General features: G+C 67.5%; 110 protein-coding genes, 2 tRNA genes, 1 other RNA gene and 4 pseudogenes. 40 read left to right on the forward strand and 77 right to left on the reverse strand.

The window, feature by feature from the left end:
* Nucleotides 1-80: 80 nt before the first annotated feature.
* Complete coding sequence (locus tag GOAMI_RS03780) at nt 81-923, forward strand: alpha/beta fold hydrolase (RefSeq protein WP_040004561.1); 843 nt, start codon at nt 81-83, stop codon at nt 921-923.
* Between the two features lie 98 nt (nt 924-1,021).
* Here GOAMI_RS03780 and GOAMI_RS23170 read toward each other — a convergent pair whose 3' ends face one another.
* The 6 genes from GOAMI_RS23170 to GOAMI_RS03805 all read right to left on the reverse strand — a co-directional run bounded on the left by GOAMI_RS23170 (nt 1,022) and on the right by GOAMI_RS03805 (nt 6,187).
* A complete protein-coding gene (locus tag GOAMI_RS23170) occupies nt 1,022-1,198 on the reverse strand; it encodes a hypothetical protein (RefSeq protein ID WP_006435066.1) in 177 nt (58 codons plus the stop codon).
* 60 nt (nt 1,199-1,258) lie between these two features.
* A complete protein-coding gene (locus tag GOAMI_RS03785; RefSeq protein WP_006435067.1) occupies nt 1,259-2,320 on the reverse strand; it encodes an ABC transporter substrate-binding protein in 1,062 nt (353 codons plus the stop codon).
* Between the two features lie 51 nt (nt 2,321-2,371).
* Nucleotides 2,372-3,205, reverse strand: coding sequence for an ABC transporter permease (locus tag GOAMI_RS03790; RefSeq protein WP_006435068.1), 834 nt, complete (start codon nt 3,203-3,205; stop codon nt 2,372-2,374).
* Complete coding sequence (locus GOAMI_RS03795) at nt 3,202-3,975, reverse strand: ABC transporter permease (protein WP_006435069.1); 774 nt, start codon at nt 3,973-3,975, stop codon at nt 3,202-3,204. Before GOAMI_RS03795 ends, GOAMI_RS03790 begins: the two co-directional genes overlap by 4 nt.
* Nucleotides 3,968-4,813: an ABC transporter ATP-binding protein gene (locus GOAMI_RS03800; RefSeq protein ID WP_006435070.1), complete on the reverse strand. Its 846-nt coding sequence runs from the start codon at nt 4,811-4,813 to the stop codon at nt 3,968-3,970. The genes GOAMI_RS03795 and GOAMI_RS03800 overlap by 8 nt, the downstream gene beginning before the upstream one ends.
* An 87-nt stretch (nt 4,814-4,900) precedes the next feature.
* Nucleotides 4,901-6,187 (reverse strand): DNA polymerase III subunit delta', encoded by a 1,287-nt coding sequence (locus GOAMI_RS03805; RefSeq protein ID WP_006435071.1) that lies wholly within the window; start codon nt 6,185-6,187, stop codon nt 4,901-4,903.
* Nucleotides 6,188-6,302: 115 nt separating this feature from the next.
* On the opposite strand from GOAMI_RS03805, the gene GOAMI_RS03810 reads away from it, so the two are divergent.
* Nucleotides 6,303-7,820, forward strand: a complete 1,518-nt coding sequence (locus GOAMI_RS03810; protein ID WP_006435072.1) for an adenylate/guanylate cyclase domain-containing protein — start codon at nt 6,303-6,305, stop codon at nt 7,818-7,820.
* A gap of 73 nt (nt 7,821-7,893) precedes the next feature.
* Here GOAMI_RS03810 and topA read toward each other — a convergent pair whose 3' ends face one another.
* The 3 genes from topA to GOAMI_RS03825 form a co-directional block, all read right to left on the reverse strand.
* Complete coding sequence (gene topA, locus GOAMI_RS03815) at nt 7,894-10,980, reverse strand: type I DNA topoisomerase (protein WP_006435073.1); 3,087 nt, start codon at nt 10,978-10,980, stop codon at nt 7,894-7,896.
* 184 nt (nt 10,981-11,164) lie between these two features.
* Nucleotides 11,165-11,749, reverse strand: a complete 585-nt coding sequence (locus GOAMI_RS03820) for a hypothetical protein (RefSeq protein WP_006435074.1) — start codon at nt 11,747-11,749, stop codon at nt 11,165-11,167.
* Nucleotides 11,750-11,907: 158 nt separating this feature from the next.
* On the reverse strand, nt 11,908-12,111 hold the full coding sequence (locus tag GOAMI_RS03825) for a cold-shock protein (protein ID WP_004022110.1): 204 nt from the start codon (nt 12,109-12,111) through the stop codon (nt 11,908-11,910).
* 334 nt (nt 12,112-12,445) lie between these two features.
* Here GOAMI_RS03825 and GOAMI_RS03830 point away from each other — a divergent pair, with 334 nt between their 5' ends.
* On the forward strand, nt 12,446-14,773 hold the full coding sequence (locus GOAMI_RS03830) for a DEAD/DEAH box helicase (protein ID WP_006435075.1): 2,328 nt from the start codon (nt 12,446-12,448) through the stop codon (nt 14,771-14,773).
* Nucleotides 14,766-15,317, forward strand: a complete 552-nt coding sequence (locus tag GOAMI_RS03835; RefSeq protein WP_006435076.1) for a hypothetical protein — start codon at nt 14,766-14,768, stop codon at nt 15,315-15,317. The genes GOAMI_RS03830 and GOAMI_RS03835 overlap by 8 nt, the downstream gene beginning before the upstream one ends.
* A 10-nt stretch (nt 15,318-15,327) precedes the next feature.
* Here GOAMI_RS03835 and GOAMI_RS03840 read toward each other — a convergent pair whose 3' ends face one another.
* The 9 genes from GOAMI_RS03840 to GOAMI_RS03880 all read right to left on the reverse strand — a co-directional run bounded on the left by GOAMI_RS03840 (nt 15,328) and on the right by GOAMI_RS03880 (nt 22,549).
* Nucleotides 15,328-15,699, reverse strand: a complete 372-nt coding sequence (locus tag GOAMI_RS03840; RefSeq protein ID WP_006435077.1) for an Rv3654c family TadE-like protein — start codon at nt 15,697-15,699, stop codon at nt 15,328-15,330.
* Nucleotides 15,696-16,097 (reverse strand): TadE family type IV pilus minor pilin, encoded by a 402-nt coding sequence (locus GOAMI_RS03845; protein ID WP_006435078.1) that lies wholly within the window; start codon nt 16,095-16,097, stop codon nt 15,696-15,698. The genes GOAMI_RS03840 and GOAMI_RS03845 overlap by 4 nt, the downstream gene beginning before the upstream one ends.
* A complete protein-coding gene (locus GOAMI_RS03850; protein WP_006435079.1) occupies nt 16,097-16,312 on the reverse strand; it encodes a DUF4244 domain-containing protein in 216 nt (71 codons plus the stop codon). The genes GOAMI_RS03845 and GOAMI_RS03850 overlap by 1 nt, the downstream gene beginning before the upstream one ends.
* Before the next feature lie 197 nt (nt 16,313-16,509).
* Nucleotides 16,510-16,884, reverse strand: a complete 375-nt coding sequence (locus tag GOAMI_RS03855) for a VOC family protein (protein WP_006435080.1) — start codon at nt 16,882-16,884, stop codon at nt 16,510-16,512.
* 126 nt (nt 16,885-17,010) lie between these two features.
* The gene (locus GOAMI_RS03860) at nt 17,011-17,625 is read right to left on the reverse strand and encodes a type II secretion system F family protein (RefSeq protein WP_006435081.1); all 615 of its coding nucleotides are present in this window, start codon (nt 17,623-17,625) and stop codon (nt 17,011-17,013) included.
* On the reverse strand, nt 17,622-18,485 hold the full coding sequence (locus tag GOAMI_RS03865; RefSeq protein ID WP_006435082.1) for a type II secretion system F family protein: 864 nt from the start codon (nt 18,483-18,485) through the stop codon (nt 17,622-17,624). Before GOAMI_RS03865 ends, GOAMI_RS03860 begins: the two co-directional genes overlap by 4 nt.
* Nucleotides 18,482-19,720 (reverse strand): TadA family conjugal transfer-associated ATPase, encoded by a 1,239-nt coding sequence (locus GOAMI_RS03870; protein WP_006435083.1) that lies wholly within the window; start codon nt 19,718-19,720, stop codon nt 18,482-18,484. Before GOAMI_RS03870 ends, GOAMI_RS03865 begins: the two co-directional genes overlap by 4 nt.
* On the reverse strand, nt 19,717-20,775 hold the full coding sequence (gene ssd, locus GOAMI_RS03875; RefSeq protein WP_006435084.1) for a septum site-determining protein Ssd: 1,059 nt from the start codon (nt 20,773-20,775) through the stop codon (nt 19,717-19,719). Before ssd ends, GOAMI_RS03870 begins: the two co-directional genes overlap by 4 nt.
* Nucleotides 20,776-21,793: 1,018 nt before the next feature.
* Complete coding sequence (locus GOAMI_RS03880) at nt 21,794-22,549, reverse strand: Fic family protein (protein WP_006435085.1); 756 nt, start codon at nt 22,547-22,549, stop codon at nt 21,794-21,796.
* A 417-nt stretch (nt 22,550-22,966) separates the two neighbouring features.
* Here GOAMI_RS03880 and acs point away from each other — a divergent pair, with 417 nt between their 5' ends.
* From acs to GOAMI_RS03895, 3 genes are all read left to right on the forward strand, one after another.
* Nucleotides 22,967-24,910, forward strand: coding sequence for an acetate--CoA ligase (gene acs / locus GOAMI_RS03885; RefSeq protein ID WP_006435086.1), 1,944 nt, complete (start codon nt 22,967-22,969; stop codon nt 24,908-24,910).
* 178 nt (nt 24,911-25,088) lie between these two features.
* Nucleotides 25,089-25,625, forward strand: a complete 537-nt coding sequence (locus GOAMI_RS03890) for a phage holin family protein (RefSeq protein WP_006435087.1) — start codon at nt 25,089-25,091, stop codon at nt 25,623-25,625.
* Between the two features lie 3 nt (nt 25,626-25,628).
* On the forward strand, nt 25,629-26,693 hold the full coding sequence (locus GOAMI_RS03895; protein ID WP_006435088.1) for an alpha/beta fold hydrolase: 1,065 nt from the start codon (nt 25,629-25,631) through the stop codon (nt 26,691-26,693).
* Here GOAMI_RS03895 and GOAMI_RS03900 read toward each other — a convergent pair.
* Genes GOAMI_RS03900 through nth form a run of 4 tightly spaced genes read right to left on the reverse strand, consistent with a single transcriptional unit; the run spans nt 26,608 to nt 30,138 of the window.
* Nucleotides 26,608-27,801 (reverse strand): MarP family serine protease, encoded by a 1,194-nt coding sequence (locus GOAMI_RS03900; protein ID WP_006435089.1) that lies wholly within the window; start codon nt 27,799-27,801, stop codon nt 26,608-26,610. The genes GOAMI_RS03895 and GOAMI_RS03900 overlap by 86 nt on opposite strands.
* The gene (locus GOAMI_RS03905) at nt 27,801-28,628 is read right to left on the reverse strand and encodes an NUDIX hydrolase (RefSeq protein WP_006435090.1); all 828 of its coding nucleotides are present in this window, start codon (nt 28,626-28,628) and stop codon (nt 27,801-27,803) included. The genes GOAMI_RS03900 and GOAMI_RS03905 overlap by 1 nt, the downstream gene beginning before the upstream one ends.
* Complete coding sequence (locus tag GOAMI_RS03910; protein ID WP_040004548.1) at nt 28,625-29,365, reverse strand: TlpA family protein disulfide reductase; 741 nt, start codon at nt 29,363-29,365, stop codon at nt 28,625-28,627. The genes GOAMI_RS03905 and GOAMI_RS03910 overlap by 4 nt, the downstream gene beginning before the upstream one ends.
* On the reverse strand, nt 29,362-30,138 hold the full coding sequence (gene nth, locus GOAMI_RS03915; RefSeq protein WP_174324704.1) for an endonuclease III: 777 nt from the start codon (nt 30,136-30,138) through the stop codon (nt 29,362-29,364). The genes GOAMI_RS03910 and nth overlap by 4 nt, the downstream gene beginning before the upstream one ends.
* A gap of 236 nt (nt 30,139-30,374) precedes the next feature.
* On the opposite strand from nth, the gene GOAMI_RS03920 reads away from it, so the two are divergent.
* Nucleotides 30,375-30,638, forward strand: coding sequence for a hypothetical protein (locus tag GOAMI_RS03920; RefSeq protein ID WP_024499553.1), 264 nt, complete (start codon nt 30,375-30,377; stop codon nt 30,636-30,638).
* A gap of 228 nt (nt 30,639-30,866) precedes the next feature.
* Nucleotides 30,867-31,541, forward strand: coding sequence for a Crp/Fnr family transcriptional regulator (locus GOAMI_RS03925; protein WP_005194565.1), 675 nt, complete (start codon nt 30,867-30,869; stop codon nt 31,539-31,541).
* Between the two features lie 54 nt (nt 31,542-31,595).
* Here GOAMI_RS03925 and GOAMI_RS03930 read toward each other — a convergent pair whose 3' ends face one another.
* The 8 genes from GOAMI_RS03930 to sp36 form a co-directional block, all read right to left on the reverse strand.
* Nucleotides 31,596-32,414, reverse strand: a complete 819-nt coding sequence (locus tag GOAMI_RS03930; RefSeq protein WP_006435094.1) for an MBL fold metallo-hydrolase — start codon at nt 32,412-32,414, stop codon at nt 31,596-31,598.
* 76 nt (nt 32,415-32,490) lie between these two features.
* A complete protein-coding gene (locus GOAMI_RS03935) occupies nt 32,491-32,907 on the reverse strand; it encodes a DUF2628 domain-containing protein (protein ID WP_006435095.1) in 417 nt (138 codons plus the stop codon).
* Nucleotides 32,908-32,914: 7 nt separating this feature from the next.
* Nucleotides 32,915-34,054, reverse strand: a complete 1,140-nt coding sequence (locus tag GOAMI_RS03940; RefSeq protein ID WP_006435096.1) for an SPFH domain-containing protein — start codon at nt 34,052-34,054, stop codon at nt 32,915-32,917.
* Nucleotides 34,055-34,202: 148 nt separating this feature from the next.
* Entirely contained in the window at nt 34,203-34,421 is a 219-nt protein-coding gene (locus GOAMI_RS03945) for an NfeD C-terminal domain-containing protein (RefSeq protein WP_006435097.1), read from the reverse strand.
* Nucleotides 34,385-35,725 carry an MFS transporter gene (locus GOAMI_RS03950; RefSeq protein WP_006435098.1) on the reverse strand — a complete coding sequence of 447 codons (1,341 nt, stop codon included), beginning with the start codon at nt 35,723-35,725 and terminating at the stop codon, nt 34,385-34,387. The genes GOAMI_RS03945 and GOAMI_RS03950 overlap by 37 nt, the downstream gene beginning before the upstream one ends.
* A gap of 54 nt (nt 35,726-35,779) precedes the next feature.
* Complete coding sequence (locus tag GOAMI_RS03955; RefSeq protein ID WP_006435099.1) at nt 35,780-36,541, reverse strand: TSUP family transporter; 762 nt, start codon at nt 36,539-36,541, stop codon at nt 35,780-35,782.
* A gap of 7 nt (nt 36,542-36,548) precedes the next feature.
* Complete coding sequence (locus GOAMI_RS03960; RefSeq protein WP_006435100.1) at nt 36,549-37,022, reverse strand: RidA family protein; 474 nt, start codon at nt 37,020-37,022, stop codon at nt 36,549-36,551.
* 2 nt (nt 37,023-37,024) lie between these two features.
* Complete coding sequence (gene sp36, locus GOAMI_RS22920; protein WP_006435101.1) at nt 37,025-37,189, reverse strand: Sp36 family protein; 165 nt, start codon at nt 37,187-37,189, stop codon at nt 37,025-37,027.
* 43 nt (nt 37,190-37,232) lie between these two features.
* Here sp36 and bagA point away from each other — a divergent pair, with 43 nt between their 5' ends.
* Nucleotides 37,233-38,303: an ATPase BagA gene (gene bagA / locus GOAMI_RS03965; protein ID WP_006435102.1), complete on the forward strand. Its 1,071-nt coding sequence runs from the start codon at nt 37,233-37,235 to the stop codon at nt 38,301-38,303.
* On the forward strand, nt 38,303-39,397 hold the full coding sequence (gene bagB, locus GOAMI_RS03970) for an ArsA family ATPase (RefSeq protein ID WP_006435103.1): 1,095 nt from the start codon (nt 38,303-38,305) through the stop codon (nt 39,395-39,397). Before bagA ends, bagB begins: the two co-directional genes overlap by 1 nt.
* An 86-nt stretch (nt 39,398-39,483) precedes the next feature.
* Here bagB and GOAMI_RS03975 read toward each other — a convergent pair whose 3' ends face one another.
* Complete coding sequence (locus tag GOAMI_RS03975; protein ID WP_024499565.1) at nt 39,484-39,795, reverse strand: WhiB family transcriptional regulator; 312 nt, start codon at nt 39,793-39,795, stop codon at nt 39,484-39,486.
* Between the two features lie 316 nt (nt 39,796-40,111).
* Between GOAMI_RS03975 and GOAMI_RS03980 the strand changes: the two genes are divergently transcribed.
* The 4 genes from GOAMI_RS03980 to GOAMI_RS03995 are packed head-to-tail and all read left to right on the forward strand — an operon-like array spanning nt 40,112 to nt 44,568.
* Nucleotides 40,112-42,565: a penicillin-binding protein gene (locus GOAMI_RS03980; protein ID WP_006435105.1), complete on the forward strand. Its 2,454-nt coding sequence runs from the start codon at nt 40,112-40,114 to the stop codon at nt 42,563-42,565.
* A 53-nt stretch (nt 42,566-42,618) separates the two neighbouring features.
* The gene (locus GOAMI_RS03985; protein WP_006435106.1) at nt 42,619-43,626 is read left to right on the forward strand and encodes a metallophosphoesterase; all 1,008 of its coding nucleotides are present in this window, start codon (nt 42,619-42,621) and stop codon (nt 43,624-43,626) included.
* Nucleotides 43,627-43,660: 34 nt separating this feature from the next.
* The gene (locus GOAMI_RS03990) at nt 43,661-44,356 is read left to right on the forward strand and encodes a haloacid dehalogenase type II (protein WP_006435107.1); all 696 of its coding nucleotides are present in this window, start codon (nt 43,661-43,663) and stop codon (nt 44,354-44,356) included.
* A 20-nt stretch (nt 44,357-44,376) separates the two neighbouring features.
* Nucleotides 44,377-44,568, forward strand: coding sequence for a hypothetical protein (locus GOAMI_RS03995; protein ID WP_006435108.1), 192 nt, complete (start codon nt 44,377-44,379; stop codon nt 44,566-44,568).
* 126 nt (nt 44,569-44,694) lie between these two features.
* On the opposite strand, the gene GOAMI_RS04000 is transcribed toward GOAMI_RS03995, so the two are convergent.
* A tRNA-Pro gene (locus tag GOAMI_RS04000) sits at nt 44,695-44,768 on the reverse strand.
* 201 nt (nt 44,769-44,969) lie between these two features.
* On the opposite strand from GOAMI_RS04000, the gene GOAMI_RS04005 reads away from it, so the two are divergent.
* Together GOAMI_RS04005 and GOAMI_RS04010 are read left to right on the forward strand one after the other, a co-directional pair.
* Nucleotides 44,970-45,395, forward strand: coding sequence for a DUF7144 family membrane protein (locus tag GOAMI_RS04005; protein ID WP_006435109.1), 426 nt, complete (start codon nt 44,970-44,972; stop codon nt 45,393-45,395).
* 141 nt (nt 45,396-45,536) lie between these two features.
* Nucleotides 45,537-46,136, forward strand: a pseudogene (locus GOAMI_RS04010) (lipocalin family protein).
* Nucleotides 46,137-46,209: 73 nt separating this feature from the next.
* Here GOAMI_RS04010 and GOAMI_RS04015 read toward each other — a convergent pair.
* The 4 genes from GOAMI_RS04015 to GOAMI_RS04030 form a co-directional block, all read right to left on the reverse strand.
* A complete protein-coding gene (locus tag GOAMI_RS04015) occupies nt 46,210-46,665 on the reverse strand; it encodes a helix-turn-helix domain-containing protein (RefSeq protein ID WP_040004551.1) in 456 nt (151 codons plus the stop codon).
* A 191-nt stretch (nt 46,666-46,856) separates the two neighbouring features.
* Entirely contained in the window at nt 46,857-48,254 is a 1,398-nt protein-coding gene (locus GOAMI_RS04020; protein ID WP_006435112.1) for a dipeptidase, read from the reverse strand.
* A 68-nt stretch (nt 48,255-48,322) separates the two neighbouring features.
* A complete protein-coding gene (locus GOAMI_RS04025; protein WP_006435113.1) occupies nt 48,323-49,720 on the reverse strand; it encodes a DUF2252 domain-containing protein in 1,398 nt (465 codons plus the stop codon).
* Nucleotides 49,721-49,830: 110 nt separating this feature from the next.
* Nucleotides 49,831-51,285: a hypothetical protein gene (locus GOAMI_RS04030; RefSeq protein WP_006435114.1), complete on the reverse strand. Its 1,455-nt coding sequence runs from the start codon at nt 51,283-51,285 to the stop codon at nt 49,831-49,833.
* 208 nt (nt 51,286-51,493) lie between these two features.
* Between GOAMI_RS04030 and GOAMI_RS04035 the strand changes: the two genes are divergently transcribed.
* A complete protein-coding gene (locus GOAMI_RS04035) occupies nt 51,494-52,090 on the forward strand; it encodes a hypothetical protein (RefSeq protein WP_006435115.1) in 597 nt (198 codons plus the stop codon).
* 124 nt (nt 52,091-52,214) lie between these two features.
* On the opposite strand, the gene GOAMI_RS04040 is transcribed toward GOAMI_RS04035, so the two are convergent.
* The 7 genes and pseudogenes from GOAMI_RS04040 to GOAMI_RS04070 all read right to left on the reverse strand — a co-directional run bounded on the left by GOAMI_RS04040 (nt 52,215) and on the right by GOAMI_RS04070 (nt 58,860).
* A complete protein-coding gene (locus GOAMI_RS04040; RefSeq protein WP_006435116.1) occupies nt 52,215-52,691 on the reverse strand; it encodes a Dps family protein in 477 nt (158 codons plus the stop codon).
* Between the two features lie 131 nt (nt 52,692-52,822).
* A pseudogene (locus GOAMI_RS04045) lies at nt 52,823-53,065 on the reverse strand (OsmC family protein); the annotation flags it as partial.
* A 161-nt stretch (nt 53,066-53,226) separates the two neighbouring features.
* Nucleotides 53,227-53,916 (reverse strand): hypothetical protein, encoded by a 690-nt coding sequence (locus GOAMI_RS04050; protein WP_006435118.1) that lies wholly within the window; start codon nt 53,914-53,916, stop codon nt 53,227-53,229.
* 300 nt (nt 53,917-54,216) lie between these two features.
* Entirely contained in the window at nt 54,217-55,503 is a 1,287-nt protein-coding gene (locus GOAMI_RS04055) for a lipase family protein (protein ID WP_040004552.1), read from the reverse strand.
* Between the two features lie 113 nt (nt 55,504-55,616).
* Nucleotides 55,617-56,824: pseudogene (locus GOAMI_RS04060) on the reverse strand (hypothetical protein); the annotation flags it as partial.
* A 135-nt stretch (nt 56,825-56,959) separates the two neighbouring features.
* Entirely contained in the window at nt 56,960-58,354 is a 1,395-nt protein-coding gene (locus GOAMI_RS04065; RefSeq protein ID WP_006435121.1) for a GntP family permease, read from the reverse strand.
* A 2-nt stretch (nt 58,355-58,356) separates the two neighbouring features.
* Nucleotides 58,357-58,860, reverse strand: coding sequence for a gluconokinase (locus tag GOAMI_RS04070; protein ID WP_006435122.1), 504 nt, complete (start codon nt 58,858-58,860; stop codon nt 58,357-58,359).
* A 125-nt stretch (nt 58,861-58,985) separates the two neighbouring features.
* Between GOAMI_RS04070 and GOAMI_RS04075 the strand changes: the two genes are divergently transcribed.
* Nucleotides 58,986-59,702, forward strand: coding sequence for a FadR/GntR family transcriptional regulator (locus GOAMI_RS04075; RefSeq protein WP_006435123.1), 717 nt, complete (start codon nt 58,986-58,988; stop codon nt 59,700-59,702).
* A gap of 23 nt (nt 59,703-59,725) precedes the next feature.
* Here the strand turns inward: GOAMI_RS04075 and GOAMI_RS04080 are convergent, their stop codons facing one another.
* Nucleotides 59,726-60,751 carry an aspartate-semialdehyde dehydrogenase gene (locus tag GOAMI_RS04080; RefSeq protein WP_006435124.1) on the reverse strand — a complete coding sequence of 342 codons (1,026 nt, stop codon included), beginning with the start codon at nt 60,749-60,751 and terminating at the stop codon, nt 59,726-59,728.
* Between the two features lie 2 nt (nt 60,752-60,753).
* Nucleotides 60,754-62,019, reverse strand: a complete 1,266-nt coding sequence (locus GOAMI_RS04085) for an aspartate kinase (protein WP_006435125.1) — start codon at nt 62,017-62,019, stop codon at nt 60,754-60,756.
* A 167-nt stretch (nt 62,020-62,186) separates the two neighbouring features.
* On the opposite strand from GOAMI_RS04085, the gene GOAMI_RS04090 reads away from it, so the two are divergent.
* On the forward strand, nt 62,187-63,530 hold the full coding sequence (locus GOAMI_RS04090; protein ID WP_006435126.1) for a putative hexosyltransferase: 1,344 nt from the start codon (nt 62,187-62,189) through the stop codon (nt 63,528-63,530).
* A 25-nt stretch (nt 63,531-63,555) separates the two neighbouring features.
* Here GOAMI_RS04090 and GOAMI_RS04095 read toward each other — a convergent pair whose 3' ends face one another.
* Entirely contained in the window at nt 63,556-64,227 is a 672-nt protein-coding gene (locus GOAMI_RS04095) for a TetR/AcrR family transcriptional regulator (protein ID WP_040004553.1), read from the reverse strand.
* A 242-nt stretch (nt 64,228-64,469) separates the two neighbouring features.
* On the opposite strand from GOAMI_RS04095, the gene GOAMI_RS04100 reads away from it, so the two are divergent.
* Nucleotides 64,470-66,050 (forward strand): MFS transporter, encoded by a 1,581-nt coding sequence (locus GOAMI_RS04100; RefSeq protein WP_006435128.1) that lies wholly within the window; start codon nt 64,470-64,472, stop codon nt 66,048-66,050.
* Complete coding sequence (locus GOAMI_RS04105; RefSeq protein WP_006435129.1) at nt 66,038-66,616, forward strand: nitroreductase family protein; 579 nt, start codon at nt 66,038-66,040, stop codon at nt 66,614-66,616. Before GOAMI_RS04100 ends, GOAMI_RS04105 begins: the two co-directional genes overlap by 13 nt.
* A 107-nt stretch (nt 66,617-66,723) precedes the next feature.
* On the opposite strand, the gene GOAMI_RS04110 is transcribed toward GOAMI_RS04105, so the two are convergent.
* Nucleotides 66,724-68,169 (reverse strand): MFS transporter, encoded by a 1,446-nt coding sequence (locus tag GOAMI_RS04110; RefSeq protein WP_006435130.1) that lies wholly within the window; start codon nt 68,167-68,169, stop codon nt 66,724-66,726.
* Between the two features lie 358 nt (nt 68,170-68,527).
* Here GOAMI_RS04110 and leuA point away from each other — a divergent pair, with 358 nt between their 5' ends.
* The 6 genes from leuA (at nt 68,528) to GOAMI_RS04135 (ending at nt 74,002) form a co-directional block, all read left to right on the forward strand.
* Complete coding sequence (gene leuA / locus GOAMI_RS04115; RefSeq protein ID WP_006435131.1) at nt 68,528-70,378, forward strand: 2-isopropylmalate synthase; 1,851 nt, start codon at nt 68,528-68,530, stop codon at nt 70,376-70,378.
* Nucleotides 70,379-70,544: 166 nt separating this feature from the next.
* Entirely contained in the window at nt 70,545-71,135 is a 591-nt protein-coding gene (locus GOAMI_RS04120; protein ID WP_006435132.1) for a TetR/AcrR family transcriptional regulator, read from the forward strand.
* Between the two features lie 141 nt (nt 71,136-71,276).
* Nucleotides 71,277-71,858 (forward strand): TetR/AcrR family transcriptional regulator, encoded by a 582-nt coding sequence (locus tag GOAMI_RS04125; protein ID WP_006435133.1) that lies wholly within the window; start codon nt 71,277-71,279, stop codon nt 71,856-71,858.
* Between the two features lie 271 nt (nt 71,859-72,129).
* Nucleotides 72,130-72,660, forward strand: a complete 531-nt coding sequence (locus GOAMI_RS04130; protein WP_006435134.1) for a hypothetical protein — start codon at nt 72,130-72,132, stop codon at nt 72,658-72,660.
* Nucleotides 72,661-72,711: 51 nt separating this feature from the next.
* Nucleotides 72,712-72,858: a hypothetical protein gene (locus GOAMI_RS22985; protein WP_157228264.1), complete on the forward strand. Its 147-nt coding sequence runs from the start codon at nt 72,712-72,714 to the stop codon at nt 72,856-72,858.
* Nucleotides 72,859-72,982: 124 nt separating this feature from the next.
* Nucleotides 72,983-74,002, forward strand: coding sequence for an LLM class flavin-dependent oxidoreductase (locus GOAMI_RS04135; protein ID WP_006435135.1), 1,020 nt, complete (start codon nt 72,983-72,985; stop codon nt 74,000-74,002).
* A gap of 22 nt (nt 74,003-74,024) precedes the next feature.
* Here GOAMI_RS04135 and GOAMI_RS04140 read toward each other — a convergent pair whose 3' ends face one another.
* The 10 genes from GOAMI_RS04140 to GOAMI_RS04185 are packed head-to-tail and all read right to left on the reverse strand — an operon-like array spanning nt 74,025 to nt 82,749.
* Entirely contained in the window at nt 74,025-74,798 is a 774-nt protein-coding gene (locus GOAMI_RS04140; protein ID WP_006435136.1) for a hypothetical protein, read from the reverse strand.
* Between the two features lie 31 nt (nt 74,799-74,829).
* Nucleotides 74,830-75,786, reverse strand: coding sequence for an MlaD family protein (locus GOAMI_RS04145; RefSeq protein ID WP_006435137.1), 957 nt, complete (start codon nt 75,784-75,786; stop codon nt 74,830-74,832).
* On the reverse strand, nt 75,783-76,817 hold the full coding sequence (locus GOAMI_RS04150; RefSeq protein ID WP_006435138.1) for an MlaD family protein: 1,035 nt from the start codon (nt 76,815-76,817) through the stop codon (nt 75,783-75,785). Before GOAMI_RS04150 ends, GOAMI_RS04145 begins: the two co-directional genes overlap by 4 nt.
* Nucleotides 76,814-77,404 carry a hypothetical protein gene (locus GOAMI_RS04155; RefSeq protein ID WP_006435139.1) on the reverse strand — a complete coding sequence of 197 codons (591 nt, stop codon included), beginning with the start codon at nt 77,402-77,404 and terminating at the stop codon, nt 76,814-76,816. Before GOAMI_RS04155 ends, GOAMI_RS04150 begins: the two co-directional genes overlap by 4 nt.
* Entirely contained in the window at nt 77,350-77,937 is a 588-nt protein-coding gene (locus GOAMI_RS04160; RefSeq protein ID WP_006435140.1) for an MlaD family protein, read from the reverse strand. The genes GOAMI_RS04155 and GOAMI_RS04160 overlap by 55 nt, the downstream gene beginning before the upstream one ends.
* Complete coding sequence (locus GOAMI_RS04165; protein WP_006435141.1) at nt 77,937-78,950, reverse strand: MlaD family protein; 1,014 nt, start codon at nt 78,948-78,950, stop codon at nt 77,937-77,939. Before GOAMI_RS04165 ends, GOAMI_RS04160 begins: the two co-directional genes overlap by 1 nt.
* Nucleotides 78,947-79,963, reverse strand: coding sequence for an MlaD family protein (locus tag GOAMI_RS04170; protein ID WP_006435142.1), 1,017 nt, complete (start codon nt 79,961-79,963; stop codon nt 78,947-78,949). Before GOAMI_RS04170 ends, GOAMI_RS04165 begins: the two co-directional genes overlap by 4 nt.
* Nucleotides 79,960-80,994: an MlaD family protein gene (locus tag GOAMI_RS04175; RefSeq protein WP_006435143.1), complete on the reverse strand. Its 1,035-nt coding sequence runs from the start codon at nt 80,992-80,994 to the stop codon at nt 79,960-79,962. The genes GOAMI_RS04170 and GOAMI_RS04175 overlap by 4 nt, the downstream gene beginning before the upstream one ends.
* 5 nt (nt 80,995-80,999) lie before the next feature.
* The gene (locus GOAMI_RS04180) at nt 81,000-81,872 is read right to left on the reverse strand and encodes an ABC transporter permease (protein WP_006435144.1); all 873 of its coding nucleotides are present in this window, start codon (nt 81,870-81,872) and stop codon (nt 81,000-81,002) included.
* A gap of 55 nt (nt 81,873-81,927) precedes the next feature.
* The gene (locus GOAMI_RS04185) at nt 81,928-82,749 is read right to left on the reverse strand and encodes an MlaE family ABC transporter permease (protein WP_006435145.1); all 822 of its coding nucleotides are present in this window, start codon (nt 82,747-82,749) and stop codon (nt 81,928-81,930) included.
* Nucleotides 82,750-83,232: 483 nt separating this feature from the next.
* Here GOAMI_RS04185 and GOAMI_RS04190 point away from each other — a divergent pair, with 483 nt between their 5' ends.
* From GOAMI_RS04190 to GOAMI_RS04205, 4 genes are all read left to right on the forward strand, one after another.
* Nucleotides 83,233-83,553 (forward strand): putative quinol monooxygenase, encoded by a 321-nt coding sequence (locus GOAMI_RS04190; protein WP_006435146.1) that lies wholly within the window; start codon nt 83,233-83,235, stop codon nt 83,551-83,553.
* A 192-nt stretch (nt 83,554-83,745) separates the two neighbouring features.
* Nucleotides 83,746-84,939, forward strand: a complete 1,194-nt coding sequence (locus GOAMI_RS04195) for a thiolase family protein (protein ID WP_006435147.1) — start codon at nt 83,746-83,748, stop codon at nt 84,937-84,939.
* Entirely contained in the window at nt 84,932-85,597 is a 666-nt protein-coding gene (locus GOAMI_RS04200; RefSeq protein WP_006435148.1) for a TetR/AcrR family transcriptional regulator, read from the forward strand. The genes GOAMI_RS04195 and GOAMI_RS04200 overlap by 8 nt, the downstream gene beginning before the upstream one ends.
* A gap of 36 nt (nt 85,598-85,633) precedes the next feature.
* Complete coding sequence (locus GOAMI_RS04205; RefSeq protein WP_006435149.1) at nt 85,634-86,785, forward strand: acyl-CoA dehydrogenase family protein; 1,152 nt, start codon at nt 85,634-85,636, stop codon at nt 86,783-86,785.
* Nucleotides 86,786-86,849: 64 nt separating this feature from the next.
* Here the strand turns inward: GOAMI_RS04205 and GOAMI_RS04210 are convergent, their stop codons facing one another.
* Entirely contained in the window at nt 86,850-87,734 is an 885-nt protein-coding gene (locus GOAMI_RS04210; protein WP_006435150.1) for a LysR family transcriptional regulator, read from the reverse strand.
* A 72-nt stretch (nt 87,735-87,806) separates the two neighbouring features.
* Between GOAMI_RS04210 and trxA the strand changes: the two genes are divergently transcribed.
* Both trxA and GOAMI_RS04220 read left to right on the forward strand, forming a co-directional pair.
* On the forward strand, nt 87,807-88,169 hold the full coding sequence (gene trxA / locus GOAMI_RS04215; RefSeq protein ID WP_006435151.1) for a thioredoxin: 363 nt from the start codon (nt 87,807-87,809) through the stop codon (nt 88,167-88,169).
* A 102-nt stretch (nt 88,170-88,271) separates the two neighbouring features.
* Nucleotides 88,272-89,275 (forward strand): annotated as a pseudogene (locus GOAMI_RS04220) (EamA family transporter).
* On the opposite strand, the gene GOAMI_RS04225 reads toward GOAMI_RS04220, so the two are convergent.
* Nucleotides 89,254-90,348, reverse strand: a complete 1,095-nt coding sequence (locus GOAMI_RS04225; RefSeq protein WP_006435153.1) for an alpha/beta hydrolase — start codon at nt 90,346-90,348, stop codon at nt 89,254-89,256. The pseudogene GOAMI_RS04220 and the gene GOAMI_RS04225 sit on opposite strands and share 22 nt — an antisense overlap.
* A gap of 75 nt (nt 90,349-90,423) precedes the next feature.
* Here GOAMI_RS04225 and GOAMI_RS04230 point away from each other — a divergent pair, with 75 nt between their 5' ends.
* Together GOAMI_RS04230 and GOAMI_RS04235 are read left to right on the forward strand one after the other, a co-directional pair.
* The gene (locus GOAMI_RS04230; RefSeq protein WP_024499596.1) at nt 90,424-91,725 is read left to right on the forward strand and encodes a MurT ligase domain-containing protein; all 1,302 of its coding nucleotides are present in this window, start codon (nt 90,424-90,426) and stop codon (nt 91,723-91,725) included.
* On the forward strand, nt 91,722-92,444 hold the full coding sequence (locus GOAMI_RS04235) for a type 1 glutamine amidotransferase (protein WP_006435155.1): 723 nt from the start codon (nt 91,722-91,724) through the stop codon (nt 92,442-92,444). The genes GOAMI_RS04230 and GOAMI_RS04235 overlap by 4 nt, the downstream gene beginning before the upstream one ends.
* Nucleotides 92,445-92,454: 10 nt before the next feature.
* Here GOAMI_RS04235 and GOAMI_RS04240 read toward each other — a convergent pair whose 3' ends face one another.
* The 8 genes from GOAMI_RS04240 to GOAMI_RS04275 all read right to left on the reverse strand — a co-directional run bounded on the left by GOAMI_RS04240 (nt 92,455) and on the right by GOAMI_RS04275 (nt 98,433).
* Nucleotides 92,455-93,180, reverse strand: coding sequence for a uracil-DNA glycosylase (locus tag GOAMI_RS04240; protein WP_006435156.1), 726 nt, complete (start codon nt 93,178-93,180; stop codon nt 92,455-92,457).
* Nucleotides 93,181-93,213: 33 nt separating this feature from the next.
* Nucleotides 93,214-93,774 (reverse strand): uridine kinase family protein, encoded by a 561-nt coding sequence (locus tag GOAMI_RS04245; RefSeq protein ID WP_006435157.1) that lies wholly within the window; start codon nt 93,772-93,774, stop codon nt 93,214-93,216.
* On the reverse strand, nt 93,771-95,345 hold the full coding sequence (locus tag GOAMI_RS04250) for an alpha/beta fold hydrolase (protein WP_157228266.1): 1,575 nt from the start codon (nt 95,343-95,345) through the stop codon (nt 93,771-93,773). The genes GOAMI_RS04245 and GOAMI_RS04250 overlap by 4 nt, the downstream gene beginning before the upstream one ends.
* 97 nt (nt 95,346-95,442) lie before the next feature.
* The gene (gene recR / locus GOAMI_RS04255) at nt 95,443-96,054 is read right to left on the reverse strand and encodes a recombination mediator RecR (protein WP_006435159.1); all 612 of its coding nucleotides are present in this window, start codon (nt 96,052-96,054) and stop codon (nt 95,443-95,445) included.
* A 51-nt stretch (nt 96,055-96,105) separates the two neighbouring features.
* Nucleotides 96,106-96,522 carry a YbaB/EbfC family nucleoid-associated protein gene (locus GOAMI_RS04260; RefSeq protein ID WP_174324705.1) on the reverse strand — a complete coding sequence of 139 codons (417 nt, stop codon included), beginning with the start codon at nt 96,520-96,522 and terminating at the stop codon, nt 96,106-96,108.
* Nucleotides 96,500-96,829, reverse strand: a complete 330-nt coding sequence (locus GOAMI_RS04265) for a hypothetical protein (protein WP_006435161.1) — start codon at nt 96,827-96,829, stop codon at nt 96,500-96,502. Before GOAMI_RS04265 ends, GOAMI_RS04260 begins: the two co-directional genes overlap by 23 nt.
* 163 nt (nt 96,830-96,992) lie before the next feature.
* On the reverse strand, nt 96,993-97,889 hold the full coding sequence (locus GOAMI_RS04270) for a pseudouridine synthase (RefSeq protein ID WP_193748685.1): 897 nt from the start codon (nt 97,887-97,889) through the stop codon (nt 96,993-96,995).
* A gap of 106 nt (nt 97,890-97,995) precedes the next feature.
* Entirely contained in the window at nt 97,996-98,433 is a 438-nt protein-coding gene (locus GOAMI_RS04275; protein WP_006435163.1) for an SRPBCC family protein, read from the reverse strand.
* An 80-nt stretch (nt 98,434-98,513) separates the two neighbouring features.
* Between GOAMI_RS04275 and GOAMI_RS04280 the strand changes: the two genes are divergently transcribed.
* On the forward strand, nt 98,514-99,896 hold the full coding sequence (locus GOAMI_RS04280) for an FAD-binding oxidoreductase (protein ID WP_006435164.1): 1,383 nt from the start codon (nt 98,514-98,516) through the stop codon (nt 99,894-99,896).
* Entirely contained in the window at nt 99,893-101,215 is a 1,323-nt protein-coding gene (locus GOAMI_RS04285) for a class I SAM-dependent methyltransferase (RefSeq protein ID WP_006435165.1), read from the forward strand. The genes GOAMI_RS04280 and GOAMI_RS04285 overlap by 4 nt, the downstream gene beginning before the upstream one ends.
* A gap of 60 nt (nt 101,216-101,275) precedes the next feature.
* On the opposite strand, the gene GOAMI_RS04290 is transcribed toward GOAMI_RS04285, so the two are convergent.
* The 6 genes from GOAMI_RS04290 to GOAMI_RS04310 all read right to left on the reverse strand — a co-directional run bounded on the left by GOAMI_RS04290 (nt 101,276) and on the right by GOAMI_RS04310 (nt 107,949).
* On the reverse strand, nt 101,276-102,001 hold the full coding sequence (locus GOAMI_RS04290; RefSeq protein ID WP_006435166.1) for a M15 family metallopeptidase: 726 nt from the start codon (nt 101,999-102,001) through the stop codon (nt 101,276-101,278).
* 32 nt (nt 102,002-102,033) lie between these two features.
* Nucleotides 102,034-104,652 carry a DNA polymerase III subunit gamma and tau gene (locus GOAMI_RS04295; protein WP_006435167.1) on the reverse strand — a complete coding sequence of 873 codons (2,619 nt, stop codon included), beginning with the start codon at nt 104,650-104,652 and terminating at the stop codon, nt 102,034-102,036.
* Nucleotides 104,653-104,695: 43 nt separating this feature from the next.
* On the reverse strand, nt 104,696-106,156 hold the full coding sequence (locus GOAMI_RS04300; RefSeq protein WP_006435168.1) for a glycosyltransferase 87 family protein: 1,461 nt from the start codon (nt 106,154-106,156) through the stop codon (nt 104,696-104,698).
* 111 nt (nt 106,157-106,267) lie between these two features.
* Nucleotides 106,268-107,542, reverse strand: coding sequence for an aspartate aminotransferase type Ic (locus GOAMI_RS04305; RefSeq protein WP_006435169.1), 1,275 nt, complete (start codon nt 107,540-107,542; stop codon nt 106,268-106,270).
* 70 nt (nt 107,543-107,612) lie between these two features.
* An RNA gene (ffs, locus tag GOAMI_RS22475) (signal recognition particle sRNA small type) lies at nt 107,613-107,707 on the reverse strand.
* A 153-nt stretch (nt 107,708-107,860) separates the two neighbouring features.
* A tRNA-Ser gene (locus GOAMI_RS04310) sits at nt 107,861-107,949 on the reverse strand.
* 80 nt (nt 107,950-108,029) lie between these two features.
* On the opposite strand from GOAMI_RS04310, the gene GOAMI_RS04315 reads away from it, so the two are divergent.
* The gene (locus GOAMI_RS04315) at nt 108,030-108,878 is read left to right on the forward strand and encodes an NmrA/HSCARG family protein (protein WP_006435170.1); all 849 of its coding nucleotides are present in this window, start codon (nt 108,030-108,032) and stop codon (nt 108,876-108,878) included.
* A 67-nt stretch (nt 108,879-108,945) separates the two neighbouring features.
* Here GOAMI_RS04315 and GOAMI_RS04320 read toward each other — a convergent pair whose 3' ends face one another.
* Together GOAMI_RS04320 and GOAMI_RS04325 are read right to left on the reverse strand one after the other, a co-directional pair.
* Nucleotides 108,946-110,031 carry a DNA polymerase domain-containing protein gene (locus tag GOAMI_RS04320; RefSeq protein WP_024499601.1) on the reverse strand — a complete coding sequence of 362 codons (1,086 nt, stop codon included), beginning with the start codon at nt 110,029-110,031 and terminating at the stop codon, nt 108,946-108,948.
* 2 nt (nt 110,032-110,033) lie between these two features.
* The gene (locus tag GOAMI_RS04325; protein WP_006435172.1) at nt 110,034-111,086 is read right to left on the reverse strand and encodes an ATP-dependent DNA ligase; all 1,053 of its coding nucleotides are present in this window, start codon (nt 111,084-111,086) and stop codon (nt 110,034-110,036) included.
* Nucleotides 111,087-111,250: 164 nt separating this feature from the next.
* On the opposite strand from GOAMI_RS04325, the gene gluQRS reads away from it, so the two are divergent.
* Entirely contained in the window at nt 111,251-112,174 is a 924-nt protein-coding gene (gene gluQRS, locus GOAMI_RS04330) for a tRNA glutamyl-Q(34) synthetase GluQRS (protein ID WP_006435174.1), read from the forward strand.
* Nucleotides 112,175-112,177: 3 nt separating this feature from the next.
* Here the strand turns inward: gluQRS and GOAMI_RS04335 are convergent, their stop codons facing one another.
* Complete coding sequence (locus tag GOAMI_RS04335; RefSeq protein ID WP_006435175.1) at nt 112,178-113,188, reverse strand: hemolysin family protein; 1,011 nt, start codon at nt 113,186-113,188, stop codon at nt 112,178-112,180.
* Nucleotides 113,181-114,608, reverse strand: coding sequence for a hemolysin family protein (locus tag GOAMI_RS04340; protein WP_006435176.1), 1,428 nt, complete (start codon nt 114,606-114,608; stop codon nt 113,181-113,183). Before GOAMI_RS04340 ends, GOAMI_RS04335 begins: the two co-directional genes overlap by 8 nt.
* Nucleotides 114,609-114,670 lie beyond the last annotated feature (62 nt).

Genomic DNA, 114,670 nt, shown 5'->3' on the forward strand with positions numbered 1-114,670 from the left:
CCGAGAGAACGCCCGTTCTCCTCGGCGCACACAGATTCCGATCCCGGTCGGGTCGCCTGAGGAAGAGAGAAGTGATCGCAATGGGTTTCATTACCGTCGGCACCGAGAACACCACCGACATCGAGCTGTACTACGAGGACCACGGAACCGGTCAGCCCGTCGTGCTGATCCACGGCTACCCGCTCGACGGCAACAGCTGGGAATTGCAGGCTCGCGAGCTGCTCGACGCCGGCTACCGGGTCATCACCTACGACCGTCGCGGATTCGGCAAGTCGAGCAAGGTCGGCACCGGCTACCACTACGACACCTTCGCCGCAGACCTGAACACCCTGCTCGAGACCCTCGACCTGCGCGATGTCATCCTGGTCGGATTCTCAATGGGCACAGGTGAACTGGCACGCTACGCCGGAAGATTCGGCACCGGGCGAATCGCCAAGTTCGCGTTCCTCGCGTCGCTCGAGCCGTTCCTGGTGAAGACCGACGACAACCCCGAGGGCGTCGACGCCGCGGTCTTCGACGGCATCGCCGAGGCGGCCAAGAGCAACCGGTACGCCTGGTACACGCAGTTCTACAAGGACTTCTACAACCTCGACGACACCCTCGGCAGCCGCATCACCCAGGAGGTCGTCGACGCCAACTGGAACACCGCCGTCGGCAGCGCGCCGGTCGCGGCCTACGCCGTCGTCCCGACCTGGATCGAGGACTTCCGCAAGGACGTTGCCGCAGTCCGCGATTCGGGGAAGCCGACGCTGATCCTGCACGGCACCGCCGACAACATCCTGCCGATCGATGCCACCGGCCGCCGGTTCCACGAAGCCGTGCCGGAAGCCGAGTACGTCGAGATCGACGACGCTCCCCACGGCCTCCTGTGGACGCATGCCGCCGAGGTCAACGAGGTGCTGCTGCGGTTCGTCGAGAAGTGAGCCCTCTGACGTAGGGCGCGCAACGGCCGCCGGGCGGGACATCCCACCCGGCGGCCGTTGCGTGGTGTCAGTTGCGTGGTGTCTTGGTTGCGTCGTGTCTACTTGGTCGTCTCGCCCTCGGCCTCGTCGACTGCGGCCTGGTCCGGCGATTCGGTGTCCGTGTCATCCGCGAGCGGATCGTATCCGGGGACACCTTCGAGGACGGTCAGCTCCTGGTCGATAGCGGCCGAGACGGCTTTGGCCTCTTCCTTGATCTTGCGGATGAAGTCCGACATCGGCAGCTCCCTTGCTCATGGAATGCACGGCCCGCGACCGTCCACCCATGATAGGGCGGCTCACTTCTTGAGATCGGGGTTCTCTTCGTAGACCTCCTTGATCAGCGACATGTCGAAGATCTGCTCGGGCTTGATGTCGTAGCCGGCCTTGCCCAGGGCATCGATGTTCTGTGCGATCAGTTCGTCGGTCATCGTGAGCAGGCCGTTGGCCTTGGTGTCCTCGGAGACGACGAGGGTGTTCTGCGCGATGGCCTCCTTGGTCTGCTCCGCCTCGTCGAGGCCGAGGTCCTTGCCGTACTTCGTGACCGCGAGTTTCGCCGACCCGGCCGGGTCGGCCACCGCGTCGTACCAGCCCTTGATGTCGGCCTTGAGGAAGGCCTTCACCTTGTCCCGTTCGTTGTCGATGGTGTCCTGCCGGACGACGAGGGTCTCGGCGACGAGCGGCAGGTTGAAGTCGGCGAACAGGAAGTTGACATTCGGGAAGCCGCTTTCCTCGAGGGTGATCGGCTCGTTGGTCACATAGCTGACCCAGCCGTCGACCTCGCCGTTCTTCAGCGGTGTCGGGTCGTACTGGACGGTGATCTTCTGGACGTCGGCCTCGGTCATGTTGTTGGCGGTGAGCAGCGCCTTGAAGACGTTCTCGTTGGAAGCCTGTACGCCGATCTTGCGGCCCTTCATCTCCTCGGGACCGAGGATCGGTTTCCCGGCCGACGAGACGATGCAGAACGGGTTGCGCTGGAACGTCGCGGCCACCGTCATCAGCTTCGCTCCCTGCAGGATGACCGGCGCGGTCAGCTGCGGGGCGCTCATGCCGATCCAGACCTTGTTCGACGTCAGGCCGGTCTCGACTCCGGTGCCTGCACCGCCACCGGTGATCAGGTCGGGCGTACCGAGACCTTCGGCGTCGTAGTAACCGTTCTCGATGGCGAAGTATTCACCGGCGAACTCGATGTTCTTCTGCCAGGACAGCTGCACCTTCGGGTTGGTCGAGGTCGTGCCCCCGCTTGCGCTGCCACCGGAGCTGCATGCCGACACGGCGCCGGTGAGGCCGAGAGCACCCGCTGCGCCGCCCGCCATCATCGAATAGCGCAGGAAAGACCGCCGGTCGAAGGAATTTGCCATGTGAGTTGCCTTTCGCCAGAAGCTGGTGGGGTCGCGCAAATGTGCCCGGCCCTAGGTTTGCTGCATTCCCATCTGCGACAAGACGACAGTCTCGATGACACCCACCACGGCGTAGATGACGATCGAAGCGACGGTGATGACGAGGACCGAGGCCCACAGTTCGTCGTAGGCCGCCGCCGGAAGGGCTTGTTGCAACGTCGCACCGAGTCCTTTGTTGGTACCCAACCATTCGGCGACGGTCGCGCCGATGAGCGCGCCCGGCACCGACACCTTGGCCGCGCTGAACAGCGACGGCACCGCCGACGGAATCGCGGAGCGCCGCAACGCCGTCCAGCGCCCGCCGCCGTACACACTGATCACGTCGGTGATCTGCCGCGGCGCGTTCGACAGCCCGGTCATGATCATCACGAGCGCGGGGAAGAACACCACGATCCCGCCCATCACCGCGACCACCGCGACTCCCCGACCGACGATGACGGTGATCAGCGGCGTCATCGCGACCAGCGGCACCGACCGCAGGAGCATCGCGATCGGCATGAAGGTCTGTGCCGCCGACCGGGACACGACGAAGATCGCCGCCGTGGCGATCGCGGCGAGCATTCCGGCGATGAATCCGATTGCCGCGTCCTGCAACGTGATCCAGAGATTGTCGAGGATCTCGGCGCGGGCGGCCGGTGCGTCGGCGTCGACGAACAGGAAGTCGAACACGTCGACGGGCGTGCGTCCGATGATCGGACCGATGTCGGGGAAGGCCAACAGGAACAGCCACCAGATCACCAGTATCAATGCGAAGGACAACAACAGGGAACCGAGGAACCGCCCGGCCGCCAACAGCCCACCGGTTCCGAGACCACCCGATCCGAGAGTCCTCACCTCAGTGCTCATCGTCGCGCCGCCGTTCCGCTCGACCAGGTCGTCGCATACTTGGCGATCACCGCGACCACGGCGTAACCGAGACCCGCGACCGCTCCGCTGATCAGGGCGATGGCCCACACCTGCGGGATGTTGCCGCTCTGCTGGGCGATGATCATCGCCGGTCCGGCGCCGGTTTCGGGCATCGCGAGGAACTCACCCAGCACCGCCCCCAGCACCGCGGCCGGAGCGGCGATCTTGATGGCTGCCAGGGTGTTCGGCAGCGCAGCGACGGATCGGACCCGCCACAGCTGCGCGAACCGTCCGCCCCCGTAGACCTTGATGAGGTCGAGACTGCCGGCATGCGGCGACCGTAGACCCGACAGGGTCCCGATCATCGTCGTGAAGAACACCGAGATGGCGGCGAGGAAGACGATCATCGTCGTCACCTCGGCGAAGGCGACCTGGATGATCGGCGCGACCGCGATGATCGGAGTGCAGTACGACAGGATCGCCAGTTGGGTCGCCAGACCCTCGACCGGCGGGAACAGGATCACGACGACAGCCAGCACGATCGCGAGGCCGTTACCCCAGAGGAATCCGCGGAGCGCGAGTTCGACTGTCAGCGAGAAGTTGTCGACGTAGTACGCCGCACCGGTCTCGCCGATCTCGGCGAGCACCGACCACGGCGTCGGGATCGTCCCGCCGAACAGTTCCAACGCGCCGGCGATCCACCACACCACGATGAGTCCGACGATCCCACCGAGACCGGCCAGCCATCGGACCGACCCGAATCTAGCCACTCACGCCCTCCGCAACAGGTTCCGGCGCAACGCCTTCGGCCGGTTTCGCGGTCGACTGTTTGCCGAACAGGAGACCGGAGAGATGGTCGTGGATCGCATGGAACTCCGGGGTGCGCATCATCTCCGGGACACGGGGTCGCGGCAGATCGATGGGGACCACCTCGACCACCGTGCCCGGCCGTGGACTCATCACCGCAACCACGTCCGAGAGGAAGACCGCCTCGGCGATGCCGTGTGTGACCATCAGCGTGGTGGCCGGCTTCTCGGTCCAGATGCGCAGGAGTTCGACGTTGAGGCGTTGCCGGGTCATGTCGTCGAGCGCGCCGAACGGTTCGTCGAGCAGCAGCGCCGTCGGTTTCACGACCAGCGCACGGGCGATCGAAACACGTTGGCGCATACCACCGGAGAGCATCGCCGGCTTGGACTTCTCGAAACCCTTTAGGCCCACCAGTTCGATCAGGTCCGTGACGAGAGCGTCGTCGACCGGCATCCCCCCGACCTGCAGCGGCAGCTTGATGTTGGACTCCACCGAGCGCCACGGCAGCAGCGCCGAATCCTGGAAAGCGATGCCCAGCTCGTGGTTTCGCTGGAGATCCTGTGGCGACTGGCCGTTCATCAGCGCGGTCCCCGAGGTGGCGTCCTCGAGACCGGCGAGGATGCGCAGCACCGTCGACTTGCCGCAGCCCGACGGACCGAGCAACGACAGGAAGGAGCCCTCCGGCGTACTCAGCGAGACGTCGGACAACGCGGTCACCGTCGAACTCCCGCGCAGCGAGCGTGAGGTGAACGTCTTGGTCAGTCCAGAGATGTTGATCCCCGTACCCAGGGGGCGTGTCATGACCGGAGACGTTAAATAGGCCGTGTTGCTGGCGGATTACCGTCTCGTAAGAGTCCGGGCGAGCACCGCGTCGACGATGCCGCCGGGCTAGGCGTCGGCCTTGCGCTTGAGAGCCAACCCGATCCGGGCGACCATGTCGTCGACCGCGAACTTGGGTTTGACGTTCATGTCCAGCGCCTCCCGGCAGTCGAGAACGGCCTCGACGCACGACAGCAACTGCTCTGGCCGGGCATAGCCGGCCAGGGGTATCGAGATGTCGTCGGACTTGTCGGGATGCATCGCGGTCACCTTTGCCCCGACCCCGACGACGAGCGCGTCCCGGAACAGCGCGGCGAGGTCGACGAGGGCACGGTCGAGGACATCGCGTCCGACGCGGGTGGCCCGCGACTTCTGACGCTTCTCCAGCTCCTTCAGCGCGCCGGCGCTGCCGCGGGGCATCCGGGCGGTTCCCTTGCCGGTTCCTCCGGCACCGAGCGCAGTCTTCATCTGCTCGGTCTCGGCCTCGTCGAGTTCGGCACTGATCGCCTTGGCAGCGGCCTCCGCCGACCGCACCAACTCCTCTGCCGCGGCGTAGGCGGTGGAATCCCGGGACGCCGCCCGTGCCAGCGCCAGCGCCTTCTCACGCTGGGAACGAGCGTCGGGATCGGTGGCGAGGCGGCGGGCGCGACCGATGTGACCGCCGCAGACCGACGCTGCCCAGTGGGCCTGCTCCGGGTCGAGTCCGTCGCGTTCGACGAGGACGCGTTCGATGTCGGCGGTCGTCGGCGTCACCAGGGCGACGTGCCGGCATCGCGACCGCAGGGTCACCGAGATGTCCTCTGGGTCCACCGACGGCGCACACAACAGGAACACCGTGCGCGGTGGCGGCTCCTCGACGACCTTCAGGAGCGCATTCGCTGCCTGCTCGGTGAGACGGTCGGCGTCCTCGACGATGACGATCTGCCAGCGACCCGTTCCGGGGCGTCGTGCGGCGGCCTGCACGATGTCGCGCATCGCGCCGACCGCCAGACTCAGACCTTCGGGTACGACGTGCCGGACGTCGGCGTGGGTCTTGGCCATGACCGTGACGCAGGCACGGCACTCGCCGCAGCCGACGTTCGCGGAGTCGGGTGACTGGCACTGCAGTGCGGCCGCGAAACAGGTGGCGGCCACCGAACGGCCGCTTCCGGGTGGTCCGGTGAAGAGCCAGGAGTGCGTCATCGACGCGCGTGACCACCCCGCGTCGACACCCGGGATCTCGTCGTCGGGCAGGAACAGACCCTCGGCGCTGCCCCCGTCGAGCCTCTGCGCGAGGACCCGCGCGGCACGCGCTGCGGCACGGAGATCGTCTGCGATCGCCTCTTGGCCGGTCAGCCGATCAAAGACATTGGTCACAACGACACCCTAAACCGCAGTTCGGACACGCCCGCGGGGCGGAACCGTGTTTAACGATTGCAAGCAGCCAGCTACCGTAGTCTCCGTGGTGGAACAGCGGTCGCGGTGGTCCAAGGTGCTGCACCTTGGCCGGTGGCTGATTCATACGCCCTGGCCGATCCTCGCGCTCGACATGCTCCGCGCGAACCTCGTCGGCGCACTGTTCACCTTCGCCTTCCTCCGCTTCGGGATGCCGCTGCAGGACTCGATCAGCCTCGACGAGATCACCGCCCTGAATCAGGCGATCTTCGCGGGCTATCTGTTGATCGCGATGGTCATCGGCGGCTACGCCAGCATCCAGCTGTCGCTGCCCGTCCTCATGTGGCACCGCAGACGCACCCGGCTCGACAACGAGGCGGCCCGCCGCCGCGCCCTCGCCCTGCCCACCCTGCTGACCATGGTCAACGCCGCGCTGTGGGTGGTGGGTGGCACGCTCTTCACTCTGGTCAACCTGACCGTTTCGTCGAAGAACGCCTTCATCGTCGCGATCGCGAGCGCCATCGGTGCGATGGTGACGTGCGCGCTCAGCTACATGCAGGCCGAGAAGGTCATGCGGCCGATCACCGTCGCCGCGATGGCCAACAACCCCGAGACCGCGATCGCCCCGAGCGTCACCACCCGCATCACCGCATTCTGGGTGATCAGCGTCGTCGCGCCGATGGTCGTGATCATCGGGCTGATCGTGCTGCACCGGCTGGGCATCTTCGAAGGCGACTCCACCGGGCTGGAACGTCCGATCCTGTGGATGGCGGTGTCGGCTCTCGCGTTCAGCGTGATCGCGATCGTGCGCGTGGTCGCCGCCATCAACGACCCGATCAAGCAGCTGCGTCGCGCCCAGTCGAAGGTCAGTGACGGCGACTTGGGCGTCGCGGTGAAGATCTACGACGGCAGCGACCTCGGCCTGCTGCAGGCCGGCTTCAACGACATGGTCGCCGACCTGCGCGAGCGGCAGGAACTACGCAACCTGTTCGGCCGCTACGTCGGCGAGGACGTCGCACGACGCGCGATCGAGACCGGCACCGAACTCGGTGGCGAGGAACGCTACGTCGGCGTGCTCTTCGTCGACATCGTGGGCTCGACGCGCCTGGCGGTGAACCGTCCGCCGCGCGAGATCGTCGAGCTGCTCAACGAGTTCTTCCGGGTGGTCGTGGCGGTTGTCGGACGCCACGGCGGCTTCGTCAACAAGTTCCAGGGTGATGCGGCCCTCGCGATCTTCGGCGCTCCCCTCGACCTCGACGACTTCGCCGGCCGCGCGCTGGCCTCCGCACGTGAGTTGCGCGCCGAGCTGTACGAGACCCTCGGCGACACCGACATCGGCATCGGCGTCTCCGCCGGCAAGGCGATCGCCGGTCACATCGGCGCCGAGCAGCGCCTCGAATACACCGTCATCGGCGACCCGGTGAACGAGGCCGCCCGCCTCACCGAACTCGCCAAGGACGAGCCCACCCGCGTCCTCGGGTCGGCCCGCGCGGTGTTCCTCGCCTCGCACGAGGAGGCCGAACACTGGGAGATCGGCGAGGGCGTCGAGCTCCGCGGACGCGGGATCGAGACCCTCCTCGCCCGCCCGCACATGGAGCCGTACCGCAGGGACTGACCCACCTGCTCCCTGAGGAGCCCCGGAGCTTGCGCAGGTGTGTCCCCACGCTCCCTGAGGACCGGCGCCGCCCTCAGTCCTCGGACGAGTCCGTCCTCTTCGCGGCCGTCTTCTTGGCCGCGGTCTTCTTGGCAGCGGCTTTCTTCGTGGTCTTCTTGGCGACCGTCTTCTTCGCAGCCTTCTTGGCCGGGGCCTTCTTGGCAGCCTTCTTCGCCGCCTTCTTGGCCGGACCGCGGGCACGACGATCGGCGAGGAGTTCCATCGCGCGCTCAGGCGTGATCGAGTCGACCTCGTCACCCTTGCGCAGGCTGGCGTTGGTCTCACCGTCGGTCACGTACGGACCGAAACGGCCGTCCTTGATGACCATCGGCTTACCGCTGACCTCATCGTCCTTGCCCAGCTCACGCAGCGGCGGCGCGGCGGCCTGCCGTCCGCGACGCTTGGGCTCGGAGTAGATCTTCAGCGCCTCGTCGAGGGTGATCTCGAAGAGTTGTTCCTCGCTGCCCAGGGACCGGGAATCGGATCCCTTCTTCAGGTACGGGCCGTAGCGGCCGTTCTGCGCGGTGATCTCGTCACCCGACTCCGGGTCGACGCCGACGACGCGCGGCAGCGAGAGCAGCTTCAGCGCCTCATCGAGGGTGACCGTCGAGATGTCCATCGATTTGAACAGCGAGCCGGTGCGCGGCTTGGGGCCGGCCTTCTTCGCCGCCTTCTTGGCGGCTTTCTTGGCCGCCGGCTTGGTCTTGGTGGTGGTGCCGCCACCCGGGGAGTCCAGCGGAACCACATCGGCGTCACCGGCTTCGCTGCCGCCGGCACCCGAGGAACCGCCGTCGCGCGGCGTCGGACCCGCGGGGATGGTGATCGGCGCATCACCGTCGTCGTCATCGTCGTCGGACGGCAGGATCTCGGTCACGTAGGGACCGAAGCGCCCTTCCTTGGCGACGATCTCATGGCCCGACACCGGGTCGACACCCAGCGAACGACCCTCCTGCGGCGTTGCGAACAGCTTCTCCGCGACAGCCAGCGTCAGCTCGTCCGGGGTGATGTCGGCGGGCAGGTTGGCGCGCTGCAGATCGGGTTCGGCGTCGGCGTCGGTCTTCTTGTTCGCGTTGACGTCGCGCTCGAGGTACGGACCGAAGCGGCCGACGCGCACATAGATCGGGCGACCCTCCTCGTCGTCGAAGAGCCGGATCGAGTTGACCTGCCGGGCGTCGATCTCCTCGAGATTCACGCCGACCAGCTTCTTGAGTCCGCCGTACTGCGCGATAGCCGAGTGTGCGGACTTGCCCTCGCCGTTCGTGCCGGGACGTTCCTCGCCGAAGTAGAACTCCGACAGCCAACGGGTCCGGTCCTCGTTGCCGGTGGCGATCTGGTCGAGGTCGTCCTCGAGGGTCGCGGTGAAGTCGTAGTCGACGAGGCTCTCGAAGTAGGCCTCGAGCAGCCCGACCACCGCGAAGGCGATCCACGACGGGACGAGGGCGTTACCCTTCTTCACGACGTAGCCGCGGTCCTGGATGGTGCCGATGATCGAGGCGTAGGTCGACGGACGGCCGATCCCGAGCTCTTCGAGCACCTTGACCAGCGACGCCTCGGTGAATCGGGCGGGTGGGTTGGTCGAGTGGCCGTCGGCGGTGAGGTCGGTCGCGGTGAGCGACTGCCCCTCGGTCAGCTGCGGCAGGCGGTTCTCGGCGTCGTCGGCCTGACCGCCGGTCTGCTCGTCGACGGTCTCGACGTAGGCCGACAGGAAGCCGGGGAACGTGATGGTGCGACCCGACGCGGCGAACGTGGCGCGCTCGCCGCCGGCTAGATTCGTCCCGCTCGCTTCGCTCCCGGCGACCGGGGAGGCGGTGCCCGCGATCCGCAGGCTCAGCGTGGTGCCCTTGGCGTCTGCCATCTGCGAGGCGACGGTGCGCTGCCAGATGAGCTCGTAGAGGCGGAACTCGTCGGCCTCGAGCTGCCCGGCGACCTGGCCGGGAGTGCGGAAGGTCTCCCCCGCGGGACGGATCGCCTCGTGGGCCTCCTGCGCGTTCTTGACCTTGCGGGTGTACTGACGCGGCGTCGGATGGACGAAATTGTCGCCGTACAGCTCACGGGCCTGGGCGCGCGCGGCGTTGATCGCCGACTCGCTCAGGCTCGTCGAGTCGGTACGCATGTAGGTGATGAAGCCGTTCTCGTACAGCCGCTGCGCGATGCGCATGGTGCGGTCGGAGGTGAACCGCAGCTTGCGGCCGGCCTCCTGCTGCAGCGTCGAGGTCATGAACGGCGCATACGGACGACGGGTGTAGGGCTTCTCCTCGACCGACGTCACGGTCATGGCGGCACCGCGCAGGCCCGCGGCCAGGCTCTCGGCGCGGTCGGCGTCGAGCACGACGACGCCGTCGGACTTCTTCAGTTCACCGGTCGACTCGAAGTCGCGTCCGGTGGCAACCCGTGCGTCGTCGACGTTGACCAGGCGGGCCTTGAACGTCGAGGGGCTGGCCTCGGCACCCGCGTCCATGGTCGCGGAGATGTCCCAGTACTCGGCGGACACGAACGCCATGCGCTCGCGTTCACGCTCGACGATGATGCGCGTCGCGACCGACTGCACGCGGCCCGCCGACAGCTTCGGCATGACCTTCTTCCACAGGACCGGCGACACCTCGTAGCCGTAGAGGCGGTCGAGGATGCGGCGGGTCTCCTGGGCGTCGACCAGGTCGATGTCGAGGTCACGGGGATTCTCGGCGGCCGCCCGGATGGCGGGCTCGGTGATCTCGTGGAACACCATCCGCTTGACCGGGATCTTCGGCTTGAGCGTCTCGAGGAGGTGCCAGGCAATGGCCTCCCCCTCACGGTCACCGTCCGTGGCGAGGTAGAGCTCGTCGACGTCCTTCATCAGCGACTTCAGCTCGCTGACGGTGGTCTTCTTGTCCGGCGAGACGACGTACAGCGGTTCGAAGTTGTCGTCGACGTTCACTCCGAGGCGCGCCCAGGGCTGTCCCTTGTACTTGGCGGGCACGTCGGCGGCGCCGCGCGGCAGGTCGCGGATGTGGCCGCGGGACGACTCCACGACGTAGTTGGAGCCGAGGTAACCGGCGATCTTGCGCGCCTTGGTAGGGGACTCGACGATCACGAGTCGTCGGATTCCCCCACTGGAGCGGGATGCAGTGCTGGTCTCGGCCACCGGGGCGTCCTTCGGTTGACTGGGTGGAGAACTTCCTGTGTGTCGATACAGGTGTGTTCGATGGGTTTGTACCTTATGTATAGCGCCGTTTGCACATCTGAATTCCGTGTCGCGTCGTCAGATGTGACCCATACCGCGTTTCCAGCCAGCGTTTTCCCAGTTCAGGGAATTGTCGACGAGATCGCTAATGTATGTCCGCAGGTGGCCAATCCGGCACGGCGGCGGCATTGGGCGGCGGACCCACGTACTCGTGCAGACGGACGAGACGACGGTGCCCGGCGATGCGAAGTGCAGGTGAATGGCCACGGGTACCGACCAGAGTGGGTGCGATTCCGACCCTCATCAGAGCCGTCGCGAGGGCCGCGTGGGTGTCAGGAGCATGCGGGTCCAGGCCGAGCTGGTAGCGACCGGCATCGGAGTGTCCGGAGGCGATCACCCACAATCGCAACGCCCGGTACGACGGGATCCAGCCGGCGGGCATCGCCTTGACCGCCCCGGCCGACCATGCCTCGTGGAGCGCGTCGAGCTCATGACACGACGCGGTACGGGCCAGCGGAGTGCCCTCGTCCGACGCGGTGACCTCGGCCTCGAGACCGGAGGCCCGCATCTCTTCGACGATCTGCTCCGCGCGCCAGCGATCGCGGACGACGATCGAGACCCGCGTACCGGAATCCGAACGGACGGCCTGACCGTGCGCCGCGAGCAGACCCGCGAGATCGGAGTACGCGGGCTCCTCGGTCTCCGCGGAGAAAAACGACAACTGGCCCACAGATCGAGATTAGGTGGTCGGGGTCTCGGAAACCGGCCTTTCCGGCGGCGGTTCGCGTCAGCGCCCTACCCGGCCCCAGACAACAAACCGCTCCCGCCTCGACTGATCGAGACGGGAGCGGTTGTCGGCAATCTGCGTGTGCAGTTGCGCAGGTGGTCTCAGACCGCGCGAACGCCGGTGGCCTGGGGGCCCTTGGTGCCCTGGCCGACCTCGAACTCCACCCGCTGGTTCTCCTCGAGGGTGCGGAAACCGGATCCCTGGATCTCGGAGTAGTGGACGAACACGTCGTCGGAGCCCTCGTCAGGCGCGATGAAGCCGAAGCCCTTTTCCGCGTTGAACCACTTCACAGTTCCCTGTGCCATGTCTTGCAATCCTTTACATATCAACTGTCGCGACGCGATGGGTCATCACGTCGTGGCCGGTTGACCGCCATACCTCAAAGAGCCCCGCGAAGATCTGCTTCGATCCGCCAAACTAACCTCAGTACCACGGCTGCAACACGCTTGTCGCCCGCCTCGACGGGTTGCGAAAGCTGCGGCCGCACCCAGTCAATCATGTCCGGCCCAGTTGCGATAGTCGCATCAACCAAGATGAGCAAAAACCTCGCCAAACTTCAGCAGCACGACATCCGTCGGTAACATCCCGACCTCCCAGACCTCCCGCGGCGACACCAATTCGAAGAGTTTCCTCCATAAAATGCAGTACTCCACATTCGGGACAGACCTCCTCGCGAGGTCCCTCGCGGGCGCCGACCCCGACCATTCCCCACTCACCCATCTGTCGGTAATCCCGTCGCGCCCTGCGGCTTTCGCCGACTGGCCGGAGTGGGTACCGAAAGCTCTGCTCGACGCCTACACGGAGAACGGCATCGAACGTGTCTGGACTCATCAGGCCCGAGCCGCCGACGAAGCATTTCGTGGAAATCACGTTGCCATTTGCACCGGCACCGCATCGGGTAAATCGCTGTCTTACCAAATGCCGATTCTTTCGACTCTGCTGAATGACAGGAATTCGACAGCGCTATATCTGGCTCCGACGAAAGCACTGGGCGCGGACCAGATCCGGGCGGTGTCGTCGGTCATCGCCGGACGGCCCGAGTTCGGGCACCTGCAGCCCTGCGCCTACGACGGGGACACCGACCCCGAGATCCGGCAGTGGGCGCGCGTGCACTCACGCTGGATCTTCACCAACCCCGACATGCTGCACATCGGCATCCTCTCCCATCACGCCCGGTGGCGTCAGTTCTTCCGGAATCTCCGTTTCATCGTCGTCGACGAATGCCATCACTACCGTGGCGTCTTCGGCTCGCACACCGCGCTCGTGATGCGACGGCTCCTCCGGATCGCCCGCGCGGCCGGCGCCGATCCGACGGTGATCGGCGCCAGCGCGACGGTCGCACAACCCGCGGAGGCGTTGGGCCGCTTGATCGGTGAGCCCGCTGTCGCCGTGACCGAGGACAGTTCGCCCCGCGGTGAGCGCACCGTCGCATTGTGGGAACCCGACTTCCTGCCGGTGGTCACCGGCGAGAACGGTGCACCGGTTCGACGCTCCGCGGGTGCCGAATCTGCCCGCCTGCTGGCCGATTTCGTCATCGAGGGAGCGCGGACACTGTGTTTCGCACGCAGCCGGCGCGGCGTCGAACTCACCGCGCTGTCGGCGCGGAACCTGTTGTCGCAGAGTGCACCCGAACTCGAATCGAGGGTCGGGGCCTACCGGGCAGGCTATCTCGCCGACGACCGGCGCAAGCTCGAGAAGGCGATCTCCGACGGTGACCTCCTCGGTGTCGCGACCACCAACGCACTCGAATTGGGTGTCGACATCAGCGGATTGGACGCGGTGATCGTCAGCGGCTACCCGGGCACGGTCGCGTCGTTCTGGCAACAGGCGGGTCGTGCCGGGCGGCAACGCGAGTCCGGGGATTCGCTGGTGGTGCTGGTCGCCCGCGACGATCCACTCGACACCTACCTCGTGCACCATCCCGACTCACTTCTCGGCAAGCCGGTCGAGGCCACCGTCACCGATCCGGCCAACCCGTACATCCTCGGGCCGCACCTGCTATGTGCCGCCGCGGAGAAGCCATTGTCGGAGACCGAGATCGACGCGTGGGACGCTCGGCCGGTGGCCGAGGAGCTGGCGGCCGAAGGACTGCTGCGCAAACGCAAGTCGGGCTGGTACGTCGCCGCCGGCGTCGAACCGCACGCCGAGATCGACATCCGGGGCGGCATCGGCGGGCAGGTCCTGATCGTCGACACCACGACCTCGCAGGTCCTGGGCACCGTCGACACCGGACGAGCGATGTCGACGGTGCATCCCGGGGCGGTGCACATCCATCAGGGCGAGACATACCTCGTCGACGAACTCGACCTCGACGACGGTCTGGCCCTGGCCCATCCGGAGGACCCCGACTGGACCACGTCGGCGCGCGAGACCACCGACATCTCGATCACCTCGACCCTGGAGAGCCGACGGTTCGGTCCGTTGACCGTTGCCTTCGTGGAGGTCGACGTCACGCATCAGGTGGTCGGGTACCTCCGTACGCTGCGGACCGGTGAGGTGCTCGACGCCGTCGAGCTCGACATGCCCGAGCAGACCCTGCACACCCGGGCGGTCATGTACACACTCACGCCGGAGGTGCTGGCCGAGGCCGGGATCGACGAGACACGACTCCCCGGCTCGCTGCATGCGGCCGAGCACGCCGCCATCGGCCTGCTCCCACTCGTGGCGACATGCGACCGCTGGGACATCGGCGGCGTGTCCACCGACCTCCATCCCGACACCGGATTGCCGACCGTCTTCGTCTACGACGGGTACATGGGTGGGGCGGGCTTTGCCGAGCGGGGACACTCCGCCTTCCTCACCTGGATCAACGCCACCCGGGACGCGGTCGCGAGCTGCGGATGCGAGAGCGGATGCCCGTCGTGTGTGCAGAGCCCCAAGTGTGGCAATGGTAATGATCCGCTGGACAAAGATGGCGCAGTAGCCGTCCTCGACCTGTTGTCTCGGCAATACTTGGCTCATGCATGACGAGGCATCCGACCGGGGGATCGGAATGAGGCGGCTGGTTACCCGGCCGTCGCGCGCCTTCTTCCTGCTGGCGCGTCCAATCCAGAACACCGACAACCTGCCGTCCTCGATCGGTGAAAGCGATGTGTTCTTCTCCGAGGAGGCGGCACTCGACGCCCTCGACCTTCACTACGGGTGGTGCGCGGCCCGCTCCGGTGGCTTCACCCCTGTGGTGACCACCGCCCAGTGGTATCTGCAGACCGCGATGATCGGCCCGCGGATCACGCCCTCACTCGGCGAGGTGTATCTCGCCTCCTCCGACGCCCAGTCAGGTGAAACCTGGGCGTCCGCAGGCGGGTTCCTGACCGAGGGTGAACTGATCCACTGGTCGTCATTCGTCCGGGCAGTGCGGCCGTGGATCCCCGTGAACACCGGGACCGATGCCTTCGAGCTCGCCTACCGCGGCGACACCGATGTGCACTTCCACCAATTATGGTTCGCCCCCATGCAATCGGTGCGGGTCTATCCGAAGCGGATTGTCGTAGACGAGGACAGTCGGAGCTAGCCCCAGGCTGCTAGCCGACCGGTCCGGCCCGCGCGGAAGCACCGGCCGATCGCATCCCGAACCTGCCCAGATCGACCGGGACACGGACCGACACCAGTACGTCCTCGCCGTCGATGCGGCACGAGACCACCTCGGCTGGCGGACGTTGCGTTGCAGCCAGTGTGCGGGCAGCGGCGCACGGGTCGGACTCCCCCGCGACGTGATCAGCAGCAGCCGCCAGAGCGGACAGGTCAGCGGCCGCCTGGGCGCGGTGACGGGCGAGCACGGCGGCACCGACGTAGATCACCATGATCAGAACCGCTGCTAGAGCGGCGATCGCGAACGCGCCCAGCACCGTCGCATTGCCCTGGTCGTCGGACGCCACCCCGCCGACGGCTCTCATGGTTCGACGCCCGGTGCGAAGACCACCTGATCCTCCCCCCGCGGTTCCTTCGCGGCGACGGCCTGCGCCGACACCACCAGCCCGGGCAGCAACGCCACGGAGGTGCGCACCCGAGCGACGACCCGCTCACCCTGGACCGAAACTGCCACCACCGCTCCCTCCCCCGCCATGCGCTTCGCGACCTGACCCGCCGAATCGTCGCCTGCCGCAGTCAACCGTGCTGCCTCGCGCGCGGCGTCGGTGCACCGGATCTGAGCCGTCACGCCACCGATCGCACCGACGGCCAGCAGCACCGCGACCACGAGCGCGGCGATCGCGTACGCCGCCTCGACGGTCGCCATCCCGGACTCGTCCCGACCGATTCGAACCAGACGAATCCTCGACTCACGCAGGCGCATCAGCCCACCGAGGTGTTGAGCGCCTTCCCGATGATGCCGGTCAACGCACTGACGATGTTGTCGCCGGTGATCACCGTGTAAAGGATCGCTCCGAACGCCGCTGCAGCGATCGTTCCGATGGCGTATTCCGCCGTGGACATGCCGTCCTCGTCGGTGATGAGGCGCGTGGCGTGCGCACCGGCACGGTCGAAGATCCGAGAAAGATTGTGGTTCATGAGTTCTCCTGTCGAGTCGGGCGGCCATCCGGCCCTGCACCTACTTGGACGCATCAGACGTCCAATCGGATCCACCGATTTCCGACTCCCGCAAACCCACCACGAATGGAGCGACTCACGACCCCTGGGGGGTGGTGGATCTGCCGAAGAATGGTGGGTTTGCTCGACGGCGGAACGCATCTCGCCCGAACGGACGATCAGGCCGACGACCAGACACCCAGCTCGTTGCCGCTCGGGTCGGTGAAGTGGAAACGGCGGCCGCCCGGAAAGTCGTACGGACCGTTGACGATTTCGCCACCCGCCGCACGCACCTTCTCCAACGTGGCGTCGAGGTCCTCGGAATACAGAAGAACCAGCGGGCCGCCTCGGGCGGGCGCCGAATCACCGAGCGCGAGACCACCTACCTCAGGCGAACCGGCCCCGCCCGGTCCGACGATTCCCGCGTAACCGGGGCCGTAATCGTTGAAGTCCCAGCCGAATGCATCGCCGTAGAACCTGCGCGCCGCCGTCATGTCGGTGACCGTCAGCTCGACGTAGTCGATCGCGTGATGTCGATGTCCGTTGTCCGCCATGACCCCAGTGTGCTCGCGGGCACCGACAGATGTGAGCGCTCTTCAGCAAACCCACCACAGATGGAGTTATCCACCCCCGTCGGAGGTAGAGGATCTGCCGAAAAATGGTGGGTTTGCTCGACGACGTCAGAGCGCGCCCAGCACCGTCGACGCCAGACCCACCACCACCGGCACGATCCCGAGACAGATGAACGCCGGCAGGAAGCACAATCCGAGCGGGCCGCTGATCGCGACGCCCGCTCGTTCCGCCGCGGCCAGAGCATCGTCGTGCGCGCGGCGTCGAACGTCGTCGGCCAGTTCCGCGAGTCCGCCCGCCAGCGACGAACCGGCTCGAGCCGATCGCCTGGCCAGGGCGGCGAGGGCTTCGAGATGGTCGTCACCCGAGGCCTTCGCGGCGGGATCGGCGTCGAGCAACGCCGACCATGCCGCGTCCGGATCGGCGCCGAGCTGGAGGAGGTCGGCGACGCGCGTGAGCGGCCGGGCGAGCGACGGCGGGGCACGACCGGCGACGACGGCGGCCGCGACTCCCACCGGCAGACCGGCGCGCAGGCATACGGCGAAGAGGTCGAGGGCGGACGCCACGGCGAAGGGGTCCTCGCGCGGCGGACCGGCACCCAGCCATCGTGGGGAGCGGTCGGGGCCCGGCGGTGGGTCGATGACGCGGTACAGCCTCCAGCGTGGTCCGGGCCAGATCATCAGCCCTGCAGCCAGCGACGCCACTGCTACTGCCACTGCGGTCACCGAGCCAGCACCTTTCCGGTGATCCGTTCGGACCAGGCGACCCCGGCCGCGGCCAAGACCGTCCCGACCACCAGCAGGATGCCGCCGAGACCACCGCCGAGGAGCACCTGGATCGGACCCGCGCCGGTCGCCTGACCCAATGCGATCCCGAGCAGGGGCAGCCCGGCAAGCACCATGGCCGTCGCGCGGGGTCCCGACAAACCCGCACGTGTGCGGTCGGCGAATCCCCGGCGTGACCGGAGGTCGGATCGCAACGCGGCCAGCATGTCGACCATCGGCAGGCCGTACTGTTCCGCGGTCTGCCAGGCGACTCCGATCCGACGCCACGACGCAGCCCCCGAACCGACCGCCGAACCCGGCGTCGTTTCCGGCCCCGGCTCCCCTCCCTCGATCGCCGACCCGCCGAGCGACGCGCGAGACGCCATCGCCTCGAGCCCGTCGGCGATCTCCGAACAGCCACGAGGGTCGCCGACCGTGCGGCGGCGCAGTTCGGCGACGGCGACCTCGCAGGCGTGGACCGGGGGTGCTCCGACGGAGAGCTCCGAGATCATCAGAGACAGCGCCAGCAGCAGATCGTCGAGTTGACGATCGAACTTCTTCTCCGCCAGCCGGCGTCGTCGAATCCACACCACGACGGCCACCACGATCGCAGCCGCGACCGCGGCCGGTAACCCACCGACCACCAGGACCGCGGCCGGTGCACCCACGGTGAGCAGCACCGCCGGGTTCGACGACCGGGCGCCGCGGGATCGCCCGACGACCACCCGCAGGCGCCGACCAGCGGGCGGTGGTGACCACAGCAGGACACCGAACCCGAGGGCGGCCAGCAGCGGGGTCAGCGGTGGAATCGACGTCATCATGCCGACAGCCGCCGCGGCGCGGACTCGTCCCCGAGCTCGTGGTTGTTGTCGTCGTCGAGTCGGCGATGACTCGCGAGCATCGCGTCGAAGAGGTACCGGTGATCGGTGAAACCGCTGTCGCGCAACCAGATCGGAACAATGTCGATCCGTCCGTCAGGGGCTCGCCGTACGATGCCGATCTCGACCAGCCCGCGCGACCCGTCGGACCTGCGCGAGACGCCGAGCACCATCTGCAGGGCTGCCCCCAACTGGCTGTGCAGCGCGTCCCGGCCCATCCCACCCAGTGCGGCAAGCGCTTCCATCCGCGCGGGTACCTCGGAGGTCGAGTTCGCGTGCACCGTACCGGCGCTGCCGTCGTGTCCGGTGTTGAGTGCGGTGAGCAGGTCGATGACCTCGCCGCCGCGCACCTCCCCCACGACGATCCGGTCGGGCCGCATCCGGAGCGCCTGCCGGACGAGTGCCCGCACCGGAACCTCACCCACCCCCTCGACATTCGCCGCGCGCGCCACCAGCCGCACCACTTGAGGGTGCCGAGGCGCGAGTTCGAGGGCGTCCTCGACACACACGACGCGCTCGCGGGGATCCATCGCGCCGATCAAGGCGTTGAGCAGCGTCGTCTTACCGGATCCGGTACCGCCGATGACCAGAAACGAGAAGCGGTGACGCAAGATCTCCCCGATCATCCCGACCACCTCCGCCGGGATCGTGCCGCTGTCGATCAGACTCGGCAGGTCCTTCGATGCCGACCGCAACACCCTCAGCGAGATACATGTCCCGTCGGCGGCGAGCGGCGGGATGATCGCGTGTAGACGGACCGTGTATCCGCGGCGGCCGACATTCGACAACTGCCCGTCGACCCACGGTTGGGCGTCGTCGAGGCGACGGCCGGCGCTCAACGCGAGACGCCCCGCCAGACGGCGGACCGATGCCTCGTCGGGAAAACGGATCGTCGTCGTCTCGAGTCCGCGTCCACGGTCGACCCACACGTCGTCGGGTCCGGCGACGAGGATGTCCGCGATGTCGGGTTCAGCGAGGAGGGCCTCGAGTTTGCCTGCGCCGGTGAGTTCGGTCTGGAGGAAGCGGAGTGCCGCGAGCAGGTCGGTGTCGCCGAGTACGCCGCCGGCCTCCGCGCGTATCGCCTCGGCGATGACCGCGGGACTCGGGTCGGCGGCGTCTGCGGCCAGGCGAGACCGGACGCGTTCGAGCAGGTCGTCGTCGGTGCGTTCCGGTGTCACGCCGCCCTCCCCTGCCCGGCGACCCTCAGGTGGACGGCACGGGCGGCACGACCGAGTGGGCTGCGGGGTCGAACACGCAGCGGTCCGCCCTCGAGTCGGACCGGAAGACGCGGGTCCGGCCGGAATGCAGCGATCAGCGGCACACCGATCGCGTCGGCGACCTGGGCGGGGCGTAACCCGCCCGGCGACGGACCTCGGATCACCAGTTCGACGGAGACCTCGTCACCGATGAGACGGCCGACGACACGCCGCGCCGCGGCGCAACCACCGACCGAGGGCGCCGAGACCAGCACGACGAGATCCGCCGACGCGATCGCCGTGCGGACGACGGGGGTATCGGCGCGAGGAAGATCGAGCACTACCAGATCTCCATGGGTCTGACCTGCGTCGATGACCGCGGCAACCGCGTCCGCTCCCGGTCCGTGGGTCGGGAGACGCTCGGAGGTCAACACCGCGAGACCGCTCTCCGCACGTGGGAGGGCGTGGTGCAATGCCGTTCCACCGACGACCCCGCCGTCTAGGGTGAGGTCCTGCCAGCGCAGTCCCGGACGCTGCTCGATCCCGAGCAGGAGGTCCGCGCCCGGCGCGACCTCGTCGAGATCGAGCAGCAGGGTGGGGGCTCCCCGCCCGACGCTGGTGAGAGCCACCGCGGCGGCCAGCGTCGACGCACCTGCACCGCCGTGCGCGCCGATGACCGCCACGACACCGGCAGGCCGGCGTCGTGGCACGCGCACTTCCGTCAACGCCCTGACCAGGCGACTCTCGTCGGACGGCAACGCGGCCGCGTCAGAGGCGCCGAGGTCCATCGCCAGCCGCCAGGTGTCGGTGTGCGGCTCGTCGGCGCTCACCAGGATCAGTCCGTCGCGACGCGGCGGATGAATGAGGGAGAGGACCGCGATCGCGGCCGGATCGGCAACCACCGCCCGGGTGGTGAGCCACTCCCGGCGACAGTCGTCGGCCCGACCGAACACTGTTCGGTAACCGGCGGCCGCCGCGCAGCGCGCGACGTCGTCGTGCAGGTCCGGGTCGACGAGAACGAGCAGGTCATCGGGCATGCGTCGATGATGACGCGGAGAAGGCACCGTCAGCCGGCGTCGGCTGCACCTGTGGAGATACCGAGCATGCTGTGGATCGAATCCACAGCATCACAGACGGGCGGGGTACAACTGATCTCGGGCTGCCGACCCCTAGATAGAAGACAACCCCGGCCAGGGGGGAGGAGGCCGGGGTTGTCGCGTTTCAGCCCCGGGGGGTCGGGCTGAAAGGCGCCGGTATCAGAACCGGGTACCGACGACTATACACACGGATTCGGATTCTTTGCAAGTACAACAATCCCATTTCGCAAATGTCCGTTCTGCTCGGTCGGGCCCCGCGATGGCAATACAGGCCACGGCTACGATCGCATTTCCCCAAGGAAGATTGCAGTCGGTGAATTGCGGACGCACCACGACGCCGACTGGCGTCGCGAGCGGCCTCCGCAGCCCTGATGGTCATGACGAACCAGCCCCCCGCCGGCAGGTCGAGGACTCCCGCACGACGCGCTGCCCGAACACGCACAGAGCGTCGAGTGCGGCCATCGGAGCTCCGAATGCGCTGCCCCGCAGCGCTTCCTGCCGATCCGGAGAGGTCGATCAACATTTGGACACCGATCACTTGATGTGACCGCGATCACGGTGTACAACAGTGGTACGGAAGTTCGGAAGGCCAAGCCCGATCCGGAAGAGAAGGACCGAGCCCCCACGCCGAGCACTTCCCAGCACGGGCGGCAAGTACCCACGCGGAGCACGCCGCATAGAGGCAAAAGCGTTGTGCGCCTGCGAAATCGCGACCAGGAGAAACGATCGCCACACTTGATGCGCCACAGCCTTCCCCCGACGGTAGACAGCCCGGGGAGAACGGCCCTGAGATGGCAGCACGTGGACGGTTCGGGCGGCCTGACTCGCGTTCCCTCGCCGAGGCGGTGACCACAACCCACCAAGCACGCTTGGTAACTTGAGTCCGTGCTACGCGGGCGGCAACCTCGTCGGTAACGACAGGGAGGCCGCCCGCAGTGCTGTCCGGGATCGGAACGGATTACCCCGCCCGGGCCGCATCTGCAATCGACTTCGCCTCCGCCGCACCGGCTTCGAGCGCCTCGCAGCAGAACACGAGCCAGTCCCGCAGTCCGTCCGGACTGCCTGAGGCGAACGCCGCGGACAGCGACCGATACTCCGCCACCCGCTTGAACCAGGTGACCTCCGGGACGCCCAGACAGTGGGGGTCGAGTCCGGTCGCCGCACCGACCAGCCTCGACGCGGCACGTGCGACCACGCCGTTGGCCGTGGGGAACGGCTCGAGCCCGAGAAGCTCGCCGTGCACCACCGCGGTGAGCACCGGCGCCGGCACAGATGTCGCACCGGTTATCAACTGCCCCAACAGGTCGAGACGTTCTGCAACATCCGTCTCAGCGCGCGGTCGGCCGAGCTGATCGGGATCCTCGACCAGGTCAGCCGCCGCCAGAGTGTGTAGCCGCGCAAGCGCCTGAGCAGGGGCACGTCGGACCACGCCGGTCAGGATCTCGAGGGATTCCCCGTCGAGCGCCTGGGACACACGCATCGCGCCGGCGAGAATCGGATCGTCGAAGTCCCCGTCGCGTCGGAGTTCGACACTTCCCCCGTCGATCGCGGCCGACGAACGACCGGCGCGCCACGACGCCTCGGTGGCCGTCTTGTCCCATCCGCGCAGGTTGGCGGGGTGCCGGTGCACCGCGGACAACGCATCACGCGCCCGGTCGGCCGCATCGGCCACACCAGGAAGGTCCAGTAGCGGAGCCAGAGGATCGTTGGTCACGCCCCGACGATAGTTGCGCGAACACATCGCGTGTTCCCGGGACCCGGTTCCGGAGCCCCGAGGCCATGACGATCGGCCCGCGACGGAAGTGGTTCAACCGACCGACAAAACCGAAACCACATCGAGTGGCCGCGCCGAACCATCAGCGAGCTTATTGTTAGTGACGGTTTCGGACAATTGTCCTAACCCATTCCCGCGGGTGATCCTCACGGGCCACACCGACGCTTCTGCACAATCACGGCGACCGCTCATCGCGGCGGAGCCGCCGCTCATCGCGAATCGATCACGCTCGGCGGAGCACCGGTACCCGGTTGCAACGTGACGTGACTACGCTCACACCAGCGATCCGTCATCCCGCCGGGTCACCTTTTACTGTGGGTTGACCCGCCGTCGAGAAGCGAAAGGCTCATTTCACCGATGTCTTCCACCACCGTCCAGGCGTACCCGCCGTCCGAGGAGTTCGCCGCGCAGGCCAATGCCTCCGCCGAGATCTACGCCCGTGCAGACGCCGACCGACTCGAGTTCTGGGCGGAACAGGCACGCCGTCTCGATTGGGCCACCGACTTCACCGACACCCTCGACTGGTCGAACGCCCCGTTCGCCAAGTGGTTCGTCGGCGGCAAGCTCAACGTCTCGGTCAACTGCGTTGACCGGCACGTCGCCGCAGGCAAGGGCGATCGTGTCGCCATCCACTGGGTCGGCGAACCCGGCGACACCCGCGACCTCACCTACAGCCAGCTGCTGGCCGAGGTCAGCAAGGCCGCGAACTACTTCGCCTCGATCGGCCTGGAGGCCGGCGACCGCGTCGCCATCTACATGCCGATGGTCCCCGAGGCCCTGGTCTCGATGCTCGCGTGCGCGCGTCTCGGACTCACCCACTCGGTGGTGTTCGCCGGCTTCTCGTCGGGCGCGTTGCGCTCCCGCGTCGACGACGCTGAAGCCAAGCTCGTCATCACCACCGACGGCCAGTACCGCCGCGGCGAGCCCGCTCCCCTCAAGACCCATGTCGACGAGGCGCTGGGCACCGGCGTCGACGCCGCGAAGTCGGTCGAGAAGGTCCTCGTCGTCCGTCGCACGGACCACGACCCCGACCTGAACTGGGTCGAGGGCCGCGACGTGTGGTGGGAGGACACCGTCGAGCAGCAGTCCGACGTCCACGAGCCGGAGGCGTTCGACTCCGAGCATCCGCTGTTCCTGCTCTACACCTCGGGCACCACCGGCAAGCCCAAGGGCATCGTCCACTCCTCCGGCGGCTACCTGACCCAGGTCAGCTACACCTTCCACTACGTCTTCGACCACAAGGAAAGCCGGGACGTCTTCTGGTGTGGCGCCGACATCGGCTGGGTGACCGGCCACTCGTACCTCGTCTACGGCCCGCTCTCCAACGGCGCCACCGAGGTCGTCTACGAGGGCACCCCCAACTCCCCCAACGAGCACCGCCACTTCGAGATCATCGAGAAGTACGGCGTCACCATCTACTACATCGCCCCGACCCTGATCCGCACGTTCATGAAGTGGGGCCAGCAGATCCCCGAAGCCCACGATCTGTCGTCGATCCGCCTCCTCGGTAGCGTCGGCGAGCCGATCAATCCCGAGGCGTGGAAGTGGTTCCGCGAGGTCATCGGGGGCGGCAAGGCACCGATCGTCGACACCTGGTGGCAGACCGAGACCGGCGCGATCATGATCTCGCCGCTGCCCGGTGTGACCGAGACCAAGCCCGGCTCGGCGATGAAACCGCTGCCCGGCATCAGCGCGAACATCGTAGACGACGCGGGCAAGCCCGTCAGTGCAGGCGAACAGGGTTACCTCGTCCTCGATCAGCCGTGGCCGTCGATGCTGCGCGGCATCTGGGGCGACGAGGAGCGTTTCCGCGAGACCTACTGGTCCCGATTCGCCGAGCAGGGCTGGTACTTCGCCGGTGACGGTGCCCGCTACGACGAGGACCACGCCCTCTGGGTCCTCGGCCGCGTGGACGACGTGATGAACGTGTCCGGCCACCGCATCTCGACCGCAGAGGTCGAGTCGGCCCTCGTCGGCCACTCCGGCGTGGCGGAGGCCGCGGTCATCGGCGCCGCCGACGAGACCACCGGTCAGGGCATCGTCGCCTTCGTCATCCTCCGGGAGGGCGTCGAGAACACCGGCGACGAGCTGATCGCCGAACTGCGCCAGCAGGTGTCGGTGGAGATCTCCCCGATCGCCAAGCCGCGCGAGATCAACGTCGTGCCGGAGCTGCCCAAGACGCGGTCGGGCAAGATCATGCGGCGCCTGCTCAAGGACGTCGCCGAGGGCCGCGAGCTCGGCGACACCTCGACGCTCGTCGATCCTGCGGTCTTCGAGGCGATCCGGGCGAAGAGGGCCTGATCCTTCGAGACGCTCGCTCCCGGAGGGAACGGACAGCGTCGATGCGCCACCGGTGAACGCCTCACCGGTGGCGCATCGCGCGTTCCGGGCCACTTCATCGACGCCTCGCCGGGTGGGCCGCCACCTCGTGAGCCCACGCATGGCAACATATGGCATCAGCCGAACAACGGAGGATTCTGTGAGCCCCAACGAGCACGGCCTGCCTGAAGCGGGCCGGGACTCCGTCCCGTCGATCCCCCGGGACTCCGTCCCCTCGATCCCACTGTCCGATGCGAACGCCGGCCCGAACGGTGAGCCGAGTATCGGGAGCCTGGTCAAGGACGCCACCGCGAGTGTCTCGACGCTGTTCCGGTCCGAAGTCGCCCTGGCCAAGGCGGAACTCGTCGGTGAGGCCAAGAAGGCGGGCGCGGGAACGGGTCTGCTGATCGTCGCCGGCGTGATGGCGCTGTACTCCAGCTTCTTCTTCTTTTTCTTCCTGGCCGAACTGCTCGACGAGTTCGTGTGGCGCTGGCTGGCGTTCCTCATCGTCTTCCTGATCCTGGTCGTGGTCACCTGCGTCGCAACCCTCGTCGGGTACATCTTCTTCAAGAAGGTCCGTGGCCCGAAGAAGACGATGGAGTCCGTCAACGAGCTTTCCTCCGTGCTGCCCAACCGCGGCTCCGACCATTCGCAGGCCCCGGCGCATCCGAGGATTCCTCCCGCCCGCGAGGGCTGAGCATTGAGCGAGGCACCTGACCCCTCGAGCGTTCGTCTGCCCGGCGACTGGGAGCACCTCGACGTCCGCGCCAACGGTGTCCGGTTCCACGCAGTCGAACCGGCTGGGCTCCCCACCGGCGACCGGCCGCTCATACTGCTGCTGCACGGCTTCGGCGAGTTCTGGTGGAGCTGGCGACATCAGCTGAGAGCACTCGGCGCGGCCGGCTTCCGGGCCGTCGCAGTCGACCTGCGCGGCTATGGCGACACCGACAAGCCACCGCGCGGCTACGACGGCTGGACCCTGGCCGGCGACACCAACGGTCTCGTCCGAGCTCTCGGACACACCAGTGCGACCCTTATCGGGCACTCCGACGGCGGCCTGGTCTGCTGGGCGACAGCGACCCTGCATCCCCGCGTCGTCGACCGGATCGTCGTCCTCGCCTCGCCTCACCCGCGGGCACTGCGCCGGCGCGCGCTACGTGACCGGGCACAGCGATCACAGTTCCTGAAGCCCTTCCTGCGCAACCAGATCCCGCGCCTCGGTGAGCGGCAGGTCACGCGGGACGACGCGGCGTTCATCGCCGACTACTTCGCAAAGCGGTCGTCGCCGGCCTGGCGCGCCGAACCCGACTACGCGCAGACGGTCGAACTGAACCGGTCGGCGATGCTGATCCCGTATGTCGCGCATTGCAGTCTGGAGTACCGGCGCTGGGCGTTCCGCTCCCAGTTCCGGCCCGACGGAATGCGTTTCATGGAGCTCATGGACCAGCGGCTGCATCTGCCGGTACTCGCGCTACGCGGCCGCGACGACCCGTACATACTGAACGACGCCATGACCGACGGCCATCGGTGGGCGGCGCACCAGACCTACCGGCAGCTCGAGGGCAGCGGACACTTCGTGCACCAGGAACAGCCCGCGGCGGTGACCGAGGCGATCCTCGACTTCCTCCGTACGAAACCGGAAGCGACCAACGACGTCGCCGCGAAGAAAGCCCGGCGGATCAGGCCAGCACGCACCTCTTGGTACTCACCCGATCGCTTCGCCGCTCGGATTCGTCGAAGTCGGCACGCACCTGACGGGCGGTGAGCACGAAGCCGGTCTCGTCGGCCGCGTTCTCCGCCGCACCGAACACGACGCCGAGCACCTCACCGTCTGAGTTCAGCAACGGCCCACCGGAATTGCCCTGCCGGATCGAACCGCGGACCGCATAGACCTCACGCGTGACCTGGCCGGTCCGGTAGATGTCGTCACCGGTGTGCATGAACGCCGACCGCACCCGCAGCGGACTGATGTAGAACGGGCCGGCCTCCGGGAAGCCGAGCGCGATGGCGTCGTCGCCGGTCGATGCGGGCCGTGAGGCGAACTTCAGGGCGGGGGCCCGCAGGCCCGGGACATCGAGGACGGCGATGTCGTTGTCGCTGTCGAAGAGGACGGCCTTCGCGGGCAACCGGGCCCCGGTCGAGGTCTCCACCTCCAGACGCTCGGTCCCGGCCACGACGTGGGCATTGGTTATCACACGCTCGGGTGAGACGACGAAGCCGCTGCCCTCGAGGGCCTGACGGCAACTGGGTGCGACACCTTCGATCTTGACGACGCTCGGCCTTGCCTGGCGGACCACAGGTAGGCCGGCCAGTGCCGGGTCAGGAGGGTCGACGTTGGTCGACGGCGAGCTCACGAACGGGAACTTGGGGAGCCCCGAACTGTCGAGGAGTGCCTTGAAATCGCCGGGCAGATCGTTGACCCACTGCGGCGACAGCACCTCGACGCCGGTCAGGACCTTGGAGTCGCGCACCGCGCCCGCGATCGCCGGGTCGGCAGAACCGCGCAAGGGGATCGCGAGCAATCCCGCCGCGAGGAGAACGGCCACCACCTGGAGTATCGAGCCGACGCCGCTGTCGATGGCTCGCAGCCCCGGCGACCGGATGCCACCACGTGCGGCGCGACCCAGCACCATGCCGGCCACCTCACCGATGACCACCAGCACGACGAGGACGAGAATCCCAACCAGTACACGAACCTGCAGGTCGTCGAACCGCTCGATCAGATGTGGCGCCAGCAACAACCCGGCCACCGCACCCAGCGCAACGCCGATGAACGCCAGCGCTGAGGCGACGGCACCGGATCGGTAACCGCTGATCGCCGCGAGGAGCGCGATGCCGATGACGATGACATCGACCCAGGTGGAGCCCGTCATCAGCCCGCACCCGGTTCGCCATGGGTGTCCGGGTCGACCATCCCGCGCGGATGGACGGCGCTGAATCCCGATTCCTGACGGTTGCCGGCGCGTTCGATCATCTCGTCGAGCGGCCGGATGTCGTTCTTGTCCCAGGGCCTGTCCCACCCGGATGCCTCGCTGATGGCCGCGATGAGTCCGCCGGTGAAACCCCAGACCAGCAGACCGTCGACGAAGAAGGCCGGCCCCTGATAGAGGCGACCACCCATCACCGAGCGACGCACCTGGAAGCGGTTCTCGGGTGCGAGGAGCTCACGCAGGTTGATGCGGTCGACGCGGGCGGTCTCCCCCGGGTCGACGACGCGGACCTCGCTCGGCTCGTGCCACCAGCCGATGACCGGCACCACGTCGAAGCCCGACGGCGGGACCGGAAAGGTCGGCAGGCTGGCCAGGATGTGCACGCCCGATGCATCGAGTCCCGTCTCCTCGCGGGCCTCGCGCAGCGCGGTGCCGACCGGGAAGTCGTCACCCGGATCGGCGGCACCACCGGGAAATGCGACCTGCCCGCTGTGCTGACGAAGCGTCGACGCGCGTTCGGTCAGCAGCACCTCGGCGTCGGCCGGAACGCCGCCGGGATGATCGCCGGCGGCCTCCCAGGAACCGGAGAACAGCACGAGGACCGCAGCCGCGCGACGGTCGCGCATGAACAACTGGGCCCATCGCGTGCGGTCCCCACCACGATTGTTGACGCTCTCGGAGACGGCGGCGACGTCGCTGGTCAGCGGATGCAACCACGGCGGGATCTCGTCGTGATGTACGAGCGGGCCGACGTGCGGGTGATCGTTCATACCGTCACGTCCAGGTACTCCTCGACCGCGTCCGCGATCTCCTGCGGACTGTCGAACACCCCGGGATACACCTTGGCGATCGTGCCGTCGGGACGCAGGAAGACGGTCGACGGGAAGACACGCGGCGCGGTGATGGCGGCGGCCACCCGGCCGTCGGGATCGAGCACGGACGGCAAGCGAACTCCGATCTCGGTGAGCAGTGTCAGCGGGAAGAACGGGTTGGTCCCGCCCTCCTTGGCATGGAGTGCCAGCACCGTGACGCGGTCGCCGGCGCGCGCCGCGAACTCCTCGAAGTAGGGCAACTCGGTCTTGCAGGGTCCGCACCATTGCGCCCAGACGTTGATGACGAGGGGCTTGCCCGCGGTGGCTGCGCCGATGTCATACGGCGCGCCGGTCCCCAGACACGGTTCGACGATCCCGGCCAGGACCGAACCCGGGCTCTCCGGCAGTCCGGTGACCGGGCAGTCGGCGAGCGCCGCGTCGGTGCGTGCCTTCGCCACGCGCGCCTCGTCGACCGGCGCGTCCAAGGGCCGGACACCGCTGACCGACGGCGGTGCGCCGGTGGTCGGCGACGGGGCCTCACCGCGGGGCCAGATCGCGACGATGAGCGCGATCATCACGATGACGAAGACGAGGGTCCAGCGCGCAGCGGCCGGAAACCGGGAGGGCGGTGGCATGAGGCTCGGAGAGGAATCGGCGGGCTGCGGAGTCGCCGGTTCGCTGGCGGTGTCGTTCACGGCGCGGCGAGTCCCGCCAGTCGGAGCAGGTGGTCGGTCTCCGGGCCCTTGACCAGTGCGGCGGCCTCGGCCTTGTCCATCGGACCCGTGCCCACCGCGGGGCAGTCCTTGGCGAGGATGCACACGCCACAAGCCGGTTTGCGGGCATGGCACACACGCCGGCCGTGGAAGATCACGCGGTGTGACAGGTCGGTCCACTCCTTGCGCTCGATCAGCTCGCCGACGGCGTGCTCGACCTTCACCGGGTCCTCTTCCTCGGTCCACTGCCAGCGCCGGACGAGTCGGCCGAAGTGCGTGTCGACGGTGATGCCGGGGATCCCGAACGCATTGCCCAGGACGACGTTGGCCGTCTTGCGGCCGAAGCCGGGTAGCGACACCAGGTCCTTAAGGTTGTTCGGGACCTCGCCGTCGTAGCGCTCGACAAGGGCCTGGCCGAGTCCGATGATCGAGTTCGCCTTGTTCCGGTAGAAGCCGGTGGAGCGGATCATCTCCTCGAGTTCGGTGCGGTCGGCCTCGGCGTAGTCGCGGGCGGTGCGGTACTTCGCGAACAGCGCCGGGGTGGTCTGGTTGACCCGCACGTCGGTGCACTGCGCCGACAGGATCGTGGCCACCGACAGCTCGAGTGGGTTGGTGAAGTCGAGTTCGCAGTAGACGTGCGGAAACGCGATCTTGAGGGTGCGGTTCATCCGTCGCGCGCGTCGGACCAACCCGAGGGGGGTCTCCTGCTTGTGTGCCGGGGCCTGACCCACCGACGCAGCCTTCCGTGCGCTCACGTGATTCAGGTTAGCGATGTGCTGGGCGAACTCCGCTCATCACGGCCCACGACGGTCGCGCCGAACCGTGGGTCCGGCAGCATCACCCCAGGTCAGTGGCCTCATCACGGCGCCGGTGTGAGCTACGTGGCTCGACGGGCCGGGATGAGGGACACAACCTACGGTCAGGTAACAAGTCAGTGACGTCGTCCCATCCGATGAGGTTTCTGCGCGGCCGATTGTGTTTACTTGTCCCCATGCATGGTCTCGCAGCACTGCTGTTCCCGGCGGTACTCATGCTCTTCGCCATGGGCATGGACAAGGTGCAGGCCCGGATCGACCGCGTGTCCGTCTCCAACGACGACGTCGACGAATTCATCGACCGCACGGGGTCCCAGAACGCCGGTAAGCCGCCTCGCGATCCCGCACCCGCCGCACTCCACGAACTTCGGCCCCACCGCTTCCCCGGCCACGAACCAGCGACCGCCGATCACGCAGCCTCGCCGCAGCGGGCCAGCTGATCCACCGGCCCCCGTACTCGCCGTCCGGCCCGCCCGGACGCGTCCTTTGCGGTGTTCTCCGGCCGATCGCGGCCGCTGATCGCCAAACCCGGGCATCTCGTCGGTCAGACACACACTCATTGCACCGTCAGTGACCCATTCAACACATATGCTCGTGCGCGGGGTAGCGTAACCAAGGGCGCGATCTCACACGTGGCTGTAGCAAAGATTTCGAGAAAGGTTCCCTAGGTGGAAGAAGTACTGGCGCGGGCAGGCATATTTCAGGGCGTCGAGCCCTCTGCCGTCGCGGCGCTGACCAAGCAGCTTCAGCCCGTGGATTTCCCTCGTGGACACGTGATCTTCCATGAAGGCGAGCCCGGTGACCGGCTCTACATCATCATGTCCGGCAAGGTGAAGGTCGGCCGACGTTCACCCGACGGCCGAGAGAACCTGCTGACGATCATGGGACCGTCGGACATGTTCGGTGAGCTCTCCATCTTCGACCCGGGCCCCCGTACCTCGTCGGCGACGACGGTGACCGAGGTCCGCGCGGTGTCGATGGACCGTGACGCCCTGCGCGCGTGGATCAAGGATCGTCCCGAGATCGCCGAGCAGCTGCTCCGCGTGCTGGCCCGTCGTCTGCGCCGCACCAACAACAACCTCGCCGACCTGATCTTCACCGACGTGCCCGGTCGCGTCGCGAAGCAGCTCCTGCAGCTCGCGCAGCGTTTCGGCACCCAGGAGGGCGGCGCCCTGCGCGTCACCCATGACCTGACCCAGGAAGAGATCGCCCAGCTGGTCGGCGCCTCGCGCGAGACCGTGAACAAGGCACTCGCCGACTTCGCCCAGCGCGGCTGGCTGCGCCTCGAGGGCAAGAGCGTCCTGATCGCCGACTCCGAGCGCCTGGCGCGTCGCGCACGCTGACGAACCACAAGAGCCGCTCGTTCCTCCGGGAGCGAGCGGCTCTTGCTTTCGGCCTCAGGCCTCGCGCAGGTACTCCAGCTGCGCCTTCACCGACATCCGCGCCGCCGGCCACAGCTTCTTGTCGACGTCGGAGTAGACGCGGCGCACGACCTTCATCGGCTTGGCCTCGTGCGGAGAGACGCCCATGGCGTCGAGGGCGGCGACGATCTGATCGATCCGCTCCTCGCGATGAGTCTTGTAGAACCGGGCGACCGGCACGAGATCCGGATGGTCGGGGCCATGTGCCGGAAGCAGCGCCGCGCCTTCACCTTCGACGATGAGCCGGTTCAGCGAGTTGAGATAGTCCCGCAGCCCGCCGTCGCTCGGGTCGAGCACGGTCGTGCCGCTGCCCAGGATGGTGTCGCCGGTGAGCACCGCACGCCGGTCCTCGTGCTCGACGAGGAAACTCACCGAGTCCCCGGTGTGTCCGGGCGTGTGCAGCACCGTGATCCGCAGGCCGGCGACCTCGATGACCTCGCGGTCGCGCAGGGGATCGGCATTCCGGCAGAACTTCTCCAGACGGGCGCGCACGGGTGCACCCGTCCGCTTGTGCAGACGGGCCACACCGCCGGTGTGGTCGAAGTGCCGGTGCGTGATCAGGGTGAGCGCGACGGGGAGCTCCGCAAGACGTCGGGCATGGTGCTTGTACTTCGGTGGACCGGGATCGACGACGACGCACTCGTCACTGCCCGGTGCGCGCAACACGTAGGTGTTGGTCCCGTCGAGCTCCATCATCCCGGAGTTGTCGCACAGCAGGACCGACGCGAAGGGGGTTACCTCTCGGAGCACCCCGTAGGCGGGGTGGACGGCGGCGTCATCGTTCGGGGTGCTCATGGTGTCCGAGCCTATCGACTGACGACGGCCCCGGTCACCCGGCTCGGCCATCCGGCCACCGTGAGCCGATCCCGACTCAGCCCTTGCTGCGAGTCGTGCCCTCGAAGATGTTCCACGAACGGTTGTCATTCCGGACATGCAGGTACCACGCGTAGTTCGCGGTCGTCGCGTACAGCGCACCGACACCACACGCGATGGCCATGTCGAAGCTGCTCGGGACGTTCAGGGCCAGGAGCAGCGCATTGAAGACCAGCGTCAGCCCGAACAGCATCAGGCCTTTGCGCCACATGCCCTTAACCGCGAAGTAGATCGGCCCGAAGAAGAACGCCAGTGGATTGAAGGTGATGCGCACCCGTTGCCCGAAGGGCAAGTGTTTCATCGCCTCTCGGGACGGCGGATCCGCCGGCGGGCCGTAGGCGTCGAAGAAGGCGAATCGGCTGTGCCAGCTCGGCGGTACGGCGTGGTCACGGAGGGGCTGTTCGGAGAAGGTCATCTGTTCCTCAGACCCCACTGACCGGGGTGCCGTTCACGGACTGGTCCGACGCCTCGTCGAGCACGGTCGGCGCGACCTGATCCTGCAGACTGCGCAGGAGCGCGGCGCCCTGGGTGATGACGCCGGTCATGATCTCGTTGACGCCCTCGGCGCCGTTGTACACCGTGAGGTTGGCGGTGCTGAGCCCCTTGGCGACTTCACCCACGAGGGTCGGCAGCGCCTCGATGAGCTGCTGGTCGAGCGCGATCCGGTTGTGCTGCGCGGCGGCGGCCGACTGGATCTCCACGGCCTTCGCCTCGGCCTCGGCGATGATCGCGCGGCGACGCGCCTCGGCCTCGGCCGGCTTCACGACCTCCGAGATCAGTTCCTGCTCACGCAGTTCGGCCTGCGCCTGCGCCAGCACCGACTGCTCGCGGATGACTTCCTGGTTGACCCTCGCCTGGGCGAGCGGGCCGGCCTGGGCGGCCTCGGCGTTGGCCTTGTCGGTCTCGGCCTTGATGGCCGCGCGCTTGATCGCGGTCTCCCGCTCGTAGTCGGCCTGGTTGCGCAGGGACTCCTGCTGCGCCTTCGCCGATTCCTGGTCGGCCCGAGCACGTTCCACAGCGGCCTCGCGCTGCACCTTCGCGATGTTCGGTGCGGCAAGCGCGTTGATGTAGCCGGAGTCCATGTCGTCGATCGACTGGATCTGGAACGAGTCGACCACCAGGCCGATCGATCCCATCTCCCTCTTCGAGGCCTCGAGCACCTGCCGGGCGAGGGTGTCGCGTTCGCGGATGATCTGCTCCACCGTCATGGAACCGACGATCGATCGGAGATGGCCGGAGAAGATCTGTCCGGTCAGCTGATTCATCTCGTTCTCCTGCTCGGAGATGAATCGCTGGCCGGCGTTGACGATCGACACGACGTCGTTGCCGACCTTGTGCGCGATCACTGCGCGGACGTTGAGCTGGATGCCCTGCGTGGTCACGCAGACCTCACGGATCGACGCCTCGTGCAATGCCATCGACAGGAACCGGACCTTGCGGAAGAAGGGCATCACCCATTTGCCGTGGCCGACGATCACGACGAACGGTGCGTCGCCCTCATGGGCCTTCGCACCCGAGATGAGCATCGCCTCGTCGGGTTCCGGGACGTAGTAACCGAGCATGCTCTTCTCCTCGCGTCAGGTGCGTCTTGCATTGTTTCGTGTCGTCACATCAAGGTTGCCGATCGCAAATCATCGCATCGTTGCAGCACATACTGCCTCATCTCGCTGCCGGCGCCGATCATCCATTCACATGCACCGGCGATGCAGGTCAGAGCCCGGGGAGCGTTGTCCAGCGTTCGACGTCGACGACCCGGCCGGGCAGTTCGGCGATCACCAGCACCGGGGTGTCGTCGTCGAGCGGTTCCGTGGCGCGCGCCAGGAACCGCTCTGTCCCTCCGCCGAAAGGCAGTTCGATCTCGCCGAGAGTCTCTCCCCCGGGGATCGCCAGTGTCACGACACCCGTTCGTCCGACGAGTTGCTGTGACACGCTGATCCCTCCCCTGCAAGGCCGATGATCGGACTGTAGGCCATCGCGGCCTGCCGGCGCCCGCGCGCACCGTCGACCACCACGTACACGGCGGTGACCACCGCGATCGTCCCGGCACCGAGTACGAGGGTGGCGTATCCGAACGCACCCACCACGACCCCGGCCAGCGCACCCGCCCCGGCTCCGGCGAGACTCATCGAGGTGTCCGAGACACCCTGTGCCGCAGCATGTCTGATGACCTCTACGGCGTCGGTCAGCAGGGTCGACGCCGCGACCGTGGACGCCGACCACCCGATGCCGAGTAGGACCAGTGCGGCGACGAGTCCGGCCTGGGAGTCGACGAACACGAACCCGACGATGCAACTGACGACGAGAACGGCCTGACCGGTGAGGATGACCGGCACTCTTCCAGCGCGGTCGGCGAGGATGCCCATCAGCGGTGAGAGCGCGAACATCCCGGCGATGTGGGCGCTGATCGAGAGTCCGACAAGCGTCACCGACACGCCGCCGTGGTGCAGGTGAACGGGCGTCAGCGCCATGACCCCGACCATCACTGCATGCGCCGAGACGACCGCCGCCAACGCCGCTCGGGCGGCGGGTGATTGCATGATCGCCGAAAGCCCCTCCGCCAGAGATGGTCTCGATGTCGATTCGGAAACTCCACGATTCGCTTCCACGAGCGGGTCGGGCCGCAGACCGACGAGGAGCACGGCTGCCGCACACAGGCACCCGACGGCGCCCAACAGGAACGGCCCCGCCATGTCCGCCATCCCGACCCAACCCGCGACCGGCGCCCCGAGCGGAACCAGCGCGGGACCGACGACGGCGCCGACCATCGTCATCCAGACCACGAGCGACAGGTCGCGACCCCGTGTCTCCGGCGCGGCCAGGTCCGTCGCCGCGAACCGGGCCTGAAGGCTGACCGCCGTCCCCGATCCGAGCGCGATCATCCCCGCGAGCATCAGCAGGAACCAGCCGCGGTCCACAGCGAAGGCCACGATCAGCGCGCCGGTGGCAGCGACTATCAGCCCGGTGGCGAGCGCGGGTCGCCGACCGGGCGCCGACGCCAGCGCCGCGAGCGGTAGCCCGGCTGCTGCCGCGCCGAGTGTCAACACCGTGGCCGGCAACCCGGCCAGCGATTCGGTCCCGGACAGCTCCTCACCGAGAATCGCGCCCAGCGCCAGGGCACCGCCCATCGAGACGCCGCCCAGCACCTGAACCAGGCACAGCAGGACGACGGTGCGACGCTGGATCGCGACGCGCGTCGAGTCGGCGGCGGATTCGGTGGGGGCGTTCACCCCCACAGCATCTCCCGTTCCGGCCCGGCACCGCCACGCCTTTTCGCCTGCGCACGTGGATCAGTCGGTGATCAGGTCGTACCCCAGCTTCCCCACCATCACCACGACGACGGCCAGGAGCACCCACCGCACGAACGAACTACCGCGCCCGATGGCCATGTGCGAGCCGATCTGGGCGCCGACGATATTGGCGACTGCGAGTCCGAGACCCAAGAGCCACAGCACATTTCCCTGGAGCCCGAACACGGTCAGCGCCCCGAGGTTGGTACCGGTGTTGATGACCTTTGCCATCGCCGAACTCTCCAAGAACGTCGTCCCGACGAGAGCGGTGAGGCTGATGATGAGGAAGGTCCCGGTTCCGGGACCCATCACCCCGTCGTAGAACGCGACGACGACACCGGCGATCACCAGGCCGGCGATCGTCGACAGGCGAGACCGCGGGCCCGACGACGTGTCGCCGCCGAACCCGGGATTCAGCGCGACGAAGAGTCCCACGCCGACGAGCATCACCAGCACGATCGGCGTGAAGATCTCCGTCGGCAACGAGATCGCCACCAGCGCACCGAGAGCCGAGAACACGAGCGCGGCGAGGAACACCGGGACGAGCCGTCGTAGATCGACGCGCACGTGCCGCACATAGCGCCAGGCTGCCGATGCGGTGCCGAAGACCGCGGCGAGTTTGTTGGTGCCGAGTGCCGTCGCCGTCGGCAGGCCGGGCTGCGCGATCAGCATCGCGGGGATCAACACCAATCCACCGCCGCCGACCACGGCGTCGACCCATCCGGCGGCTGCGGCCGCGACGACCAGCAGCGCGACGTCCAAAGAGACGTCAGGCCACTTCGACGATCAGCTCCACCTCGACGGGTGCACCGAGCGGCAGTTCGGCGACACCGACGGCCGAACGAGCGTGAACTCCCGCGTCGCCGAAGATCTCGCCCAGCAGATCCGACGCACCGTTGATGACCTTCGGCTGACCGGTGAAGCCAGGGGCCGACGCGACGAAACCGACCACCTTGACGATGCGCACCACCGAGTCGATACCGACCAGTGCGTGCACCGCGGCGAGCGCGTTCAGCGCGCAGGCGCGCGCCGCATCGGTGGCCTCATCCGGACGCACGACGCCCTCGGCACCGTCGTGCACCTTGCCGTGCACCGAGAGTTCGCCGTTGACGATCGGGAGCTGTCCCGAGGTGTAGACGAGGTTGCCGGTCCGCACGGCCGGGGTGTAGCTGGCCACCGGAGGCACCACGTCGGGTAGCGCGATGCCGAGCTCGGCGAGTCGATCTGTCCAGGTTGCAGCCATGCTCAGCCCTTCGGTCGCTTCATGTAGGCCACGTGCTGCTCACCGGTCGGGCCGGGCAGCACCGACACCAGTTCCCAGCCGTCGGCGCCCCACTGATCGAGGATTTGTTTGGTTGCGTGCGTCAGCAGCGGCACCGTCACGTACTCCCACGCGGTCACTTCAGTCATGGACTCACCCTATCTGCCGACGATCAATGGATAAGGTGTTGCGGTGGCCAATGAACAGGGCTCACGTTCCGGGGCGGGGGAAGGTCTCGATTCCGGCGTGACAGACAACTCTTCCGTTGCGGACGCGAACGAGTGGCCGGACGCGGCATCGCGCGCCCGGTTGCACTTCGTCTCGGGTAAGGGCGGGACCGGTAAGACGACCATCGCGGCGGCGCTCGCGCTCGCACTCGCCGCCGACGGCAAGAAGGTTCTCCTGGTGGAGACCGAGGGCCGGCAGGGCATTGCGCAGCTCTTCGACATACCGCCGCTGCCGCCGACCGACACCAGGATCGCGACTGCCGAAGGCGGGGGCGAGGTGTCGGCGCTCGCCGTCGACATCGAGCACGCACTGCTCGAATACCTCGACATGTTCTACAACCTCGGCTTCGCCGGCCGGGCGATGAAGCGCATCGGCGCCATCGACTTCGTGACCACGGTGGCACCGGGTCTGCGCGACGTGCTGCTCACCGGCAAGATCAAAGAGCGCATCATCCACACCGACAAGCAGGGCGAGCGCGTCTACGACGCGGTGGTCGTCGACGCACCGCCGACCGGCCGGATCGGCAATTTCCTCGACGTCACCCAGGCGATGGCCGACCTCGCCAAGACCGGTCCGATCCGTAACCAGAGCGAGGGTGTCGTCCGCCTGCTGCATTCCGAGGAGACCGTCGTCCACCTGGTGACGTTGCTGGAGGCGATGCCGATCCAGGAGACCATCGAGGCGATCGAGGAGCTGCGCGGCAAGAACCTCAACCTCGGCAGCCTGATCATCAACCGGGTCAGTGCACCGCACCTGCCCGCCGACACGATCGACGAGATCGCCGAGGGACAGATCGATGCCTCGCGCATCGAGGAGAACCTGAGCGCCGCCGGCGTGAAGCTCGCCGACGGTGATCTGTCCGGGCTGCTCACCGAGACCATCGAACATGCGACCCGCCTGCAGGCACAGCAGATCGCGAAGGCCCAGCTCGACGAGGTCGAACTGCCGACCCTCGAACTGCCGTCCCTCGGCGACGGCATCGACCTCGGTTCCATCTACGAGCTGGCCAACCTTCTCCAGAAAGCGGGTGCGTGATGCCACTCGACCTCAAGATGGGGGCGGTGCTGACCGACCCCGCGACCCGCGTCGTCATCTGTTGTGGTGCCGGCGGCGTCGGCAAGACCACCACCGCGGCCGCCATGGCGATGTACGCAGCCGAGCAGGGCCGCACCGTCGCGGTCCTCACCATCGACCCGGCCAAGCGGCTCGCGCAGTCACTCGGAATGTCGCAGCTCACCAACGAGCCGCAGCCGGTTCCGATCGATGGCAAGGGCACGCTCGACGCGATGATGCTCGACATGCGGCGCACCTTCGACGAGATGGTGCTCGAGTACTCCAGTCCCGAACGCGCCGAGGCGATCATGGAGAACGCCTTCTATCAGACGGTCGCGTCGTCGTTCTCCGGCACGCAGGAGTACATGGCGATGGAGAAGCTCGGCAAGCTGCTCGAGCAGGAGCACTGGGACCTCATCGTCGTGGACACGCCACCGTCCCGGAACGCCCTCGACTTCCTCGACGCGCCGCAGCGTCTCGGCTCGTTCCTGTCGGGTCGGCTGATGAAGGTGCTGGTCGGCGGCGGACGCGGTGTCGGCCGAATGGTGACCGGGGCGATGAGCCTGGCGATGCGGGGCGTCTCCACCATCATCGGCGGCGACATGCTGCGCGACGTCGCGACGTTCGTGCAGTCCCTGGACTCGATGTTCGGCGGTTTCCAGGACCGCGCGCTGAAGACCTATGAACTGCTGAAGCAGCCGGGCACCCAGTTCGCGGTGGTCGCCGCGGCCGAGGCCGACGCGCTGCGTGAGGCCGCATTCTTCGTCGACCGGCTGTGGGAGGAGACGATGCCGCTCGCGGGTCTGATCCTCAACCGGACCCACCCGAACCTGACCTCGATCCACGAGGAGGCGGCGCTGGTGGCACTCGAGTCGGTCACCGACGACCTGACTCGCGGGGTGCTACAGATCCACGCCGACCGGGCCGCCACCGCGAAGCGCGAACTCCATCTGCTGCAGAGATTCACGGCGGCCCATCCGCGGGTCCCGATCGTCGGGGTCCCGGCGTTGCCGTTCGAGGTCGCGGACGTGACCGCACTGCGCGCAGTCGCGGAGCAGATCACCGGACGGGGCTGAGCGCTTTCACCACCGACTGATGACAATCGGCTCGGCCGGCTTCCGTCGGTCGAGCCGAATTGCGTTTGCTGATGTGTCTTGGTGGGTCAGACCGCGTCGGCGCGCTGACGCCGGCGCTGGGCTTCGAAGAACGCCGACCACGAGGTGACCTCGGGATGCTGGCGCAGGAGTGCGCGACGCTGACGCTCGGTCAGGCCACCCCACACACCGAACTCGACGCGATTGTCGAGGGCATCGGCACCGCATTCGAGCTGTACCGGGCAGTGCCGGCAGATCGTGGCGGCCTTGCGCTGGGCTGCTCCTCTCACGAACAGATCGTCCGGGTCTCCGCCTCGGCATCGTGCTCTGGCCACCCAGGCCAAGCGATCTTCTCCGGTAGAAACTGCCGCTGTCGCCATCCGCCACCCCTACTCATCGTGTTCCGCATGTCCCCGAAGCCGGGGCTCAACTCGCTGCTCAGACCACATTTACAGCAAACTGTTAAGTGAGTCACATTCTGCACTCAATCTAGGGATCTGTGCATGGGTGCGCAACCCCTGGAGCGCAACAAAGTGGGACCACCGTGCAAACTCATCCGATCGGACGGTTGCACTGACGCGCGGTCGGGCCGTTCTTCGAGCACGCCGGGATCGTGTCCAGGCACAACGGTCCCGTCGGATCTCGGGGGCGAGGCTGGGCGATGTTCGGACCGATCGCACGTATCCTGTCGGGGTGATGTCGAAGAAACTGTGGTCACTGGCCTGGGCGAGCCTGCTGGCCGGGGTTCTCGTCGCGGGCCTGATGTATCCGGTGGCCAGTGGGGTCGGAGTCGTCTCCAACCGGGCGGCCGCGGCAGTCGAGAACGTCTCCTCCGAACTCCTGAACGGCACCTTGCCGGAGGTCACCACAATGACCGACGTCAACGGAAAGCCGATCGCGGTGCTGTTCGACCAGTACCGCTACCAGGTCGGATACAACGACATCTCGCCCGACATGATCCGCGCGATCATCTCCGTCGAGGACCGGCGCTTCCTCGAGCACGACGGCGTCGACTGGAAGGGCACCATCCGCGCCGCGCTGAAGAACTCGTCGTCGGGCGAGGTCCAGCAGGGTGCGTCGACGCTCGATCAGCAGTACATCAAGAACTATCAACTGCTCGTGCTCGCCCGCACCGAGGCCGACCGCCAGGCCGCGGTCGAGACGACCCCGGCGCGCAAGCTGCGCGAGGTGCGCATGGCCCTCACGCTCGAACAGACCCTCATCGACGAGGCCAAGCGCGACAAGGGTCTCGACGACGCCGCCGCCAAGCAGGAGGCGAAGAAGCAGATCGTCACCCGCTATCTGAACGTCGTCCCGTTCGGCAACAACGCCTACGGCATCGAGGCGGCCGCGCAGACCTACTTCGGGATCCCGGCGAAGGACCTGCAGGTAGAGCAGGCGGCCATGCTCGCGGGCATGGTGCAGTCGAGTTCGGCGCTCAACCCCTACAGCAACGCCGAGGACACGCTGACGCGCCGGAACCTCGTACTCGACACGATGATCGACAACTTCCCCGAACGACGCGCCGAGCTGATGGCGGCCAAGGAGAAGCCGCTGGGCGTGCTCCCGCGTCCGCGGACGCCCACTCAGGGCTGCATCGCCGCCGACGACAAGGGCTTCTTCTGCGACTACGCGTTGCAGTTCCTCGCCGAGAACGGGATGTCGCGCAACTCCGTGCTGCGAGGCGGGTACATCATCCAGACCACCCTCGACCCCGACGTGCAGCGCTCAACGGACCGTGCGGCAAAGACCCAGGCGAGTCCCACCGCCGACGGTGTCGCGGATGTCATCAGCACCATCCGTCCCGGGGACAAGTCCCACGACGTGCTGTCCATGGCGTCGAGTCGCCGCTACGGACTGAACCTGAATGCCGGCGAGACGATGCAGCCGCAACCGTTCTCGATGGTCGGCGACGGCGCGGGCTCGGTGTTCAAGATCTTCACCGTGGCTGCGGCCTTGGAGAAGGGTCTCGGCGCCGGGTCGACGATCCCGGTGCCCGGTTTCGTCGCCGTGGAGGGCATGGGTAACAGCGGCGGGGTGAACGGGTGTCCGGCCAACGCCTACTGCGTGAAGAACGCCGGCCGCTACCCCGCGGCGATGTCGGTGACCGATGCGCTCGCCCAATCGCCGAACACCGCTTTCGTCAAGCTGCTGCAGCAGGTCGGCGTGAAGCCGGCCGTCGACATGGCCGTCCGCCTCGGCCTGCGTTCCTACACCGTCCCCGGCTCGTCGGGAAACGGCGAGAAGAGCATTGCCCAGTACGTCAAGGACGGGAACTTCGGTTCGTTCACGCTAGGGCCGCTGCCCATCAACGCGCTCGAGCTCGCCAACGTCGCCGCGACGATCGCCTCCGGCGGCGTCTGGTGCCCGCCCAACCCGATCAAGTCGATCAGCCGGGTGAAGCGCGATCAGTACGGCAACCCGGTGATCGGGCCCGACGGGCAGCGTGCCCTCACCACGGTCCCGTTCAACGCTCCGGGCTGCGAACAGGTCGTCGACAAGGGTCTCGCCGACACCCTCGCCGTCACCATGAGCAAGGACGACGTGGGTGCGGGTACCGCCGCGGGCGCCGCGGGTTCGGTCGGCTGGACGCTTCCGATGTCGGGTAAGACCGGCACGACCGAGGCATACCGGTCGTCGGCGTTCGTCGGATTCACCAACCAGATCGCCGGCGCCGCGTACGTCTACAGCGATGGCCCCAACCCGCAGGGTGTGTGCACCAGTCCGCTTCGGTCCTGCTACGAAGGCAACGTGTTCGGCGGTATGGAACCCGCGCGGACATGGTTCCAGGCGGTGAAACCGGTCGCGACCAAGTTCGGTCCGGTCCGGCTCCCTCCGATCGACCGCGAATACTGGAACGGCAGTGACCGCGGACGAATCCCGCAGGTCAGCGGACTGACCGCCAGTGAGGCGACCTCACGCCTGCAACGGGCCGGGTTCAAGGTCAACGAGCTCGAGGTCGACAGCGGCCGCCCCAAGGGCACGGTCGTGTTCACCGCACCCTCGGATTCCGCGATGCCCGGCAGCACGGTCACCATCTACGTCAGCAACGGTCGTCGCGCCGGTGGCGGTGACGGCGGCAACGGTCCCACCGAGACCACCGTGGTGGTTCCCGGTGTCGGCCCGGTCGTGATCCAGCTACCCGGCTGAGCCCGGGGCCGGGAACGGGTGGGCATGCGCTCGGTGATGCGTATTCTGAACAGATGCAACACTCCGAACTCGACTTCGCACGCCTCGGCCGTTCACGCCTCGGTTCACCCGGTTCCGGGGTCGGTTCGCGCGCACTGATCGGTGCCGCGGGACTCGCCGCGGCCGGCCTCGTCTACTCGACGGTCATCGAGCGCAACGCCTTCGCCCTGCGCCACACGACGCTGTCGGTCCTCGAACCCGGCGCCTCTCCCCTGCGGGTCCTGCACATCAGCGACCTGCACATGATGCCCAACCAGCGGCTCAAGCAGGCGTGGATCTCCGAGCTCGAGGCGCTGGAACCAGATCTGGTGGTCAACACCGGCGACAATCTCGCGCACCCGCAGGCGGTGCCCGCGGTGATCCAGTCCCTCGGCGGCCTCCTGTCGCGTCCGGGTCTGTTCGTCTTCGGTTCCAACGACTACTTCGGCCCCAAGGCGAAGAATCCGTTCAAGTACTTCAAGAAGGATCACCAGCGCACGTATGGTGAACCGCTTCCGTGGCAGGACCTGCGGGCGGCGTTCACCGAACGCGGCTGGCTCGACGCCACACACACCGTGCGTGAGCTCGAGGTCAGCGGGGTGCGGGTGGTCGCGGCCGGAGTCGACGATCCGCACATCGAGCGGGACCGCTACGAGACCATTGCCGGGCGCCCCAACCCGCTGGCGCACCTGCGCCTCGGCCTCACGCATTCGCCCGAGCCGCGGGTCCTCGACCGCTTCGCCGCCGACGGCTACGACCTCGTGATGGCCGGCCACACCCACGGCGGGCAACTGTGCCTGCCGTTCTTCGGGGCGCTCGTCACCAACTGCCACATCGACCGTTCCCGGGTGAAGGGACCGTCGAACTGGGGGTCGTCGATGAAGCTGCACGTGAGCGCCGGCCTCGGCACATCCCCGTACGCGCCCGTCCGCTTCTGCTGCCGCCCGGAGGCCAGCCTCATCACCCTGACGCCGGTCTCGCACGGCGACGCCGATTACGACGCCGACCAGTCGCTGCCGCAGCTGGCACGCGAGTCCCTGTGAGCGTCCCCCGAACACACCGGGGGTCGATCGACTCGTGAACGCGCTCGGCGTGAAGGTCCTGGCGTTCGACACCTTCGGTACGGTCACCGATTGGTTCACCGGGATCTCCGGTGCCGTGGCGCTGATCGTCCCCGAGGTCGACTCCGCCGACTTCGCGCGTGAGTGGCGTCGCCGCTACTCGCCGATCCTCGCGCGTGTCGAGGCCGGAGAGCTCCCCTGGCGTCGTCTCGACGACCTGCAGACCGAGACCCTCCGGGAGGTCGCAGGGGCCTTCGGCGTGACTCTCGACGCCGAACAGAGCCGCGCGCTGGTGCGTGCGTGGCGGACCATCCCCGGCTGGCCCGACGCCGCCGAAGGCATCCGGCGCCTCAAGCGGGACCGCATCGTGTGCGCTCTCAGCAACGGGACCGTGGCGTTGCTGACCGACATGGCACGACACAACGGCTTCGGGTGGGACGTCATCGGGGGTTCCGACCTCTGGCGTCACTACAAACCCGCGCGCGAGACGTACTGCGGCCTCGCCGAACTCCTCGAGGTCCGACCGGACGAGGTGATGATGGTCGCGACGCATCAGTCGGACCTCGACGCCGCCCGCTCCTTCGGCCTGCGTACCGCGTTCGTCGAGCGACCGGCCGAATGGGGTGGCGAACCCAAGGACGACTCCGGTTCGCCGGACAACGATTTCCACGCCACCGATCTGCTCGACCTGGCCCGGCAGCTGGGTTGCTGAGCGAAGGAGCCCGTTGCGTCATGACCCTCGACGATCTGCGGCGCTGGGAGGACTCCGGTGCTTGCTGGCGGGTCGTCCGCCGCGGTCCCGAGGATGTCACCGTGAGTCTGTTGCGCTGTGACGGCGGCGAAGAGGTCGACCGGTTCGTCAGCGCCGACCCCGAGATCCTCGCTCACCTCGGCGATCGTGTCTCTTCCGAGCAGAAGATCTGAGCCCGCGCTCTCCACTGCGAGGTCACCGGCGAAGACGAGGAAACCCCGGCCGCATCTCTGCCGACCGGGGTTTCACTGCTGTGTCTCAACCAACACATCTCTGTGATCGACCGTGGCCGATCTCTGTCGGGGTGGCGGGATTCGAACCCACGACCTCTTCGTCCCGAACGAAGCGCGCTACCAAGCTGCGCCACACCCCGTGTGTAGCCTGCGATAGCTTATACCCGACCCCCGCCGAGTACTAAATCGCCTGCTCAAAGATGTGCCGGAACTGAGCGAAACGCTGTGGGACACGGGTCGGATGTCCCATCCTTGGTTAAGGTCCACCCGCAACAACGCCACCGCGCCGTCGCGCCAGGATCTCTGGACGCCGGCGTTCCCCACCATGAAAGGACGCCACCATGAGCGCCACCCCCGACCAGCAGGCGAACTCGTCGGCCAAACAGGGCTTCGCCTTCGGGATCTCGATCGTCGCCGCCGCCCTGCTCTTCGTCGCAGGCCTGGTCTCGGTCTTCCAGGGCATCTCGGCGATCGCCAACGACGAACTCTTCGTCGTAGGCCGCGACTACGTCTTCGAATTCGACCTCACCGCGTGGGGCTGGATTCACCTGATCCTCGGCATCGTCGGCATCCTCGTCGCCGGCGGACTCGCGGTCGGTGCGGACTGGGCGCGCATCGCCGCCATCGTCATCGCGTCACTGTCGATCATCGCGCAGTTCCTGTGGCTGCCCTACTACCCGGCCTGGGCGATCCTGATCATCGTCCTCGACCTCATCGTCATCTGGGCGGTCTCCACCTGGAACCCGAACAACGTCTACAACATGTGATCTTTCGTTTCACCAGCGATGATGCCCGCCGACATGGCCTGCCGGGTGCCCATGACCCATCCGTGACCGCGTGCGGTCTGAACACTCTTCAGACAGCCGATCGGGACTCGACGTAGACGATCGGCCCACGAAAGGAACACCATGCGCGTCACACACACCCTTGCAGCCCTTGTCGCCGGCATCGTCGTGGTATCGGTTTCGTCATCGGGACCGGTCCGGCGCAGGCCGCGCCCCTGGCCCCGGTGGCCTACGTCGACGTCGACCGTTACCTCGGCAAATGGTGGCAGCTGGCGACCGTCCCCTCGTTCTGGGGCGTGACCTGCGCGCGTTCTACACCCGGATCGATGAGAAGACCATCGGTGTCGACAACCAGTGCACCGGACCCACCGGCATGCGGGGCGGCGTGATCGGGCGCGCCACCGTGGTGGACACCAAGACGAATGCCCAGTTGAGTGTGCGGTTCCCGCAGACACCCGCCAGCATCAACCCCAACGGGGCGCCGAACTACATCATCGCCTACATCGAGGACGGCGAGAACCCGAACGGTCCGTACAAGTACGCGATCGTCGGTGACCCACTCGCGCCTCGGGATTCCTGCTCTCGCGCGACAAGGTCGTGTCCGACTCCGAACTGCGTCGGCTGACCAAGGAGATAGAGAAGGTGGGGTTCAACCCGTGCACGTTCCTCGTCTCACCGACGACCGGTGGACGCAGTGACTACTCGCCGCTTTGCATACTGTGATCGCGAACCGCCACTGAACACGACGATCGAAACCATTTCAGCGCAAGCACCAAAGTGCTTGCGCCGAAATGCATCAGCTGGCTTCCGCGTCGGCAACCGTTGCGGCGCGCCGGAATTCGTCAGGGGTGAGCCCGTACTTGGCGCGGAATCTGTTCCGCATCGTCGCCGTCGAGGCGAAGCCCGAAGCATGTGCCACCGCTTCGAGTTTCGGATTCCCCGGGCCCGTCAGCAGGCCACGGGCCCAGTCGAGACGGCGGTCGGCGATCATCTCGGCCAGCGACGTGGGACTGCCGGCGAGAACCCGATAGAGGTGCCGGCGACTCACATGCAGGTGCCGCGCCACGACCTCGACACTGAAATCCGGGTCGCGGAAATTACGCTCGATGAGGTCGGTGACCGCGGCGCGCAAATACCGCTCACTCGTTCGCAAGTCCGACACTCCGACACGGGAAACCTGTTCGCTACGCGAAACATGTTCCGGCGCAATGTTCATCACTTGCCCGTCACGACCAATGGGACCTGGGCCCACCTTGTTCCTTCCACGAGAGTTCTCCCACCCGGCATCAGACATTACCGACGGGGGTGTTCCCGGTCTTGGGCCTTTGGTCCCAATTTCATGGGTCTTCGTCTCGGGATTGTGCTGCGACACGCGAACTTTCCCTATCCACTTCGCTCAGGAACTGGGTCAGCCGTCCACCTTCGCGAGCTATCGGACCCGCGCTAGGCGCCGCCTGGCCCGGCGTTGGCCGAATCCCGGCCGGCCCGGGCCGCGCGGGACGCGTAGTCACGTAGGAACAGGGCCTCGGCGAGCGCGATCCGCTCGATCTCGGTCGGATCGACGCTCTCGTTGGGGGCGTGGATCAGGCACCGCGGCTCCTCGACACCGAAGAGCATGATCTCGGCGTCGGGGAAGGTGCTCTGCAGGACGTTGCACAGCGGGATCGATCCACCCTGCCCCTGGATCAGCACCTCCTCGCCGCCGTAGGCGGCCGCGAGCGCGTCGGTGAGCGCCTCGTAGGCCGGACCGGATGTCGAGCCGACGAACGGCGATCCCACCGCCTCACGCTCGAAGGACACCCGGGCATTCCATGGGGTGGCCGCCCGGAGGTGTTCGATGAGCGCGTCCTGGGCGTAGGTGGGGTCCATTCCCGGCGGCACGCGCAGGTTGATGCGCGCCCGGGCGCGTGGCTGGACCGCCGCGGAGGACCCGACCACCGGCGGGCAGTCGATGCCGAGCACGGTCGCGGCGGGACGCGCCCACACCATGTCCGACACCGATCCGGATCCCACGAGCTCGACGCCCTCGAGCACCGTTGCATCAGAACGGAACTGTTCGGGCGGGTAGGAAACGCCAGGCCACTCGGCATCGGCGTCGAGACCGGTGATGGTGGTGTTGCCGTGCTCGTCGCGCAGAGTGGCGAGCATCGCGATGAGGGCGGCCAGCGCATCCGGCGCGGCCCCACCGAACATGCCGGAATGCATTGCCGATCCCAGGGTTTCGACCGTGACGTCGATGTTGGCGATGCCGCGCAACGTCGTCGTGAGACTCGGTCTGCCGACAGCGAAGTTGCCGGAGTCGGCGATCAGGATGGTGTCGGCACGCAACAGGTCGGGATGCTCGACCGCGAAATGCTCGAGCCCACCCGTCCCCTGTTCCTCCGAGCCCTCGCCGATGATCTTCACGGTCACACCGAGGTCGCCGGCGAGGGCACGCAGCGCGGTGAGGTGCACGGCGATGTTGCCCTTGCAGTCGGCGGCACCGCGTCCGTACCAGCGACCGTCCCGTTCCGTCAGCTCCCACACCGGCGAATCCCATTCGTTCTCACCGAGGGGCGGTTGCACGTCGTGATGGAAGTACAGCAGGACGGTCGGCGCACCTTCCGGACCGGGGATCTGCCCGGTGACCGCCTTGGACCCGTCACTGGTCACATGCGCGGCGACATCCTCGACACCCAGCTCGCGGAACGTTCCCAACAGCCATTCGACCATGCCGTCGCATTCCTCCACCGGGAACTGCTGCGGGTCGTGAACCGAGCGGAACCGCACCATCTCCGCCAGATCCGACTTCGCACGAGGCATCAACTCCCGCACCCGATCTCGCAATGTCGCGTCATCCATGCACACATCTCCCTGTCGGTTCTCGGCGGTCGGTTCGCTCCGTCGTCTGTGTACCACAGCCCGGTGCGTCAGCTCTTTCCCGCCGCGGTGAGGTCGTGCACACTCAGCTCGCCGCGGCTGATCGCCGCCGTCATCTGGGTATGATCGGCGTCGTTGAGATCTGCGTAGGCGATCGAGAACTCCGCCACGGCATCCGCGAAACCCTTTGTCTCGGAGAGATATCGTGCGATGTCGAAGCGAGTCGACGTCCTGGCGTGCGCCTGGGCGAGCGCCGTCCCGCACAGGCGCGCATAGAGTTTCATCGCGTCGGGTTCGAGCGCCTCGACGACGACCGACCCCTTCCCGTCGCGGAGCTGGCGCACGTAGAAGTCACGTCGCTCGCCGTTCTCGTCGAGCCCCGTCGACCAGCCCAGAAAGAGGTCGCTCGCCGCCTGCAGGAGACGCTGGCCCTCGACGACGCGCTGGCCCTGGTTGTCGAATCCCGAGGTCGGGACGTAATCGGCGAGGACCGACCGCTGAGCCTCCTTCACCTGGAGGAAGAGCGGATCCTCGAGGTTCTTGCCCATCATCAGCACGATCCACGCCCGGGTCCCGACGCTCCCCACTCCGACGACCTTGAAGGCGATGTCGACGAGCGAGAACTGGGCGAGCAACGCCTGCACATGCAACGGCAGTGTCGCCCGGTAGTTGTCGACCCGCTCTCGGACACGTTCCTCGACCACGGCGGCGTTCTCACTGGAGAAGCGCTCTTTCAGTGGCACCAGCAGCGGCGGATCGCTGCGGATGTGTGCCGTGCCGTCCGGGTCGATCTCGCAGAGTTTGGCCAGGGCCTGGGCACTGTTCCGGTGCCGGGCCTTGCGTAGCGCCTTCTGCGTCCGCTCCGTCACCGAGGTGTCCAGCCGGTCTCCCAGTTCCGCGACCAGAGAGTCGACATCGATTCCGGCGTACCAACATTCGAGAGTGGTCAGCGAGACACTGCGTTTGATCGTCCGACGGTAGGTCTTCGCCACGGTCTTGGCGATCGTCCGGTTGGTCGTGTCGTCGAATCCGTTGTTGCGACCTGCGATCGTGAAACTCGCCGCCAGCCGTTTCACGTCCCATTCGAAGGGACCGATGTGGGTCTCGTCGAAATCGTTCAGGTCGAAGACCATTCGACGCTCCGGACTGAAGAACAGGCCCAGATTGCTCAGGTGGGCATCCCCGCAGAGCTGCGTGATGATTCCGGTGTCCGGGGTTCGCGAGAGATCGTCGGCCATGACTGCCGCCGCGCCGCGATAGAACGTGAACGGCGTCGCCGCCATCCGCGCGTGCCGGACGGGGATGAGTTCGGGCACCCTGTTCAGCGACTGTCTGGCGAGGATCGCCAGCGGGTCGGATCGCTCCCCCGGTGTCGGACACGCGGCCAGATCGGCGGCGGTCGGGACGGGATGCCGCTGGGACTGCGGGTCGGCCGGAGTCGTGGTCACCGGGGTTCCTCCCTGTCGGGTGCGTCCCGTCGCGTTCTGGAACCTCGTGGCGCGGGGTCGCGTGTCCCGGGCGCCGGTCGGAGCCCGGAGGTGGCAGGCCTCCCGGCGCGCTACTGGTACGAGACGAACCAGGGTGTCGGCGCGACCGCCATGGTCGTCGCCGGCGAGAACGTCGGCTTGTCCTCCGTGTAGAAATTCTTCCAGCCCATCCACACCCCCGCGGGAAGATCACCGAGCAATCTGCGCCAGGTCTCCATCTTGACCGGCGGTGTCCCGTGCCCGTCGGCGTGCAGGACCACCTGGAGTTCCTCTCGGTCGGTGACGATGTTCTTCCGCTGACCGAGCATGCCGGCGTCGAACTGGTGCAGCACGAAGAGCTTCTGTGGCAGTCCTCGCTCACGCACCATTCCCGCGAGCCACGCCGAGGTGCGATTCACCTCGGCGGCCTCGACGGACCCGATCTGCTTCAGGTGTACCTGATCCGGCTTGAGGCGCCACTCCGGGTCGAGCGCCAGCCCGACATGCGGCAGGGCCAGGAGCTCCGCATACTTCTGGGCCTGGGTCAGGAAGTCCATACGTCCGGGCTGGAGGTCGAGAGTCACGTAGACACCGGCACGTCCGGCCGCCTCGACCCACGGCCGCAACGTCGCGGGGTCGATCATGCTCGTGTAGTTGGAGCCCTCGCCCGGTTCCGACGATGCGACGGTCGCGATGATCTCGAACGCGGGGACGACCGGCTCGGCACTGACCCGCTGATAGTCGGCCGCGAGACGCCGGACGCGTTCGATCGACGCCTCGATCCCCTGCCGGCCGAGCGGACCCAGGGCCGGCGCGTCGGGGGAACCGTAGAGCGCGACCATCCGCCTGCCCGGGAACACGACCTGTCCACCGCCGGGGAGTTCCGGCGTTCGCCGCGCCTGGTCGACCCGTGCCGCGAAGTCCTCGGTGTCGCCGAAGCCGGCTCCGACCGCTCGGATCGGGGTCTGCGACGAAGCACCGGTCAGAGCGGCCACGGCAGGCGTGTTCGCGCGCGGGTCGGGGAACGGCACCTCGACGACGCGCGCTCCGGAACGAGCGGTCAGCGTGGCATCGACAGGGGTGTCCCGGGAGACCATCACGATCGGTTCGTCCCCGTCTCGCGGCCGGTTGCCTCGCAGGTCCCCGAGATCGATCGCGGGCCGACGACCCTCGAGCCCTTCGACCTCGCCGAGTCGCACCACCCGTTGCGCACCGAGACGCCCCAGCTCGTCGTCGACGTCGTCCGCCGTCTGCGGGGTCACGGTGAGCACCGGCACGTGCTTGTCACCTGCGGTCTCCCCGACGCGATTCCGTGTCTCGGGGTCGGCGAGTGCACCCGGTGCGAGCAGGATCGCCTCGGCGGATCGGGAGTACAACTCGCGGCTGACGAGGACCGCCTCGGGTTCCGCGCCGGACAGGACGGCGACCCCCGGTTGTGGGTCAGCGAACGCGACGACGTCGTTCGTTCCCGCTTGCCCCGCAGATGCGCTGATGAACAGCCCGAGCATCACGCACACGATCGTCGCGCCGATCAATCTGATCGTCACCCGTGCATTCCTCCCGTTCTCGGTTCCGCTCGACCCGAGGGGTCGGACGTTTCGTGACCGCGATGGCTAGACGGTCGCCCAACGTATCAGCGATGACCGGTCCCATCGACTCCTCGCGCGCACCGGTACTCGACCGCACCGCTGTGACCGGTGCCGACCGTCCCACCATGTGACCTGGTTCACGAGCGGTGACGGACGGCGTTGTAGCGTGTGTGCCGTGGACTATTGGGGAGTCATGGTCGGGTTGGGTCTTCTCGCGTCGGCGTTCGGTGCCGCCGCGTTCGTGCGGTACCGGGAACGGGAGTCCGCGACCCTCCAGAGACAGACGGCACTGGCACGCGAACTGCGCGACCTCGCAGGCGCTGACGAGGTTCGTCTGGCCGCAGTGGACGAGTTCTCGCTCACCATCTACCAGCGCCTCTTCTACGCCTCGGTGGTGGCGCCGTGGATTCGCTCGGCGGTCTGGGCCCTGCTGGGCGCGGCCCTCGCCGCGGCGGGCGCCGTCGCGACCGGTCCGATCGACGGGGTGTACGCCACGGCCGTCCACGTCGTCACGATCGCCGCGTCCGCGATCTTCGGGCTGGCCGCACTCGTCTTCGCCGGCATCGCCCTTTACCACTCGGCGTCGACTCCTCGTGTCTCCTTCCGCGATTCCTACGCGGTCGACGACGACGCCGGCTCACACGTCGCCGTCACGAACACAGCAGGCACCGACACCACGACCACCGACCACGAGTCCGCCGCGAAGAACGTCGTCGAGAAGAAGACCATCGAGAAGAAGGCCACCGAACCGGCCGGCGACTGACGCCGACCATGGATCCCGAGCCTTCCGAACATCCACGACGACATCGGAATACGACGAACCCCGCCGGTGAGACCGGCGGGGTTCGTCGCTGTGAGAGGCCCCGATCAACGGGGTGTTCTGCTGGTCAGGCGACCTGTGCCTGCCACATCCAGTGCAGCTGTTCGAGTTTCGACGCGAACGAGATGAGCAGATCCTGGGTCACCGGGTCGGCCTCCTCGGTGGCGTCGATGCGCTCGCGGAGTCCCGCGACGACCGCCTTGAGGTTGGCGACGATGGCGTCGACGACATCCGAGTCCTTGGTCCAGCCTTCGCCGAATCCCTTGGTGTTCGCGGTCTTCGCCACGGTTTCGGCGCGCCCGTCGGGACTGACGCCGATCGCGGTGGCACGCTCGGCCGCCGAGTCGGTGAACTCACGCGCCACGGTGACCAGTTCGTCGAGATCGAGGTGCACCGATCGGAACTGCTTGCCCACGACGTTCCAGTGGGCCTGCTTCGCGATCAGACTGAGGTCGATCAGGTCGACGAGGGTGTCCTGCAGGGCCTTTCCGGCCACGGACTGCTGCTCTTCGGTGAGAGTGCTGGTGATGGGAGTGGTGGTCATGATCAAGAACTTCCTTTCTTGTCATATCTGCGCTGCTCCGGAGCCGGTCTCGATGCCCCGGTGGGTAGAGACGTCCCGCTGGGAGGGAAAACGAACGGGGACCGGTTGCCGCCGTGTGACCCCTCGAATTAGACGGTGGACTCGTCGGGCACCGGGCTACCGGCCGCCTTCGACGTGGCGCGGAGGGCACCCAGAAAACATGCCGCGTACCCGGCCGAGAAGAGTTCTTCCGGATTGCTGCCGTCGCCGCTGCCACCCATTTCCTTCGGCGGCCGGAGGGAGAGGTCGATCCGACCCGTCGCCGAAACCACCTCACCGTCACGTCCACCACCGGACGCCTTGGACGAAATGGTGTACACCGGCTCGATTGCCATCGGAGATCCTCCTGAGTTCGGGTCTTCGGGTGAGTCGCGATCAGACAGGGTCGGCCGTAGAACCAACGTTCTGTCCAACAGACCAGTACCCGGGATCATTCCGACCAAACCGGCAGGTGGCGGGCCTGACAAAGTCGGCGCGGGCGTGACGGCGCCGACGTTCAGCGGCCGCGCAGCATACGGGTCGGCTTCATCCTCGTGGATTCGGGCAGCCACGTGTTCACCGACCGACGCAGCGTGAAGAGCGCGGCGATCACCAGCAGGGCGAACTGCACGTAGCTGAGGACGACCATCGTGGACGTGATGTCCGGATAACGGAAGAGCAGGTCGACGCCGACGGGGATACAGAGGAGATGAACCACCACCGCGGCGAGGAAGAAGTTGCGGCAATGACGGCTGTGGTGGGTGGCCGCTGCCACCAGGAGCAGATACTCGATCACCAGCACCACCACGATCATCACCAGCATGAACGGCGGGAAGAAGCCGGCCAGTGTATCGATCTGGTCCTCGGGGGCGGAGTTGGCCGGGTCGGACACGACCCCCTCGAGCAGACGGAGCCGCAGGTCGTCGGTGATGGTGCTGAGGTTGAAGAAGCCGTAGACCGCCAGGATCGACCCGATGACCGCCGCGGCCCACCAGACCACGCGGGCGTGGAGGACCAGCGCCACCGGCGGGCGGCCCGGATCGGCCGGCCGCGGCGGATAGAGCGAGGCCTGGTCGTGGTCACGCGACGACCGTTCCAGCTCGGCGAGGTCCTCGGCGTCGAGTTCTGCCTGGCTCGGGATGCGTTCGGGGTCTCGATCATGGGGATCCCCGTTCGCACCTCCCCCCGGCCCGTGCGGATCGTTCATTCCTCGATCCTGCCATCCGGGCGTCGGGTACCGACAGGTCCCGGGCCCCTGAGGAGCGTCCGGAGACAGACAGGGCCCGCGTCCCGCCCCCTGAGGAGCGTCCGGAGACAGACAGGGCCCGCGCCCCGGCACCCCCTGAGGAGCGTCCCGAGACAGGCGCGCCCCCCGCCCCCTGAGGAGCGTCCCGAGACGACAGGGCCCGCGCCCCCGCCCCCTGAGGAGCGTCCGGAGCTTGCGGAGGACGCGTCTCGAAGGGCCGGCGGGCCCTGTCTGCGGTTCGAGTGGTTCTGCTCCCCGGGTCTACTTCTGGAACTCGCCGAGGACGAACTCCATACCGGGCAGGAAGGTGCCCAGCATGGGGACAACGTGGTTGACGATCGACTTGGTCAGGATCGGCGGCGTCGGGTTCGTCACGAACCGGACGTCGGCGCCCTGTGCGCGCCAGTCCGCGGCGAGCTGCGCGACCTGGCCGTATGGGATCACGTCGTCGTGGAGGCCGCCCTCGAGGAACACCGGCGCGTTCGGCTTGAGGCGGCCGATGCGCTGTTCGCCGACGACCTTCTGCACTCCGGGCGATCGCGCGATGACCGCGGAGAGCGTCTCGCCGGTGCGTGTCCAGTTCTGCGTCCGCTGGAATCCGTACGCCGGGATGATGTCACCGATGCAGCTCGTCGAGATCTGCCGCAGCGCAGCCTTTCCGGACGCGTTGGTCTCCCTGTGCACCACGTCGGCGACCTCCGGGTACCGCTGGGTGAGGCCGTTGATGGCGAATCCGATGGCCCCGGCGATGGTGCTGCCGTCGATGGCCGGGATGACCTTCTCCAGGTCGGCCGGCGGCGCACCGGCGTAACTGGCACGGACGTTCAGTTCGGGCGCGTAGGTCGCGGCGAGTTCGGCGGCGGACGCAGCGGCGCCCCCGCCCTGCGAGTACCCGGCGAACCCGACCGGCGCATCGGCCGGGGCCCCGGAGGCGCGCAACGCCGCGCGGGCACCGTCGAGCATGGCGTGGCCGGTCTCGGACCGGTTGACGTAGGTGTGGATACCCGGGGTGCCCATGCCGATGTAGTCGGTGACGAACACCCGAACGCCGTTGAGCAGCATGTAGTACGTCTCCGGCGCGGTGTAGTTGACGCCGATACTGGGTTTGGTGATGTCGATCGACACCGGCAGGGTCATCATCTTCGACGCCGCGCACTGGTCACCTTGGCCGATGGTGCCCGGGCCGACGACGACGGTCGGCCGCGGCCCCTTCCCACGCCACGGCGCGGTCGGCTCGACGACGGTTCCGGTCACGGCCGCGGGGGTGCCGTCCTGGTAGGTCGAGGTGTACATGACCTTGCGGGCCGTGCCCGGCCACTGTCCGGGCGCGCCGGGGATCTGCAGGAGCAGCGGGATCTCCTGGCTCCGGATCACCGAGCCGGGCTCGGTGGCGAAGGACGACGGCGGCGTGTAGAAGTCGGCCGCACTCGCGTCCGACGCCGGACTGATCAACGCGGCCGCGCATGCGGCCGCCACCCCCGCTATCGCGGCCGTTCGCAGGCGTGACCTGCGGCGTGACCCGATGCTCATACCCGACTTCAGCTTCATGGGCGAGTAACCTACCCCACAGTAAGTGGAGTCAGGTGACCGGGTCGGCTTCCGGGGCGTGTTGTGAGTGACCCTTGATCACGACACCTCGGTGACCTGGCCGTCCGCGACCGTCAGCGGCCGGCCGGCACGATCTTGAGCATCCGCCCGACCGTCGCCTGCCACAGAGCTCCGTCCGCGGTGATGGTGCCGGTGAGTTCGAGCGGTTCGTCGGCGGGCGCATTCCCGACTTGTCGGATCTCGACACGGAGTCCGGTCGCGAAATCCGTCGCGACGTAAGCGACCGGACCGAGCTGTTGCGGCCGGCTCGGAGCCCACGGACCGTAGCCGAGCGCATGGATGAGGCCGTCCGCGCGCGAGAGCCTCGGCAGCGTCGCGATCCGGTCGGAGTTCTCCCACACGCGCCGGCACCCGTTCTCGTCGACGTCGATTCGGGTCGCGCCACCGGTGAAGGGGGCGTCCGCGGGAACCGCCGGACCGGTCACCGCCATCGGCGGATACTGGTATCCGTACGTGCTGGGGATGACGACAGAGTTGCCCCAGGCCATCGGTGAGTTCTCGGTACCCGGCCCCGAACGGTCGAAGGCCCGGATCCGGCACACCTCGGACCCGTCGTCACTGCGGAACACCCGGAGGTCCGGCCGGTCCGCGTTGTCGACGATCGCCACCCAGCCGTCACCGCCCGGGCCGAAGTACGTGGGGGTGGTCCCCGATCCCCAGGTCAGCTGGCCGGGTTTGCGTGCAGGGCCGCGGTCGTACGATCGACGCCACACGATCCGCGGCGCGGCACCGCGTTCCGCGCGCATCTCGTACAGGGCGTGCGTCGTCAGGATCGACGCCCCCGATCGTCGGATCGACAGTCCGTTGCCGAGTTCCTCGCCCCGCGGCAGTCGCGTCGAGTGAACGCGCTTGTCCTCATCCACCGTCCCCACGACGCCGCGGGTCGTCGCAAACCAGACGCGTCCGTCGAAATCCGGTGCGAGACCGGTGATCGTGTCGCCGGTCGGGATGTGGGCCGAGACATCGACGCGGTCATCGACCTGGACTTGCCAGCCGGTGACCGTCTTTCGGTGTGCGACACGCAGAATCGACCCGGACCCATCTGCGACGACGACCCGGTCGCGGTAGTCGAGGTAGCCGTAGACCCCGCCGAGCAGTCCACCTTTGGTCAGTTGCCTCGACGCCAACGGTTGCGCCGTACGGGGATCGAACAGAACAACGGTCGGCGCCGCCACGCCGGCGGCGAGGTCGCCACGAACTGCGTGCACAGCGCGACCGGCATCCCGTCGCGGCCGACGAAGGTCGCCGCGCAGGCCCCACCAAGCTACCGCAGAACCGCCCCGGGGATCCGCCCTCCAGAGGCATTCGACGACAATATGTCGACGACCCGGCTGCTGAGGGCGCATTCCAGGGGCGGTTCACCGGGGCGCTTTTCCGAGCGGCGCGGTCGGCTCCGTCAGATCACCAGCCCCAGCGCCAGCACGACGACCAGGCCGCTGACCGAGAGAAGGGTCTCCATCATCGACCAGGTCTTGAAGGTCTGGCCGACGGTCATGCCGAAGTACTCCTTCACCAACCAGAAACCGGCGTCGTTGACGTGGGACAGGAAGACCGAGCCGGCACCGATCGCGAGGACAACCAGGGAGACCTCGCCCGAGCTCAATCCGTCCACGAGGCCGAGCATCAGCGAGGACGCGGTGATGGTCGCGACGGTCGCCGACCCGGTGGCCAGACGGATCAGCGCGGCAAGGACCCAGGCGAGGACCAGTACCGGAATGTTCGCGCCGGTGGCCCAGTCCGCCAGCAGCGTGCCGATGCCGGTGTCGACGAGGACCTGCTTGAAACCGCCACCGGCGGAGACGATCAACAGGATGCCGGCGATGGCGGGCAATGCCGCACCGGCGCACTTCGAGATCGTCTCGCGGTCCATCCCCGAGCCGCGGCCCAGCGTGAACATCGCGACGATGACGGCGATCAGCAGTGCGATCAGCGGGGTACCGAGGATGTCGAGAATCCTCCGCACGGGTTGGTCTTCGTCGGAGATGAAGATCTCGGCGAGCGCCTTGCCCAGCATCAGGACGACGGGCAGCAAGACGCTGAACATGGTGATCCCGAAGGACGGCCGCTTGGTCGTCGGACCGTCATCAGGGTCGATGTCGAAGGTGTGCGGCGCCTCGACCGTCACCCACTTCCCGGCGACGGTGGCGAACAGCGGACCCGAGACGATGATCGTCGGGATGGCGACGCCCACACCGAGAGCGAGCGTCAGGCCGAGGTCGGCACCGAGGGCGTCGATCGCGACGAGCGGGCCCGGATGCGGCGGAACGAAGCCATGCATGGCCGAGAGGCCGGCGAGCGCGGGGATGCCGATGGGGATCAGGCCCAGACCGGACCGCCGGGCGACGAGATAGATCACCGGCATCAGGAGCACGAGACCGATCTCGAAGAACATCGGCAGTCCGATGATGGCGCCGACGAGGGCCATCGCCCACGGCAGCATCCGCGGCGAGGCGTGCCCGACAATCGTGTCCACGATCTCGTCCGCTCCGCCGGAGTCGGCCAGGAGTTTCGCGAACATCGCGCCGAGTGCGATGAGGATGCCGACACCGGCTGCGGTCGAACCGAATCCGGTGGTGAATGATTCCAGGACAGTCGGGATCGACTCCCCCGCGACGATGCCGACGGTGGCGCCGCCACCGACCAGGGCGAGGAACGGATGCACCTTGGCGACCGTGATCGCGACGACGATGACGGCGATGCCGGCCAGCGCCGCGACGACGAGTTGCCAGCCCGCCGCGACGGGCTCGGGCAGATCCGCACCGGCGGCAAGAATCGTGCTTATGGACAACATGTTCAGTTCTCCTCGCCGTTGGGGAGTGAGGCAACGAGTTCGTCGACGATGGCGTCCACGCTCTGGTCGACGTCGACGGTCAGTCCGCGTTCATCGGAGGTCAGGGGTTCGAGAGTGTCGAACTGGGAGGCGAGGAGCGCCGACGGCATGAAGTGGCCCGGACGCGATGCCTGCCGGCGCGCGATGACCTCGACCGAGCCGGCCAGGTGCGCGAAGAGCACCGACGGCTCATGTCCGCGAAGACGGTCGCGGTACTCGAGCTTGAGCGCCGAGCAGCTCATCACGCCGCCGTCACCGTGCTCGGCCAGCCAGACGCCGATGGACTCGAGCCAGGGTCGGCGGTCGTCGTCGTCGAGCGGTTGCCCGGCGGACATCTTGGCGATGTTCTCCGCCGAGTGGAAGTCGTCGGCATCAGCGAACGGCACACGCAGACGCTGCGCCAAGGCGGCTCCCACCGTCGACTTACCCGACCCCGAGACCCCCATGACGACCACCGGTGATCTCATGCCAACTCCTCCACATCGCTGTGCTGATGATCACGGAGACTGCCGCAATAGTCATACTTATGCAAGTCTCGAAAACAATAAGTACGCTGATTGGCGGTCGCGGCCGCTAATGAGAAGATGAAAAAGTGAGTCAGAGCACACGTGGGACCACCGAGCGCCACGACGAGATCCTCGCCGCCATCGGTCGGCGCATCGTCTCGGGAGCGCACCCCGCCGGCAGCGTCCTGACGCTCGACGCCATCTGCACCGACCATGGGGTATCCCGAACCGTGGCCCGCGAGGTGATCAAGGTCCTCGAATCGATGGGACTCGTCGAGTCACGACGTCGCGTCGGCATCACCATCCAGCCACGGACGCGCTGGAGTGTCTTCGACCCGCGGCTGATCCGGTGGCGTCTCGACGGCGCGGACCGGTCGGACTTCCTCGCCACCCTGTCGGAACTACGACGCGGATTCGAGCCCGTGGCGGCCGCGCTGGCCGCCGAACGCGCGAACGAACAACAGTGCCGCATCCTCGCAGCCGCGGTGTCGGACATGTCTGTTCACGGCCGCACCGGCGACCTGGAGTCATACCTACTGGCCGACAAGGTCTTTCACCGCACCTTGCTGGAGGCGAGCGGCAACGAGATGTTCCGATCCCTGGCCGACGTCGTCGGCGAGGTGCTCGCCGGACGCACCCATCACGGAATGATGCCGACGTCGCCCAACCCGGCCGCGATCGCACTGCACGACGACGTGGCACGAGCAATACGCCTCCGCGACCCGAAGGCCGCGGAGGCGTCGATGCGCGAGATCATCACCGAGGCGGCAGCGGCCGTCGCCCCTTCGTCGCCTGAGGCGTGAGCGGAGCGAGCCTCGAAGGCCGCTCAGACCAGCAGTTCGGCGATCTGAATCGTGTTGAGGGCAGCGCCTTTTCGCAGGTTGTCACCCGAGACGAACAATGCGAGACCGCGACCTTCGGGGGCACCCGGGTCCTGACGGATGCGACCCACGAGCGAGACGTCCTTGCCGGCGGCCGCGAGCGGCGTCGGCACGTCGGCCAGCTCCACACCGGCTGCGGCGCCGAGGATCTCCTGGGCACGGGCCACCGACAACGGGTTCGCGAATTCGGCGTTGATCGACAGCGAGTGTCCGGTGAAGACCGGCACGCGCACACAGGTGCCACTCACGAGAAGTTCCGGCAGACCGAGGATCTTGCGCGATTCGTTGCGCAGCTTCTGATCCTCGTCGGTCTCGCCGGAGCCGTCGTCGACGAGCGAACCCGCAAGTGCCACAACGTTGAATGCGATGGGCGCGACGTACTTGTTCGGTGCCGGGAAGTTCACGGCCGAGCCGTCGTGGACGAGCTTCTCGGCCTCGCCGGCCACCGCGCGCACCTGGGTGGCGAGTTCCTCGACACCGGCCAGACCGCTGCCGGAGACCGCCTGATAGCTGGAGATGATGAGGCGCTGCAGTCCGGCTTCGTCGTGCAGCGGCTTGAGCACCGGCATCGCGGCCATCGTGGTGCAGTTGGGGTTGGCGATGATGCCCTTGGGCGGGTTCTTCGCCAGTTCGCCGTTGACCTCCGAGACCACCAGCGGCACATCGGGATCCTTGCGCCACGCCGACGAGTTGTCGATCACCGTGACGCCGGCAGCAGCGAAACGCGGTGCCTGCTCACGGGACATCGTGGCACCCGCGGAGAACAGGGCGATGTCGAGACCGGCGGGGTCTGCGGTCGCCGCATCCTCCACCACGATCTCCCCGTCGCCCCAGGGAAGTTTCTTGCCCGCCGACCGGGGCGAGGCGAAGAAGCGCACCTCGTCGGCCGGGAAGTTGCGCTCCGCCAGCAGGGTTCGCATGACGGCGCCGACCTGACCGGTCGCGCCGACGACTCCGATACGTGCACCCACGGTTATCGGCCCGTTCCGGCGTAGACGACGGCTTCTTCTTCGCCGCCGAGATCGAAGGCCGCATGCAGGGCGCGCACGGCGTCGTCGAGTTCGGTGTCGCGGCACAGCACCGAGATACGGATCTCCGAGGTGGAGATCAGTTCGATGTTCACGCCGGCCTCGCTGAGCGCCTCACAGAAGGTCGCGGTGACGCCCGGGTGCGACTTCATGCCGGCACCGACGAGCGAGACCTTGCCGATGTGATCGTCGTACAGCAGATCGGTGAACCCGATCTCCTGCTGCAGCTTGGTGAGCTTCTCGACGCCCAGCGGGCCGAGCTCGCGCGGCAGGGTGAAGGTGATGTCGGTCTTGCCGGTGTCGACCTTCGAGACGTTCTGCAACACCATGTCGATGTTGATCTCGGCGTCGGCGACGGCCCGGAACACCTTGGCGGCGTAGCCCGGCTTGTCGTCGAGACCCACGACGGTGATCTTGGCCTCGCTGCGATCGTGTGCGACGCCGGTGAGAATGGCTTCTTCCACGGGAATGTCCTCCATCGATCCGGTCACCACGGTGCCGGGTTTGGTCGAGTACGACGAGCGCACGTGAACGGGAACGTTGTACCGGCGGGCGTACTCCACGCACCGCAGCATCAGGACCTTCGCGCCACAGGCCGCGAGCTCGAGCATCTCCTCGAAGGAGACCTTGTCGAGGCGGCGGGCGTCGGGGACGATGCGCGGGTCGGCGGAGTACACGCCGTCGACGTCGGTGTAGATCTCGCAGACGTCGGCGTTGAGGGCCGCCGCCAGCGCGACGGCGGTGGTGTCGGAACCGCCGCGGCCGAGCGTGGTGATGTCCTTGGTGTCCTGCGAAACACCCTGGAACCCGGCGACCAGCACGATCTTGCCGTCGTCGAGTGCGCTGCGGACCCGGCCCGGCGTGACGTCGATGATCTTGGCCTTGCCGTGGCTGCTCGTCGTGATCACGCCGGCCTGCGAGCCGGTGAACGACTGTGCGTGTGCGCCAAGGGAACTGATGGCCATCGCCACGAGTGCGTTGGAGATGCGCTCGCCCGAGGTGAGGAGCATGTCCATCTCCCTCGCCGGCGGCGCCGGATTGACCTGCTGGGCGAGGTCGAGTAGTTCGTCGGTGGTGTCGCCCATCGCCGAGACGACGACAACGACGTCGTTGCCCTGTTTCTTCGTCTCGACGATGCGCTCGGCAACGCGACGGATGCGTTCGGCCGTTGCGACCGAGGATCCGCCGTACTTCTGCACCACGAGGGCCACGTCGAGTTACCTCCCGCCGGCTCGTGCGCCGGTTCGATAGACGTCAGCTTGCTCGGACAACCTTACCGGGCAGCTGTGCGACGCTCTGACCTGGTCACCTGCTCGATGTGATCCGACGCACACCGCGCGCCGCCTGTGCTCGCCGCCGACGACCTAGGATTCTTCGGGTGGCCATCCCAACCGACGTCGACGAGCCGGGCCGTCGTCCCGACCCCGATTCGGTGACGGGCGGAGACCGCGCCGACAGCCGGCCCATCCCTCCCGATGGGTCGGCGGACCCGGTGGCGGCACGACGCGCCGCCGACCCGAGACCCCCGTTCGCGGGCTGGGCGCGCCGGCATCGCTGGTGTCTCGACGCCCTCGTCGTATACCTCGTCATTCGCGCGATCGGCATCCTCACCCTCGCGCGATTCGCGGACCTGCGGGACACCACCCTCGGCAAGGCCCTCACGGTGTGGGACGGGCAGTGGATGCTCGCGATCGCCACCCACGGATACGACGGCGTTCCCGCGAGCCTGACCGATGCGCGCGGTGTCCACACGTCCGACACCGCCTACGCCTTCTTTCCCGGCTATCCGTATCTGGTCGGGTGGCTGGCGAAGCTGCCCGGGCTGACGCCGTTCGGTGCGGCTCTGACCCTGAATCTCGTTCTCGGATGCATCGCCGCGGTCGGCGCGGCACGGCTGGGCACGGTCTGCGCGCGGCTCATGTCGAGACGCTCCCCGGTGGGTCCCGCACCCGAGCGCGCGACCGGACTCTTTCTGGTGGTGCTGTTCGCCGCCACCCCGATGTCGATCGTGCTCAACATGGCCTACACCGAGGCGATGTTCTGCGCCCTCGCGACGTGGGCACTCATCGGAATCCTGGAGCGGCGCTGGTTGCTCGCCGGCATCATGGCCGGACTCTGCGGTCTCTGCCGTCCGACGGCGGCGGTCCTCATCGGTGTCGTGATCGTCGCCGCGATCGTCTTTCTGTGGACCAGCCGGAACAGCGCCGACGTCACGCCGGCAGCGCGGGTGCGCGCCGCCGCCGCCGTCGTCATCAGCCCGCTCGGCTACCTCGCCTACCTGGGCGTCGTGTGGGCGCACACCGGTTCACCGACGGGCTGGTTCCGCATCCAGACCGAGGGCTGGGACACCGAATTCGACTGGGGTGTCGCCGCATTCAACTTCGTCAACGAGCAGCTGGTCCATTCCGCCGAGGTCGCCACCACCGCGACATCGTGGATCGTCCTGAGCACGCTCGTGATGCTCGGTGTGGCGGTCTGGGCGCGGTTGCCCTGGCCGGTGTTGCTGTTCGGCTCGTTGCTCGTCGCCCAGATCGTGTTGTCGAGCGGCTTGATGATGAGCCGGCCGCGTCTCCTGCTGCCGGCCTTCGTTCTGCTCATCCCGCTCGCGATGGCTCTCGCACGGACACGGCCGGTGGTCGCCGGGCTCATCGTCGTGCCGATCGTGATCGGCAGTTCGTGGTTCGGCGCCCACATGCTGACCGTGTTTCCGCATGCCGTGTGACCGTACGCCCCGGGGCTGACCGGGTTCAGCGGGCGGAGGCCTCGAAACCTGCGCAGAGATAACCGATTCCGGCGTCCAGACGGGCCCTCGGGTCCAGCAGGTGTGCGGCGTCGGCGCGCCCGGCGAGACGAGCGAGGTGCGGAGGCACCGGGGCGTCGGATCTCCCCGCGAACACGTCGGCCAGGCGAGCCGAGGGCAGCGACGTCTCCTGCCCCTGGTCGCTGAGCAATCGGTCGCCGACGGCCATCAGTGCGACGCCGTGGATGAAGCTCCACACGGTCAGCGCCATGTCGGTGGCACGTTCGATGCCGGCACCGAGTTCGAGGAAGCCGGCGGACAACCAGTCGAGACACTCCAGGGATGCCTCGCCGTAACTGAGTCTCGGCGATGCGTAGGCGAGCACCAGCCAGGGGTGCCGCTGATAGAGCTCCCAGTCGACGTCGACGGCGACCCGGACACGCTCGCGCCACGACGGCGCGGTCTCGACCGGGTAGGGGTAGCGCTGACCCACTTCCTCGGCCATCGCCTGCAGCAGCGCGTCCTTGTCGGCCACATGCCGGTACAGCGACATCGCGCCGACCCCGAGTTCGTCGGCGACCCGCCGCATCGAGAGGCCGGTGAGTCCGTTGGCATCCGCGACCCGGATCGCGGCGTCGACGATGGTCGCCGGCGACAGCTTGGTGGTGTCGGACGTCACCTGCGATTCCTCCTGGCCGGGCTCGGGAACAAACGGATTGCGTACAGCGTACTCATCCCCGTACCCTGTCTCGCGTACACCGTACGCACCCCCGCCGGTTGAGCCGGTACGGAGCGCAGCGACGCACCGCGCCCCCGCCGGTTGAGCCGGTACGGAGCGCAGCGACGCACCGCGCCCCCGCCGGTTGAGCCGGTACGGAGCGTAGCGACGCACCGTGTCGAAACCCCCCAAGGAGAACCATCGTGTCCACCCGCCTCGACCCGTCGAATCGGCAGCAGCCCCCGGGCGCCGCCGACCGACGTACCTGGTTGGGACTCGCGGTGCTCACGCTCCCGGTGTTCCTGGTGTCGATGGACGTCTCCGTCCTCTACCTCGCGATCCCGTCGATCACCGACGCGCTCGCACCGTCGGCCGCCGAGCAGCTGTGGATCCTCGACATCTACGGCTTCCTGATCGCCGGACTGCTGATCACCATGGGCAACCTCGGCGATCGGGTCGGCCGCCGTCGAATCCTGCTCGCCGGCGCCGCCGTGTTCGGCGGGGCATCGATCCTGGCCGCGTTCGCGCCGACCGCCGGCATCCTGATCGCCGCGCGCGCCCTCATGGGTGTCGGCGGGGCGACGCTGATGCCGTCGAGTCTCTCGTTGATCGCCAACATGTTCTCCGATGATCGTGAGCGGGGGCGCGCCATCGGCGTCTGGACCGCCGCCTTCGCCGGCGGCGCTGCCGTCGGTCCGGTCATCGGCGGCGTTCTGCTGCACCACTTCTGGTGGGGTTCGGCCTTCCTGATCAACGTGCCGGTACTGGCCGCACTCCTCGTTCTCGGCCCCCGCCTGATCCCCGAGTACAAGGCCCCGTCGGCCGCACGGTTCGACGTGCTCGGCGTCGTGTTGTCGATGGCCGGCATCCTGCCCGTCGTCTACGCGGTGAAAACCCTGGCGAGCGACGGTGTCGATCCGGGCGTCATCGTCATCGGGCTCGTGGGCGCGGCACTGCTCGTCGGCTTCGTGGTCCAGCAACGCCACTCCGCAGCCCCGCTGCTCGACCTGAAGCTGTTCCGGAACGCGCAGTACGTCGGCGCGATCACCGTCGCCCTCGTCGGCATGATGGCGCTCGGCGGGATGTCGTATCTGACCGGCGTCTACCTGCAGTCGGTGATGGGTCACGACGTCCTGGCCGCCGCGGTGGCCGGCCTCCCGATGGCGGTTGCGGTCGCCGTGTTCTCGGTCGGCGCTTCCCGTATCGCATCGATGGTCGGCATGCGCACAGCCTTCCTCGGCTCGATCGTGCTGGCCGCCGTCGGCAACTTCGGCCTGCTCGCACTGACCACGTCGTCGCCGATCTGGGTCTACCTCGTCTTCACCTCGATCGCCGGTATCGGTTACGGCATCCAGTTCAGTCTGGTGTCGGTCGTGGTCGTCGGCGCGGTTCCACCGGAACGGTCGGGCTCGGCGTCGGGTATCTCGGAGACCAGCTTCGAACTCGGCAATGCCCTCGGCCTCGCCCTGTTCGGTTCACTCGCGACGCTCGTGTTCCGCGGGCATCGCGACGGATGGTCGTTCGGCGACACCCTCGGCGAGACGCTGCATCGCGCGCTCGAGATGGGGACTCAGGGAGACGGTCTCGCGACCGCGGCCCGCCAGGCCTACGTCGAGGGCATGCACGCCGCATCGCTCGCCATCGGAATCGCACTGACACTCCTGGGCATCGGGCTGTTCTTCGCCATGCGCGAACCCGTCACTCCCGCGGGTGCCGGCGCGCAGACCGGCACCGACGAAGACGCGGTCGCCGCGCCGCTACCCTCGACCGAGTGCACGAACTGATCGACGGGCGGTGGAGCGCGCGAGGTTACGACCCCGCCGCCACCATTTCCGTGGCGGACCTCACGACCATCGTCGACGCCGGGCGGTGGGCACCCACCTGGGGTCGCATGCAGCCGGTCCGGTTTCTCGTCGGCCGCCGCGGTGACGAGACCTTCGAGGCCCTCAGCGGTGTGCTGACCCGCGGCAACGCCGGATGGGCGCCGCGGTCGGCGGCCCTGGTCCTGGTGTGCACAACGGACCGCCCCGACGATCCGAAGGAACATACGTATGCGGCCGTCGACGTCGGCCTCGCGGTGTCGCAGATGATCCTGCAGGCCGAGGCGCTCGGCTTCAACGGTCATCCGATGGCCGGCTTCGACGCCGCGGCCGCGACCACCGCCTTCGACATCCCGGCCGGCATACGGGCCCTCGTCCTGCTGGGGATCGGCGCCCTCGTCGAGGACCCCGCGTCGTTGCCCGAGGACATCCGCGAGCGCGACGAACGTCCCCGGACCCGACTCCCGCTCGACGAGGTCGCGTTCGCCGGCCGGTGGGGCCACCCGGCATTCACCGGTCTCGAGATGTGACCAGTGAGGCATCTGCCCCCTCACGGCGACGTCCCCGCCGCGATCGGTGATCGTGACGGGGACGTCGTCGTTCTGCGGACCGCGAATCAGTCTCGGCCCGAACACGTTCAGCCGACCAGCGCGGGTTCCTCCTCGGGCGATTCCGTCGCGGCGCGCATGGCCTTGTCCTTGGTCTCCACGATCAGGATCGTGCAGACCACGCTGATCGCCGACAGGCCGGCGAGCAGGACACCCACCCAGATCGCCCCGGGGCCGGCGATCAGTGGCGCGGCGATCAGCGGCGGGATGGCTCCGCCGAAGATGCCGGCGAGGTTGTAACCCATCCCCGCACCGGTGTAGCGGTAGCGCGCCTCGAACAGTTCGGGAAGCAGCGCACCCGCAGGGCCGTAGGCGATTCCGAAGATGAGCAGGGTGCCGGTCAGGCCGATGACGAAGGCGAATCCGCCGCCGATCTCGAGGATCGGGAACAGGACCAGCGCCCACGGGACGGCGATGGCGCACGAGGTCAGGATGACCCGGCGACGACCCACCCGATCGGACCACATGGCCGACGCGGCGGTGGACAATCCGAACACGATCGCGGCGATCATTCCCGCACTCAACACGAAGGTGCGTGACAGGTCGAGGCTCTTGGTGCCGTAGTTCGTGAGGAATGCGGTGCCCATGTAGAAGAGCGAGAACAGGCTCGCCAGCGCACCGCCGGCGATGAGGATCTCTTTCCACTGGTGACGAAAGGCATCGAGGAACGGCAGAGCGGGTTCGTTCGACGCCGGGCCATCCGACGCCGCGGCCTCGAGTGCCTTGCGACGCTGCACATCTCGGAACACGGGTGTCTCCGCGACCGCGAGCCGAACCCAGAGGCCGACGGCGACGAGGGCGAACGACAGGATGAACGGGATCCGCCAGCCGTAGTCGAGGAAGGCCGAGCTGGTCTCGCCGAGGGTCAGCGAGGCGATCAAGAAGGTCAGGCTCGACAGGAAGAACGCGAACGCCGGGCCGAGCTGCGGGAACATCGCGTACAGCCCACGCTTGCCCGCCGGTGCGTATTCGGCCGTCAGCAGCGTCGCGCCGGCCCATTCACCACCGACGGCGAAGCCCTGGAGGAATCGCAGGACGACCAGAGCGATGGGTGCTCCGATGCCGATCCCCGATTCGGCGAACCCGAAGACGCCGGACTCGTACCCCGGGAGGAGTCCCATCGCCACGGTCGCGAGGCCCATGATGAGCAGGGTCCACACCAGCGTGCGCTTGCGGCCGATCCGGTCACCGAAGTGCCCGAAGAGCATCGCCCCGACCGGCCGGGCGAAGAACGCCACGGCGAAGGTCGCGAAGGACGCGATCGTGCCCGTGACCTCGTCGGCCGCCGGGAAGAACACCGTCGGGAAGACCAGCGCTGCCGCGGTCCCGTAGATGAAGAAGTCGTAGAACTCGATGGTCGTGCCGATCGAGCTGGCGGCGGCGACACGTCGAAGACTGGTGGGCTTCGACGCAGGCGGGGTGTGGGGTTCGGGCGGTAGGTCTGCGCGTGGTGGATCGGCGGGGATCGTGGTCACTTGACGTCGTCCTTCTGTGCAGGCGGCAGAGTCGCGGTCGAGCGGCTCTGTCGAAGACCGGGCACGGAGCCCGTACACCCTTCGGCCGCTGGAATGATTTCCGTCACTCTCAGCGCCGTGCGTGATGCATGTCATAGCCTGACGGGTGTGTCGGACCCGCGGCACCCCCGAAGAGGGGGACACGAAAAACGCCCACACCTGCGGCTTTGGTCTCGTCAACGCCGAGGAGTACAGTCGTGCGCATGCAGCGTGCACTCCTTCTCGGTTGCCGCGGCGGGGTCTGACACGACCGGCCCTCCGTCGCGGGGCCCAATCACGCGCCGGTCACTTTCCTTCCAGACACGGAGAATGACCAACCATGGCACCAGCAGACACCTTCACCTCCGGCGCGAGCCGAATCGTCGAGCCGTCCGGCCCGATTCCCGCCGACCAGCCCGTATGGAATCCGCAGCGCAACTCCGCGATGCCGGTTCATCGCTATCGTCAGTTCGCCGACGAGGTCGAGACGATCTCGCTGCCGGACCGTACCTGGCCCGACAAGGTCATCACCAAGGCGCCGCTGTGGTGCGCGGTCGACCTGCGTGACGGAAACCAGGCCCTGATCGATCCAATGAGCCCGGCGCGCAAGCGTCGCATGTTCGACCTCCTGGTCCGGATGGGCTACAAGGAGATCGAGGTCGGGTTCCCGTCGGCCAGCCAGACCGATTACGACTTCGTCCGCGAGATCATCGAGGACAACGCGATCCCCGACGACGTCAGCATCCAGGTGCTGACCCAGTGCCGCGAGGAACTGATCGAGCGCACCTTCGAGGCCTGCCGCGGTGCGGCGAACGTCATCGTGCACTTCTACAACTCCACCTCGGTGCTGCAGCGTCGTGTGGTCTTCCGCGCCGACAAGCCCGCGATCATCAAGATCGCCACCGACGCCGCCCACAAGGTGCTGGAGGTCGAGAAGCAGTATCCCGACACCAACTGGCGTTACGAGTACTCGCCGGAGTCCTACACGGGCACCGAGCTGAGCTTCGCCAAAGAGGTCGTCGACGCGGTCACCGAGGTCATCGCCCCCACCCCCGAGCGGCCGATGATCATCAACCTGCCGGCGACCGTCGAGATGGCCACGCCGAACGTCTACGCCGACTCGATCGAGTGGATGCACCGCAACCTGGCTCGCCGCGACTCGATCATCCTGAGCCTGCACCCCCACAACGACCGCGGAACCGGTGTCGCCGCAGCCGAACTGGGCTACCAGGCCGGCGCCGACCGCATCGAGGGCTGCCTGTTCGGCAACGGTGAGCGCACCGGGAACGTGTGCCTGGTGACCCTGGGCATGAACATGTTCAGCCGGGGCGTCGACCCGCAGATCAGCTTCTCCGACATCGACGAGATCCGTCGCACCGTCGAGTACTGCAACCAGCTCAACGTCCCCGAGCGCCACCCCTACGGTGGTGATCTGGTGTTCACCGCCTTCTCCGGAAGCCACCAGGACGCCATCAACAAGGGCCTCGACCAGATGAAGTTCGACGCCGACGACGCCGACTCCGACGTCGACGACATCGTCTGGGCCGTACCGTATCTGCCGATCGACCCCAAGGACGTCGGCCGCAGCTACGAGGCCGTCATCCGCGTGAACAGCCAGTCCGGCAAGGGCGGCGTCGCCTACATCATGAAGGCCGACCACGGCATGAACCTGCCGCGTCGCCTGCAGATCGAGTTCAGCCGCGAGATCCAGAAGATCACCGACGGCGAGGGCGGCGAGGTCAATCCCAAGGAGATGTGGGACGTCTTCGCGCAGAACTACCTGCACCCGGTCTGGCCGCTGGAGCGCATCCGGCAGAAGGTCGACGCGGCCGAGGTCGACGGCGGCGAGGACCACATCACCGCGGTCGTGAAGGTCGAGGGCAACGAGCGCGAGATCACCGGTGCGGGCAACGGGCCGCTGGCCGCCTTCGTCGATGCCCTGGGCACCGTCGGCTATGAGGTCCGGGTCCTGGACTACAGCGAGCACGCCCTGACCGCCGGCGGCGACGCCAGCGCCGCCGCGTACGTCGAGACCGAGGTCAACGGCGAAACCGTCTGGGGTGTCGGCGTGGCATCGTCGATCACCACCGCCAGCCTGCGTGCCGTGGTGTCCGCGGTCAACCGCGCGTACCGCGTCACCTCGACGCCGCCGGCCGAGGACGAGGCAGCGCCGCGGACCTGGGCACCGTAGGTCGCAGACCCTCGTCGAAGACAGAATCCGGCTGATGGGCCGGGACCCGAGGCAAGCGTTTCGTCTCCGGTCCCGGCCCATCGGCGTATCCGCTCGGCGTCGGATCGACGAAACCGGACATCTGACCCATACGACCGATCAGCTCGGCGTGGAATACGGTAGCGACATGGCAGCCACCACGACGCGAGAGTTGTATCTGGAGACGGGCCTCGCCGTTCTCGCGGATTCGGGCTACAGCGCACTCAAGCTCGCCGAGGTCTGCAAGCGGCTCGGGGTCACCAGCGGTTCCTTCTACCACTTCTTCAAGAACTGGTCGGACTACACCAGCCAGGTCATCACGCACTGGTACGACTCGCGCACCGAGGCCGAGTTGGCGGCCGCCCGGACCGAACCGGACATGTCACGCCGCGTCGACGATCTCGTCCAGAGTGCCCTCGGCCTCCCTCACGACGCGGAGTCCGCGATCCGAACGTGGGCCGCGATGGATCCGGAGGTCTGCAAGGTCCAGGAAGCCGCCGACAGAGCTCGCTACGACGCGGCCCTCGAACTCCTCGACGACCGCGTCGCCGCCCACCGATACGCGAACTGGGCGCTCTACCTGCTGACCGGTTACGAGCAGACCACGCTCCCCCAGGACAAAGAGGCGCTGAAGTGGGCCGCCGACCAGTTCACCGCGGCGCTCGAGCGCGAAGCTCGCCGGTCCCGCGCGGAACGCACGACGGTCGACGGGCAACCGAGCGCCGACGTCCGTCTCTGAGGAGCTCCTCGAGCCGTAAAGGTATGCGTGCCACGTCTCGCACCCTGCCTCCTGTCGGACCCACCGTGACCACCGGTTAGTGTGCAAGAACGTCATTCGAGTATGCGAGGGATCTTGCCGAGAGCCAGACGACAGCGACGGTTGAGCACCGACAGGGCCGAAGCACGCGATCAGATCCTCGACGCCGCCGCCCGACACATCGAGCACTATGGGCTGGACCGAACGACGATCGACGACATCGCGCGTGAGACCGGGGTGTCACGGGCGACGATCTACCGCTACTTCGAGGACCGCTACGAGATCGTGCTGTCCCTCATCGGGAAACGTGCGCGAACCCTGATCGAGAAGATCCGCGAGATCATCCGCGACGAGCCCTCCTACGCCGGCAAGCTGACGGTCGGGATGATCGAACTGGTGGACCGGGGACGGCGTGACCCGATCCTGCGTTCCTTGATCTCCAGCGACACCGCTCTGCTGGGTACGCGCCTGCTCGACTCCTCGCATCTCGCAACCGATTTGACCGAGGAACTCTGGCAATCCGTCCTCGAGGAGGGCGTGGCGAAGGGTGAGTTCCGCGAAGACCTGGACATCACGCAGGCCTGCGCCTGGTTGTCCTACACCGAGATGATCCTGGTGGGGCGCCTCGAACTGGCGGACGTGACCGTGCCGCAACTCCGCCGGATGCTCGAAGCCCACCTCGTGCCCGGCTTCACCCGCGCCTGACGCCCAGACGCCGGTTCTGTGCCCCCTTCTCGACCCCGGCACACCCATGTCCGCAAAATAAGACACTAGACGCCAAATGTCTTACGTCGTATTGTGACGTGACCCAGACCACTCGAACCCGTCAAGCGAAAGGGCCTCACACTCATGACGGGCGTATTGGACGTCCGTTCTTGCCGCCCCCAACGGCCAGGACATCTTCGATGACCGACCCAACCGCGAGATCTCGACCGAGCTCGCGAACTGGTTCACCTACGTCTCCGCGGCGATCGCGGTGGCCGCGGTGCTGTACGCGATCTTCCTGCTGATCGCGCGCCGATCACCGCTCCTGATGTTCTGCATCCTCGGCAGCGTCTTGTGCAATCCCATCGAACCGATCTGGGAAGCCCTCGGCTTCCTGCGCTTCCACCCCGGAAATGACTTCGCGTTCAACATGTTCCACGTGCAAGGAACACCCGTGTCGTACCCGTGGTGGGCGATCTTCGTCTACGTCCTCTTCTCCGGCGTGGCCTGCTACACGATCTACCGCATGTACGAGAAGAGCCCTACCCGTCGCACGTTCTGGTACTGCGTCGCGGGCCAGGCCGTGTTCAACATCCTTCTCGAGGGCTTTGTCATCACCGCGGCGTACGACTACTACGGAGATCACCCGTGGCGCTGGGGCAGCGACTTCCCGCTGTGGTGGGTCTTCGCGAACTTCGGCGAGGTACTGTCCGCGGCCATCCTGATCGTGGCCGTGCGTTACTGGGGCAAGAAGGCGATGGCCCTGGCCATCCTCGTCGTCCCGTCCGGATTCGCGGCGTAGCAACTGCGGGCGGGCTGGCCGGTCTACGTCACCCTCAACATGGATGTCTCGATGACGGTGCGCAACCTCTCGGCTCTGCTCACCGCGGTCATCGCCCTCGCCACACTGTGGGCGATCGAGCGGATCATGTTGTCGCGGAACGTCACCGAACTCGCTCCCGCGGACACGAACCACACCCCGGCCGCCGCAGCCGGCTGACCCGGACTGGTCGTCGCGGGGGTTGTGCCGACTCCGGCGCAACCCTCGCGGCGGCACGACACTCCTGGGTCCGACACACGCCAACGTCCGGGAACAAAACGGACCGGGGTATCATTTACCGACCATGAAGAAGATCGGTTTCCTGTCGTTCGGCCACTGGTCGGACTCCCCGGGCTCCCAGGTCCGCTCGGCATCGGACACGCTGCTGCAGTCCATCGACCTCGCGGTGGCGGCCGAGGAGCTCGGCGTCGACGGCGCCTACTTCCGTGTCCACCACTTCGCCCGACAGCTCGCATCGCCGTTCCCGCTGCTGGCCGCGATCGGCGCCAAGACCAGCCGCATCGAGATCGGCACCGGCGTCATCGACATGCGCTACGAGAACCCGCTGTACATGGCCGAAGACGCGGGTGCAGCCGACCTCATCGCCGAAGGTCGCCTACAGCTCGGCATCAGCCGCGGATCGCCCGAGCAGGTCATCGAGGGCTACAAGTACTTCGGATATGTCCCACCGGAGGGCTCCACCGACGCCGACATGGCCCGCCAGCACACCGAGGTCTTCCTCCGCGTCATCGAGGGTGGCGGTTTCGCCCGCCCCAACCCGCGCCCCATGTTCCCGAACCCACCCGGCCTCCTGCCGGTCGAGCCGCAGTCACCCGGCCTGCGCGACCGGATCTGGTGGGGAGCCGGCACCCGCGCCACGGCCGAGTGGACCGCCCAACAGGGCATGAACCTGATGTCGTCGACGCTGCTCACCGAGGACACCGGCGTTCCGTTCCACCAGTTGCAGGCCGAGCAGATCCAGCGCTTCCGCAAGGCCTGGGCCGACGCCGAACACCCGCACGAGCCGCGGGTGTCGGTGAGCCGCAGCATCTTCGCGCTCGTCGACGACCGTGACCGGGCGTACTTCGGTCGCGGCGGCGCCGAGTCGGATCAGGTGGGCGTCATCGACAACACGGTCGCCCGCTTCGGCCGCAGTTACGCCGACGAGCCGGACAAGCTCATCGATCAGCTCCGCGAGGACGAGGCCATCGCGGCGGCCGACACCCTGCTGCTGACCGTGCCCAATCAGCTCGGCGTCGAGTACAACACCCACGTTCTCGAGTCGATCCTCACCCACGTCGCTCCCGCGCTCGGCTGGCGCTGAGCCGCCCTGCGCAGAATCGCGGTCAGTTACCCGGCTGGCCGGGCAGGCCCGCGCCGAGACCGCCGACATCGGTGATGGTCCAGCCACTGGCCTTGTCGAGGGTGATCGTGTAACTGGCGGTGGCGGTCACGCCGTCCGGCGTCTGGCGGCTCTTGGAGTCCATGTCGACGAAAACGCGGACCACGTACTGGTTTCCGTTCGAGCCGGCGACGGTCGCGGCGAGCTTCTCCGCCGTGGACACGTACTGCATCTGGGTGAGCAGCGGTGCGACGACGTCCACCGCGGTGCCCATCTTCTCCTCGAGCTGTTGCGTCACACCGGTCTCGAGCGCCTTACGCCACGCGTCGATGTCCTGGTAGTCGACCTTCGACACGTTGAGCGCATAGTCGCCGGCGACCTTCTCGGCCTCGGTCTCGGTCGCTATCTTCGCGTTGACCGCGGCCAGTTCATCGGCGGAACCGTCGGTGGCCCACAGGATTCCGAAGACCGCCGCCAGTACGACGGCGACCGCAGCCACTGCCGACACCGCGATCAGCGGGACACGCGCAGCCGGGGCGGCACCGGACTTGCTGCCCGACTTGTTTTTCCCGCCCTTCTTCTTGCCGTTCTTGGCAGACGCGTTCTTGTCCTTACCGGACTTGTCCTTGGCGCCCTTGTCCTTCTTGGGCTTCACCGGCCCGTCGGCCCCGGCCTCGACCGGCTGCGCCTCGTCGAGTGCGACCGCCGACGATGCCGTTTCTGCGGACGTGTCCTCGGCGTGGTCGGCCCCTGCGGTCGGGTCGTCGTGGGTGCTCATCGGTACTCCTTGTACTGCTTGGGGTTGTAGATCATGATCCCGGCGCGGTCAGGGTGACACGCAGCCGGTCGCCGGGAAGGGAATGAATGGCGTGGTCGAGAAGGTCGGCGAGGTCGATCATGCCGACCAGCGGTCCGGTCGCCTTGGAGATGGGGCGAAGGATGCCACCGAGCGCGAGGAGGTCGGGCGACAGTTTCTCCAGCACCTCGACCAGCTGCTTCTGCTCGTCGCGCCAGGACCCCATCACCTCGCTGCCGCGCAGCTTCCGCGACGCGAAGAACAGGTACTCGTAGGACACGCCGAGGGACTCGCCGAACGCATCGAGCTGAGGCGGAGCAGCCATCATCGCCGGCTTCAGTTCGTCTGTCTTGGAGAGGATCTCGGTCATGTGATCGGTCAGCGCATCGAGATGCCCCTGCCGCGACGGCAGCGTCATCAACAGGAGGTCGGCACCGCGACGCACCGCCGGGGTGACCGCGGACTCCACTCCGGTGACCGATTGCGAGAGCGTGTCGAGCAGGCTCGTCACCCGCTCGGGTTCGACTTGTTCGAGCATCGCCGAGGTGTCACCGAGGAGCTGCGCCACCGACGTCGGCACCTCGACAGTCTGCGTCAGGTGCGCGCCGTCCTCCAGCCACGGTCCACTGTCCGTGTTGGGCATGAAGGCGAAGACGGGCTCACCCAGCGACGACAGCTGCTCGATCTTCAGGTCCGTCGCGACCGGAACCCGTTGGTCGGCAGCGTAGGTCAGCGCAACACGAACCCCGCCGGTCCGACCGGTCACCTCGTCGACCGTGCCGATGTTCACGCCGCGGTACACCACGTCGGAACCACTCTTCAGTCCGGACGAGTCGGTCAGGTCGACGGTGATGCTCGTGCGCTTCTCGATCGGATCGACGGCCAGCACCCCGATGAGGAGGTATCCGACGCCGAGGACCGTCGTCATGATCAGGGCGCCCGCCGAGAGCCATCCGGGGATTCGACTCATCGGACCGCCCCCACCATCTTCAACAGCAGGAAGGCGTTCGCGCTCACATCCTGCTCGGCCATGCTGACCTGCTTCACGTTGACGTTGGGCCCCAACAGGAACGGAACCAGTTTGTTCTTCGTGAACGACGTCACGGTGGCCGCATTGCCGTTCAGCTGATGCGGGCTCGCCGAGGGTTCCCGGATGAGCGGGGCGATCAGTTCGAGATTCTCCCGGACGTGAGGCAACCGCGGGATCAGCCATTCGAGACCGGTCGTCAGGGTGTTCACGTCGATCACCACGTTGAGAACCGCGCTCATGAACTGCGGGACGCGCTCCAGCCGGGTGCGGGCATGATCGGAGAAGATGAATCCCAGGTCGTCGCGCATCGCATCCAGTCGACTGCTCAGCTCGTCGGCCGCCTCGATGCTCCGTCCGAGAGAGTCCAGGTTGTCTGCCGACTCACGTACTGCCGCAGAACCGAATTCGGACAGACCACGCAGCTCCGCGACATCCGAGGGCAGGGTCTTGTTCAGCTCGGCGATGGCGTCCTGGAGACGGGTGACGCTCCCGGCGTTGACGAAGTCGGCCATGCGCGCCAGCACGTCCTCGATCTGCGGACCCGGATCGGTGTCGTCGAGGGCGACCACGTCACCGTCACCGAGGAGCTCCGGCCCCATCTCGACCGGCGGGATGAGAGCGATGTAGATGTCGCCGAGCATCGACGTCTGCCGCAGCTCGGCGCGCGTACCGCGCGGCAGCTCGACATCCTCGCTGACGTCGATGTGCGCGACCGCAGCCTCGTCGGTGAGCGTGATCGACCTCATCGAACCGACCTTCGCGCCGTTGCTTCGTACCTCGGCACCGGCGGGAAGACTCAGCAGCGAACTGAACTCGAGGTGGAGCCGGTAGGTCGGACCGCCCACACCGGTTCCCGGCATGACGTAGTTGCTGGGGTTGAACGAGCAACCGGCACAGACGATCACCGCGGCGAGGAGAACGCCGACCCATGAGGTCAGGCGACGACGCGACGAGGCGAAGCCGTGGGTCATCGGTGGCCTCCCAGGTCGTTCAGCAACAACTGCGGCAACGGGACGGTGATCGTCTTCGACGTCACCTCGCACCGGCTACCGGGGATCTTCTTGAGCGCTGCACACAACGCTCCCGCGTCGGCGCTCTTCACCGCGGCCTTGGGTGCGCGGTAGTCGACGCCGACACCACGCCCCGGACTTTCGATCATGCGGTGGAGCATCGTGAGGATTCCCGGGATCTTCCCGAGGATCTCCGGCGATTCCTCCGCCTGGGTACGCACCATGCTGACGATCGGCACCGACGCGTTGAGCACATCCATGATCAACGGGAAGTTCTCGTTGAAGAGCCGATCCAGCGGATCCAGTGCATCGGCGAGCTTCTCGACGATGGTCTTCACCAGACCCAGCATGTACTCGATCAGTGCCAGGCCGGGACCCAGCGTCTTGATGGTGGTGGACACGTTGTCCCAGTCGGCATCGACGAACTCGGTGAGCTCCGCGCTGTTCTCGATCAGGGTGCCGAACTCCCTCATGAAGGTGTCCGGGGACTCCATCAGGTTGCCGAGTTCACGCAGCTGCCGGTTGATCGTCGGTCCGAGTCCGCCCATCTCACGGTCGGCGCCCTCGAGCAGCGCCTGGAGTGGGAGGCGGCCCGACTCGTCGGCCGTGGTGATGTCCTTGAAGAACCGGGAGAGAACGAGTTCAACGCGTCCGGCACGCTGGTGGGCTCGGCGGTACGTGACTCCGGGATGCAGGTGCCGTCGAATTCGGTTCCGCCATCGGGGACTTCGGTGTTGACGAGCTCGACGCGACGATCGGTGAGGATCGAGGAGTTCACGATCGCCGCACCGACGTCACGGCCGAGGGTACGGTCGTCGATCGTCATGTCGACCTGCACCTGCGTGCCGCGCGGGGTCACCGATTCGACGGTTCCGATCTGGATACCGCGAATGGTCACTGCCGCACCCGGGTACAGACCGAATGAATTCTGGAAGGCCGCGCAGATGCCGTTGTCCGAACCGCTGTCGGTGCGGGTGAAGGCGACACTGCAGACGGCGACGACGGTGACGACGATCGTGAAGACGGCCAGCGTGCGACGTCTGGCCGGCGAGATCTTCTGCGGCTGTTGCGGTGTGGTCATCAGCAGATCCGTCCGGGAACGGGCAGGCAGACGTCGGGGAGTTCGGTGGTGAGGCCGCTCTGGTCGACGAGGGCCTTGCCCTCCGGACCGGCGAGCTCGCCGAGGCTGAGCAGCGTGGCGCGCAACTGGTCGACGACCTGTGTGGACCAGTCCTCCATCTCCTTGCTCAGGTTCCTGGCCTCGACCACCGGCCCGAGCAGCGGCTCGATCTTCTGCTGGTAGGGACCCGAGAGGAAGTCGAAGACGACGCCGACGAGGACCGAGGTCGAGTCCGCGAAGATCTTGGTCTCGGTCGCCGACGCCATCGTCGACGGCCCGAGGACCGCATACGCCCGGATCACTTCGGTGATCAGCGCCTTGTTGTCGAGCACCGCGCCCACGTATTCGTTGGACAGCGACAGCAGGTCGGTGATCTGGTTCTTCTGCTCCGCGAACAGTTCGATGATGCGCTGCATGTTGGTCACCGTGCTGCGCACCGATCCGGGTGCGCCGGCGAGGGCATCCGACGACGCGGACATCGCATCTCGTAGTGCCCTGGTGTCGATCTCGTCGGTCACCTCGACCGCGCTCTTGACGAGGTCGTTGACGAGGAACGGCACCGCCGCCCGCGACTGTGGGATCGGTTCACGCAGTGGGTTGGTACCCGAGGGCATCATCGCGAGGTACAGACCGCCGACCGGGGTCAGCATCCGCACGCTCACCGACGTCGTATCCCCCACGAAGACATCGTTCTTCACGGTGAACTCGACGTCGACGTGGTCGTCTTCGAGAGTGAGCCCGAGGACCTTGCCGACCGGGATGCCGGCCACGCGAACGGTGTCACCCGCGCGGAGGTTACCCGACTCGCTGAGCTGCAGATGGAAGGTCTGGTTGCCCGGTGGCTTGAGGTACAGGATGCCCGTCGTCGCGATGACGATCGCGACGACGGCGATACTGATGGCCGCCCACCACATCTGGGATCTGCTCGACGCATATTCCGAGCCGATCAGGGTCTTGCTCCTGGTGTCGCTCATCGGTCCCCCTTGCACACCGTGAGGGCTCGGCCGTTCATGAGCACCGTCGCGGCAACGGGCATCGAGAAGGTCCCGTTGCTGCACGACGACGCCGGATTCGCCTTCGGGATGAGCTGATTCAGCCCCTCGAGCACGCCCGGCAACATCGACAGCGACTTCACCGCCGCGGTGGTGTCCGGGATGACCTCGGAGATCTTCTGCGTCACATCATCGGTGGTGCCGGTCGCCCCGAGGCCCATCAGCGAGAGGGCATCGGTGACCCGCAGGATCTCGGAGAGTTCGATCGAGCCCTTGCCCATCAGGGACAGGAACTCCTCCATACGGGTGGCGATGGGGATGAAGATCGAGTGGAAGACCTTGAGGATCGCGGCGAGATTCGCCGAGCGGCCGTTGATCTCCTTCGAGATCCGTTCCAGGTTCCCGACGATCGTCTCCATCACCGCGGTCCGGTCACTGGCGTAGGAGGTGAGCAGCGAGACGTCCTTGAGCACCGGCGTCATGTCGCTGCTCCCACCGTCGATGAGTGCGACCAGGTTGGTCGCGAGACGGTTGTAGACCTCGGGATCGGCCGCGCTGAGCAGCGGGCGCAGGCCGTTGAACACCGTGGTGATGTCGAAGGAGTCCGCGGTGTTGGTGACGAGTGCGCCGTCGGCTACCGCCGGCGCGGCCTCCTCGCCCCGGATGAGCTCGATGTAGCGCTGCCCGGTCAGGTTCTGGAATCGGATGGACAGCTTGTCCGAGGTACGCAGTCGGTGTTCGTCCTGGATGTGGAAGGAGACCTCCGCACGGGCGTCGTCGGTCAGGTCGATCCCGGTCACCTTGCCGATCTGGACACCGCGCAGACGGACGTCGGCGTTCTGGGTCAGACCGAAGACGTCGCCGAACGTGGCACGGTAGTCCACGGTCTGGCCGGCCACGGGACGCTGGATGGCCTGCACGATCAGGGTGATGATGAGCGCGGCGGCAACACCGAGGATGGCGAGCCGGATGGCGGCTTGGCGTGGACTCTTCACCGCTGTTCCCTCTCCGTCGGTGCTTCCGTGGTCTTCGCCAGTGCGGCCAGGGGTTGTCCGAATGCCGGGAATCCCTGCAGGAGGATCTCGGTGTCGAGGTCAACGCGGTCGCCACGACGATGCAGTGCCCCGTCGGCGCCGTCGAGCAGGCGCTCGACCTTGGCCGGCGTGATGCCTTGCAGCCCTTGGTTGAGCGGGACGATCAGGCCGAGCATCACGTCCATGAGACCGGCCATCGGGGCGAGCGCGCCCACGAGACGCCCGGCGAACGAGAAGACCAGGTTCGAGACCTCGACGACCGTGCCGTTGGCCAGTTCGACCTGAGCCGGATCGTCGAGATCCTCGACCGAGGCCAGCGAGTTCAGGATGCCGATGGCCGACGGGGTGAACACCGCGGCTCCCTCGGAGGCATTGGCGATCTTGGGCAGCAACTCACCCATCGACAGGTTCATCTTGCGCTGCATGGTCCGCAGCATCACCAATCCGGATGCCATCAGCGGCGCCGACGCGGCGGTGAGCTCGGCACCGGCGTCGAGTGAGGTCGCGAGGTCACGATTGACGACGTCGATCATCAGTCGTCCCGAGTCCCGCATGATCGTCGTGATGGTGTCGTCGGACGCCCCGTTGCCGAGATCGAGAACCTCCGCGGGACGCAACGGGTCACCGGACCCGGTGGGAACCAGTTCGACTGCCGTCGAACCGAACACGGTGCCCGAGATGAACCGGACGTCGAGCTCGTCGGACAGTTCGCCGAACCGCTCGTCATCGACCGAGAGGGTGATCAGCTGACGACCCGGCCCGTGCGGACGATGGTCGACGACCTCGCCGACCGTGAGCCCGTGCAGCCGGACGGGTGTCGCTTCTCCCACACCGTCGCCGAGGTCGGAGACCACCAGGGCGAATCGCACGCCGTCGGCGGGAGCCGGCGTGACCTTCTGCCACACCACGACCGCGAGGACCGCAACAAGCGCGAGGACGACGAGACCACGGATGCGGTATCCGCGGATGCTGGGTTCACGATGCGAGCTCATGCTCCTCACCCCGCGAAATCGATTGACGATTCGAGACCCCACATCAGCAGGGTGAGGACCATGTCGCAGACGGTGATCGCGACGAGGCTGGCGCGGATCGCCCGGCCCGATGCCACGCCGACGCCCTCGGGCCCGCCCGACGCGTAGAAGCCCTGGTACGCGTGCACGAGGGTGACCACCACGACGAACACCGCAACCTTGATCAGCGAGTACACGAGGTCGACAGGCTGCACGAACATGTCGAAGTAGTGCTGATAGGCGCCGGTCGCCTGACCTTGCACCGCGGTGACCGTGAGTTTGGTGGTCGCGAAGCCGAGCGCGAGCGCGATCAGGTACGCGGGGATCACGGTCAGCACCGAGGCGATCACGCGCGTCGACACCACATACGGCACCGGATCGATCGCCTGCGCCTCGAGGGCATCGATCTCCTCGGAGATCCGCATCGCGCCGACCTCTGCGGTGATCCGGCACCCGGCCTGTGCGGCGAATCCGACCGCGGCGATCAACGGCGCGAGCTCACGGGGGTTGGCCAGCGCCGACATGGCCCCGGCGAGCGGACCGACACCGAGCATGTCGAGAACCTCGAAGCCGATGATGCCGATCATCGCGCCGGAGACGACACCCATGAGCGCGAGAACCGGTGCCACACCGCCACCGACGATGACCGCGCGTCCGTTGCCCCAGGCGAGGTCGGTGAAGATCTCGGTGGTCTGACGACGGTGTTTGGCCAGCGCATGCCCGACACCGCGCAGCGCCATCCACACGAAATGGAACTGGCGTCCCAGAGCGTCGACCGGTTCCCACGCGCGCTCGATCGAGCGCGTCCAGCCGAACCCGCGACGCCGGTACACGGCGGGTTCGTTGATCTCGGTGCTCATCGACTATCAGTCACCTCGACCCAACACTTCTTCGCGGCATCACTTGTACTACCCGTCACAGGAATCGAATGGGAACGAACATCATGGTCAGCTGGGTCAGCGCGAGGTTGATGACGACGCAGGCCAGGATGCCCAGCACGACTGCGGCATTCACGCTGTCGGCGACACCCTTGGGCCCGCCCTTCGCCTCCAGCCCGCGGTGGCAGGCGATGGCCGCCACGACGAAACCGAAGACCACCGCCTTGCCGAGGCAGATCAGCAGGTCGGTGATCGAGGCGAAGCTGCCGAACGACAACCAGTACGAGCCGGGTGCGACGCCCTGACCCAGGGCGGCAACAGCGAAGCTGGAGAGGATGCTCATCAGGATCACGAGCACCGAGAGCGCCGGCGCCACCACCGACATCGCCACGAGGCGTGGTGCGACGAGACGCTGGTGAGGGTCGATGCCCATGGTGCGCAGGGCGTCGATCTCGTCGCGAATCGTCCTGGCGCCCAGGTCCGAGGCGATGGCGGAACCGCCGGCTCCGCCGACGAGCAGTGCCGTGGCCAGCGGTGCGATCTGCTGCATGACCCCCATACCGCCGACGGCGCCGGCCATCGAATTGGCGCCGACGTTGGACGCGACACTGCCGATCTGGACCGCGATCACGACCCCCATCGGGATGGAGATGAGGATCGCCGGCCAGAGTGAGACCGACACGAAGAACCAGCCCTGAACGAGACTCTCGCGCAGGGGGAATCGGCCGGTCACGATCTCGGCCACGGCGATTGCCGACGACCGCGTCGTCATCCGGATCAGTCGGCCGAACGTGCGGACCGATCCGAGCACATAGGTGACGGGACCCGAACGCGCGACCCCGATGCTCGCAGTGCTCACGACACCCCGTCAACTGCGCTCCGACACTCCCCCCGGCCACGAAATGTGACCGAACGCACGAAGCATAGGGAGCCGGGATCCTGCCGGGCAAGCCTGATAAGTCACGTGCAACAAGATTGGGGCCCGGAAACTGACCGTGGAGTAGGTATGACCGCGCACACGTTCGAACCGCCTTGGCCGCACGGTTTTTCAGCGGCCGTGGCACCTGGCCTGCGGGTTCACTCCGACCCCGGAGTCTCGCCGCCGTCCAAATCCGACATCACGCGTAGTCACATCGAACCCTCGACTGTGTTCTCGGTCTCATTTCCCGACGGCGGCCCGTTCGGCTCACCTCGGCAGGTCCGGGAGTGCCGTCGTGCGGTCCGGCGACGCGACATGGGGCATCGACGGCGGGCTCGGCGAAACCGCCACGCGAACCCGCGACACTCCCCTAACGTCACGACCTACCCCCATCCCCACCCCTATCCCATAGGAGACCCACCCATGTCCGAAGTGATCGTCGTCGCCACCATCTCGCCCAAGGCCGGCGAGGAGCAGGCCGTCCGCGACGCGGTTCTGGCCGCCATCCCCCAGGTGCACGGCGAACCCGGCTGCGGGAAGTACGCACTGCACGAGGCGACGGGCGACTCGACCGATCTCGTGATGATCGAACGCTGGGAGTCGTTCGAGGCACTGTCGACGCACGGCAGCGCACCCGCGCTGACCGAACTCGGCAAGAAGATCGGCCCGCTGCTGGCCGGCCCGCTCGACGTGAAGACGTTCAGCGCCGTTCCCGCTGGTGACGCGGACAAGGGCGCCATCTGACACCCTGACGCGACAACGCCCTCGCCCGAATCCACTCGGGCGAGGGCGCCTGAACCTCTCGAATCCCCGGCGCCTTGTTGATTCAGCGGACAGGCACGTGCTAGACCGGTATAACGATCGTTAGATAAAGTGACCGGCGCCATGCGGTGCTCGGTCACGTCCGCGACACCACATGCTCGAGAGGAAACCTTCATGCCCGAAGCCGTCATCGTCGACGTAGTCCGCCTCGCATCCGGAAAGGGCAAGCCCGGTGGCGCCCTGTCGGAGACCAAGCCGGTCGAACTGCTCGCCCACGTGCTGCGCTCGCTCGTCGAGCGCAACGACATCGACCCGGCCATCGTCGACGACGTGATCGGCGGCTGCGTCGGCCAGGCGGGTGAGCAGGCCCTCAACATCTCGCGTACCGCACTGCTGTCGGCCGGTTTCCCGGAGTCCGTCCCGGCGACCACCGTCGATCGCCAGTGCGGATCGAGCCAGCAGGCCGCCCACTTCGCCGCACAGGGCATCATCGCCGGCGCCTACGACGTCGTCATCGCCGCCGGCGTCGAGTCGATGAGCCGCGTGCCCATGGGCTTCTCCACCGCCGGCCGCAGTCCGTACGGTCCGAGCATCGAGGCCCGTTACCCGGAAGGCCTTGTCAACCAGGGTGTTTCGGCCGAACTGGTGGCCGCGAAGTGGAAGTTCGACCGCGAGGCACTCGACACCTTCGCCGCCCAGTCCCACCAGCGCGCCGCTGCCGCCGCTGCGGACGGCTTCTTCGATCGCGAGATCCTGCCCATCGACGTGGTCAACGCCGCGGGTGAGACCTTCACGCACAAGGTCGACGAGACCGTGCGCGCCTCCACCACCGCCGAGGGACTGACCGGGCTCAAGTCGTCGTTCTACAACGAGGATCTGGCCAAGCGGTTCCCGGAGATCAACTGGCACATCACCCCGGGCAACTCCTCGCCGCTCACCGACGGCGCATCCGGTGCCCTCATCATGAGCGACACGATGGCGTCGAAGCTGGGCCTGACCCCGCGCGCCCGTTTCCACTCGTTCTCGGTCGCCGGCGACGACCCGATCTTCATGCTGACCGCACCCATCCCGGCCACCCACAAGATCCTCCAGCGTTCGGGGCTGTCCATCGAGGACATCGACGCCTACGAGGTCAACGAGGCGTTCGCGTCGGTCCCGATGGCCTGGGCCCAGGAGTTCGGCGCCGATCCCGCCAAGCTGAACCCGCGCGGCGGTGCCATCGCCCTGGGTCACGCACTCGGTTCGTCGGGCACCCGCCTGCTGGGCACCCTGGTCAACCACCTGGAGGCAACCGGCGGCCGCTACGGCCTGCAGACCATGTGCGAAGGCGCCGGCATGGCCAACGCCACCATCATCGAACGTGTCTGAGGCAGCCAAAACCGCTGCTGCCAAACGGTTCACGATCGACACCGAGGGACACGACTGGCGGCGGCGCGAACCCGTGCCGCTGCCGTCGACCCTCGTCGCGGCGAAGCACGCGTTCTACGAGCGCGGGTTTCACGGGACCTCGATCCGCGACATCGCCTCGCGGGCCGGGGTCTCCCTGCCGACGCTCTACTACCACCACGACAACAAACTCGGCATCCTCGTGGAGTTGCTCGAAGCGGCGATGACCTCGGTCCTCGCCTGGGTCGGAGCAGCCATCGAGGAGGGACGTACGCCGAGCGAGAAGCTGTCGAACGCGATCGAGTCCATCGTCCTGCACATGACCAGCGACCTCGAGCTGGCCAGTGTCGCAAGCGAGTTCCGTCATCTCGACCCGGAGGACCCGCGCCGCGAGCCCTACATCGCGATGCGGACCGAGACCGAGACCATGCTCGCCGACGTCATCCAGGCGGGCCTGGAATCGGGCGAGTTCCGGTTCGACCAGGACGTCAAGGACGTCCTGCGCTACCTGTTCGGCGCCTGCCAGGCGGTGACCACCTGGTACCGCCCGTCCGGTGCGCGGACACCCGCCGAGGTCGCGGCGTCCTACGCCCTGATCGCGCTGCGGGTCGTCGGCGCGCAGGGCACGAACGACGACTGACACATCCATCGCAAACTCACGAAAGGGAGAAAAGCCATGAAACGCACCCTCTTCGAAGCCGAACACGAGGCCCTGCGGGAAACCGCGCGTCAGTTCCTGATCCGCGAGTGCCTCCCCTACAACGACGAATGGACCAAGGCCGGTCAGGTCGACCGTGAGATCTTCAAGAAGGCCGGCGACGCAGGCCTCCTGGGCTTCAACATCCCGGAGGAGTACGGCGGCGGTGGCGCGATGGACGACTTCCGCTTCAACGCGGTCGTCGTCGAGGAGTTCGCCAAGTTCGACGGCGCAGCTCCCGGCCTCAGCCTCCAGAACGACGTCGTCGCACCGTACTTCGTCCACCTGGCCAACGACGAGCAGAAGAAGCGCTGGATGCCGGGTATCGCCACCGGTGAGACGATTCTCGCCGTCGCGATGACCGAGCCGGGCGCCGGTTCCGACCTCGCCGGCATCAAGACCTCGGCGAAGCTGGACGGCGACCACTACGTCCTCAACGGCAACAAGACCTTCATCTCGTCGGGCATCAACTCCGACCTCGTGGTCGTGGTGTGCCGCACCAACCCGGACCCCGAGGCCGGCCACAAGGCGTTCTCGCTCCTCGTCGTCGAGCGCGGCATGGAAGGCTTCGAGCGCGGTCGCAAGCTCGACAAGATGGGCCTCAAGGCGCAGGACACCGCCGAGCTGCACTTCAACAACGTGCGCGTCCCGGTCGAGAACCTACTCGGCCAGGAAGGCATGGGCTTCTACCACCTCATGCAGAACCTGCCCTCCGAGCGTCTGTCGATCGGCATCGGTGCGATCGCCGGCGCCCGCGCCATCTTCGACGAGACCCTGCAGTACACCAAGGACCGCAAGGCATTCGGCCGTCCCATCGGCACCTTCCAGGCGAACCGCTTCACGCTCGCCGAGATGGCCACCGAGCTGGACATCGCCGAGGTCTACATCGACCGCTGCCTCCAGGGCGTGCTCGACGGTGAGCTGAACGCCGTCGACGCCTCCAAGAACAAGTGGTGGTGCACCGAGCTCGCCAAGCGCGTCATCGACAGCTGCCTCCAGCTGCACGGCGGCTACGGCTACATGAACGAGTACCGCGTGGCCCGCGCCTACACCGATGCCCGCATCCAGACGATCTTCGGTGGCACCACCGAGATCATGAAGGACATCGTCGGCAAGAGCCTGGGCGTCTGACCCCGAGAGCACGAACGAAGGGCGGTGGCTCACGCGAGAAGCGTGGGCCACCGGCCTTTGTCGATCACTGACCGTGTTCGGCGCCCGCGGCCATCAGAAGTTCGACGACCTGCGCAACCGCCGACCGGGCGCGCGGCCGCACCAAGGCCTCGTACACCCGTGCCGCCCGAACTCCCTTGAGTTCCAGCCGCTTCACGCCCGGGTGACGAACCGCGAACCGCGGCATCAACGCGATCCCATGACCTCCGGCGACGAGCGCCTCGATGGTGGTGAAGTCCAGCATGCGTTGCGTCACCCGGGGCGCGACACCGGTCACCGCCGAGATCGACTGCAGCACATCGTCGACCGGGAAACCACCCTCGACGCTGATCCAATCGTGTTCGGCGAGCTCGGACACCGCCACCTCGTCGGCCTCGGCGAGCGGACTGTCGGCGGGGACGATGACGTCGACCGGTTCACGCATCAGCTCGGCGACCCGCACCCGAGACCGGTTGACGGCGGGTGCCCGTTCGTCCCGGTGGGTCACGACGATGTCGAAGTCCGCAAGAGCCGGAGCTGCACCCGGGTATCCGACGTCGAGGTGAAAGGCGTGCACCTCGATCCCGGACTCGGTGGCGCGATCGAGGACGGTCGGCAACAGCAGCGTCGAGCCCGACGGGAACATCGCCAGCCGCACGCGAGCCCGGCCCGACCGATACGACGCCATCTCTTCCTGGGCCCGGTCGACGGCGGCGATCACCTCGTCGGCCCGCAGCACCAGCGCGCGGCCCGCCTCGGTCAGCCGGATGCGCCGCCCGTCGGGTTCGAACAGCGGCACGCCGGCCTCGTCGGCGAGGACCTTGAGCTGCTGCGACACCGCCGACGGCGTCATGTGCATCGCGTCGGCGACCGCACCGATCGACTCACGATCGGCAAACTCACGCAGCAACCGCAGCCGGCGGACCTCCATGCGCCAAAGGCACCGATACTCGACCGAACCACCCTGCGGAATGTCTCCGCCACCGAAACGGTTGTGTGGAGCATGGCATCACATGACATAACCCTGGAAAACTTTCAAGACACCATCTCGGCCGACGGCATCGTCCTGCTCGACTTCTGGGCGAGCTGGTGCGGCCCGTGCCGCATGTTCGCCCCGGTCTTCGAGAAGGCGTCGGAAGCCCACTCCGACATCTTCTTCGGCAAGATCGACACCGAGGCACAGCAGCAGCTCGCCGGAAGCCTTGGCATTCAATCGATTCCGACGCTGATGGCGTTCCGCGACGGCATCCTCGTGTTCAACCAGCCGGGCGCGCTGCCCGCTGCACAGCTCGAGGAACTGATCGGCGCGGTCGAGGCGCTCGACATGGACGACGTCCGGGCGAAGGTCGCAGCCGCTCAGAAGTGACGGGCTGAGCTCGACCCCCGGATGGATTGTTCAGTAGATCTGAACAATCCATCCGTTTAAATTCGATTGTCCTTCATCACCACGCCTCGGACGATGGTGTCCATGTCCACTCGTGACCGGTTGCTCGCCCTCGGCGTCGTGTTCTTGTGGGGACTGAATTTCGTCGCGATCCACCTCAGTCTCGAGCACTTTCCGCCGTCTTCCTGGCTGCGCTGCGTTTCGCGGTCATGGCGATCCCGGTCGCCCTGTTCGTCCGGTTCCCGAAGGTCCGCCTCAAGTGGTTCCTGGTCTACGTGGCGGGCTTCGGAACCGTGCAGTTCATGTTCCTGTTCCTGGCGATGACCCTGGGTATGCCGGCCGGGCTCGCCTCGCTGGTGCTGCAGACATCGGCGCCCTTCACGGTGATCCTGGGGGTGCTGTTCCTGCGTGAGCGGATGACGTTCGCCCAGGTCGTGGGCCTTCTGGTCGCCGTCGGCGGCATGGGCCTGATCGCCGTCGACCGCGCCACCGGCAGCGATATCGGTGTGGCCGCCCTCCTCCCCATCGGTCTCACCATCCTGGGTGGCCTCAGCTGGGCGATCGGCAACATCGGCGGGCGCCTGGCCCAGCCCGACGACTCGTTCCGCATGACACTGTGGATGGCCGTCGTCGCGACCCCGCCGCTGTACCTGGCGAGCCTGATCATCGAAGGCCCGGCCGCGGGCTTCGACTCACTGATGGCGATCGGCACCGAGACAGGGCTACGTGCGCTCGGCGGACTCGTCTACCTGGCCGTCTTCGGCACCCTCGTCGGCGCCGGCCTGTGGACCATGCTCCTGAGCCGCAACGACGCCAGCAGGGTGTCGCCGATGTCGCTGCTCGTGCCCGTCGTCGGCATCAGCGCATCCTTCGCCTTCCTCGGCGGGGTTCCGACGGTCGGCGAGATCGTCGGAGCGGTGATCGTCGTCAGCGGTTGCGCGGTCGGCGTGATGGCGCGCCCGCGGTCGCGCAGGCGTCACCGAGCACCAGCCGTGGCCACGGTCACGCGCACTGCATCGGAAGGCGATGCCGACCACGCGTGCGTCGGGGCGATCGCGCCCGGACGTCAGCCGGCGATCGACTGCTGATCCGCCGGCGGAGCCCCGTCGAGTGCTCGCCGGACCTCCGCACACATCCGGTCCACCGCCGCGCGGGCGCCCGGGCTGATCAGGGTCATGTTGACGAACCCGTGGATCATCGAACCCTCCCGCCGCAGCGTGACGGGGACCCCTGCTTCCTCGAGCCGTTTCGCGTAGGCGAGGCCCTCGTCGCGCAACGGGTCGAAGCCGGCGACGATGACATGTGCCGGCGGCAGTCCGCCGAGGTCGTCGGCGAGCAGTGGCGAGCAGCGCGGGTCGCTGCGCTGCTCGAGGTCGGGGACGTAGTGGTCGTTGAACCACTCGATACCGTCCGTGGTCAGGAAGAACCCGGTCGCGAACTCACGTCGCGACGGGGTCTGCGCGGAGAGATCGGTGACGGGGTAGATGAGCAGCTGGAAGACCGGCGTCGCCGGTTCGTCCCGGACCAGCCGGGCCACCACGGTGGCCAGGTTCGCGCCCGCACTGTCACCGGCGACGACGATGCGCCGCGGATCGAGCCCCCACCGGGGAGCAACGTCGACGGCGAAGTGCCAGGCCGCGACGGCGTCCTCGACCCCCGCGGGAAACGGATGCTCCGGCGCGAGCCGGTACTCGACCGACAGGACGTCGAGTCCCGTGCCGTGGGCGAGGCGGCGCACGAAGGTGTCGTGGCTGATGCGGCTGCCGGTGACGAATCCGCCGCCGTGGAAGTAGACGAGCAGCCCGCCCGACTCGGTCGACGACCGGTACCGCGTGGCCGGGATCGGACCGGCGGGACCGTCGATGACGAGGTCTTCCTCCACCGCCATGGGCGGCAGGTTCTCGGCCATCGACGCGCCGCTCTCGTCGGTCGCCGAACGCGACCGGGCGACCTCACCCTGGAACGGATTCAAGCCGGGAACGTGTTGATTCGCCCAGCCGATCGCGGCGAGCTCGGGCGCAACCCGCTCGCCGTCGGAGTTGACCGGCGCCCGCCGCCCGAGTGCCGACAATGCGGCGCCGGGAATCCTCCCCGCGGCCAGCAGCACGCCACGCTGGATTCGTGCGGGCAGGGACAAACGCAGATAAGTGTCGCGGCTCACAGTCGCAGAGCCTACCTGCTGGTCGCCGATCGGCACGAGCAACCCGAAGATCGACCCTGTGGAACACTCGTGACCATGCCCGACCGTCCATCGTCCGCCGGATCCGTATCTCCCCGGAGCAACCGCGTGCCCGCCCGCACCTCGGTCGCGCTGGTCGCGGCTGCGGCCGCCCGCTGGGCATCGCGTACCGCGGGACGCGGCAAGGGTTCGATGATCGGCGGCCTCGTCGCCGCCAAGATCGATCCCGACATCATGCGTCGTCTCGCGGCCGGCAAGCACACCGCGATCATCACCGGCACCAACGGCAAGTCGACGACCACGCGGATGACCGCCGCGGCGATGGCCGAACTCGGCGAGGTCGCCACTCAGGCCGACGGCGCCAACATGGACGCCGGCATCATCGCCACCCTCACGCTCAGCCGCACCGCGCCGCTGTGTGCACTCGAGGTCGACGAACTCCACGTGCCCCACGTCAGCGATGCGGTGGACCCCGAGGTGCTGGTCCTGCTGAACCTGTCGCGCGACCAGCTCGACCGGGTCGGCGAGATCAACATGATCGAACGACGGCTCCGCGAGGGCATCGCCCGCCATCCCTCGACCACGGTCATCGCCAACTGCGACGACGTGCTGGTGACCTCCGCTGCCTTCGACGCCCCCGACGTGGTGTGGGTGGCCGCCGGCGCCGGCTGGGTCGGCGACTCGGTGAGCTGTCCCCGCACCGGCGAACCGATCGTGCGGTCCGGTGAGGGCTGGCAGTCGACCGGCGACGAGAACTTCCGTCGGCCCACGCCCGACTGGTGGTTCGACGACGAGAACATCTACGGGCCCGACGGTTTCTCCGCCCCCATGACCCTCGCCGTCCCCGGCCGGGCCAATCGTGGCAACGCGACGCAGGCGGTGGCGGCCGCCGTCGCGATGGGAGCCGACCCGGGCAAGGCCGCCGCCGCGGTCGGAACCGTCGGCGAGGTCGCCGGGCGCTACGGCATCCACCAGATCGGAAACCATTCCGTCCGAACACTTCTCGCGAAGAACCCGGCGGGCTGGCAGGAGGCCTTGTCGATGATCGACCAGGACGCCGACGGCCTGGTGATCGCGGTGAACGGCCAGGTTCCCGACGGCGAGGATCTCTCCTGGCTGTGGGACGTGCGGTTCGAGGCGTTCGAGACGATGCAGGTGGTGGCCGCCGGCGAGCGGGCCGCCGACCTGTCGGTGCGTCTGCTCTACGCGGGCGCCGAGCACACCACGATCCCCGATCCGATGGCCGCGATCGCCTCGTGCCCACCGGGGCGGGTCGAAGTGCTCGCCAACTACACCGCGTTCCGCGATCTGGGGATCGCCATGGAACGTGCGGAACGTGCACGGAGGGCCGAACAGTGAGCGAGTCGACGCTGCGCATCGGGCTGGTCCTGCCCGACGTCATGGGCACCTACGGCGACAGCGGCAACGCCCTCGTCCTCAAGCGCCGCGCGATCATGCGCGGCATCGACGCCGAAGTCGTGCACATCACGCTCGACGACCCGGTTCCCGATTCGCTGGACGTCTACACCCTCGGTGGCGCCGAGGATTACGCCCAGCGCCTGGCGACCCGGCACCTGGCCCGCTATCCCGGCCTGCAGCAGGCCGCCGCGGCGGGCCGCCCGGTCCTGGCGATCTGTGCCGCCATCCAGGTACTCGGCCACTGGTACGAGACCTCGGCGGGCGAACGCGTCGACGGCATCTCGCTGTTCGACCTGACGACGGCGCCGCAGGCGAAACGCAGCATCGGTGAGCTGATCACCGAACCGACTCTGGCCGCGCTCACCCAGCCGCTCACCGGATTCGAGAACCACCGCGGCGGAAGCACACTGGGCTCAGACGCCGCACCTCTCGCTCGGGTCAAACACGGCGTCGGCAACGGCGTCGGCGACGGCACCGAGGGCGTCGTGCAGGGCAGCGTGATCGGCACCTACATGCACGGTCCGGCGCTGGCCCGCAACCCGGAGCTCGCCGATTACCTCCTCGCAACCGCGATGGGCGTCGAATCGCTTGCGCCGCTAGACCTCCCCGAGGTCAGCCGGCTGCGCAAGGAGCGCCTCGCCGCCGGGCGGCGACGGTAGGAGAACAAGCTCACTGCCCCAGAGCGATCCCCGCCGACTTTGCCGCCCGCTGCAACACCTCGACGAGCATGTCGACGGTCAGCCGCCCGGTGAAGGTGTTGTGCTGGCTCACGTGGTAGCACCCGAACACCTCGAGTGTCGCGTCGCCGCGGGTCAGGATCGTCGACGCCCCGTGCCCGAACTTCGGTGCCGGACGTGGCACCGTCCAGCCGAGCGCACCGAATGTGCGCAGTGCCGACTGCCAACCGAAAACGCCGAGCGTGATCACCGAACGCACTGTCGGAGAGAGCAGTTCGAGCTCGCCGTGCAACCAGTACGAACACCGGTCCCGTTCCTCTACGGTCGGTTTGTTCTGCGGCGGAGCGCAATGCACGGGTGCGGTGATCCGCGTACCGAACAGCTCCAGCCCGTCATCCATCGCCGCCGAATGCGGTTGACTCACCAGGCCGGCGAGATACATTGCGGAGAACAGGAAATCGCCGCTCTGGTCGCCGGTGAACATCCGGCCGGTGCGGTTGCCGCCGTGTGCGGCAGGTGCGAGTCCGACGATCAGCAACCGCGCGTCGGCCGGTCCGAGGCCGGGCACCGGACGTCCCCAGTACTCCTGGTCGGAGAACGCGCGACGCTTCTCCCGGGCCACCTGTTCACGCCACTCGACGAGCCGCGGGCATGCGCGACAGTCGATCAGGTGCGCATCGAGTTCCGCGAGATCGCGGAACCGCCGTCGAGTGTCCATATCCGACAGTAACCGCGAGCCGCGACCGGCCGGTCAGTCCAGTACGACGCACCGTTCGCGGGTGCGGTCGACGGCGAACCAGCCTCGTTCGAACTCCTGCCACTGCCGCAGGTGTGCCCGCGACTCCTCGCCGTCCCGCGCGACGGCCCGCTCCAGGCGCTCCGCCTCGGTTCCGCCGTCGAGCCACAGGGCACGAGTCCGTCGGTCGGCGATGCGACGCCGCGCCGACGAGACGCCTTCGATGATCAGTAGTGGCTGCCATTCGATCCACACCTGCGGGCCCGGCGTCGCACGGCCGTCGCGCCAGACCCGAGGACGGTAGCGGTAGTCGCGGCGTCGGACGAAGGAATGCAGGACATCGGCCTCCAGCTCGGGCCACCACGCGACCGGGTCGTCCCAGGTCGCGAAGTCGTCGGTGCGCACCAGCGTCACGCCGACCCCGCGGTCGCGCAACCGGGCGACCAGCAGATCCGCGACCGTCGACTTCCCGGCGCCCGACGGCCCGTCTATCGCGACGATCCCCGAGTCGAGACCCGCAGCGAGCTCGGCGAGACGCGCGCCGACCTCGGGCGCGACGCGGTCGGGTACCGTCACCAAGCCGTCGCGCCCACGGTCAGGCTCGGCGGGAACCGGGTCAGCGACGCCGTGATCGGCGCCTCCGGAACCCGGGTCACCGCCGTCCGTCCGGTCCTCAGGTATCCGGCGATCGCGGCGTCGAGTGGCCGATTCCCGCGGCCGAGCTGGGCGTGGTCGCCTCCGCCGACGGTGATCAGGTGGCTGCCCATCCGGCGTTGCATGACCAGACTTCCGCGGTACGGCGTCTGCGGGTCCCCGACGCTCTGGATCTGCAACGGCCGTACGGCGAGTCCCCGATCCCTGATCCGGATCGGACGGGCGACCGGGGGTGCTCCGGCACAGGCCATCCCCGAACGGTAGACGAGTCCCGGCGCCTCGAACGGGTCGGCGGTGACGTAGCCGGTGATGAACGCCGAAAGGCTCATCGACGGATCCGCGGGCACCTGGTTCTCGTTGCACAGGACGGCCGCCTGCATGTCCTGTGAGACCGTCGCCGCTTCGAGGACCGCGGGCGAGGGCTTGGCGAACTCCCCGGGGGCGCCGGCCGTCAACATCGCGATGACCGGCCAGAAGTTCCGATCGGGCGCGAACGCCCGCGTCAAGACCAGAAGTCCCGAATTCGCTTGCACCGAACCAGGTGTCAGCAGCGTCGCGACGAAGTTCTCGAACCGTGCACGCGCATCCGCGGTCAGGTCGGTTCCGGCGATGTACTGTTCGGCGATGGCGCGGAGCCCTGGCGGAACGTCCCCGACCTGCGCCGGCGGCGCGACCAGCGACGGCGGGACACCCGCCTCGGCGCTGACGTGATTGCTCCACTTCCGGTACACGGCGAGCGGAGTGGTTCCCAGATGGTAGACGTGGTCGTGGCGGGCGATCCACGCCATCATGGCGTGGACACGGGCCTTGTAGCCGGGGGTCTGTACATCGAGCAGGCTGTTCCACACGACGCCCGGATCGAATCCGGAATCGAGGACCATGCGGTCCACCCGCTGGGGGAACAGCGTGGCGTAGGTCGCGAAGAGCAATGTCCCGTACGAGACCCCGTACAGACTGATCTTGGTCTCGCCCAGCCGGCGGCGAACCACCTCGATGTCACGCGCGGTGTTCTCCGTCGTCAGGGTCGCCCCCAGACCGGGCGTCCGCCGCGCACACCGCTCGCGATTGAGTTTTCCTGCGGCGGTGAGGATTTCGGATTCCGCGCCGGTGAGCGGAGCGCACTTCAGTGGCGTGCCCGACACCAGGCCGCGCGGTTGCACGGCGACGAGATCCCATTGGTCGCGCACCTCGGCCGGCGGATGCAACTGGCTGAACATCGCGATCCCGTCGCCGCCGGGGCCTCCCGGATTCCCCATCAGGACACCGCGGCGTTGCGCCGGATCGCGGGCTGGGACGCGACTCACCAGGAGCTCGATCGTGGGCCCGTTCGGCTGGGCGTGATCCAGCGGGACCTCGACCGCGGCACACCGGACGCTCGACGGAACACCGTGAACGGCGGGACATGAGGTCCATTCCAGCTCGGGTACCGCAGCCCCGGCGGAAGGCACGGCCCGTGCCGTGTCCAGCAGGCCGATGGCCGCGATCGCGGCCATCCCCACCGCGATCACCCGGATTCGTTGACGCCCCCGCTTCAGCGATATCACCTTCCGACATTAGCCGGGGTCGCGCAACACGCCCCGCGTGCGGTGCTCAGGCCAGAATCCGGCGACCGGACAGCGCACGGCCGAGCGTCAGTTCGTCGGCGAACTCGAGATCGCCGCCCATCGGCAGACCCGACGCCAGCCGTGTCACCGACAGCCCGGGGAAGTCTTTGAGCATGCGCTGCAGGTAGGTGGCGGTCGCCTCGCCCTCGGTGTTGGGGTCGGTCGCGACGATCACCTCGCTGACGTCGACTCCGTCCTCCTGATTGGCGAGCCGCCGGAGCAGTTCACGAATGCGCAGCTGGTCGGGCCCGATCCCGGACAACGGGTCGAGCGCACCGCCGAGCACGTGGTAGCGGCCGGTGAACTCCTTGGTCCGCTCGATCGCGTGGACGTCCTTGGGTTCTTCGACGACACAGATCTTGGTTGCGTCACGCCGGGAATCCGAGCAGATCCGGCACAGCCGATTCGCCGACACGTTGCCGCATTCGGCGCAGAAGACGACGTCGTCGCGGACGCGTCCGAGTGCGGCGATCAGTCGGTCGATGTCGGACTTCTCCCCGGCGAGCAGGTGGAAGGCGATCCGCTGCGCACCTTTCGGACCGAGACCCGGCTGCTTGGCCAGTTCGTCGATCAGATCTTGGATCGGTCCTTCATACATCGTGTGCCCGGGTTCTCTGGTGTCGTGGGGAGGATCGCGCGGCGGGCGCGATCAGCCGCCGAGCCCGGGGATACCGCCGCCGAGGCCTCCGGCCAGCGGACCCATCTTCTCCGTGGTGAGCTGCTCACGCTTCTGCGACAGGTCGGCGAGCGCGCCCAGCAACAGATCCTGCAGGGTCTCCACGTCTTCGGGGTCGACGACCTTGGGGTCGATGGACACCGCGGTCACCTCACCGGTGCCGTTGCCGGTCACGGTGACCAGGCCGTTGCCCGCGCTTCCGACGATCTCCGCCGCGGCGATCTCGTTCTGTGCGGACAGGAGCTTCTCCTGCATCTGCTGCGCCTGGGCCAGCAGTCCCGCCATCGGGTTCTCGCCGCCCTGGCCGCCGCCGAACAATGCGCTGGGATCGAATGGTTGCGTCACGCCGTCCAGGGTAGCCCCCGGGTCAGCGCAACAATCGATCGACATGCGCGGCGATGTCGTCGACGGTCACCTCGTCGACCGGGCTGATCTCGAAGGACAGCACCTCGTCCCCGAAGAGTCGGCTTGCCCGGCGGGTCAGCGAGAACTCGAAACGGTCGTCGACGCGCCGCCACTCGACGATGCCGCCGTAGACGGGCGCGCTCGCCCCGGTCGTGACGCAGTGTTCGTCGGCGCGCGGTCCGCCGGTGAGATCGCGCTGGATCTGGAAACAGGCCAGCGACTCGTCGTCGATGAAGACGACGGCTTCACATCCCAGGTCGGGGTGTCGCTCATACGACGCTCGAATCGTCACGGTGGCCAGGGTAGATGCTCACGTGCACCCATAGCCATCCACCGAAAAGCGCCCCCGAGATGCGCCCTCTGGAAGTCCGGCACGGACGATATGTCGCCGGCGTCCTGCTGGAGGGCGCATGTCGGGGGCGGTTTACGGGGGCGGATTTCGGGGGGTGTCGAGGTCAGTCCGACCACACCGAGCGTCGGCTCTCGAACCGGCGCGGCGTGCCGTCGAGCGGATCGGTGAACTCCAGGACGTGTGCGACCAGCCGCAGCGGGGACGTGAAGTCCCCGTGGTCGGGTCGTTCCGCCAGCTCCGGGCGGACATCGGGATACAGCGGATCGTCGACGATGGGGACGCCCAGCGAGGACATGTGCAGCCGCAGCTGATGGGTACGTCCCGTGTGCGGCACCAGCCGGTACACGCCACCGCGGTCGGTCTGCTCGACGAGGGCGATGTCGCTGATGGCGTTGACCGGGCCGTCGACGACGCGCGCCCGCAGATCACCGGCGGTTTTTTCGATACGGTCGCGCACGGTGACGGTGTCGGCGAGCGCCTCGTCGACCGGCGCGAGCGCGCGATACTCCTTGCGCGCCTTCCTCGACGCGAAGAGGTCCTGGTAAGCAGCCCGGACCTCGGGTCGCAAGGTGAAGAGCAGGATGCCGGCGGTGAGGCGGTCGAGACGGTGGGCCGGCGAGATCGTGTCGCTGTCCAACTCGCGCCGGAGTCGCACCAGAGCGGTCTGCGTCACGTGGCGACCCCGCGGCATGGTCGCCAGGAAGTGCGGCTTGTCCACGACGACGATGTTGTCGTCGCGGTAGAGCACCGGGACGTCGAAGGGGATCGGGACCTCGTCGGGGAGATCGCGGTACAGATAGAGCGAGACGTTCACCCGCGACGGCGCGTCGAGGTCGACGGGTTGACCACCGGCGTCGACGATCTCACCCGCGGCGGCGCGCGCCCGCAGTTCCGCGGCGCCGAGGCCCGCGAGACTCGGGGACGCGAGGAGCGCTTCGCCGACGGTGGATTCGGGCCCCGACCGCAAGACCACCCGCGTGGAGTCGACGCCGTCCCTGATCGGAAGCGGCGACGGTCGGGCCCGGCCCCTTCTGCGCGGGGTCAGTTCTCTGCGCCTGTCAGTTCTCTGCGCTGTCAGTTCTCTGCGCTGTCAGTTCTCTGCGCTGTCAGTTCTCGAGGCGCTTCTTGAGGTTGCCGAGCACCTCGGCCTGAATGCGGTTGAGTCCCTTGGGCGCGAAGGTCTTCTCGAAGAAGCCGCCGATGCCGCCCGCACCGTTCCAGGTGGTGGTGGTCGTGACGCGCGAACCGCTGCCCGACGGGGCGACCTTGTAGGTCGTCACCATGGTGGAGTTGGCGTCGCGCTCGGTGACGGTGTCCGGGGTGACGCTGACGGTCGCCTGCACGTCACGCTGCCGCTTCGAGGTGGCCTGCAGAATCCAGTGCACGACGGTGCCGTCGCCGTTACCGCCGCTGATGACCTTGTAGTCGCGGTACTGCGCCGGGAGGATCGCCGGACGCACGTCGTCGTAATCGGCGAGCGCCCCGATGACGGCGTCCGGAGCGGCGGTGATGTCGATCGATTGTGATGCGGAAACCTGACCCACGATGGACACTCCTTAGGACGAAACGATTGGCGGGCGAACTGATCAAGTCCTAGGCTAACCGGGTGAGCTCTGGGCTGGAGATGGGGGGACAGGCATTTGACCAGGGGGTGTCCACCCTACTGGCCAGCTATCGTGCCATTCCTCCGAACGCGACCGTGCGCCTTGCGAAGAAGACGTCCAACCTCTTCCGCAAACGCGCAGCCAATCCACATCCCGGACTGGACGTCTCCGGACTCGACCGGGTGATCTCGGTCGACCCCGACGCCCGAACCGCCGACGTCGCCGGGATGTGCACCTACGAAAACCTCGTCGCGGCGACCCTGCCCTATGGTCTGGCGCCCCTGGTGGTCCCCCAACTCAAGACGATCACCCTCGGCGGCGCGGTGACCGGCCTCGGCATCGAGAGCACCTCCTTCCGTTCCGGACTCCCGCACGAGTCGGTGTCGGAGATCGACATCCTGACCGGTGACGGTGAGATCATCACCGCCACACCCACCAACGAACATGCCGATCTGTTCTTCGGCTTCCCGAACTCCTATGGCACGCTGGGCTATTCGGTCCGACTGCGCATCGAGCTGGAACCGGTGAAGCCCTACGTCGCGCTGCGCCACGTGCGGTTCACCTCCGTCGCCGAGCTGCAGTCGACGATGGAGACGATCGTCACCGACAAGACATACGACGGCGAGCACGTCGACTACCTCGACGGAGTCGTGTTCTCCGCCAACGAGTCCTACCTCACAGTCGGACGCCAGACCGACGAGGAGGGCGCGGTCAGCGACTACACCGGGATGGACATCTACTACCGCTCCGTCCAGAGCAAGACCACCGACCGTCTCACCATCCACGACTACCTCTGGCGCTGGGACACCGACTGGTTCTGGTGCTCGCGCGCTTTCGGTGCGCAGAACCCGAACATCCGCCGCTGGTGGCCGAAGCGCTACCTGCGCAGCAGCTTCTACTGGAAGCTGATCGCGTTCGACCAGCGCTACGACATCGGCGACCGGCTCAACGCGCGCAAGGGACTTCCGCCGGGTGAACGCGTCGTGCAGGACATCGAGGTGCCGATCGAGCGCACCACCGAGTACGTCGAGTGGTTCCTGGACAACATCCCGATCGAGCCGATCTGGTTGTGCCCGCTGCGTCTCCGCGAACCCGCACTGCCCGGCTCGGACCCGGTCCGCCCGTGGCCGCTGTACCCGCTCGAACCGCAACGCACCTACGTCAACGTCGGCTTCTGGTCGGCCGTGCCGGTCACCCCGGGCGATCCCGGGCACACCAACAAGATCATCGAACGCAAGGTCGCCGAACTCGACGGCCACAAATCGCTGTACTCGGAAAGTTTCTACGAGCCGGACGAGTTCGACGAACTCTACGGCGGTGAGAGTTATCGGCTCCTGAAGAAGCGGTACGACCCCCGCGGCCGTCTTCTGGACCTCTATTCGAAAGCGGTGAAACGCCAATGACGACGTTCAAAGACAGCGCACCCGCCGGTGCGGATCCCCACACCTGGAAAATGTCCTTGTCCGAGATCTTCGAGACCCTCCTCGGCGGCAACCTGTCGATTCGGATCTCGGCATACGACGGCAGCAGCGCCGGCCCGGCAGACGCCCAGTACGGCCTCAACCTTAAGACGCCGCGCGGCACCACCTACCTCGTCACCGCAACCGGTGACCTCGGCCTGGCCCGCGCCTACATCGCCGGCGACCTCGAACTCGTCGGAGCGCATCCCGGCGACCCCTACCCCGCACTCAAGGCTCTCGCGAGCGACCTGGACTTCCACCGCCCCTCGCCGCTGGCCCTGGCGCAGATCGCACGGTCGCTCGGCATCGAGCACTTCAAGCCGATCGCCCCGCCCCCGCAGGAAGCCGTGCCGCGCTGGCGTCGCTTCGCCGAAGGCCTGCGGCACAGCAAGGCTCGTGACGCCGAGGTCATCCACTACCACTACGACGTGTCGAACGCCTTCTACGAGTGGGTCCTCGGCCCCTCGATGACCTACACGTGTGCGGTCTACCCCGACCACGACGCGTCGCTGGAGACCGCGCAGGACAACAAGTATCGCCTCATCTTCGAGAAGCTGCGCCTCAAGCCGGGCGACCGGCTGCTCGACATCGGGTGCGGCTGGGGCGGAATGGTCCGCTACGCCGCCAAGCGCGGCGTTCACGCCATCGGCGCGACGCTGTCCGCCGAGCAGGCCGAGTGGGCGCAGAAGGCCATCGTCGACGAGGGCCTCACCGACCTGGCCGAGGTGCGCCACAGCGATTACCGCGACATCACCGAGTCCGGCTTCGACGCGGTGTCGTCGATCGGTCTGACCGAACACATCGGTGTCAGCAACTACCCGGCCTACTTCGGTTTCATGCGTGACAAGCTGCGTCCGGGCGGAATGCTGTTGAACCACTGCATCACTCGGCCCGACAACGCCAGCCGCAGCAGGGCGGGTTCGTTCATCGACCGCTATGTGTTCCCCGACGGCGAACTCACCGGTTCGGGCAAGATCATCTCCAAGCTCCAGGACATCGGCGGCATGGAGGTCATCCACGAGGAGAACTTCCGCGAGCACTACGCGATGACCCTCCGGGACTGGAACGCCAACCTCGTCGAGCACTGGGACGAGGCTGTCGCCGAGGTCGGTGAGGGCACCGCCCGCCTGTGGGGCCTGTACATGGCGGGCTGCCGGATCGGCTTCAACCGCAACATCATCCAGCTCCACCACGTGCTGGCGACCAAGCTCGACGACCACGGTGGACACCAGGTCCCGCTGCGGCCGTGGTGGAACGCCTGAGTCCCCTCGACCAAACGAAACCCCGTCGGATCACCGGCGGGGTTTCGTCGTTCGAAGGTCTCAGGTGAGGGGGACGTCGATGATCGGCCGGCGGACGTCCGCGCCTGGTCCGTCGAAGTGCCACCATTCGCCGGAGTAGACGCTCAGTCCCCCGGCGGCCATCGCCCGGCGCAGCCCAGCCCGCGCGGCCTGCGCAGACACCGAAACCCCTTGCGTTGCAAATGCGGTCGCGCGTGGAGTGAACGAGTCGAAGTCGGTGCCCATGTCGATACGGCAGAGGTCGCCGACCTTACGCGGAGCCGGACAGCTCGGGTTGCGGACCGCCAGCGTGACGTCGACCGAGCGCCCGGATTCGTGGCTGGTCGAATAGGGGCCGGGTGCCGCGACCCACGCCGGATCGGGCACTTTCCGGAACATGCGCTGCTGCACCGAATGCGGCCGATAGCAGTCCCAGAACACCAGGGTCTCGCCACGGGCCCGCAGCCTCCGGGCCGCGGTCCGCAGGCCCGGAGCCATCGACTCATGGACCAGACAGCGGGCGTTGCGCGGGTACAGCTGCTCACCGACGAAGTTGTCGGTGGTCGCGTACCGCAGATCCAGCACCGCGTCCGCGACGACGGTCTTCACGTCCACCAGTCCGAGGGAACGCGCCTGTTGGTCGACGGTCTGCCGTGGCGTCGACGGCGATCCGTTGGGTGCCGCTTCGGCACCGGCCATCGACAGCATGAGAGCCACCGTCGCCGCAGCCGGCGTCATGACCAGACGTAGAACCGATCGCAATCGCATGTCTGCGTTCTACCAGCCCGTGATCACGACGGTCACTCGATCGGCCGTGCCCCGAGTTCCGACTTGAGCAGCTCGAGGGCCACCAGGTCGGGATCCAGGCGCTGTTCGGGCGCTCCCGTCCTCGCATCGGCGACCATCTCGGCCCGCTCCTCGTCGGGGATGTCCTCGTCCGCGCGTGGCGGCTCGGGCTCCTCCGGTTCGGCCACCGGCTCGGGCGCGGGGGCCGTGGCCACCGACTGGTCCCGGGCACGACTCGGCCGCGAGTACGACTGCCGGGGCTTGGCCTGCGGTTTCGTCGGCTGCCCGCCGCCGGCCACCGACGGCGCGACTGCAGTGCCCGGGGCCTGGTGGACCGTCCGCACGTCGAGCGGTGTGCCGAAGACCTCGGCGAGTGCCTCACGGATGATGGTGACCGCATGCGGCGCGGAGAGTCGTCCGACGAGCACCTCGACCGGATGCGCCAGGACCACCGTGGTGCCCTCCAGATCGGCGATGACCGCCGCCGACAACATCGGCTCGAGACTCTTGGAACGCTCGCGGACCGCTGCCCGGATCTCCGGGTACCGCGTGCGGACGGCGTCGGCGTCGAGTCCACCGGAGGGAGCAGGTTCGGGCTCCGGTTCCGGTTTCGGCTCAGGCACCTTCGCCCGCACCGGCATCGCGTCGGGCGGCGGGACCGAGTACTCGTCGACCGGCTCGTCCGGCAACGGGATGTCGTCGAAGTGGACCGACTGCCCCGGCTCGGGGGCGGGTTCCGTGGCCGGTTCGGCCCCCCGTGCGCGCGACGGTGGCTCCGGCGCCGTCGGGGTGCCGCCGTTCCGGACTGAGGGGGTGACGTCGGTCCGCACGGGTTCCGGCGCCGGCGGCGCTGTTGCCTCTGCCTCGACCGGCGACTCGACTGCGGCGACGGGGAGATCGAGCGTCGGCGCCTCGGCGTCCGGAGCTTCGGTGTCTGGAGCGTCGGTGTCTGGAGCGTCGGCGTCCGGAGCTTCGGCGTCCGGAGCTTCGACGTCTGCGGATTCGAGGTCCCCGAGATCGAGCGCATCCGGGTCGGGGAGGGCGTCGAGCGCAGGCTCCTCGACACTCAGCTCCTCGAGCATGTCCGCGTCGTCGGTGGTGTCCTCGACGTCGGCCATCAGCGCGACTGGATCGGCAACGACCGGCTCCGCAACGACCGACTCCTCGACCACAGGTGTCTCGAAAACCGGGTCAGCGGCCACGGGTTCAGCGGCGACGGGTTCAGCGGCCACGGGCTCGGGTGCCGGCGCGACAGGCTCCGGCGCGGTTGGTGTCGGCGGTGTCGGCATCGGCGCCGGGGGCGTCGGGGGCGGGGGCGTCGGTGCCACGACGGCGACATCGGCCTCGGCTTCCTCCGCCGCGGCGCGACGGGCCTCTTCAGCCGCCTTCGCCTCTTCCATCGCCTTACGCTGCGACGGGCGCACGAACTTCGGTTCCGGTTCTGGCTCAGCGGGTTTCGCCGGCACCGGGATCGACGTCGAACCGATCCCCGATTCCAGACGCTCGAGCCGCTGCAGCAGAGCGGCGTCGTCGTTCGACACCGCGGGCAGCAACATGCGCGCGCACATCACCTCGAGGAGGAGGCGCGGCGACGTGGTGCCGCGCATCTCGCCGAGGGCGTCGTGCACGATCTCGGCGAAGCGCGTCAACGAGGCGGGACCGAGCGTCTCGATCTGACTCTGCATGCGTGCGAGCTGATCGCCCGGCGCCTCGACGAGCCCACGGTCGGCAGCATCGGGAACGGCCTGCAGCAGGATCAGGTCGCGGAGTCGTTCGAGGAGGTCGACCGCGAAACGGCGGGGATCGTGACCCGCGTCGACGACCTTCTCGACGGCCCCGAACAACGCCGCGCCGTCGGCCGACGCCAATGCGTCGACGGCGGTGTCGATGAGGGCGATGTCGGTGACACCGAGCAGCGCGAGTGCACGCTCGTAGGCGACGCCCTGGTCGTCGGCGCCGGCGAGGAGCTGATCGAGGATCGACAGCGAGTCACGCGGCGAACCCCCACCGGCACGGATGACCAGTGGGTAGACCTCGGGTGCGACCGTCACACCCTCGCGCTCGCAGATCTTCTCCAGCAGACCGCGCATGACCGGCGGGGCGAGCAGACGGAACGGATAGTGGTGCGTGCGCGAGCGGATCGTCGGCAGCACCTTCTCCGGCTCGGTCGTCGCGAACACGAAGATGAGATGCTCCGGCGGCTCCTCGACGATCTTGAGCAGTGCGTTGAAGCCGGCGTTGGTCACCATGTGTGCCTCGTCGACGATGAACACGCGATAACGCGACTCGGCCGGCGCGTAGAACGCGCGGTCACGCAACTCGCGGGTGTCGTCGACGCCGCCGTGGCTGGCCGCGTCGAGTTCGATGACGTCGAGATTGCCTGGTCCACCGGGAGCGAGCGCCACGCACGACGAGCACGTGCCGCAGGGCCGCGAGGTAGGGCCTTCGGCACAGTTCAACGACCGCGCCAGGATTCGCGCCGACGACGTCTTGCCACAGCCGCGCGGACCAGAGAAGAGGTACGCGTGGTTGATGCGCCCGGAGTCGAGGGCACGGCTCAACGGATCGGTGACGTGCTCCTGCCCCACGACGTCGGCGAAGGTAGCCGGGCGATAGGTGCGATACAGAGCCACGCGTCGAGAGTACCGGCGACCCGTGACATCGGATGCGCCTGCCTCACACTGCGGGCGATGCCCCTGTCTCGGGTGCGTCACCCATCAGCTCGCCGGCGGTTCCGACCAGGTCATCGACCATCTCGTCGGACAGATCCACGTGGTCGGCGTGGGTCCGGACGGACGGTTCGACAGCCTGGGAGCTGCCACCGTCGGCCTGATCGGTGGGCAATCCGCCATCGGCGATGCCCGCTACCGCGACCCCGGGAGCGATGACTGCAGCCGGGTCGGACTCGGTGGCCGAACGGGAACCGAAGAACCGGAGGGCGACGACCGTCGCGATCAGAATCCCGAGATACGCCCACAGATACGGGCTGACGGTGAACCAGTTGAGCCAGGTGACCCGCGTCTTCACGTAGAGACCCGTGTAGTAGGCGTCGGGCAGGAGCCCCGGGACATGCGTCGGCCACGCGAACGCCAGCAGCACGACGGCCGTGGCGGATGCTGCCGCCAGGCCACGTTCGACCTGGGTGCGTCGGGTGTCGAGAGCCAGGTGGACGCCGGCCACCACGATCGGCACGAACCAGACCCAGTGGTGACCCCACGACATCGGCGAGACCACACATGCGGTCATGCCGACGATGCTGATCGCCACCAGTTCCTGCCCTCGGCGATGGGCGTAGGCGGCGACCGCGAAACCGGCGACGAGGGCGGTCACGACCAGTGCGGCCCACAGGAGAGTCGACGGATCGTCGGTGTCGAGGTGGTTCGCGAGCATCCCGCGGATCGACTGGTTGCCGCGCAGCTGCGCCGAGCCGACACGGTCGGACTGGAACAGCTTGCCGGTCCAGTAGGCCCACGAGTCACGCGGAAGCGCGATGAAGCCGATCGCCACCGTCATGGCGAATCCGCCGATGACCCCGAAGAACGCTCGCCAATTGCGTTGCACCGCGTAGTAACCGGCGAAGATCAGCGGCGTCAGTTTGATTCCCGCGGCGATACCGGTGCCGATGCCCTTGGTCTTGCTGGTGTCGGGACGGGTGAGGTCCGCCAGGATCAGCAGCATCAGGAAGACGTTGATCTGGCCGTACCAGATGGTCGTCCGGACGGGTTCGAGCAGCATCGCCACCGCGACCAGCGCCATCGCGATCACGCGCAGCGTCCACGTGACCGGCCGGCCCAGGCTGCGGAAGCTCAGCATGACGACGAGGTAGAGGGCGACCACGATGCCCGCGGTCCACAGCCATCGCGCCACGTCGAACGAGATCCACGCGAGAGGTGTGAAGAGCAACGCCGAGAACGGCGAGTACGTGTAGTCGAGGTCGCCGATCATCTTGACGTCGTAGAGGCTGGCACCCTCGGTGACGGCTTGAGCTCCCTGCCGATACACGGCCAGGTCGATCTGATTGTTGAGCAGACCCCAGAACTGGGCTCCCCAGGGCACGACGACATCCTGGAGTGCCAGAGCGATGACCCCGACGATGGCGAAACCGGATGCGAGAAGAACCGGCCTGGGCAGATTCACGATTTACAAGAGTGGCATATGGATCGGTGCATACCGGTTCACTCCCGCCGAATGAGAGCTATCTAACGTTGCGTGGGCGTTTCGATGCGGCGTGTCGGCGAGACGAGTGGCTCAGTTGCGCTCCGCCAGCAGGGTCTCGGCCGACGCGAGGAGCACGCACGTCGCGACCCCGTCCATCGCGGCCCGCAGGTCGTCGGTGTTCGGGAAGGTCGGCGCCAGACGGATGTTCCGGTCGTGCGGATCGGTCTTGTAGGGGAACGCGGATCCGGCACCGGTCAGGGCGATCCCGGCTTGTTTCGCCAGTTCGATGGTGCGTCGGGCCGCGCCGTCGACGACGTCGAGGCTGATGAAGTAGCCGCCCTCGGGCTCCGACCACGAAGCGACCTTCGACTCGGCCAGCCGATCCTCGAGGATGTCGAGCACCAGCTTGAACTTCGGCGCCAGGATCTCGCGGTGGCGGGCCATGTGGGCGCGCACGCCGTCGGCGTCACCGAAGAACTTGAGGTGACGCAGCTGGTTGACCTTGTCCGGACCGATGGTCTTGAAGCCGAGGTACTTGCTGAACCAGGCGATGTTCTCGTCCGACGACCCGAAGAACGACACGCCGCCACCCGCGAACGTGATCTTCGACGTCGAGCCGAGGACGTACACGCGATTGGGGTGCCCGGCCTCGGCGGCCATCTCGAGGACAGGCAGCTGCGTCGGCGCGGCATCGACCAGGGTGTGAACCGCGTAGGCGTTGTCCCAGTAGATACGGAAGTCGGGGGCGGCCGGCATCGCGAGCAGGCCGCGTGTCACCTCTTCGGAGAACGTGACGCCGGTCGGGTTGGAGTAGGTGGGCACCGCCCACAGACCCTTGATGCTCGGGTCGTTGGCGACGAGCTCGGCGCAGAGCCGGACATCTGGACCGTCCGGGAGCATCGGCACCGGGATCATCTCGATGCCGAAGCTCTCGGTGATCGCGAAGTGCCGGTCGTATCCGGGGGCCGGGCACAGGAACTTGATCTTCTGGCGGCCCCACGGTTCGTCGGAATCGACGGTGCCGTGCAGCAGGCCGAAGACCGTGAGGTCGTGCATGAGTTCGAGGCTGGAGTTGCCGAACGCGATCAGGTTCTTCGGGTCGACGGCGAGGAGCTCACCGAAGATCTCGCGCAGCTCGGGCAATCCGACGAGGCCGCCGTAGTTGCGGGTGTCGGTGCCGTTGCCGTCGCGGTAGTCGTCGCCGGGCAGGGACAGCAGCGCGTTGGACAGATCCAGCTGTTCGGGAGCCGGCTTGCCGCGCGTGAGATCGAGCTCGAGACCCAGGGCGGCCAGCTCGTCGTAGCGCTTCTTCAGGTCCGCCTGGGTGTCACGTAGTTGGTCGGCACTCATCGAGTGGAAATTCAACGTTGGACCTCTCGCGCTGGACGCCGGCGCGGGTGTCCGACGACACAGACCTGGAAAAATGAATCGGGGATATAGGGGACCCCGCGCACCCGAGAGAGCCCGTTGACCCTTGCTGCCTTCCGGCCCTGGGGGAGTTCACAGGATGCACGCCGCGCGGGATCCGTCGTCCAGTGTAGCGAGGGTTCACGGCTGGGCGACACCGGGTCTTCGCGACGTCGCGGCGGGCACCTCCGCGCAGGTCCTGGCGGGTTACGAACCGGAGATACGACGAAGGTCCGCGGTGCGACCCCCTTGCGGGAGTGCACCACGGACCTTCGGTGGCGGAGGATAGGGGATTCGAACCCCTGAGGGCTGTTAACCCAACCCGCGTTCCAGGCGAGCGCCATAGGCCACTAGGCGAATCCTCCAACGACGAGATGATAGCCGCCGGGCACGCCCACACCCAAACCCGCTTGCCGGTCACGCGAACCGCACTAGGGTCGGGGGCATGTCCGATTCCTCTCCCGTCGTCGTCATCGGAGCCACCGGCGGTCAGGGCGGCGCGGTGCTCGACGCGCTGCTCGAGGCCGGTGTCGCAGTGCGCGCACTCGTCCGCGACGCCGTGTCGTCGAAAGCGGCGGTGCTCGCCGATCGCGGCGTGGAACTCGCCGTCGGTGACATCGTCAGCGGCGTAGGCCTAACCGATGCGTTCACCGGCGCGGCGGGCGCCTTCGCGCTGACGACGCCCTTCGAGTCCGGCGTCGACGCCGAGGTCGCCCAGGGCACCGCGCTGATCGAGGCGGCGACCGCGGCCTCGCTCCCCTATCTCGTCTTCTCGTCGGTGGCCTCCGCCGACCGCGACACCGGTGTCCCTCACTTCGACTCCAAGTTCGAGGTGGAGAAAATGCTCGCCGGCACCGGCATCCCGCACACGATCGTGGGGCCGGCCTACTTCTACGACAACCTGCTCGCCGGTGCCGACGCCCTCGCCGCCGGGGTCATGCCGATCGCGATGCCCGCCGACAAACCGCTGCAACAACTCTCACGTCGCGACCTCGGTCGTTTCGTGGCGACGCTGTTCCAGGACCCGGGTGCGCATGCCGGTGAACGCATCGACATCGCCTCCGACGAGCTGACGCCCGCCGAGATGGCGCGGGCCGTAGGCGACGTGCTGGGCACCACCGTGAGTGCGGAATCCTATGACCCCGAACGCATCCCGTCAGCCGACCTGAGCGCGATGTTCGCCTTCCTCGGTGACCGCGGGTACGAGGTGGACATCCCTGGGCTGCATCGCCGGTTCCCCGAAATCGAGTGGCAGACCTTCGCCGAGTGGGCGGCGGAGGCGCTGCGCCGCTGACCGGAGAACCTTCCGTATGACGTTGAACCCGGAAACCGGGCACAACGTCATACGCGTCTGCAGCGACTCACGCGTCGGAGCGTCGGTTGCCCTTCTCGTCCCAGTGCTCCGCGACCTTCTTGCTGGGCTGCACGCGTGGCGGCTCGCCCGGCATCTTCGGGTAGCTGGGCGGATAAGGCATGTCACCGAGGCCGTTTGCGTCATCCGTCTGCACCATCTCGAGCAACTTCTCGATGCCACGGCGGTGATCGGCGATGTCGACCCACGGATCACCGCGGTCCTCGAGCAGGTTCGGGACCGTCGCCATGGTGCAGTCGTCGGGATCGACGTCTTCGAGTTCGGCCCACGTCACCGGCGTCGACACGCGTCCGGTCGCACTGCGTCGTACCGAGTAGGGCGAGGCCATCGTGCGGTCACGGGCGTTCTGGTTGAAGTCGATGAAGATCCGTTCCCCCCGTTCCTCTTTCCACCATGACGTGGTGACGTGGTCCGCGTCCCGGCGTTCGAGTTCACGTGCGAGCGCAATGACACAGCGCCTGGTGGCGATGAAGTCCCACCGGGGTTCGATGGGGACGTACACGTGAATTCCCCGGCCACCGGAGGTCTTCACGAAGCCGGTGAAGCCGAGTTCGTCGAGCAGCGGCCGCAAGCCGTCGATCGCCACGCGCCGCACATCGTCGAACGTCGTGCCGGGTTGCGGGTCGAGGTCGATGCGGAGCTGATCGGGATGGTCGTTGTCCGGATGCAGGGTCGGCCAGGTGTGGAAGGTGACGGTGCCGAGATTGGCCGCCCACACCAGATCCGCAGGCACCGTGGGACGGATGGCGTCCCCGGTCCGCTTGGACGGGAACACGATCGGCGTGGACTGCACGTGTTCCGGACGCTTCTTGGCGATGTGCTTCTGATAGATCTCCTCCCCCTCGACGCCGTCGGGGAATCGTTGCAGGAACGTCGGCCGGTCTCGGGTCGCGCGCATGAGCGGTCCGTCGCCGCTGTCGTCGACGCCGAGTGCGACGGTCCGGTAGTACCCCACGAGATCCCGCTTGCGGCCACCGTTCTCGCCGAGTTCGGGGAAATAGATCTTGTCCGGGTTGCTGAGCCGCACAGCGACTCCGGCGACGTCGAGTTCTTCAGCGGGAGAACGTGATGCCATGGTCATTCCCCTTCCAGGACGTCGTGCAGGTCGTAGGTGAGCGGAACCTCGAGCTGGTCATAGCCGCAGCTCTGGGGGTCTCGGTCCGGCCGCCAGCGCAGGAACTTCACGGTGTGCCGGAAGCGCTGGTTCTCCATCTGGTCGTAGGCGAACTCCGCGACCAGTTCGGGGCGGATAGGGATCCACTCCCCCGACTTCTCCGACCGCCACCGGGTGGGTTCACCCGGCGCCGGCTTCCCAGGGTCGAGCCGCATCGGCTCGAACATCTCCTGCAGCTCAACACGTTTGGCATCGGAGAACGCCCCCGCACCGCCGACCATGCGCAACTCGCCGTCGTCGCCGTAGAGCCCGAGAAGCATCGAGCCGATCCCCCTGCCCGACTTGTGAATCCGATAGCCGAAGATCACGCAGTCCGCGGTCCGCTTGTGTTTGACCTTCAGCATCTCGCGTTTGTTCTCGACGTACACCCCGTCGAGCCGTTTGGCCACGACCCCGTCCAGGCCGGCCCCCTCGAAAGCGGAGAACCAGTCCTCGGCAACGGCGGGATCGGCGGTGACCCGGCTGACGTGCATCCGCCGGTCCCGTCCACCGGGCCCGACCGCGCGCAACAACGCCTCTCGACGGACCGCGAACGGTTCCCCGTTCACCGCGGTCGACTCCAGGGCGAGTGCGTCGAAACCGATGAAGATGGCGGGCGTCTTCTCGGCGAGCATGCTGACCCGCGACTCGGCGGGATGAATGCGCTGCGCGAGGGAATCCCAGTCGAGACGGTGCGTGTCACCGATCAGTGCGGGTACCCCGATCTCGCCGTCCAGGACGACCCGGTCGGGCAACTCCGCCTTCGCCGCCGCCACGATCTCCGGAAAGTAGCGGGCGAGGTCCTTCCCGCCGCGAGAACCGATCGCCACCTCGTCGCCGTCGCGGAAGATCAGGGCGCGGAAACCATCCCACTTGGGTTCATACGACCAGACCGTCTCGCCGTCGGGCTGTGGCGGTACGGCGGTGACCGCCTTGGCCAGCATCGGGGCTACGGGCGGCATGACCGGAAGATCCATGGCTTCACTGTTCCTCACACCTCCGGGCGCTGGCAACGATCCGCCCGGAACTCCGGGACAACCGTCGGGTCCGGCGCGCCCGTCGGGACGCACCGCAGGGGCAGACCGTCGGCGGCGCCGGTTCTCATCGCGGCTCGTCGAGCCGAGGCGGTAACCTCGACGCGATGTCGACACAGCACGCAGCGGGCCGGTACGCACCGTCCCCGTCGGGCGACCTCCACGTCGGCAACCTCCGAACGGCCATGCTGGCCTGGTTGTTCGCCCATACGACGGGTCGCCGTTTCCTCATCCGCATGGAAGATCTCGACCGCGCCGTCGCCGGCGCCGACGCCCGGCAACTCGCCGACCTCGCCTCGCTCGGTATCGACTGGGAGATCCCGGTCGTCTACCAGACCGCGCGACGCGACATCTACCGCGACATCATCGCCCGGCTCCGCGACGCCGGTCGAACCTTCGAATGCTTCTGCACGCGTCGCGAGATCCTCGAGGCGCCGTCCGCTCCCCACGCGCCGCACGGCGCCTACCCCGGTACCTGCCGCCATCTGACCGACGCCGAGCGCGCCGAGAAGATCGCCGCCGGACGGCCGCCCGCGATCCGCATCCTGGCCGACACCACCGAGTTCACGGTCACCGACCTGCTCCACGGCACCTTCACCGGCATGGTCGACGACTTCGTGATCCAGCGCAACGACGGCACTCCGGCCTACAACCTGGCCGTCGTGGTCGACGACGCCGCGCAGGGTGTCGACCAGGTGGTCCGCGGCGACGACCTGCTGTCGTCGGCTCCGCGTCAGGCCTACCTCGCGACACTGCTCGGCGAGACGCCACCGACCTACGCACACGTGCCGATGGTGCTCAACCCCGCCGGCGTCCGACTCTCCAAGCGAGACGGCGCGGTCACCCTCACCGACCTGGCGGCGGCCGGAGTCTCGGCAGCCACCGTGCTCTCGCACCTCGCGCAGTCGCTGGGTCTCGCCGGACGCGGCGAAGCCGTCGACCTCCCGACGCTGGCGGCCCGCTTCGTCCCCAAGGCTCTCCCCCGCGAACCCTGGCTGCTGGGCCCGACGGAGTGGGCCTCCACTGCCTGAGTGCTACGCCGTCGTCGCCAGCAACCTCTGCAGCAGGTCGTTGAGGGTGATCAGTCCGATGGCCCGCCCCGAGTCCGTCACCAGGGCGAGGTGGGCCCGCCTCTCACGCATGGCGGCGAGAGCCTCGTAGACCGGTTGTGCGGATTCGATCCGCAACACCGGGCGCATGAGGTCGGCGGCCGTGGCACCCGGCTCGGCGCGCAGGCTGTCGCGCACATGCACGACGCCGTGCACCGGGCCACCGTCGGCGTCACGAACCAGCAGACGCAGGTGGCCGGAAACCCGTCCGACCGTCTGGATCTCGTCAGCGCTCGCGGTCGGCGGCACCGCCGCCAGGATGTCATTGGGCGTGACGACGTCCGCGAGGGACAGCGACTCGAGTTCAAGCGCGCTGGTCAGGTGCGCGTGATAGCGCTCGTCGAGTGTCCCGACCGTCGCCGAGTGCTCGACCAGATGGCGCAACGCGTCACTGTCCTGGCCGGTGGCGACCTGATCCACGGGTTCGACACCCACGCGCCGCAGGCACCAGTTCGCGAGATGGTTGAGCTGCACGATGACCGGCCGCGTCACCCACATGAACGCACGCATCGGCAGGGCCAGCACGATCGCCGACCGCTCCGGGTGCGCGATCGCCCACGACTTCGGCGCCATCTCGCCGACCACCAGGTGCAGGAAGGTCACGATGATGAGCGCCACCACGAAGCCGACGACGTCGGCGGACCAGTAGGGCAGGCCCCAGCTCTCGAACAGCGGCGTGAGCCAATGGTGCACAGCAGGTTTCGTGACCGAGCCCAACGCGAGTGTGCAGACGGTGATGCCGAGCTGCGAACCCGCGAGCAACACGGACAGCTCCGACGCGCTGCGGAGGGCCGCCCGGGCGCTGCCGCTCGTCGCGGCCTCGTCCTCCAGCCGGTGGCGTCGGGCAGCGATCAACGCGAACTCGACGGCGACGAAGAAGGCGCTGGCCGCGATGAGCACGACGGTGATCACCGCGACGATCCACGGGTTATCCATTGTCGGCCTCCCGTCCGGCATCCGATCCTGCTGCGTCGGAGCCCACTTCGGCCCCGCGCGACACCGACACCAGGGCCGGCACATGCTTCTCCACCTCGAGGACCTGCACGCGCACCACACGAGGCGGCGCGTCACCGTCGTCGAACAGCGCGGCCGGATCGGGGTCGATGCTGATCGCCATCGTCTCCCCGACCGCGGGGAGACCCACGAACTCCGCGATCACCAGTCCGGCGATCGTCTCGTAATCGCCCTCGGGCAGTTCCCAACCGATCGCGCGGGAGACCTCGTCGACGTGGGCGTCGCCCCGGACGCGCCAGCCGTCGGCGGTCTCCTCGATCGTTGCGATGCTCTCGGGATCGTGTTCGTCGTCGATCTCGCCGACCAGTTCCTCGGCGATGTCCTCGGCGGTCACCACGCCGGCGAAACCGCCGTACTCGTCGATGACGATGGCCATCTCCTCGTCTGCGGTGGAGAGGTTCTCCAGCACCTCCGGCAGCGGCAGCGTCGACGGGACCACGACGGCCCGGCGGCACAGATCACCTGCGGTGGCCGACGGGTCGGCCCGGGCGGGTTCCTTCTTCAGCGCGTACGACCACTCGAGCAGATCGTGGAGATGAACCACTCCGCGCACCTCGTCGTCGGTACCGGCGGTCACCGGGTACCGCGTGTGTCCGGTACTCATCCGATCGAGCACCTCCGACGCGGGCAGCCCGGCATCGACCAGGTCGGTGTGCGGCCGCGGGATCATCGCATGTTCGGCTGTGCGCGTGGGAAACTCGAGAACGCGGTCGAGCAGCACGGACAGGTCCTCGGGCAGCTCGCCGGCATCACGCGACTCGGCGACTATGTGTTCGAGGTCGCGGACCGACGCCGAGTGCTCGACGTCGTGGACCGGTTCGATCCGCAGGGCGCGCAGCAGCAGATTCGAGGCCTTGTCGAACAACGCGATCAACCAGCCGAAGACGGTCAGATAGATAGTGGTGGACCGGGCGAGCCACAGCGCGACCGGTTCCGGCCGGGCGATCGCCAGGTTCTTGGGAAACAGCTCGCCGAACACCATCTGCACGACCGTGGAGAACAGGATCGCGATGACCGTGCCGATCGCGACACCGACACCCACCGGGATGCCGACGTTGTTCAGCAGGTCACCGACCCCGGAACCGATCAGGGGTTCGGCGACGTAACCGACGAGCAGGCCGGTGACGGTGATGCCGAGTTGGGCTCCGGAAAGCATGAACGACGTGCGCCGGGTGACGGAGAGTGCGCGTTTCGCGGCGGCGTCACCGGATTCGGCACGGGCTTTCAGGCGGGAGCGGTCGACCGCCATGAAGCCGAATTCCTGGGCCACGAAGTAGCCGGTCACGGCCGTGATCGCGAGGACCACCAGGATTCCCAGGAGGATTCCGAGAACGGTCAGCATGTCGCCATCCGATCAGGATCGACGCCCGGGGCGTCGGGGAAGATCTCGCAGGGGGCTGCTCG

This window comes from Gordonia amicalis NBRC 100051 = JCM 11271 (genome assembly GCF_000332995.1).
Classification (GTDB): Bacteria; Actinomycetota; Actinomycetes; order Mycobacteriales; family Mycobacteriaceae; genus Gordonia; species Gordonia amicalis.

Excerpts from the sequence above, each read along its gene's own strand:
- GOAMI_RS04155 (WP_006435139.1), bottom strand. The coding sequence starts at position 77,404 with ATGGGCGGACTCGGACCGACGATCAACCGGCAGCTGCGTGAACTCGGC.
- GOAMI_RS04180 (WP_006435144.1), bottom strand. The coding sequence starts at position 81,872 with ATGAGCACCGAGATCAACGAACCCGCCGTGTACCGGCGTCGCGGGTTC.
- GOAMI_RS03845 (WP_006435078.1), bottom strand. The coding sequence starts at position 16,097 with ATGCGCCTGCGTGAGTCGAGGATTCGTCTGGTTCGAATCGGTCGGGAC.
- GOAMI_RS04175 (WP_006435143.1), bottom strand. The coding sequence starts at position 80,994 with ATGAGCTCGCATCGTGAACCCAGCATCCGCGGATACCGCATCCGTGGT.
- GOAMI_RS04205 (WP_006435149.1), top strand. The coding sequence starts at position 85,634 with ATGAAACGCACCCTCTTCGAAGCCGAACACGAGGCCCTGCGGGAAACC.
- GOAMI_RS03995 (WP_006435108.1), top strand. The coding sequence starts at position 44,377 with ATGACCCTCGACGATCTGCGGCGCTGGGAGGACTCCGGTGCTTGCTGG.
- GOAMI_RS03975 (WP_024499565.1), bottom strand. The coding sequence starts at position 39,795 with ATGGCGACAGCGGCAGTTTCTACCGGAGAAGATCGCTTGGCCTGGGTG.
- GOAMI_RS22985 (WP_157228264.1), top strand. The coding sequence starts at position 72,712 with ATGACGGTGCGCAACCTCTCGGCTCTGCTCACCGCGGTCATCGCCCTC.
- GOAMI_RS04050 (WP_006435118.1), bottom strand. The coding sequence starts at position 53,916 with ATGAACGATCCGCACGGGCCGGGGGGAGGTGCGAACGGGGATCCCCAT.
- GOAMI_RS04250 (WP_157228266.1), bottom strand. The coding sequence starts at position 95,345 with ATGGCCGCGATCGCGGCCATCGGCCTGCTGGACACGGCACGGGCCGTG.
- sp36 (WP_006435101.1), bottom strand. The coding sequence starts at position 37,189 with ATGACTGAAGTGACCGCGTGGGAGTACGTGACGGTGCCGCTGCTGACG.
- GOAMI_RS03930 (WP_006435094.1), bottom strand. The coding sequence starts at position 32,414 with ATGAGCACCCCGAACGATGACGCCGCCGTCCACCCCGCCTACGGGGTG.
- leuA (WP_006435131.1), top strand. The coding sequence starts at position 68,528 with ATGGCACCAGCAGACACCTTCACCTCCGGCGCGAGCCGAATCGTCGAG.
- GOAMI_RS04145 (WP_006435137.1), bottom strand. The coding sequence starts at position 75,786 with ATGAGTCGAATCCCCGGATGGCTCTCGGCGGGCGCCCTGATCATGACG.
- trxA (WP_006435151.1), top strand. The coding sequence starts at position 87,807 with ATGGCATCACATGACATAACCCTGGAAAACTTTCAAGACACCATCTCG.
- GOAMI_RS04210 (WP_006435150.1), bottom strand. The coding sequence starts at position 87,734 with ATGGAGGTCCGCCGGCTGCGGTTGCTGCGTGAGTTTGCCGATCGTGAG.
- GOAMI_RS04230 (WP_024499596.1), top strand. The coding sequence starts at position 90,424 with ATGCCCGACCGTCCATCGTCCGCCGGATCCGTATCTCCCCGGAGCAAC.
- GOAMI_RS04340 (WP_006435176.1), bottom strand. The coding sequence starts at position 114,608 with ATGCTGACCGTTCTCGGAATCCTCCTGGGAATCCTGGTGGTCCTCGCG.
- recR (WP_006435159.1), bottom strand. The coding sequence starts at position 96,054 with ATGTATGAAGGACCGATCCAAGATCTGATCGACGAACTGGCCAAGCAG.
- GOAMI_RS03825 (WP_004022110.1), bottom strand. The coding sequence starts at position 12,111 with ATGGCACAGGGAACTGTGAAGTGGTTCAACGCGGAAAAGGGCTTCGGC.
- GOAMI_RS04290 (WP_006435166.1), bottom strand. The coding sequence starts at position 102,001 with ATGCGATTGCGATCGGTTCTACGTCTGGTCATGACGCCGGCTGCGGCG.
- GOAMI_RS04285 (WP_006435165.1), top strand. The coding sequence starts at position 99,893 with ATGACGACGTTCAAAGACAGCGCACCCGCCGGTGCGGATCCCCACACC.
- GOAMI_RS04020 (WP_006435112.1), bottom strand. The coding sequence starts at position 48,254 with ATGGATGACGCGACATTGCGAGATCGGGTGCGGGAGTTGATGCCTCGT.
- GOAMI_RS03940 (WP_006435096.1), bottom strand. The coding sequence starts at position 34,054 with ATGCTCGGTTACTACGTCCCGGAACCCGACGAGGCGATGCTCATCTCG.
- GOAMI_RS04195 (WP_006435147.1), top strand. The coding sequence starts at position 83,746 with ATGCCCGAAGCCGTCATCGTCGACGTAGTCCGCCTCGCATCCGGAAAG.
- GOAMI_RS03980 (WP_006435105.1), top strand. The coding sequence starts at position 40,112 with ATGTCGAAGAAACTGTGGTCACTGGCCTGGGCGAGCCTGCTGGCCGGG.
- GOAMI_RS04135 (WP_006435135.1), top strand. The coding sequence starts at position 72,983 with ATGAAGAAGATCGGTTTCCTGTCGTTCGGCCACTGGTCGGACTCCCCG.
- GOAMI_RS04315 (WP_006435170.1), top strand. The coding sequence starts at position 108,030 with ATGTCCGATTCCTCTCCCGTCGTCGTCATCGGAGCCACCGGCGGTCAG.
- GOAMI_RS04140 (WP_006435136.1), bottom strand. The coding sequence starts at position 74,798 with ATGAGCACCCACGACGACCCGACCGCAGGGGCCGACCACGCCGAGGAC.
- GOAMI_RS03900 (WP_006435089.1), bottom strand. The coding sequence starts at position 27,801 with ATGACGGGCTCCACCTGGGTCGATGTCATCGTCATCGGCATCGCGCTC.
- GOAMI_RS03935 (WP_006435095.1), bottom strand. The coding sequence starts at position 32,907 with ATGACCTTCTCCGAACAGCCCCTCCGTGACCACGCCGTACCGCCGAGC.
- GOAMI_RS04160 (WP_006435140.1), bottom strand. The coding sequence starts at position 77,937 with ATGACCACACCGCAACAGCCGCAGAAGATCTCGCCGGCCAGACGTCGC.
- GOAMI_RS04065 (WP_006435121.1), bottom strand. The coding sequence starts at position 58,354 with ATGTTGTCCATAAGCACGATTCTTGCCGCCGGTGCGGATCTGCCCGAG.
- GOAMI_RS03985 (WP_006435106.1), top strand. The coding sequence starts at position 42,619 with ATGCAACACTCCGAACTCGACTTCGCACGCCTCGGCCGTTCACGCCTC.
- GOAMI_RS03780 (WP_040004561.1), top strand. The coding sequence starts at position 81 with ATGGGTTTCATTACCGTCGGCACCGAGAACACCACCGACATCGAGCTG.
- GOAMI_RS23170 (WP_006435066.1), bottom strand. The coding sequence starts at position 1,198 with ATGTCGGACTTCATCCGCAAGATCAAGGAAGAGGCCAAAGCCGTCTCG.
- GOAMI_RS03920 (WP_024499553.1), top strand. The coding sequence starts at position 30,375 with ATGCATGGTCTCGCAGCACTGCTGTTCCCGGCGGTACTCATGCTCTTC.
- GOAMI_RS04320 (WP_024499601.1), bottom strand. The coding sequence starts at position 110,031 with ATGGCATCACGTTCTCCCGCTGAAGAACTCGACGTCGCCGGAGTCGCT.
- GOAMI_RS04150 (WP_006435138.1), bottom strand. The coding sequence starts at position 76,817 with ATGACCCACGGCTTCGCCTCGTCGCGTCGTCGCCTGACCTCATGGGTC.
- GOAMI_RS04260 (WP_174324705.1), bottom strand. The coding sequence starts at position 96,522 with ATGTCGATCGATTGTTGCGCTGACCCGGGGGCTACCCTGGACGGCGTG.
- GOAMI_RS03840 (WP_006435077.1), bottom strand. The coding sequence starts at position 15,699 with ATGAGAGCCGTCGGCGGGGTGGCGTCCGACGACCAGGGCAATGCGACG.
- GOAMI_RS03835 (WP_006435076.1), top strand. The coding sequence starts at position 14,766 with ATGCATGACGAGGCATCCGACCGGGGGATCGGAATGAGGCGGCTGGTT.
- GOAMI_RS03800 (WP_006435070.1), bottom strand. The coding sequence starts at position 4,813 with ATGACACGCCCCCTGGGTACGGGGATCAACATCTCTGGACTGACCAAG.
- GOAMI_RS04280 (WP_006435164.1), top strand. The coding sequence starts at position 98,514 with ATGGGGGGACAGGCATTTGACCAGGGGGTGTCCACCCTACTGGCCAGC.
- GOAMI_RS03830 (WP_006435075.1), top strand. The coding sequence starts at position 12,446 with ATGCAGTACTCCACATTCGGGACAGACCTCCTCGCGAGGTCCCTCGCG.
- GOAMI_RS04055 (WP_040004552.1), bottom strand. The coding sequence starts at position 55,503 with ATGAAGCTGAAGTCGGGTATGAGCATCGGGTCACGCCGCAGGTCACGC.
- GOAMI_RS03865 (WP_006435082.1), bottom strand. The coding sequence starts at position 18,485 with ATGATGACGTCGATTCCACCGCTGACCCCGCTGCTGGCCGCCCTCGGG.
- bagB (WP_006435103.1), top strand. The coding sequence starts at position 38,303 with ATGCCACTCGACCTCAAGATGGGGGCGGTGCTGACCGACCCCGCGACC.
- gluQRS (WP_006435174.1), top strand. The coding sequence starts at position 111,251 with ATGTCGACACAGCACGCAGCGGGCCGGTACGCACCGTCCCCGTCGGGC.
- GOAMI_RS04335 (WP_006435175.1), bottom strand. The coding sequence starts at position 113,188 with ATGGATAACCCGTGGATCGTCGCGGTGATCACCGTCGTGCTCATCGCG.
- GOAMI_RS03790 (WP_006435068.1), bottom strand. The coding sequence starts at position 3,205 with ATGAGCACTGAGGTGAGGACTCTCGGATCGGGTGGTCTCGGAACCGGT.
- GOAMI_RS03960 (WP_006435100.1), bottom strand. The coding sequence starts at position 37,022 with ATGGCTGCAACCTGGACAGATCGACTCGCCGAGCTCGGCATCGCGCTA.
- ssd (WP_006435084.1), bottom strand. The coding sequence starts at position 20,775 with ATGCCCGATGACCTGCTCGTTCTCGTCGACCCGGACCTGCACGACGAC.
- GOAMI_RS03850 (WP_006435079.1), bottom strand. The coding sequence starts at position 16,312 with ATGAACCACAATCTTTCTCGGATCTTCGACCGTGCCGGTGCGCACGCC.
- GOAMI_RS04040 (WP_006435116.1), bottom strand. The coding sequence starts at position 52,691 with ATGACCACCACTCCCATCACCAGCACTCTCACCGAAGAGCAGCAGTCC.
- GOAMI_RS04005 (WP_006435109.1), top strand. The coding sequence starts at position 44,970 with ATGAGCGCCACCCCCGACCAGCAGGCGAACTCGTCGGCCAAACAGGGC.
- GOAMI_RS03785 (WP_006435067.1), bottom strand. The coding sequence starts at position 2,320 with ATGGCAAATTCCTTCGACCGGCGGTCTTTCCTGCGCTATTCGATGATG.
- GOAMI_RS03905 (WP_006435090.1), bottom strand. The coding sequence starts at position 28,628 with ATGAACGATCACCCGCACGTCGGCCCGCTCGTACATCACGACGAGATC.
- GOAMI_RS04190 (WP_006435146.1), top strand. The coding sequence starts at position 83,233 with ATGTCCGAAGTGATCGTCGTCGCCACCATCTCGCCCAAGGCCGGCGAG.
- GOAMI_RS04070 (WP_006435122.1), bottom strand. The coding sequence starts at position 58,860 with ATGAGATCACCGGTGGTCGTCATGGGGGTCTCGGGGTCGGGTAAGTCG.
- GOAMI_RS04325 (WP_006435172.1), bottom strand. The coding sequence starts at position 111,086 with ATGGATCTTCCGGTCATGCCGCCCGTAGCCCCGATGCTGGCCAAGGCG.
- acs (WP_006435086.1), top strand. The coding sequence starts at position 22,967 with ATGTCTTCCACCACCGTCCAGGCGTACCCGCCGTCCGAGGAGTTCGCC.
- GOAMI_RS03855 (WP_006435080.1), bottom strand. The coding sequence starts at position 16,884 with ATGGCGGACAACGGACATCGACATCACGCGATCGACTACGTCGAGCTG.
- GOAMI_RS04240 (WP_006435156.1), bottom strand. The coding sequence starts at position 93,180 with ATGGACACTCGACGGCGGTTCCGCGATCTCGCGGAACTCGATGCGCAC.
- GOAMI_RS04165 (WP_006435141.1), bottom strand. The coding sequence starts at position 78,950 with ATGAGCGACACCAGGAGCAAGACCCTGATCGGCTCGGAATATGCGTCG.
- GOAMI_RS04120 (WP_006435132.1), top strand. The coding sequence starts at position 70,545 with ATGGCAGCCACCACGACGCGAGAGTTGTATCTGGAGACGGGCCTCGCC.